Genomic DNA, 107,717 nt, shown 5'->3' on the forward strand with positions numbered 1-107,717 from the left:
GCCGGCACGAAGACATGGTAGGCGCCGAAGCGCACGCCGAGGCGGCGAAGCGCCGCGCGGCCTTCCTGGTCGAGCGACTTCATCTCGTCGGCAATGTCGCGACGGTTGATGAGGCCGAAATGTTCGACAAGCTGGAAGGCGATGCCGCGGCCGATGCCGGTGATCTGCTCGGCATTCTTGAGATCGACCAGCGGCTTCAGCAGGGATTCGATCTGGAAGTTGACGAAGCGCTCGGCGCGCGCCGCAACCTTGTCGCGGGCCGGGCCGGTGAGTTGCTCGTCGGCGAGCAGAACGAGACGCGGCTTCAAAGCGTCTTCGCCGGCAACCAGCGTGCCGATCGGGGCGCCGATCCAGCGCAGCGTGCCATCCGAACCCAGCGCAATGTCGCCATTGGCAGAGGCGCCGAAGCGCTCGGCCCGCGCCTCGAACTCGGCGGCAAGCGCCTTCTGCGCCGCCGCCCGCACTGCCTTGGCATCCTCGCCGCCGGCGCTCTGGTCGGCGGTGAAGCGGAAACCCTGCAACTCGCCGACGTGATGGCCTTCGACGAGGACGGTTCCGGTTGGGCTGATTTCGGCTTCAGGCATCGTGTTTTCTCTAAGGCGCCGCATGAGGACGGAAGTCCTGCGGTCTACAAAACGTTTCGTCAACCGCTCATGCAGCGCATCCGACAATCTGTCTTCGATTTCGCGCGTCTTTTCCTGCCAGTGTGCCCGATCGGCCAGCCAGCCGGGCCGGTTGGAGACGAAGGTCCATGTGCGGATCTGGGCAATCCTGTGCGACAGCGTGTCGATGTCGCCTTCGGTGGTGTCGGCACGGCGCACCTGCTCGGCCATGTAGTTCTCGTCGACATGGCCGTGCCTGGCAAGGTCCATGTAGATGGAGGCGATCAAGTCGGCGTGCTGGGCCGGCGCGATCTTCCTGTAGTCGGGCAGCGCGCAGGCTTCCCACAGCAGCGCCACGCGTCTGGCATCGGTGGTGAGTGCCCGGACATCCTCGTCGCGCGACAGATGCTCGAGCGCTTGCGCGTCTACTGCTGGCAGTGCGCGCGTCAGGCCTTCGACCGGGGCGTTGGTCTCGATCGAGCGCTTCAGCGCATCAAGGTTGGCGAAATCGAAATGCGCGGTACGCCACTGCAGCACTTTCACCTGGTCGAAATCATGCGCCTCGATCTTCTTGACAAGTTCCTCGTCCAGCGGATCGACCTGGCCGGTGACGCCGAAGGTGCCGTCGCGCAGGTGCCGGCCGGCGCGGCCGGCAATCTGGCCGAGCTCGGCCGCCGTCAGGTTGCGGTACTGGTAGCCGTCGAATTTACGGTTCTGGGCGAAGGCGACGTGGTCGAGGTCGAGGTTGAGGCCCATCCCGATGGCGTCGGTGGCGACGAGGTAGTCGACGTCGCCCGACTGGAACAGCGCCACCTGGGCGTTGCGGGTGCGCGGGCTGAGTGCGCCGAGCACGACGGCGGCACCGCCCTGCTGGCGGCGGATCAGCTCGGCGATGGCATAGACCTCGTCGGCCGAGAAGGCGACGATCGCGGTGCGCCGCGGCAGGCGGGTCAGCTTCTTCGAGCCGGCATAGGAAAGGTGCGATAGCCGTGGCCGGGTCACCACCGACACGCCCCGCAGCAGGCGCTGCAGGATGCCGTGCATGGTGGCCGCGCCCAGCAGCAGCGTCTCCTGGCGGCCGCGCAGATGTAGGATGCGATCGGTGAAGATGTGGCCGCGTTCGAGATCGCCGGCGAGCTGGACCTCGTCGATGGCAACGAAGGCGGCGTCGGTCTCGCGCGGCATCGCTTCCACGGTGCAGACCGAGTATTTCGCGCCCGCCGGCTGGATCTTTTCCTCGCCGGTGATGAGCGCAACCTTATGGGCGCCGACCTTCTCGCAGACGCGCGTATAGACCTCGCGGGCAAGCAGCCTGAGCGGCAGGCCGATGACGCCGCTTTCATGCGCCACCATGCGTTCGATGGCGAGATGGGTCTTGCCGGTGTTGGTCGGGCCGAGCACGGCCGTCACGTCTCGACCCGACAGGATCAGCGGTTCAGTGTGTTTCGGATGGATGTTCATCGGCCTGGAAATAAGGCTCTCTGCCTCGCATTGTCGGGAGCGCGCCCATATTGGCCGCGTATGACAGGCGACACATAGGGATTTCGGGCGCGAAGCGAAAGCGGAATGTGCCGAGGGCAGGCGATTGGTTGCTTCGAAGCCAGAAAATCTGTTCCCGATTAACAATTGGAACGAGTCTGGAACGAATCAGCTACGAATCACTGACTCCCGCTGATTCAGGGTTTGTTCACGGCTACATCTGGGCGTTCTGCCGGCGAGTCTCACCACATGCTGAATCACGGAAACTGGCCCGATTCATGCAAGCGGCATCCAAGCGAGCACCGCGGTTAACCTTTGCCGGTGAATGATCGTGGCCAGCCAATCTGCTCCGCCCAACATTATGAAATTATTGATGTTTCCTAATGCGCTTTAATCATTTCGAGGGTGTTTTCAGCTCTCGCCGTTAACGTTCCGCTCAAAGCCGGAACGAATCGGCGACGAATCAGCGATAGGCAAAGTTTCTTGGTTTGTTCACCGCAACATGTTGTGTTGTGAACAGCTTTTCCACCGAGAATCGACAGGCTGTCGGACGGGTTGTGCACAGGTTGCGCAGTTGCCGTTAACCTTTGCATGCCAGTTTCGGGCAGTGTGCGGCACCGCGATCTTGCAGCGGAGAAAGCTGCTATGGAACGGGCCGTTTTGCGGGGCCCGTTCATTCAGCGCGTATCTATCTCAACGTAAAGATAAACGGTCAGGCGATGTACTGCCCGCCATTGGCTGATATGGTCGAACCGGTGATGAAACCGGCATCGTCGGAAGCGAGGAAGACGACGCAGCGCGCGATCTCCTCCGGCTCGCCGAGACGGCCGATCGGGATCTGCGGGATAACGCGCTCGTTGAGGACCTTCTCGTCCATCGCCTTGACCATCTCGGTGGCGATGTAGCCGGGGCAAATGACGTTGACGGTGATGCCGGCGCGCGCGCCTTCCTGGGCCAACGCCTTGGTGAAGCCGATATCGCCGGCCTTCGAGGCCGAATAATTGACCTGGCCGACCTGGCCTTTCTGGCCGTTGATCGAGGAGATGGTGATGATGCGACCGAACTTGCGGTCGCGCATGCCGCCCCACAACGGATGCGTCATGTTGAAGACGCCGGAAAGGTTGGTGTCGAGGACCTCCTTCCATTGCTCTCGCGTCATCTTGTGGAACATCGCGTCGCGAGTGATGCCGGCATTGTTGACCAGCACCGAGACGGGACCGAGATCGGCCTCTACCTGTTTGATGCCGGCGGCGCAGGCCTCGTAGTCGGCGACCGACCATTTATAGACCGGGATGCCGGTCGCGGCCTTGAACTTTGCCGCCGCTTCCTCATTGCCGGCGTAGTTTGCGGCGACCGAATAGCCGGCGCTTTTCAAGGCGACCGATATCGCCGCGCCGATGCCGCGCGACCCGCCTGTGACGATTGCAACCTTTGTCATATGTCCTCCCGGGAAATGCAGATGACTGAGCGTTGAAGCGGCGGGGTTTGCCCTCTATTCCCTACTCGCTTTGCGCCAGATCCTATTCGTATCGCCTATCTCATCACAATGCTTCAACGCACATAGCAACACCCATGCCGCCGCCGATGCATAGCGTGGCAAGGCCTTTCTTGGCACTTCTGCGGCGCATTTCGTAGACCAGCGTGTTGAAGATGCGGGCGCCCGAGGCGCCGACCGGATGGCCGATGGCGATGGCGCCGCCATTGACGTTGACGATGGCCGGGTCCCAGCCCATGTCCTTGTTGACGGCGCAGGCCTGCGCGGCGAAGGCCTCGTTGGCTTCGACCAAATCGAGGTCGCCGACCGACCAGCCGGCCTTGGCCAGCGCCTTGCGCGAGGAGGGGATCGGTCCCGTCCCCATGATCTGCGGGTCGACGCCGGCGGTCGCCCAGGAAACGATACGCACCAGCGGTGTGATGCCGCGCCTTGCGGCTTCCGCTTCGGTCATCAGCACTACGGCGGCGGCGCCGTCGTTGATGCCGGAGGCATTGGCAGCGGTTACCGTGCCTTCCTTGTCGAAGGCGGGCTTGAGCTTGGTCATGGCGTCGATTGTCGCGCCGTGGCGGATGTATTCATCCTGGTCGACTATCGTGTCGCCCTTCCTGCCCTTGACTGTGAAGGCAACGATCTCGTCCTTGAATTTTCCGGCTTTCTGTGCAGCCTCGGCCTTGTTCTGGGAAGCCAGTGCGAACTGGTCCTGGTCGTCGCGGGTGATCTGGAACTGGCGGGCGACGTTCTCCGCGGTGTTGCCCATATGATAGCCATAGAAGGCATCGGTCAGGCCGTCCTTGATCATGGTGTCGATCAGCTTGAAGTCGCCCATCTTGACGCCACCGCGCAGATGCTGAGCATGCGGAGCCATCGACATCGATTCCTGGCCGCCGGCAACGATGATCCTCGCGTCGCCCTGGGCGATCTGTTGCATGCCGAGCGCGATGGCGCGCAAGCCGGAGCCGCAGAGCTGGTTCAGGCCCCAGGAGGTCGCCTCCTGGGGTACGCCGGCGGCCATAGCCGCCTGCCGCGCTGGGTTCTGCCCTTGAGCCGCGGTCAGGATCTGGCCGAGAATGACCTCGTCCACCTCCTTGCCGTCGACGCCGGCACGGACCAGCGCTTCCCTGACGGCGACGGCACCCAGTTCATGGGCTGGCGTGTTGGCGAAGGCGCCGTTGAAGGAGCCGACAGGCGTGCGCGCTGCGCTGGCGACAACGATGGCGTTGGAAGCGGACATGTTCTTCTCCAGGCTTTCGGGGAACGATTTCGGGTGCCGTCGGGGACTTTTCTTGCCCTTTCCACAACCCGAGTCAAACCCGAAATGGGTAGGGCGTTGCTCCGTCGCAAGCAGGCCGCGCGTCGCGGCGACGGCAGCCCATCCGTGCTGCGCAGCATAAAATGTTCTCGCACTGCACAAACTGCTTGGATTCATGACGCTTTTGCGCATATCCTTTAAAAAGGCGCAATCGTTACCGGCGGCTTACTTAAGCTGCCCGGTGTCCGGGGAGGATGCAGATGGCCGCAAAAGACGAACCTATTGTTATCAAGAAATATGCCAATCGCCGTCTCTACAATACGGGCACCAGCACCTATGTGACGCTCGAGGATCTCGCTGAAATGGTCAAAAAAGGCGAGGACTTTACTGTCCAGGACGCCAAGACCGGTGACGACATCACGCATCCGGTGCTGACCCAGATCATCTTCGAGCTGGAGAACAAGGACGGGCAGAACATGCTGCCGATCCCGTTCCTGCGTCAGCTCATCGCCTATTATGGCGATCAGATGCAGATGATCGTGCCGAGCTTTCTCGAGCAGTCGATGCTGGCCTTCTCGAAAGAGCAGGAACGCTTTCGCGAGCAGATGAAAGATGCCCTCGGCAAGTCGCCGATGGACATGATGAAGATCGCGACGCCAATCAAGGTGCTGGAGGAGCAGACGCGGCGCAACATGGAGATGTTCCAGAACGCCATGCGGCTGTTCACGCCGTTCCCGCCTGGGGGGTCTGCGCCGGCATCAGCACCGGCCGAACCGGCCAGGAAGGAAACATCGGAAAAACCCGACGACCTTCAGGAGCTGAAGGAGCAGATCGCCGCCATGCAGCGCAAGCTCGACACGATGTCGTGACTGTCGGCCGGCGAAGCGCCGGCCCAAATTTCCCCCAGCAGGCCCGTGTCAGAAAACATCTTCGCCTCGTAGGTGAAGGTGTCATCCATGCTCTATTTCGTGGCATGCCCTATTTCGTGGTCACCGTCACCAGAGCGGTAACAGGTTTGCCGTCTACTAGAATGGGCCGGTGATGATCATCGGCAAGAAGCACGCCGATCACGTGTCTGCCGGCGGCATCCGGGCAATGGCCGAAACGGGCCTTGATAAGATCACCGCCAAAGTCGCTGTTCATGCTGTTGTACGGCTTGCCGGGGATGTTGCAGGTGTCTCCGTTGGGATCGATCTTCATATGCACGTGGCCGCATTGCTTGATTTCCCCGCACTCACCCGCAGGGAGCAGCCTGAAGTTGCTCCTGACGACAACGCCTATCGCCTTCTCAGGAGCATTGCCTAGTTCGACAACTGAACCTGCCGTCGGCCAGACGACTTCCAGGGTGGGTCGATCCTCGGCCTCGGCAGATACGAGCGACAATAAGGAGAAAGCGAGGGCAGTCGTTGCGGTGATGCGAAACATGGTAACCTCCGTTGCGATGTAAACATCGATTACATATGCAGCGCTCGAACACAAGGGAAATAATCAGTGATTACATTCCGCTCTCGTGTTATTTGGCTGAGATGACCAAGACTACTGATTCCGACGAAGCCGGAGATGCCAAGCGATATCATCACGGCAATCTCGTCGAGGCCTTGATCACGGCAACCGTGGAGATCATCGAGGAACGGGGAGCCGAGCATGTGTCCGTACGCGAGGCCGCAAAACGTGCCGGCGTTTCACCCGGCGCACCATTCCGGCATTTTCGATCGAAAACAGCGCTGCTAACCGCAGTCGCCGAACAGGCCATGGATCGGCTGACAAAGGCTGTTGCCAAGGCGCAGTCGAAAATCGACAGCGCAGATCCCATTGAGGCCTTCGAAGCAATCGGACAAGGCTATCTGGAATGGGCAATTACCAACCCCACGCATTTCCAGATCATCAGTTCCCGAACCCTGATTGATTTTGAAGGGTCGGACAGCCTTCGTGATCAGAATGAGGCTATTCGGCGGACGATGATCGACTTGCTGACGCAAGCGCAACAACAGGGTCGGCTTGCTCCCGACACCGACTTTGATCATCTTGTGCTTGCCGCGCGTGCACTCGTTTACGGGTTGGCACGCATGGCGATCGATGGTCATTTCCGGGAATGGCATCCGTCCGAGCCGCCAGCCCTGGCCGCGCAGCGGGCTCTCCGACTTTTCATGAGCCGGATGACCATTCCATCTAAAGCTTAATTCGCCAGCACCCAAAAAGGGGCCGAGATTGCGCCGCCAGCTAATGGAACTCCGGCAACGGTCCCTGGTAGCGGGCGCGTGGTCTGATCAGGCCGCTGCTTGTCACCTGCTCCACGGCATGCGCGGCCCAGCCGACGCTGCGGCCGAGCGCAAACAAGCGGAACGGCGCATCGGACGGCAAGCGGAGGCTGCGCGTCAGCGCGGCCACGGCGAAATCGACGTTCGGGCGCATGCCCGTTGCCGCAAAGGCCGCATCGCAAAGCCGTACCAGCCCATCATCGACATCGATTGCGGCCAGCAACGGTTCCGCACGCGGATCGCCGTCGGGATAAAGCGGATGGCCAAATCCGGGCAGTGGCCTGTCGTGACCAAGCCAGCGTCCGACAGCCGCATCCGGCCCGAATCTCTGCGCATCCTCCGCCAACATCATGACCGCCTCCGCGGCGGCGCCATGGCGCGGACCGGAGAGCGTGGCGAGGCCGGCAAGCAGGCAGGCCGAAACAGGTGCGCCGGTGGACGCGGCGACCCGCGCGGCGAAGGTCGATGCGTTCAATTCGTGATCGGCCAACAGTACCAGTGAGCGGCGGATCAAGTCTGCGCCGGCCGCATCGAGCGACCATCCCCGCGCCAGCCTTTCGTGCACGGCACCAGTTCCGGGAATCGCGCCGAGCGCCTGAGCCAGAGCGGCGATGGCGCCGGCCGCATCGTGGTTGAGCGAAGCCGATCTGCGGCCGAGCGAAGGCCGGCCGTTAGCCGCCAACGCGGCCAATTCCGCGAAGGCAGCCGGCCGGCCAGTTGCGCCGTTGCCATGGCGGCTCGCCGAGACGAACGACACTGGTGCGTCGGATGCCCAAAGCAGGTTTGCCGTCTGCTCCAGCGTGGCAGTCTCGCAGATTGCAACCGCATCCTGGCCGCGATAGACGAGGCGGCCGTGCAAAACGGTCGAGATCGTGGTGGCGATTGCCGGCTCACCCCAGGCGATTGCACTTTCGGCGATAGCCTGGGGATTTCGGCCGCGCGCCCGCCGGCTCGCCAGCGCCGCGATGTCGTCGGCGCGATACTGACTGCGGCGTGGGTCGGCCCGATCCGGCCGCATGCCTATGCGTCCGCGGCTGACATAGGCATAGAGCGTCTGAGCGCGCACCTTGAGACGCTCTAAGGCTTCGTCCCGCGTCAGCCACTCCGTCATGTCAGCCTTGGCATGTTGATTCAGTTGATCAAGATTGATGGTCCAGTCGTCAACCCTTATCTACCGCCCAGAAAGGGTCAAGGAGAAAACCAATGGCGAATGGGCTCGATGATGTGGTGGCGGCGGAAACGGTGCTCTCCGATGTCGACGGTCTTGCTGGCCGCCTGACCATCCGGGGCCATTCGTTGCCCGAACTGGCAGGCCGCTGGAAATACGCCGAGGTGGTTCATCTGCTGTTCGACGGCTTTTTCGACGATCTTCCCGGCGACAAGGAACTGGCGAAGGCGATCGGTCGGGCGCGCAGCGAAGTGTTCGAGCAGATCGAACCCTTGCTGCCGTTTCTCGCATCCCTCGATATCTACAGCGCGATGCGCGCCGGCATCGCCGTGCTGCGGGACGGCGACAAATTGCCGGACGCGCTGCGGCTGGTTGCGGCACCCGCCGTGCTGACGCCGGCCTTGCTGCGCTTCCAGCGCGGCGAAAGCCCAATTGCGCCTGATAGCAAGGCCGATCATGCCGCCGACATGCTGCGGATGCTGACCGGCATGGCGGTCTCGCCGAAGTTGGCGAAAGCGCTCGATACCTATCTCGTGACGGTTTGCGACCATGGTCTCAACGCATCGACCTTCGCCACGCGCGTGGTCGCTTCGACGCAAGCCGGGCTTACTTCGGCGGTGCTGGCCGGGCTCGGAGCGCTCAAGGGGCCGCTGCATGGTGGCGCGCCAGGTCCGGTGATCGAGATGCTGGATGCGATCGAGGCGCATGGCGACGCCGCCGGCTGGCTGCGTGACGAGATCGGGCGCGGCCGCCGCATCATGGGCTTCGGGCATCGCATCTACCGCGTGCGCGATCCGCGTGCCGACGTGCTGAAAGCGGTGGTGCGGCAGCTTGGCGCCAAGGGCGAAACCGGCCACCGGCTGGCGTTTGCCGAGCGCGTGGAGCAAGCGGCGCTCGAAGTGCTTCGCATCGCCAAGCCGTCGCGCTCGATCCAGACCAATGTCGAGTTCTTCACAGCGCTCCTGCTGGAAGCGGCGGGCTTTCCGAAAGAGGCGTTCACCGATGTCTTTGCTGCCGGGCGCGTCGCCGGCTGGATTGCCCATGCGCGCGAGCAGCAGACGAGCGGACGGCTGATCCGGCCGCAGTCGCGCTATATCGGGACGGTGCCGGACCTCGTCGCCTAAGGATTTCTCCCCGAATGCTTACGGAAACCGGCCCGCTACAGCCGGTGCCGGACACTCTCTCGTCGAGATGAGAGAGGTCCTCATGACAAAAATTTCATGTCATTGCTCCACACATCCGCTGTTCTTAGGTGACAGAGAGCCTATATGCTGCAGTGCAGCATGGTTCCACGGGAGCCCGCCTCGAAAGGAATAAGCCGCCTTGACCGCCAGAAAAACCGCCATCGTCACCGGTTCCACCTCGGGCATCGGCCTGGCCATTGCCCACGCACTCGCGGCCGAAGGCTGCAACGTCGTCGTCAATTCCTTTTCCGACATCGCCGACGATCACGCCATCGCCGATGCGATCGCGAAGCACCACAAGGTGAAGACCGTCTACATCAAGGCCGACATGTCGAAGCCGGCCGAGTGCCGGGCTTTGGTGGCGAAGGCAGCCGAGGCATTCGGCTCGGTCGAAATCCTGATCAACAACGCCGGCATCCAGCATGTCGCGCCGGTGGAAAGCTTCCCGATCGAGAAGTGGGATGCGATCATCGCCATCAACCTGTCATCGGCCTTCCACACCATCGCCGCCGCCATCCCGCTGATGAAACAGGCCGGTGGCGGCCGGATCGTCAACGTCGCCTCGGCCCACGGCCTTGTCGCCTCGCCGTTCAAGTCGGCCTATGTCTCGGCCAAGCATGGCATTATGGGCCTGACCAAAACAGTTGCCCTGGAGCTGGCGCGCGACAAGATCACCTGCAATGCCATTTGTCCCGGCTATGTGCTGACGCCGCTGGTCGAGGCGCAGATCCCCGACCAGATGAAGGCCAACAAGATGGACCGCGAGACGGTGGTCCGCGAGGTCATGCTCGAAAAGCAGCCGACCAAGGAGTTCGTCACCGTCGAGCAGGTTGCGGCGGCCGCGGTGTTCCTATGCTCGGATGCGGCGGCGCAGATCAACGGCACGCACGTCTCTGTCGACGGCGGCTGGACCGCTCAGTGAGCCTTCCAGCGGTCAAGGGCCACGCTATGCCGAAAAACGGCAAGGCGGAAGAGCCAAAGAAGATCAACATCGCGCTGCAAGGCGGCGGTTCGCACGGGGCGTTTTCCTGGGGCGTGCTCGATCGGCTGCTCGAGGACGGGCGCCTCGATATAACGGCGGTTTCGGGCACCAGCGCTGGCGCCATGAATGCCGTGGCGCTGGCCGACGGTTTCGTCCGCGGCGGGGTCGAGGGCGCGCGGCGCAAGCTCGACGATTTCTGGCGTGCGGTGGCGGCAAAGGGCCGCTTCAGCCCGGTGCAGCGCATGCCTTGGGACGTCGCCTGGGGCAATTGGTCGATCGAGAACACGCCCGGCTATTTCCTGTTCGATACGATGTCTCGGGTATTTTCGCCCTATGTCGCCAATCCGCTCGCCATCAATCCGCTGCGCGACGTGGTCGAACGTGAGATCGATTTCGACAATGTGCGCGCCTGCAAATCGATGGAACTGTTCATTTCCGCTACCAATGTCGAGACCGGCCAGTTGCGGGTCTTCTCGGACGGCGAGATCGACCTCGACACGGTGATGGCGTCGGCCTGCCTGCCGCAATTGTTCCGTGCCGTCGAGATCAAGGGCGTGCCCTATTGGGATGGCGGCTATGGCGGCAACCCGGCACTGTTCCCGTTCTTCAAGACCGCGGCCACCGAGGACGTGCTCTTGGTGCAGATCAATCCGGTGGTCCGCGAGGGGACGCCGAAGAGCGCCAATGAGATCCAGAACCGCATCGACGAGATCACCTTCAATGCCGGGCTGTTGCGCGAATTCCGCTCGATCGCCTTCGTCAAGGAACTGATCGCCGCCGGCCGATTGCCGCACGGCGAATATCGCGACATCCGCATGCACCGCATCGATGCCGACGCAGCATTCAAGGATCTGTCGGCATCGTCCAAAGTCAATGCCGAATGGGCGTTCCTTGCCTATCTGCGCGACCTGGGCCGCACCGCAGCCAGTGATTGGCTGGAAGAAAACTACGACGCCGTAGGCAAGCGGCCGACGATCGATCTGTCCGGCGAGCTCGACGACGGCTTGAAGCCGGTGCGCGGGCCGGCGCCGGGCCGGCGCGTCAAGGAGTTTCCTGCGGCGCGCAAGCAGCCCGAGGCCGCCCGCCGTCCGGCCTAGAACGATTTACCGTTTCACGGAAACGCCGAACCGCTCTATCTTTTTTGACGCAATTCCGGACGGAAAACCGTTTCACACTTTTCCTGGAATTGTTCTGGCTCCTCCGCAAAGCAGATGACATCGCAATCTGTCCAATCATCCTGACACTTGCTGCCAAACCGCTGTTTTGGCGATCAACAGCCGATGCTGCAGCCGCATCTTTGCGGACAAAGCAACAATCCATCAACATTTCTGACTATATTGCGATGCAACTTTGAGGTAGAAGCGCGCTTCGCCGATCACGGCAATTTGAATACGGCCTCGCGCGCACCCATATCGGCGACGCGCCCCAAGTAAAAGATGCGGCCTGGCCGAACCCCGCGCACTGGAAAAAATGACGATGCCGAAATTCAGGTTTCACAAGCTTGCAGCCATTGTTGTGCTCATCGGGTTCGCCGGCTGGATGGCGACAGGCGAATTCTCGTCCGTCGGCAGCGCGTCCGCCGACAACAAGCCCAAGGCAGGAGAGGTCGAGCAGCCCAAGGCCGCCGACTCAGGTAAGCCCCAAACTGGCGAACAGGGGGCTGCCAAGCCGGGGACTGCCGAGGCAGAACAGCCCAAGGCGCCCTTGCGCACGGTCGCGATCATAACCCCGCCGCGGCGCACCTATGCACGCGCTATCCGCATTTCCGGACTGACCGAAGCCGACAAGCGCGCCGTCCTGGCGACACGCGTCGCCGGAGTCATAGACAAGCTGCCGGTCAAGCAGGGTCAGCACGTCAAGACCGGCGACCTCATCCTGATGCTTGCCGCCGAGGAAAAAATCTCGGCGGTCGACAACGCCAAGCAGCTTGTCGTGCAACGTGAGGCCGAGCTGGCTGCGGCCCTGCGGTTGATGAAAACCGGCAATCTGCCGACGCTGCAGCTCGATACGGCCCGCTCCAACCTGTCGCTGGCCAAGTCGCAACTGGACGCCGCGCAAGCTGAGCTCGACCGCAATGAGGTGAAGGCGCCCTTCGACGGCGTTATCGACCGGGTGCCGGTGGAGCTTGGCAGTTCGGTGATGCAGGGCGGCGAGGTGGCTACCATTCTCAGCCTCGATCCGGTGATTGCACGCGGCGAGGTCAGCGAACGCGATCTCGGCTATTTGAAGATCGGCGACAAGGCAAATGTGCGTCTGGTCAGCGGCCAGAATGTCGAAGGCATCGTGCGCTACATCAGCCGGGATGCGTCTTCGGCAACCCGTACCTTCCGGGTCGAAGTCGCCATCCCCAACGCTGATGGTTCCGTACCAGCCGGCATGACGGCCGAAATCGCGCTCAGCGCCCAGCCGACCGACGCCGTGATGCTGCCGCGCTCGGTGGTAACGCTCGGCGACAAGGGCGACCTCGGCATCCGCGCCGTCGACAAGGACGACAAGGTCGTGTTCTTCCCGATCGACCTGGTCGACGACACGCCGACCGGCCTGGTGCTCGGCGGCATTCCGGCCGACGCCCGCATCATCGTCGCCGGCCAGGAGCTGGTGAAGGAAGGCGAAGTGGTCAAGCCGGTCGAGGCCGACCAGGCGACCATTCAAAAGCTGTTGGGCGAAGCGACGACCGGGACGCAGTAATCATGGACATCGTCAAACTTGCAATCAGCAATGCCCGGCTGACCATTTCGGTCCTGGTCTTTCTCATCGTTGCCGGTGCGTTCGCCTACCAGTCGACGCCAAAGGAAGCGGAACCGGATGTTCCTACCCCTTATGTTTACATAAATGTCGCCTATCAAGGCATTGCGCCCGAAGACGCTGAAAGGCTTCTGCTTAGGCCTCTGGAGACAAAGCTCAAGAGTCTCAAGGGGTTAAAGGAGATGAAATCATCCGCCTATCAGGGCGGCGCCTTTGTCTTTCTTGAGTTTCTGCCGTCGATAAAAGTCGACACTGCGGTGACTGATACACGCTCGAAGGTTCAGGACGCGAAGGCTGACCTGCCGCAAGCGGCAGAGGAGCCGGTTATTACCGAGGTCAACATCTCCGAATTCCCCGTCCTTGTCGTGACGCTCTCGGGCGAGGTGCCCGAGCGCGTGCTGACGGCGGCGGCCCGCGAATTGCGCGACCGCATCGAGGAAGTGCCTGGCGTGCTCGAGGGCTCGCTGCAGGGTGCGCGCGACGACCTCGTCGAAGTTGTCATCGATCCGATGAAGCTGTCTTCCTACGGGCTGCAGCTCGACCAGTTGATCAGTGCGGTCGGCGCTTCCAACAGTCTTGTCGCCGCCGGCAACATCGAAGGGTCCGAGGGCAAATACGCGGTCAAGGTGCCGTCGCTTATCGAGACGCCAGAGGATGTGGCGGCGCTTCCGGTCGTCGCCGGCCCCAATGCTGTGGTGCAGGCCAAGGATATCGCCACCATCCGCTCGACCTTCAAGGACGCCGAGACGGTTACCCGCCTCGACAGCAAGCCGGCGATCGCCATCGAGGTGAAGAAGCGCATCGGCTCCAACCTGATCGATACCCTTGCCAAGGTCAGGGAGGTGTCCGACGCCTTCATCAAGACGATGCCGGAGGGCATGCACGTCACCTACACGCAAGACAAGTCCGTCTTCGTGAACCAGTTGCTCGGCGACCTGCAGAACCACGTGATGATCGCCGTCATCCTGGTGTTCATCGTTATCCTCTATGCCCTGTCTGGCCGTGCCTCGCTGCTGATCGGATTGGCCATCCCCTCATCCTTCCTGATCGGCATCCTGTTGCTGGCGATGATGGGCTACACGATCAACATGATCGTGCTGTTCAGTCTCATCCTGGCGGTCGGCATGCTGGTCGACGACGCCATCATCGTCACCGAATTCGCCGAGCGACGCATGAGCGAGGGCATGCCGAAGCAAGAGGCGTTCGCGCTTGCCGCAAAGCGCATGGCCGGCCCGGTCATCGCGGCGACGATGACGCGCATTGCCGCCTTCTCGCCGCTTTTGTTCTGGCCGGGCATCATCGGCGATTTCATGAAGTATATGCCGATTACGCTGATCGTGACGCTCTCGGCCTCGATGCTCTATGCGCTGGTCTTCGCACCGACGCTGGGCGCCATATTCGCCAAGGCGCCAGCACATCACCCCGACGACAATCGCGACGGCTGGTATATGGCCGTGGTCAAGCAGGCGGTGCATTATCCCATCACCGTGCTTGTCCTCACTGTGGCGCTGTTGTTCGGCGTCGGCTACGCCTATTCGAAATTCGGCGCCGGCGTCGAATTCTTCCCGAATGTCGAGCCTGACTACGGCCTGCTCTATGTCCACGCCCGCGGCAATCTTTCGCTTGCCGAAATGGACGCGGCCACCAAGACGGCGGAAAATCGGCTGCTCGGCTGGCCGGGCGTGAAGTCTGTCTATACCCGTGTCGGCAAGACGCAGGGCGGCGGCCAAGACGTTCCGGAAGACGTGGTCGGCGTGATCCAGTACGAATTCGTCGACTGGCGCGAGCGCAAATCGGCGAACTCAATCCTGGACGAACTGCGCGGCGTGATGGCCGACATTCCCGGTGTCGACGTCGAGGTTCGCGTGCCGGAAGCCGGCCCGCCCACCGGCAAGCCGATCCAGATCAGGCTTTCGGCCGTCGATCCGAAGGGCCTTGACGACAAGGCCCGCGCCGTTGCCGCGCGCATTGCCAAGGTGCCCGGCGTCATCGATATTTCCGACGGTCTGGCGCCGCCCGGCGTCGACTGGGCGCTTGAAGTCGATCGCGCCAAGGCGGCGCAGTACGGCATCAGCCCGACCGCGGTCGGGACGGTCGTGCAATTGGTGACCAACGGGCTGAAGCTCAGCGAGTACCGGCCCGCCGGCGCCGATGATGCCGTCGACATCAGACTGCGCCTGCCCGAGGATCGGCGCACGCTGTCGACGCTCGACGAACTCAGGGTGCAGACCGCGCAAGGCTCGGTGCCGATCTCGAACTTCGTCGTGCGCAAGCCGGAGCCGACGGTCGGTATCCTCAACCGCATCGACGGCGCGCGAACGGTGGTCGTCCAGGCCAACGTCGCTGCCGGCGCCCAGGTGGCTGCCGTCCAGCAGGAGGTCACCAAAGCTGTCGCAGACATGAACCTCGGCAGCGGCATTCGCTGGAAGCTTGCCGGTTCGAATGAGGACAGCGCGGAGGCCGGTGCCTTCCTCAGCAAAGCCTTCGGCGCGGCGATCTTCCTGATCTTCATCGTGCTTCTGGCGCAGTTCAACAAGTTCACCAGCGTCTGGCTGGTGCTGTCCTGCGTGGTCATGGCGACGATCGGCGTGTTCCTCGGGCTGCTGCTGACGGGAGAGGCATTCGGTATCGTCATGTCGGGCATCGGTGTCATCGCGCTGGCCGGCGTGGTGGTGAACAACAACATCGTGCTGATCGACACCTATGACCGGTTGCGCGAAGAGGGCTGGGACAAATACGAAGCCGTTCTGCAGACCTGCCGCGAACGTGCCCGCCCGGTGGTGCTGACGGCAGTGTCGGCGATCCTCGGCGTGCTGCCGATCGCTTTCGGCCTCGGCCTCGAAATCTTCCATCATGAGACGACGATCAACGCGCCGTCGACGCAATGGTGGATATCGCTGTCCTCGGCGATCGTCTTCGGGCTGTCCTTCGCCACCGTGCTGACGCTGGTGGTGACGCCGTCGATGCTGATGGTATTCACTCGCGCCAAGGTCAAACCCGGTGCGCGTCGGGGCTGGTTCAGCCGCCTGTTCGGGCGTGGCAAGCCCGAGATCACCTCGGAGGGCCTGGAGGCCGATCTGGGCACCGAACCGGCGATCGCCTTCCCGAAGGCCGCCGAATAGATCGACGTCCCCAATCAAGCAAAGGCCGCCCGGGAACAATGGGCGGCCTTCTGCATTGTTCCGTCATTGCAACCTCAAAGCGAGGATTTTCTGATGACGATCAGCACCATTCTCATCATTATTCTTATTCTTATTCTGATCGGCGCGGTTCCGGCATGGCCTCATTCGCGGTCCTGGGGTTACGGACCATCCGGCATCGTCGGCGTCATTCTGATCGTTGTCCTGGTGCTGCTGTTGATGGGCCGGATCTGACCGCAATCATTGGTCGTGACAAGCGGCGGATGACCATCTGGCCATCCGCCTTTTTTTGGTTTGTTGTTAGGCAACTTTTTGCGTCGTCTTGAGCGTGGCGATGCCGATATCCTCGAGCGCTTCCGACACTGCATTTTCCAGCGGCGTGTGCGGGATCGCACCGATAATGCCTTCCAGCCTGCCTGAAGCCAGCCGGTGCGGCTCGAAGCGGAGATAGGACATCGAAACGATCTCGCGCCACATCGCCACAAACGGGCTGCCGGCACGCAGCACCCACCACGGCATCGAGGTCAGTTTCAGCGAGCGCCCGAGCGCCTTCTCGGCGGCCGCCTTGATCTCCAGGTCGTATACCGCATGGCCAGGAAAGTTCAGCGCGTCGTAGGAGCCGAGCTTGTCGAGATTGTCAGCCAGCCCGACGAAGGCCTTGGCCAGATCTGGCAGAAAGGCCCATTCATGTACCAGATCGACCGGCCCCGGCGCGGTATACACGCCCTTGGTCATCTTGGCGGCAACAACCAGATCGAACCACGATCCGCCGCCGGTGCCGCCGAAGAAATCACCGGCGCGCAGCAGGATCGTGCGCACCCGACCCGCGTCGGCCTCGCGGCGAAACAGATCTTCCATCGCAACGCGGATACGGCCCTTTTCCGTCGTCGGGCGAAACGGCGTGTCTTCGGTGATCACCGCCGGCATCGGCGAGCCGTAATTGTAGACGGTGCCCGGGAAGAGATGCAGCGCGCCATTCGCCCGGCAGGCAGCCATCACATTCTCGGCCATCGGCAGGCATTTGCTCCAGTCGGTGTAGAGTGGGTTGAGGCCGTTGAAAATGATATCAATGCCGTCGGTGGCGCAGATCAGCGCATCGCGGTCGAGCGCGTCGCCGGCGATCGCCGTGGCGCCTTTGAGCTCCGACGGCACCTTGCCGCTGCGGGTGACGGCGCGAACGTCGTAGCCGGCATCGAGGAAGGCCTTGGCCACCGTGCGGCCGAGCCGGCCATTGGCGCCGAGAATTGCGATCTTGGTCATTGTTCGTCTCCGTGTTTGCGCTACGACCGCAATGTGATCTCCTCGCAAACGAATGAAAATTGACTAAAGCTGGCGGTCTGATATTCAATTTTGAATGGATATCGACTGGAACCTGATCAAGAGTTTCGTCACGGTCGCGGAGACCGGCAGCCTGTCGGCGGCCGCACGAAAACTTGCCGCAAGCCAGCCGACGCTCGGCCGCCACATCGCCGAGCTGGAACAGGCGCTCGGCGTCACCCTGTTCCGGCGCGGCCGGCGCGGCTATGCGCTCACGGAAGCGGGCAGCACGCTCTTTGAACGGGGCCGCGCGGTGAGCGAACAAGCGAGCGCCTTTTCGCTGCTGGCGCTGGGATCGGTCGAGGCGATCGAGGGCACGGTGCGCATTGCCGCCAGCGAGGTGGTGGCGGCCTATGTGCTGCCGGAAATGACAGCGAGGCTTGGGACCGAGGAGCCAGGCATCGAGGTCGAGATCGTCGCCTCGAACCAGGTCGAGAATCTGCTGCGTCGCGACGCCGACATTGCCATCCGCATGGTTAAGCCGGCGCAGAGTGAACTGGTCGCGCGCAAGGTGACCGACATTCCGCTCCGCGCCTGCGCGGCAAAATCCTATCTCGACCGGCGTGGCCGTCCGCGCGAGGCCCGCGATCTGGCCGGCCACGATCTGGTCGGCTTCGACCGCAGCGATGAGATCATTCGCGGCTTCGTCCAATTCGGCGTCGCGCTCACCCGCAATGCCTTCCGCTTCAGGACCGACAATCAGATCGTGCTTTGGGAGGCGGTGCGGGCGGGAAACGGCATCGGCTTTGGCCAGGAGCCGCTGGCTGAGCGCGATGCGCTGGTCGAGACAGTGCTGCCGGGTCTCCCGCTGCCGACGCTGCCGGTGTGGCTGGCGATGCACCGGGACGTGCGTACCAGCGTGCGCATCCGCCGCGTGGCGGATTTCCTGTACGAAGAGTTCAAGCGCTATTCAGCCGGTGCAGGCTCGGCAGCAAATTCGGCGCGGTGAGCGAGCCCAGCCATCACCAGCACGACGATCAGTAGCCCAGAGAGAGCGACGAAGATCGGGCCGAAGCTCGAGTGTTCGGCGATGAAGCCGATCGCCGACGGCGCCACCAGAATGCCTGAGTAACCCATTGTGGTGACGACGCTCATGCCGGTGCCGGACGCCATGCCCTCCTGGTTGCCGCCGGCCGAAAAGATGATCGGCACCATGTTGGCAATGCCGAGGCCGCAAAAGGCAAAGGCGGCAATGGCCAGCCAAGGCGAGGGAGCCAGCCCGGCCACCAGCATGCCGGCAGCAGCGGCAAGGGCCGAGGCGCGCAGCGTCGTAACGGCACCGAAACGGTTGCGGACGCCATCGCCGAGAAAGCGCATGACGGCCATGACGCCGGAAAAGGCGGCATAGGCCAGGCCTGCGATGGCAAGATCGGCGCCGAGCTCCTGCCTGAGATACAGCGCCGCCCAGTCGAGTACCGCACCTTCGGAGATCATCGTCAGCAGCGCCATCAGCCCAACCAGATAGACCAGCGGGTTTGCCGGCAGCGCAAATTTGTGGTGCTCGGCGACTGGGTGCTTGTCCTCGACGATCAGGTAGCGGATCGCTACGGCGATGACGGCAAAGGCAAGAGCCGTCACCACTGTCGCATGGGCGAGGTGACCGTAGTTCTGGATGGCGAAACCGCCCAAAGCGCCGCCGGCGAAACCGCCAAGGCTCCAGAAGCCGTGCGAGGACGACATGATGGCGCGAGCCAGCCGCCGTTCGACTGCCACTGCATTGGCATTCATGGCGACGTCCATGCCGCCGATCGAACCGCCGAAGATGAACATGGCCACGGCCGCCAAGGGCACGTTGGGGGCCAGAGCCACGACCAAAAGGCCGAAGCTGCCGACAAGTCCGAACCAGCACAGCACCGTGCGCGAGCCATGCTTCGAGATGAGATGGCCGCACCAGGTCATGGCAGTGACGGCGCCGGCGCCGAACAAAAGGATCAGCAGGCCGAGCGTGAACTTGCTGATGTCCAGCCGGGTCAGGAACACCGGGATCTGCGGCGCCCAGCTGCCGGTCAGGAAGCCGTTGGCGAGGAAGATGCCGGCCACTGCCCAGCGTCCACGAATCGCGATTTGCGTGATTTTCTGCGCGTCCATCGGGTAGAATCCGGTCCGGAAATGGCTTTGCGCGGCAAATTAGATCGATTCAATTCACAGTCAAGCGCTCTTCGCCGAAAGTGCTTGGACCAGACGGCGCCATGATGCGCCGGTCGGCGCTACGTCCTCTCGCGTCGGCCAACCATCTCGGCGGTCCACTCCGAAATCCCTACTGCTCGGGATAAGGCGTGCCGTCCTTGTGCACAAACCGGCCGTCGGCGTTGGTGCTCATCATGTCGATGTCGGAGCAGGTGGTTACGTCGGCGGGCCAACGCGAACCAACTTCGAGATAGATCGCTGTCGCGTCCGATTTGTTGATCATGTGATGGCCGTTGCCTGAGCCTTTCGGAAAGGCCGCGCAATCGCCGGCGCGCAGCACCGTCTCGCCGGCATCTTCGATGAGCGTCAGCTCGCCTTCAAGCACGTAGACGAATTCGTCTTCGTGCGAATGCCAGTGGCGCTGGCTCGACCAGTTGCCCGGCTGCAGGCGCATGAGATTGATGCCGAAGTCGGTGAGCCCGCCGGCGTTGCCCAGCCGCTGCCGCACGCGTTCGGCACAAGGTGCATCGAACGGCGGTGGATAGGATGAGCCCTTGCGTCCGGGCACGTCGGCAATGTCGATCTTAGGCACGGTAGTCCTCCTATTGGCGGCAAAAACCATTCGTGAAGGTCGTTCAGTGCGATGGATTGTGACCCTAGAACGGTTCATCGTTTCACGGAAACGCCGAACCGTTCTATCCTTTGTCTTTGACGCAAATTCCGGACGGAAAACCGTTCACACTTTTCCCGGAATTGCTCTAGTGATCCCTGGGGCGTCTTGCCTCGAACTCGGCCTTCTTGGCATCGGAGGCTTCGACCTGGTTCAGTGCCTGCCACTCGGCATAGGGCATGCCGTAGATGACCTCGCGCGACTCTTCCTTGCTGAGTTCGACACCTTCGGCTCGCGCCGCGTCGCGGTACCAGTTGGACAGGCAGTTGCGGCAGAAGCCGGCGAGGTTCATCAGGTCGATGTTCTGCACATCGGAACGCTCACGCAGATGCGCGACCAGCCGGCGGAAGGCAGCGGCTTCGAAATCGCGCTTTTGTTCGTCTCTGAGTTCGGTCATGTCCTATTGGCCTCCCTTGGGCCTCCATCATACCGGCCCGGTGCGCGAGCCGAATATTTTCACCGCATGTATATCGGCACGTCGATCTATCGCGTCAACGATCGGCGCCAGCCGTTCGGCCCAGGCGAGGGCACCCTTGCGGTCGGCGATCAGGTCCTGGCGGATCTCGAGCAGCGCATGGGCAAAGCCGTTGACGATGGCGTGCCTGAACATGGTATCGCCGCGCAGTGCGCCGTCATAGGGTTCATTATCGCCGACGATGAGGCTGTTGTCCTCGGCGAGCATGTCGATCAGCGGCCGTGCCACCCGGTCGTCGATGTCCCACAATATGCCGACGTGCCACGGCCGCACGTAACCCTGCATGGTCGGTGTGAAGGAATGCACCGAAAAGATGAAGGGTGCGCGCGCGGATGCTTGCGCTACAGAGGCGATCATGGCGCCGACGGCATCATGATAGGGGCGGTAAAAACGGTCCAGCCGTCTTTCGCGCTCCTCCGGCGCCATTGGGTAATTTCCCGGGATGACGGTGCCGTCATAGAGCTGGCGAATCAGCGTTGGATCGTCTTCGCCGCGATTGGGGTCGATCAGCAGTCGCGAAAAATTGGCAAGCACCGCCGGAACGCCGAGCAGACTTGCGAGTTCGCGGGTTACAGTCTCGACGCCGATGTCGTAGGCGATGTGGCGGTCGAACTCCGCCGCCGGCAGCCCGAGGCTGCCATACTCCTCCGGTAGGTCGCGGCGGGCGTGATCGGCCAAAAGCACCATGCCGCGCTTGCGGTCGCCTTCGACGATGTCGAAAGGCGCGAAAACTGTGGATCGGGTCATTGGCGGGAAAGGTCTGTTCGCTGGCTTCCGGGGAGGGTGGTATCGTCATTCCACGAAGAGAACGCTCGCGCAATGCCGTTGTTTGGCCACGGTTTCTGCCAAAAAACTGAGCAGGGGCGACAGCAAGCGCGCCAGAGCCTTCTAAATCGATTGGAATTGGACAGATCGGCGCGTTGACATGCGTGCGGACTTTTCCGAAAAGGGGCGTTGAGAGATGCAAATGTGGTTCTTGAGGGGTTTCGGGATGGGTTTCGCCGGCAGGCTGCGCGTGCGCCATGCCTTGGCCATGCCGCTCCTGATACCGGCCATGGGCCTTTTCGCGGTGATTTCGGCCTCTCCGGCACGGGCCGATTTCCGGGTCTGCAACGCCACGCAGAACCTGGTCGGTGTCGGCATCGGCTATCGCGCCAAAGCCGGCTGGATCACCGAAGGCTGGTGGCACATCGAAGGATCGAGCTGCAAGACGCTGATCGAGGGACCGTTGTCATCAAGATTTTACTATCTTTATGCAGAAGACGCCGAGCGCGGCGGACGCTGGGATGGCCCGATCAACATGTGCGTGGCCGAAAAAGAGTTCAAGATCGCCGGCGTTACCGATTGCGTCGCCCGGGGCTTTCAGCGCGCCGGATTCCAGGAATATGACACGGGCGAGCAGGCAAGCTGGATGGTCCAGCTGACTGACGAGCCCGCAACGGATGGCGCTCCAGCCGCCCCGGGAACAAACAGTCAATGAGACGCAGCCGCAAGGTCAAGATCCTCGCCACCATCGGTCCGGCCTCCTCGTCCGAGGAGATGCTGAAGAAGCTGTTCGAAGCCGGCGCCGACGTGTTCCGCATCAATATGAGCCACACCGACCATGAATTGATGCGGACGCTTGTCGGCCGCATTCGTGCCGTCGAGGAGGCGGTCGGCCGGCCGATCGGCGTTCTCGCCGACCTGCAAGGGCCAAAGCTGCGCGTCGGCAAGTTCGCCAACGGCAAAGAAGTGCTGACCGTCGGCCAGACCTTCACGCTCGACGACAATCCCGAACCCGGCAATTCGACGAGGGTCTACCTGCCGCATCCCGAAATCCTGCGTTCGGTCGAGGCTGGTCATCGCCTGCTGATCGACGACGGCAAGCTCGAGCTCAAGGCGGTCAGCAGCAACGGCAAGGCGATCGTCTGCACCGTCGTCGCCGGCACGACCATTTCCGACAAGAAGGGCGTCAGCCTGCCCGACACCGACCTGCCGGTCGGCGCGCTGACGGAAAAGGACCGCAGGGATCTCGACGCGGTTCTGGCGACCGGCGTCGACTGGGTGGCGCTGTCCTTCGTGCAGCGGCCCGAGGACCTGGCCGAGGCGCGCAAGATCGCACGCGGCCGGGCGCTGATAATGGCCAAGATCGAAAAGCCGCAGGCCGTCGCCCGGCTGGCCGAGATCATCGAGCTCTCGGATGCGCTGATGGTTGCCCGCGGCGATCTCGGCGTCGAGATGCCGCTCGAAGCCGTGCCTGGCATCCAGAAGCAGATCACCCGCGCCGCGCGCCGCGCCGGCAAGCCGGTGGTGATCGCCACGCAGATGCTGGAATCGATGATCACCGCGCCGGTGCCGACCCGTGCGGAGGTCTCGGACGTGTCGATCGCGGTGTTCGAAGGCGCCGACGCGATCATGCTTTCGGCAGAGTCCGCCGCCGGCGCCTATCCGGTCGAGGCGGTGGCGATGATGAACCGGATCGCCACCAAGGTCGAAACCGACCCGACCTATGCCGGAATTATCAACGCGCAGCGCTCGGAACCGGAAGCGACCGGAGCCGACGCGATCTCGCTCGCCGCCCGCGAAATAGCCGAGACGCTGAAGCTGTCGGCGATCATCACCTATACCGCGTCCGGCACAACCGGCCTGCGCGCCGCGCGCGAGCGGCCGCAAGTGCCGATCGTGGCGCTGTCGCCGATCCTCAACACGGCGCGGCGGCTGTCGCTGCTGTGGGGCACGCATTGCGTCGTCTCCCCCGATGCCAGCGACCTCGACGACATGGTCGACCGCGCCTGCCGCATCGCCTTCGACGAGGGCTTCGGCAAGCCGGGCGACCGCGTCATCATCACCGCCGGCGTGCCGCTGAGGACGCCGGGCTCGACTAACATGCTGCGCATCGCCTATGTCGGATCGGAAGTCGGGCGCTAATGTCGGCGGCGGCTGCCGGATGGGCCGGCTGCATGGCGCGTCGTAAACGCGGCGCCAGCCCGGCGCATCGACGGCAGTTGGGTTAGGATCGACGCCGAACTCCGCCAGCTTGCACCAGCCTGCGGCCGGCCGTGAAGCGCTTCGAAGGCCCTATCCGACTTGAGCTGGAAGTCAGTTAAGGTAATCTCTCCTGGGAGAAAGAGGAGGGTGATCCAATGTGGATGCGCACTGATCTTCTGGACTCCTCGGCATTGAGCACCCGATAATCCAGGCGCCGATGAGCGGCATCACCACGCCGGAACTGGCGGCGGCAGTCAGCAATGCCGGGGCGCTTGGCTCGCTCGGATGCGGCATTCTGCCTGCGGCAGCTATCCGCGAGCAGCTCACGGCGACACAGCACGCTACCAATCGCCCGATCAACGTCAACTTCTTTGCGCACCCGGCGCCGGCACACGATGATGCGGCAGCCCAAAGTATGCGCGACCGCCTTCGCGGCTGCTATGAGGAGGTCGGCCTCGGACCGGTGCCCGAGCCGGGCGAGCCCTTCCCCACCTTCGATCGTGAGCGTCTCGAAATTGTGCTCGAGCTGCGCCCGAAGGTGGTCAGCTTCCACTTCGGCCTACCCGACACCGCAATTGTGCAGAAGTTGAAGGCCGCTGGCTGTACTGTCTTGTGTTCAGCTACCACCGTCTCGGAGGCGCGCCAGCTTGAGGCAGGAGGGGTGGACGCCATTATCGCCCAGGGATACGAGGCGGGTGGGCATCGCGGCACATTCACTGGCGACCCTGCTATCGGCACTGCCGGCACTATGGCTCTCGGACCGCAGATTGTTGATGCCGTGCGAGTGCCTGTAATTGCCGCCGGCGGTATCTTTGACGGTCGCGGCATTGCTGCCAGCTTTGCACTTGGTGCATCTGGTGTGCAGATCGGCACGGCTTTCCTGGCCTGTCCTGAAGCCAATGTGCAGCCAGTCTATCGCATAGCATTGCGCTCGGCCAACGACGAGAGCACGTCGGTGACTCGCTGCTTCACTGGCCGCCCAGCGCGCGTGGTGCGCAACCGGTTTGTGATGGAAATGGCTGGTGAGGAAGATGCTGCGCTGGCGTTTCCGCTACAGGTGAGTCTGGTCATGCCGCTTTCGATGGCAAAGGATGAAAGCAAGCGGGCTGACTTCTTGCCTATTTGGGCCGGGCAGGGCGTTGCGAAGCTGCGGGAAATGCCGGCCGCCGCCCTTGTGGAGAAACTCGTCACGGAAGCAAGCGGCATAGATCGAGGGGAGTAGGGGAGTAGGGGAGTAGGGGAGTAGGGGAGTAGGGGAGTAGGGGAATAGGGGAATAGGGGAGTAGGGGAGTAGGGCGCATGTGTTCCACAGTGCAATCTGCACCTCTCACATACTGCCTCACTCCCCTATTCCCCTACTCCCTTACTGGTCTCAAATGCCTTCGCCGGCAAGCTCCTCGGAAAGTGCGGCGACCTGGTCCTGGGCGCTGCGCATCATCGGATAGATCCCGAGAACGCGCTGCCAGGCCTCGAGCGCCGACTGCTTGTGGCCGGTTTCGGCCATGATCTGGGCCAGGCCCGAAAGCGCGCCGAAATGGCGTGGTTCGAGCTGCAGGGTGCGGTCGATGTCCGCCATCGACTTCCCGTAGTTCTTCATCATGAAATGAACAGTGGCGCGCCGGTTCCAGCCTTCCGCATAGGTCGGCTGCAAAGTCACCACCTGATCGAGGAAATCGAGTGCAACATCGAATTTCTGGTTTTCAATCGCCTTTTGCGACCATTGCATCATCAGGTCGATAGAGGCGCTGCCCGACTGGGACCACTCGCTGCCGATGCGTCCGGCGATGCGCTCGGCCGCCTTTTCATTACGTTCGCGCTTGAGATCGGCAAACAGCTGATCGAGCCGCGCCTGTTTCGTCTTGACGACCGGAGGGGCTGTCGGCGGAGCTGTAGTCGGATCTTCAGCCCACGCCGGCAGCGAGACAGCGCCGGAAACGAGGAAAGCCGTGAAAAATGCAAAAAGAATCCGCATCGCGGGAATCTAGCCCCCGACGCCGGATCGTCAAACTGAATTTAGCGTGAGAGGCGTATCATGCGCACGGAGGCACGTAGCCTCCGGTCGAAAACTCAACCTTGGCGCGCCTTGTAGCGCGGCGCCGTCTTGTTGATGATGTAGACGCGGCCCTTGCGACGAACCAGCTGGTTGTCGCGGTGACGCGCCTTCAACGCCTTGAGCGAATTCTTGATCTTCATGGTCTTGCCCGTCGGTCTGGGCCCGGTCCCGGGCCGAATTATTAAGGCGCGCCCACAGACGCGCCTTTGAACTGTGTGTGGCTCATAGACGAGGAGCCTTGCCCGTGTCAACCGCAAGTGCTTGCCGTGAGCGTGTTGCCTAAACGATACGGACCGTTTCGTATCATCAAAGTATCCGCCGCTGGGGCCTGCGGCATTGCGCGGGCTTGAGACGGCTGGAATGATGCGGTTGCCGCGAATTGGAGATCATCATGCGCCGAATTCTTGTGTCCGCCTGTCTTGTCGTCTTTGCGGCAGGTTCTGTTGCCCATGCGCAGGAATGCGACCGCAACGACGACAGCCAGCAGATGATGAACATCTGCGCCGACGAGGACACCAAATCCGCCGACGTTAAGCTCAACAAGGCCTACCAGGATCTCATCGGCGGAAGCGATGCAAAAGCCAGGAGGCTGTTGCAGACGGCGCAGCGCGCCTGGATCGCCTTTCGCGACGCGGAATGCAGCTATTCCGCCGCGGACAGCGAAGGCGGCTCGATCTATCCGATGCTGGTATCGGAATGCCTGACACGGCTGACCGACGACCGCACCAAGCAGCTCACCGCCGATTCGACCTGCGCGGAAGGCGATGTGAGTTGCGCCAGTCCCGACGAGGACGAGAGCGGCGACATCCAGTAAGCGTAGGTTCTAACTTTTTGTTTGAGCATGATCTCTTCCGAAAACCGGATTCCACCTTTCGCTAGCGCGGACCTTCGGTTCGGGATCATGCTCTAGCTGCGGCGGCTCACGCGCGTAAAATGGCCCATCTTGCGGCCGGGCCGCGCCTCGGCCTTGCCATAGAGGTGCAGCATCAGATCGGGCTCGGCGAGCAGCTCAGGAACGCGCCGGACATCGTCGCCGATCAGGTTTTCCATGACGCAGTCGAACTGCCGGGCGGGATTTCCCAGCGGCAGGCCGGCGACGGCGCGGATGTGCTGCTCGAATTGCGAGACGGTGCAGGCGGCCTCCGTCCAGTGGCCGGAATTGTGGACGCGCGGCGCTATCTCGTTGGCCAGCAGCGAACCGTCGGCAAGGACAAAGAATTCGACGCCGATGACGCCGACATAGTCGAGCGCCGCAAGGATCTCTGCCGCCGCCGTTTGAGCCGCAGCCGCCGTCTCGGACTTTACTTCGGCCGGCAGCGTCGAAGTGTGAAGAATACCGTTGCGATGGACATTCCAGGCCGGATCGTAGGCGGCGAGCGAGCCGTCGATGCCGCGCGCAGCGATCACCGAAATCTCGCGCTCGAAGGTGACGAAGGATTCCAGGATCAACGGCACGTTGCCCATCGCCTCGCAAGTGCCGGCAAAGCCGCCTGTTTCCATGTTGCGGAAGACACGCTGGCCCTTGCCGTCATAGCCCATGCGGCGCGTCTTCAATATGCCGCTGCCGTTGAACTTTTTCAGCGCAGCCGTCAGTTCGTCGTCATTGTCGACGGGGCCGAAATCCGCGGTCCGTATGCCGATGCCGTTAAGGAATTTCTTTTCCGCCAGCCGGTCCTGCGCCACTTCCAGTGCGCGTGCCGGCGGATAGACCGGCACCGTAGAGGCCAGTGCCGCGGCGGCCGCGACCGGAACGTTCTCGAATTCATAAGTCACGACGGCACTGGCCGCAGCCAGCTCGCCAAGCGCGGCCGCGTCGTCATAGGCGGCGACGATCTGCCGGTTGGCGACCTGTGCCGCCGGGCAATCCGGCTGCGGCTCCAGCACGACGATGCGGTAGCCGAGGCGGGCCGCAGCCATCGCCAGCATGCGGCCAAGCTGGCCGCCGCCGATGATGCCGATGGTCGATCCCGCCAGCAGACTCACGGCGCGTCCGTGGGCTCTGCGGCGACCTTGGCGGTCTGCGCGGCGCGCCAGCTATCCAGCCGGGCGGCAAGCTTTTCGTCGCTCAGTGCCAGCACCGCGGCAGCCAGAAGGGCGGCGTTGGCAGCGCCGGCCTTGCCGATGGCCAAAGTGCCGACCGGAATGCCGGCCGGCATCTGCACGATCGAAAGCAGCGAATCCTGGCCGGACAGCGTCTTCGATTCCACCGGCACGCCGAACACCGGCAGCGGCGTCATCGCCGCCGTCATGCCGGGCAGATGCGCCGCACCGCCGGCACCGGCGATGATCACCTTGTAGCCGGCCGCCTTGGCGCCCTTGGCGAAGTCATAGAGCCGGTCGGGAGTGCGGTGGGCCGAGACGATCAGCCGCTTGTGCGGAACGCCAAGCGCGTCAAGCGTTTCGGCGGCGTGGCGCATCGTCGCCCAGTCGGACTGGCTGCCCATGATGATGGCGACGTCGGCGCGTTGATCGTTCAAGCTTCTGCTCCCCGGCGGCAAAGGGGCGCATTAGCGGAATTCGTCGGGAGCCGCAAGGATGGCCAGAAAGGGAAAGCCGCTTGTGCCGTTTCGGTCGCTACGCAAATGGCTAACGGGCGGCGGTGGTCATCGGGCGGCCGCTGCTCGGAAGCGGTTGACGAAGTCGTCAAGTTCAGGCCGTTCGGTATCGGAAATCGCCCAGTAAGAAAAGGCACTGTCGCTCCAGTGGACCAGCGAGAAGCCACCAGCAGAAAGATCGACCGGTCCGGCTGTCGAGCCGGTTTCGTCGGGCGCGGCGACGAGAGTGATCAGGTGCTCGCGGTGCCGGTAGACCAGTGCCGGCACCGGCCGATCGGCGATCACCTCGACCCGGCCGCCGAGCAATGTGAAACCGTCATTGGCAAGATCGGGCGCCGGTGGCGACAGGCCGACCCGGGCATCGAGCCAAGGTTTTACGGTATGCCGGTCCGACGAGACGACGTCCACCGGACTGGCTGCCAGCAGGCTGCGGCGGTGGCCGCTGGCGACCGCGGCGGCAAAGCTGTCGGGCGCCCTGCTCAGCATCATCCATTGCGTCGCGCCGCTGGCCAGCACGGCGGTAACGATGATCGACGCCGCCAGCGCGCGCCAGTCGAACGCGCCAAATCGGTGCACCGCTCTGTGCGCCGGCAGCACTCGAGCGGCGGGCGCCGGCGCCGACAGCACTTTCTCCGTACCGGCTGTCCCGATTGCAGCGATGCGAGCCTTGAAATCCTCACGGGCGTCGGGCCTCGGCAGCCCGCCGACGGCGTTCTGCAGCGCAACGATGCGGGCATGCTCAGCGGCGAGCGCCGGATCGGCGGCGATGCGTCGCTCGACGGCCAATGCCGCTGCTGCGTCGAGCTCGCCATCGACCAATGCATGGATCATCAGCTCCATGCCCGCCGGGTCATCGGGCAGTCCATCATTGTGCGCGCTCATGGCGCCCTCCCAAGTTGGGATATCAGCAGGCCGCGCGCCCTCGCCAGGCGCGACATCACCGTGCCTAGCGGGACGCCAAGCAGCGTCGCGATCTCGCGATAGCTGAGGCCGTTGATGTCCCGCAGCACCAGGGTCTCGCGAAATTGCTGCGGCAGCGCGGCGATTGCCGCCTCGAGTGCCGCCGCATCGACCTTGGCGATCAGGCTTGCCTCAGGACTGTCGGTATCCGGCAGGCCGACGCCGTACGCAGCCGTCATGTCGTCGAGATCGTTCAGGTCGCCGACGGCGACGATACTGCGCGGCCGGTTGCGCGCCAGCCAGGAGTAACAGGCGTTGCGCACGATCGCCAGCAGCCAGGCCCGGCCATTGCCGCCGGCATAGCCGGCGATGCCCGCATGCGCCTTCAAACATGCCTCCTGCACCACATCCTCGGCGTCGGCGGCGTTGCCGGTCAGCCAGCGGGCAAGCGCAAGCGCATCCGCGAGATGGGGTAGAACCACCTCGCGAAAGCGCTCGGCCGCGGCCTCTTGGTTCAACACCGTCGCATCGCCCGGCATCCCGGGCAGAACCTTCCGAACATCCTCACGGAGCGACGGTGATCCTGCCCTGCATGTGCGGGTGAAGCCCGCAGAAATAGGCATAGTCGCCCACTTTGGTGAAGGTGAAGGCATATGTGTCACCGGTGTCAAGCGCCTTGGAGCGAAACGAGGCATCGTTGGCGACCACCAGATGCGGGATGTCGTCGTCATTCTCGAAGGTCACGGTAGTGCCCTGCTTTACCGTCAGCACCGCCGGTGTGAAGGCAAAGTTCTCGATCTTGACCATTGGCTGGTCTGCTGCGTTCAGTGGCATAGCAACCATTATCAGGATCGCCGCCAAACCGAACGCGACAGGGGATACGACGAAGAGGCGGGCTGGAAAGCGGATCATTGCATTTCCCCTCAGGCCAGCGTGCTGTCGATGATGGCGAGGTCCTGCCCGCCTTGCTTGACCGTCACGCTGCTTGTGCCGAGCAGGCTGCGCAACTGGCCGGCAGGTACCGTCATCGGCCCGGGTGAGGCTGCGGTGCCCGGCGCCGGTTGCGGGAAAGCGGTCGAGCGCGCGGTATGAAAGGTAACGTTGCCTTCGACCTTCTGCATGATCTGGTGGATATGGCCGTTGAGTATGGTGACAGAGCCGAAGCGCTTGAGCAGGGCCAAGGCCTGCGCCGCGTCGTCGGTGCCCCAACCCCATTCGGGATAAACAGCCCATAGCGGGATGTGGGCAAAGACGACGATTGGCGTCGAGGCGGTGACCGCCTTCAGATCATCGGCCAACCATGCCAACTGGTCGGCGCCGAGATTGCCGAGCCCGCCAGCCTTCAGGTTGACGACGTTGACAAGCCCAATGAAATGGACGCCGTTCTGGTCGAACGAATACCAGCCGGCGCCCTTGGTGCCCTTGCCGTAGCGGTCGAGATAGGCCTGGCCATTGCCGTCATCGATCAGGTCGTGCTCACCTGGCACATAATGCACGTCGAAGCCTGCGCCGCCGATGATCTGGGCAGCGTTGTCGAACTGAGCGGCCTTCGACAGATGGGTGATGTCGCCGGTGTGGATCATGAAAGCGGGCTTTTGCGGCAGCGCCTGGATCTTGCCCATGGCCTCCTTCAGCGTGTCGATAGCGTGCGGGTTGGCAGCCTTGTCGAAGCCGATGTGGCTGTCGGAGATCTGGAGGAAAGTGAAGCCGGTGGCCAAGGCCTCGGCGGCTTGCGCCGCGCCGAGCAGGCTGAGCGAAACCGGCACGCCGGCCGAAATGGTCCACAGCACTCCCGTGCCGGCCCAGATCATGCATTCCAGTGCATGACGGCGGCTGATGCCGTCAGCTTCATTGTCGTGGTGGTGGGTCATACCGGTCTCCTGCAACGCCGGAAATGGCGTCTGCTTGGGAGACCTGCGAAGGAGGTGGTTTATTCCCGTTCGAGGAGAAGGCAGTCATTCACAGTGCCGTGATGGTGCGGCGGGTGGTTGGCGAAGCCGGACTGGAGAAGGAGGCCAGGTGAGCCGTCGTGGCTAGTCAGGCCAGCGCAACGCGCCGGCGGACTGCTTGCGAGCGGGTTTCATCGCATCCGCGGGCCGATCGGCAGCGCTCAATATAGCCCGCAGGCGTTCGGCGACGATCTCCGCCTCGCCGGCATGGAGATTGCACGGATCAAGGAAGAAGTGACCGCGCTCGACCTCGTGGTTGCGAACGATGACGGGTGGCGAGCCCGCCGCCAGTGCCGAGGCCAGCCCGGCTGCGGTGAACCGGCTTTCGGGCGCAACAAACACCTGCAGGCGGTCGAGAGGATTTCCGGTCGGATCGGGAATGATGTTTGCTGCGATGCCGGGCAGGCCCTGCAATGCGGTTTGCCACAGATGCAGTGCGGCTTCTTCCCGCCGGCGGATGCCGGCATGGTCGCGCCGTTCCCAGGCTTCCAGGGCCGCCATGGTGCCGGCAATGCTCTCCTTGCCGACCTTCATGGCGCGCGCGACGCCACGATTCTGCAGATAGGCGGCCCGCACCAGATCCTTGCGGCCGGCCACGATGCCGCTTGTCGGCCCTGAGAGAAATTTGTGCCCGCTGTAGACGACAATGTCGGCGCCGCGCGCCAGAAAGCCGCGCAAATCGTATTCCGAGGCGGCGTCGACGATCACCGGCACGCCCCTGGCGTGGCAAATCTCGCAGAACTCCTCGAGCGAGAGCATGCCGTATTGCACGGTGTGGTGCGCAACGACGTAGAGGGCTGCCGCCGTCCGGTCCCGGATCGCGTCGGCAACATGATAATCCTGGGTGACGCTGACCGTGCCGGCAGGCACTGCCTTGGCTCCGGCAAGCCGGATCGACTGGTCGATCGGCGCGCCATAATTGACGATATGGCCAAGCTGGACGATGACCTCCGATTTGAGGCCCTCGGTGTCGTCCGGCAGCCGCTCGATCGCAAGAAGGCTGGTTCCGGTCATCGCCCCGGCAATCGCCATGGTTATGCCGCTGGCGCAGCACGCGGTGATGAAGCCGGCCTCGCCGCCGGTGAGGCGTGCAATCACAATACTTGCGGCGCGCTGCAGATCGTCCATCTCGACCCATTGCGAGGCGATTTCCGACATTGCAGCAATTGCTTCCGGTACGATGATCGAAGCGCCGAGCGCCGTCATCGTGCCGGAAACATTGATAATCGGGCGAAGGCCAAGCCGTTCGCGGATTGTCGTGTTGGAACGGTCAGCGGCATAGGTCGTCATCTCTGTAGATCCTGTTTCGAAAGATTTCAGGCGGCGATCTCGACGACCGCCTCGATTTCAACTGTGATGTTGCCCGGCAGCGAGCCGACACCGATTGCCGAACGGGCGTGTCCGCCAAGCGTATCAAAGACGGCGGCGAAAAGATCGGAACAGCCATTGACCACCTTGGGGTGCTCGCTGAATGTCGGCGTCGCATTGACAAAGCCAAGCAGCTTGACGACGCGCACGATGCGGCCGAGGTCGCCGGCCGCCGCATGCATGACGGCGAGCAGGTTCAGGCCGGTCAGACGGGCATGATCATAGGCCTCCTCCACGCTGACATCCTCGCCGACCTTGCCGGTGCAGAGCGCGCCATCGGCGCGCAACGGCCCCTGGCCGGAGAGGAAGATCAGCCGTCCGCTCTCGGCATAAGTGACGAAGTTGGCGATGGGCTTCGGCGGCTCGGGCAGTGTCAGGCCCAATTCCGCGAGCCGGATGTAAGGCGTCATAAAAGCTCCTTGCGACAGCTTTCGCCGTCCGATGTCAAAAATGCGAGGCGCGAAACCGCGCCAGGAAACTGCGAAGGCGTTCATTGTCGAACCCCGCCGCCAGAATCTCGGCGGGTGGTCCGACGGCGCTGACGCCGCCATCCCCCATGAAAACGATGCGGCTCGATGCGTCGCGCGCAAAAGCCATTTCATGCGTGACCATCAGCATCGTCATGCCGTCTTCGGCGAGGCTGCGCACGACCTCGAGCACCTCGCCAACCAGTTCGGGGTCGAGCGCCGAAGTTATCTCGTCGAGAAGCAATATCTTCGGCTCCATCGCCACGGCGCGGGCGATGCCGACGCGCTGCTGCTGGCCGCCGGAAAGCTCGGCCGGCAGACTGTCGGCTTTGTGGGCGAGGCCGACCCGGCCGAGCCAGTGCTCGGCAATGGTGCGGGCCTCGGCATTGCTCTTGCCGCGCACCTTGCGCAGGCCAAGCATGATGTTGCCGGCCGCAGTCAAATGCGGGAACAGATTGAAGCTCTGGAACACCATTCCGGTCTCGGCTCGCATCGCAGCCAGGTCGCGCTCGCTGCGTCGCTGGTGTGTTCCCGTCTCGCGATAGCCGACCTCCTTGCCATCGATACGGATCGAGCCGCTGTCGTAGCTCTCCAGGAAGTTGACGCAGCGCAGCAGCGTGGTCTTGCCGCTGCCGGAGGGGCCGATGACCGTCACCACCTCGCCGCGTGTCACCTGCAGGCTGACGGAGCGCAGGACCTCGACGGATCCAAAGGCTTTGGAAACCTCGGTGACATCGAGAAGTGCCGGATTCTGGTGCGAGGCGTTGGACATCTTGCTATTCCCGGATGAAGGAGAAACGCCGCTCCAGGCGCCGGCTGGCCAAGGAGAGGGCGTAGTTGACGGCGAAGTAGACGAGCGCGCCGAGAATGTAGAGCGGCATCGCCTCATAGGTGCGGCCGATGACCTGGTTGATCGCCTGCATGAGGTCGGTGATGCCGAGCAGCGAGACCAGCGCGCTGCCCTTCACCGCGTCGGTGACGCCATTGATCCAGGGTGGCAGGAAGCGCCTGAACGCCTGCGGAAAAATGACGTAGGCCAGCCGCTGGCGAAAGGTCAGTCCGATCGCCATCGCCGCCTCGGACTGACCCTTGGGAATCGAGCCGACGGCGCCGCGTAAATATTCGACGACCTGTGCGGTCTTGAACAGGGTGAGGGCGAGTACGGCCGCCCAAAAGGATTCCAGATGCAGCCCCACCGCGGGCAGGCCGTAATAGACGAAGAAGATCAGCACCAGGATCGGAATGCCGCGTATGGTGTCGCTGAAGATGCGCACTGCCCAGCGCAGCGGAGCCGGACCGTAGACAAGGCCGACGCCCATCAGCACGCCGGCGATGAGCGATAACACCACGACCAGCAGCGACACCCACAAGGTTACGGCAAAGCCTTCGGCGAGGAACGGCAAGGCGTAGATGATCTGGCTCAGCATGTCAGCGCGCCGCCTTGAACCGGCGCTCGACCAGCCGCAGCGCGAAAAGCAGCGCGTAGCCGGTCAACAGGTACATCGCAGTCACCACCAGATAGACCTCGACAATGCGGAACGTGTTGAAGTTGATCCACTGGGCGCCATAGGTGAGTTCAGGTACCGAGATGACCGACGCCACGGACGTATCCTTGAAGAGCGATATGAATGTGTTGGAAAGCGCCGGCAGGGTTATGCGCAGCATCGTCGGCAGGCGCACATGGAGCAGCCTTTGCCATGGCGTCAGGCCGATTGCCTTGCCGGCGTCGAGCTGCCCGCGCGGCACCGCCTCGAGCCCCGAGCGAAACACCTCGACCAGGTAGGCGCCGCTGTAGAGCGACAGCGTGGCAATGAATGAGGTTTGCGCGCTGTAGGCAATGTCGACCACCGTCGGCAAGCCGTAGAAGACCAGATAGACGAGCAGGATCAGCGGCACGTTGCGGATGAACTCGACATAGCCCGCGATGATGGTCCGCACCGCACGTCCGGCCGACACGTACCAGACCGCCAGAACGAGCCCGATGACGATGCCGATCGCGATCGAGATGACGGCCAGTTCGAGGCTTAGCAGCAGTCCGCCCCAGAGCTTGTCGAAATGCCGCCAGATCAGGTTGAAGTTGAGGGTATAACCCATGCGTCCTCGTCATGGAGGGCTGTGATGAGAGAAGGCGGAAGGACGTTGTCCTTCCGCCTGCTTGCATCAGATGACCGGGAAACCGGGATGGCGCGCCGGCGGCTCCTGTCCGAAATAATCCTTGAACGCAGCGTCGTAGAGTGCCGTTTCATGGCCGAACATGGCGATGGTGAAGGTCTGGTTGACGAAGGTCAGCCAGTCGAGGTCGCCCTGCCGCAGCGCAGCACCATAAAGCATCGAGAACCAGCTCTTGCCGGCATCGAAGTACTTATCCGGATTGCGCGAGGCGAGCCAGCGCACCGTTGACAGATCGACCGCGGCGGCGTCGACTCGCTTCGATTCCAGTGCCTGCAGCACATTGGCCTGCGTGTCTATCTGCATCACCTGCGACTCCGGCAGGACGATATGCACGTTTGCCTCGGCATCGACGTTTTGCAGGATGGAAATCCGGGTCGCCGAACCGCCGGCAAGCAGCTTGTCGAAGGTCTTGTTTTCGGCGTTCGGAAGGGTCAGCAAGGCGATGCCTTCGACGTAGTAGGGCCGGGAGAAGTGGATCAGCTGCGAGCGCTGGGCGGTCATGGTCATGAACTGGATGGTGATGTCGACCTTGTTGGTGGTCACGTTTGGAATGCGCTGAGCCGGATCCTGCATGACGAATTCCACTTTGGTCGGATCGTCGAAAAGCCCCTTGGCGAGAATGCGACCCATGGTGATGTCCATGCCGACCAGTTCGCCGGCGTCGTTCTCGAAGTGCCAGGGCGCGTTGGTGCTGCCGGTGCCGACGATCACCTTGCCGCGCTCGAGAACGGTGCGCAGCAGGCTGTCGGGCGCTGCCTGGGCCGCCGCTTTCCGAACGTCGACCGCGGTAGCGACGCTCATCACTCCGGCCGTTGCAAGCCCGGCCATTCCCAGTTTCAGAAATTCACGCCTTTTGGATGTGTCGTTCACGACGACCTCCTCTCGTGTTGTGTTCCCCTTTGGACCAGCAATACAGCATCGGTTGCAACTGGCATCATTGTCCCTTACAAGAGACTGCTGTACTCTGTACAAGACAGATTAACATCAGGAATCGATAATGCAAGATGGCAATGCCTTGGCCGCTCGATCGGACGTCGGTCTGGACGAGGACAAGAATTCGGGTTCCCGGGAGAAGGGCCTCAACCGGGTCCTGCAGATTCTGGAGTTTCTTCACGCGACCCAGCGCGCAATCGGCATTGGCGATCTTGCCAAGGGGGTGAACGCGCCGCGTTCGACGACTTACACGCTTGTGCGCTCACTGGTCGACGCTGGCCTGCTGGAGATGGCCGGAGACGGCAATCGGGTCTATTTCGGAAAGAAGCTTTATCTCTACGGAATGGACTATGTACGGGGCAACGACCTGCTCAGGCGAGGGCGCCAGGAAGTCGACCATTTGTCGCGCGAGACCGGCGAGACCTCGGAGTTGTGCATGTTGCAGAGCGGCCGCTACACCATCGTCCATTCAAGCCCGGGAACGAGGCCATTCAGGATCAGCTCGGCGACGGGTCTGCAAATACCGCTTCCCTGGACAGCGTCCGGGCGGCTGCTCCTCGCCGGCTTCGACAGGGCGGCGATCGAGGATATGGTCTCGGAAGACGATCTCGTACTGCCGGACGGCCGCAGGTTGCGGCTCGACGACTTCATAGCCGACATCGCCGTCGCCAAATCGGCCGGCTACTGCGTCACCTCCGGCCTTGTCGATGCCTACACAAAATGCCTGGCCGCGCCGGTCTTTTCAGCGCCGGGCAGGGTCGAGGCGACGATGTGCCTGGTGGTTCCCATCGATACCTCGCCCGTAAAGACCGACGATCTGATAGCGCTGTTGCGCGAGCGCGCCGCACGGCTTTCGATCGCGGCATAGGTCGCCTTCCAACAGGCCGGCGCCGGCGTTCGTTCAAGCAATAATGTCTGGAATGATCTTGTCTTCCAGCGCCATCAGCCTGTCCTTCAGGAAAAGCTTCTTTTTCTTCATGCGCTGGATCTGCAGCGGGTCGCAATTCACGGCGATCATCGCATTGATGGCCGCGTCGAAATCGGCGTGTTCCTGCTTCAGCCGGGAATATTCAAGGCGGATATCTGCCTGTTCCTGATCGGACATTTTTACCGTCTGCACGTCTGCGGCGCCCAAACTATGGGCCTGATTGGGCGGGACCGGGTCTTCTTGCACCGGCGCGCAGCCCATACCACATTTCATATTGTCGTGGAATGCTACCACGCAGCATTCGACATCGGTGCTCGATGGTGGCAGACTGTCATTATGCCGTCACAGAAAGCGAGCCTGCGGTGGACGCGCCCCTGGCGGCTGCAATCGAGGAAACCATGAAAGGGAGAACCAATCATGTCTCTTGCATCCCATCTTGATGAGCTGCAGCGGAAACACGGCGACATCGAACGGGAAATCGACGATGCGATGACCCATCCATCGGTAGACGACCTCGAAATCGTGAATCTCAAGCGGCGCAAGCTGGCGCTCAAGGACGAGATTGAAAAACTGAAGGCGAAACCGACGACGCACTGAAGCCCTTCCAGGACTAGCAGCGCCGCCCGGCGCGCGATCTTTCCGGTGGCATCGCTATGCTGCCGGAAACACTCGTGGATTTGCGGCAAGCTGCCGTCTTGTCATTACCGATTTGCCAGGTCTGCGCGCCAGTCGCCATTGACAAGCCATCTTTGCTCCTCCACCTCATGCCCGGACCTTCAAGATTAAAGGCAGCCGGCATGACCGGATATTTTTCCTCACCCTTCCCACGCCGCAGGTCGGTCGGTGTCGATGTCGGCGGCGTGATGGTCGGTGGCGGCGCGCCGGTCGTCGTTCAGTCGATGACCAACACCGACACGGCCGATGTCGACCAGACGGTCGCGCAGGTGGCGGCGCTGCATCGCGCCGGCTCCGAGATCGTGCGCATAACCGTCGATCGCGACGAAAGCGCTGCCGCCGTACCGGCCATCCGCGAGCGGCTGGAACGGCTCGGCATCGACGTGCCGCTGGTCGGCGATTTCCATTATATCGGCCACAAGCTCCTGGCCGATCATCCGGCCTGCGCCGAGGCACTGGCCAAATACCGTATCAACCCCGGCAATGTCGGATTCAAGGACAAGAAAGACCGGCAGTTCGCGGCGATCGTCGAGATGGCGATCCGATACGACAAACCGGTGCGCATCGGCGTCAACTGGGGCTCGCTCGACCAGGAACTGCTGACCCGGCTGATGGACGACAACCAGGCCCAGGGCTTTCCGCTTACCGCGCAGGAAGTGACGCGCGAGGCAATCGTGCAGTCGGCGATCCTGTCGGCCGAAATGGCCGAAGAGATTGGCCTTGCCCGCGAGAAAATCATCCTATCGGCCAAGGTCAGCGGCGTGCAGGATCTGATCGCCGTCTACACCGAGCTTGCCACCCGTTCCGACCATGCGCTGCACCTCGGCTTGACGGAGGCGGGCATGGGCTCGAAAGGCATCGTCGCCTCGTCCGCCGCCATGGGCATCCTGCTCCAGCAAGGCATCGGCGACACCATCCGCATCTCGCTGACGCCGGAGCCGAACGGCGACCGCACGCGCGAGGTGCAGGTATCGCAGGAGCTGTTGCAGACCATGGGCTTCCGGCAGTTCGTGCCGATCGTCGCCGCCTGCCCGGGCTGCGGCCGCACGACCTCGACCGTGTTCCAGGAGCTTGCCCAGAACATTCAGGCCGACCTGCGCAAGAACATGCCGGTGTGGCGCGAACAATATCCCGGCGTCGAGAACCTCAAGGTCGCGGTGATGGGTTGCATCGTCAACGGTCCGGGCGAATCCAAACATGCCGATATCGGCATTTCGCTGCCCGGCACCGGTGAGACGCCGACCGCCCCGGTGTTCGTCGACGGCAAGAAGGCGGCGACGCTGCGCGGCCCGTCTATCGCCGCGGATTTCGAGAAAATGGTTTCCGACTACATCGAACGGCGGTTTGGGCAACACGGCAAAGCCGCGGCGGAGTAGTTCGATGCGGCGTTTGCTTGGGGCGACGCTGGTTGTCATTTGCGGGCTGGGCTGGGCGACAGCCGTCCAGGCCGATCCGCCGCGGCCCGCCAAGCAGAAGCTGATCGATCGCGTTTGCGATCTTATCGAGACGCATGCCGACCAGAACGGCCTGCCCAGGGATTTCTTTGCCCGGCTGATCTGGAAGGAAAGCCGTTTCGATCCCAATGCGGTCAGCCCCGTCGGCGCGGAGGGTATCGCCCAATTCATGCCGGGTACCGCCAAGATGCGCGGGCTCGCCAATTCCTTCGACATCGAACAGGCGATCCCGGCCTCGGCAAAATACCTCGCCGAAATGAAATCCGGTTTCGGCAATCTCGGCCTCGCCGCCGCAGCCTACAATGCCGGCGAGAGCCGGGTGACGCGCTGGCTGAATTCCGGCGGCTTCCTGCCGATGGAGACCGAAAGCTACGTTTTGGACGTCATGGGCGAGCCGGCCGACAAGTTCACCGATGCCGCGTATGCCGGCGTCATCCGGCCGCTCGACAAGAAGGCGAGTTTCTCTGCCGCTTGCCGCGAGCTGCCGGTGATCATGTCCAGAACCGTGCCGATGTCGTCGATCAACATCAAGCCGTGGGGCGTGCAGGTGGCCGGCAATTTCCGCCGGGCCGCGGCGCTCAATCAGTGGAGCAACGTGAAGCGCCGGTTTCCAGCCTTGCTCAGCGGTCGCGATCCGGTGGTCAGCCGGGTGCGCACACCGATCGGCAGGCGCGGCATCTATGCGGTGCGGATCGGCGCCGACACCAAAGCCAAGGCCGACGATATTTGCCAGAAACTGCACAGTGTGGGCGGCGCATGCATCGTGGTGCGCAATCGGTAAGCCATATGTCGGTGCGTTTCGCGCCATTGCTGCCCCATCTCGCTCCCCGTGGGCACTTCGTCCTCGACACGTGAATCATATTTTCCGTGAACCGTTAGGCAGGTCTTGCATCGTCGTCGATGCGGGGTAAGGTCCCCGCGATTTTTCGTGAAAGGGATCAGCATGGCCGGCTTCAAGACACTGGACGACATCGGCAATATCAGCGGCAAGCGTGTGCTGGTGCGTGTCGACCTCAACGTTCCCATCACCGAGGGCAAGGTCACCGATGCCACCCGCATCGAGCGAATTGCGCCGACTATCACCGAGCTCTCCGGCAAGGGCGCCAAGGTGATCCTGCTTGCCCATTTCGGCCGGCCCAAGGATGGACCGGCGCCGGAATTCTCGCTCGGGCCGATCGCCAAGGCGACGGCTGACGTGCTCGGCCGTCCGGTTGGCTTTGCCGCCGACTGCATCGGCGACAAGGCGGCGAGCGCCGTCGCCGCCATGGACAGCGGTGACGTACTGCTGCTCGAGAACACCCGCTTCCATAGGGGCGAGGAGCAGAACGACCCGGCCTTCACCGAAAAGCTCGCCGCCAACGGCGACATTTTCGTCAACGACGCCTTCTCCGCTGCGCACCGCGCCCACTCGTCGACGGAAGGGCTGGCGCATGTGCTGCCGGCCTTCGCCGGCCGTACCATGCAGACCGAGCTCGACGCGTTGGAAAAGGGTCTTGGCAATCCCGTCCGTCCGGTTGTCGCCATCGTCGGCGGGGCCAAGGTCTCGACCAAGATCGACCTGTTGATGAATCTGGTGAAGAAGGTCGACGCGCTGGTCATCGGCGGCGGGATGGCCAACACGTTTCTCGCGGCACGCGGCACCGACGTCGGGAAATCCTTGTGCGAGCATGATCTCGCGACCACCGCCAAGCAGATCATGATCGAGGCGGCCGAGGCCGGCTGCGCCATCATCCTGCCCGCCGACGGCGTTGTCGCCAGGGAGTTCAAGGCCGGCGCCACCAACGAGACCGTCGCCATAGCAGACGTGCCGGCCGACGGCATGATCCTCGACGTCGGCGCAAAGACCGTGAAAACCATTGCCGAATGGATCGACCGTGCCGCGACGCTGGTCTGGAACGGGCCGCTCGGCGCCTTCGAGATCGAGCCGTTCGACCATGCAACGGTGGCGACGGCCAGGCACGCGGCAGCGCGCACCAAGGCCGGCAGACTGGTCTCGGTCGCTGGCGGCGGCGACACGGTGGCGGCGCTCAACCATGCCGGCGTCAGCGACGATTTTACTTATGTCTCGACGGCCGGCGGCGCTTTCCTCGAATGGATGGAAGGCAAGCCCTTGCCCGGCGTCGACGTCTTGAAGCGCTAACTGCGGCAGCAATAGCAGTGCGAAGGAGTGCGCCCGCGACTTTCAATCGATTCGCGCTTCTCCGGCGAAATGGTTCGACTTGAACCTGCGTTGCTCTGGTGGTCTGCTGGGCGCGGATCAATTCTTTCAGGAGAAGCACGATGAGCGAACGTCTCGAGGACATTGCCGCCGCGATGGTGGCCAATGGCAAGGGCCTGCTGGCTGCCGACGAGAGCTCCGGCACCATCAAGAAGCGCTTCGACGTCATCGGCGTCGAGTCGACCGCCGACAGCCGCCGCGACTATCGCGAGATGATGTTCCGCGCCAGCGATGCAATGACCAAGTACATTTCCGGCGTCATCCTCTACGACGAGACCATTCACCAGAGGGCCGCCGACGGCACACCGCTGGTCGACATCATCAAGGCATCAGGCGCTATCCCCGGCATCAAGGTCGACGCCGGCGCCAAACCGCTAGCGGGCTTTCCCGGCGACACCATCACCGAAGGCCTGGACGGCCTGCGCGAACGCCTCGCCGATTATTACAAGCTTGGCGCCCGCTTCGCCAAATGGCGCGCGGTGATCGACATCGATGTTGCCAAGGGCGTGCCTTCCGCCACGTCGATCGGCTCGAACGCCCATGCGCTCGCCCGTTACGCCGCGCTTTGCCAGGAAGCCGGCATCGTGCCAATCGTCGAGCCGGAGGTGCTGATGGACGGCGCCCACAACATCGACACGTGCTACGAGATCAGCAAGGCGACACTTACAAAGTTGTACACCGAGCTCTATGCGGCCCGCGTCGTGCTCGAAGGCACCATCCTGAAACCGAACATGGTCCTCGCCGGCAAGAAATCGGGCAAGGTCAGCAGCCCGGAGGAAGTCGCCGAAAAGACCATAAAACTGTTCCGCGAGACGGTGCCGGCCGCGATCGGAGGCATCGCCTTCCTGTCAGGGGGACAATCGGACGAGGAGGCGACCGCCAACCTCAATGCCATCAACGCCATCGGCCCGCATCCCTGGAAGCTGACCTTTTCCTATGGCCGCGCCTTGCAGGCCGCTCCGCAGAAGGCCTGGAGCGGTAAGGCGGCGAATGTCGCCGCCGCGCAGGCCGCCTTCGCCCATCGCGCCCACATGAACCATCTGGCAGCGCTTGGACAATGGCAGCCGACGCTTGAGCAAGCCGCCTGACCGAAAACATCTTGCGTTTCTCTCGACCCGGGCCACGTGCCCGGGTTTTTGTTTGAAAGCAGCAAGGCCTGCAATTTCTTGCAACTGAAATGCAGCTCGGTGTCGGCATTCCTCGCGGCCGAACGTCCTCCGTGAAAAGAGGAGCAGACCGATGCCAAACAACAAGACCGTATCGCAGGAAGAGTGGTTTCAGGCGCACAAGGCGCATCTGGCGCGCGAAAAGGAATTGACGCGCTTTCGCGACCGCGTCGCCGCCGAACGCCGCGAATTGCCGTGGCTGAAGATCCGCAAGGACTACGTCTTCGAGACCGAGCAAGGGCCAAAGAAACTGCCTGACCTGTTTGGCGGCAGCAGCCAGCTGATCGTCTACCATTTCATGTTCGGGCCGGGCGCCGATTATCGCTGCGAAGGCTGCTCATTCCTTGCCGATCATATCGACGGCGCCAACCAGCATCTCAGGCACCACGACGTCTCACTTGTCGTGGTAGCACGGGCGCCATTGGCCGAATTGCTGCCTTACAAGCAGCGCATGGGCTGGAAATTCGACTGGGTGTCGTCCTACGCCTCGGACTTCAACTTCGATATGCAGGTGTCATTCACGGACAAGCAGATCGCGGCCGGCGACACGACCTACAATTTCGAGCGGCGCGCGCGGAGATCGAAAGACCTTCCCGGCACCAGCGTGTTCTATCGCGACGAGAAAGGCGACATCTTCCTGACTTTCATCTCGCGCTCCCGAGGCGGCGATCCGCTGATCGGCGCCTATCACTATCTCGACCTGACGCCGAAAGGCCGCAACGAAACTGGCCCGCATCATAGCCTCGGCGACTGGGTGCGGCTGCATGACGAGTACGAAGACCAATCCGGGACGCATGACGGTTGCCATTGAGGCGACAAGGGTGTCGCTGCAAGGTCGTTCACCTTCAGTGCAACATGCGCTAAGTGCTGTTCGCTATGCCCTAAAAGGGACTTGCCATGCGGCGCATTCCGACCCTTCTCACCTGGCTCGCCTTTCCGGTCTATGTCTGGCAAGGACTTGGCGTGCGTCGCCGCACCACCCGCATGCTGCCGGCACAAGGTCCGGTCATGCACGAGATATCTGGCGTGGCGCCAGCAATCTCGGTTCTGGTGCTTGGCGATTCCTCCGCGGCCTCGGTAGGCATCGGCAATTCCGAAAACGGATTGGCCGCGCAACTGGCGGTTCTGATTGCGCAACGCACCGGCCGCACCGTGCGCTGGCGGGCGGCCGGCTTCAACTCGGCAACCTCTGGCCAGATCCGCGATCATGTGCTGCCCAATCTATCGGCCGATCCGTGGACGCATATCGTGCTGGCGATCGGCACCAACGACACCAAGAATTTTCATTCGGTACCGCGCTTCAAGCGCGAGTTTGGCGGCCTGCTCTACGCGCTGCGCGCCAAATGGCCGGAGGCGCGCGTCGTATGGTCGCCGGTGCTGGAGTTCACCCGGGCGCCGGCAATGCCGCCGCTGCTCGGCAACATCCTCGAAATCCGCGCCGCCGAAATGAACCGGATGGGCGAGCGCCTTTGCCTCGAGCGCGGCGCCATACCGGCGCCCCGCCTGCCGATCACCGATGCCGATGCCGGCTTCGCATCGGATGGATTTCATGCTTCGGAAGCCGGCTACCGAGCCTGGGCGGAACATCTGGTCAGCCTGGTGGTCGCCAACGAACCGGGCGTCGCGTAGCGGGGCCGCCGGCACTACGTCCAGTGCCCGAGCACCGCCGTAATCGAAATCGCCGCCATCGCCAGCAGCGCCAGCTTCCAGAAATCGCTGCGCCGCTTCAGCCCGGGCCAGCCGAGCGGCTTGATGAGCTGGATGACCATCATGGCGATGATGACGAGCGCGAGAAGTTTCGACATGCCGCCTTTGATCAGCATCGCGGCTGGCTGTCAAAGCGGCTCCGCGATCGCCGTCTTTCCACTGCGGCAGGCTCTTTTTCGGCACTGCCTGATCAGGTCGGTGGACAAATCGGGATGCCGGTCACGAGAGCTGCACCCTCCTGACAGACTGCTGTCAGCAGGGGTGTGCGATAGTGCCTGCATCGAAAGAGAGGAGACCAGCAATGAACGGTTTTACCATTCTGCGTAGCGTGCAGCATTATGTCGGCAAGATCCGGACGATGCGCAATGAGATCCGCACCCAGCGGTTCATGAATACCCTGCCGGCGGACATCCGCAAGGATATTGGTTGGCCGGACATGTATGGCGACCGCCGCAATGGCGGCAATTGAGGCAAGCTTTCTGCGTGGCGTTTGGATGCGACCTGGCGACGAGCTGAAATGGACATGCTGAAGCCTCCTGACAGTATGGTGTCAGGAGGCTCGTGCCATAGTGCGATGGCCGCCGGAGCCGGATGGCCGAGAGGACGATCGATGAAAAGCTGGAACGACAGGCTGAACACGCCTGGCATCAACGGCAAAAAACCGTCGCCGCGCACCATCGGTGACGTCGTCGAAGGCCAGCCAATGCTGGTTCCTACAGCTCGCCAGGTCGATGCATTCATCCGCTCCATCCCCGAAGGCATGGACATGGATATCCGCGCTTTGCGCACCGCTCTCGGCATCGAGCACGGTGCCGAGGTGACATGTCCGGTCACCATCGGCTATCATCTGCGCACCGTCGCCGAGGCCGCCAACGAGGATCTTGAGCGTGGCATGGCGCTGAGCGACATTGCGCCGTTCTGGCGGATGCTCGATGCAAGCACGCCGACAACGAGGAAACTGTCCTTCGGCGCGGCATTCGTCGCCGCGCAGCGCAAGCGCGAAGGGCTGGAACGATAGACGCCGAGGGACCATACGATGCGCCGCGCCGACAGGCTCTTCCAGATCGTGCAGCATCTGCGTGGTGGCCGTCTGGTCACTGCCCAGAAGCTGGGCACGTGGCTCGAGGTTTCCGAGCGGACGATCTATCGCGACATCGCCGACCTGCAGTCGACCGGTGTGCCGATCGACGGCGAGGCCGGTGTCGGCTACATGATGAGGGAGGGTTTCGACCTTCCGCCGTTGATGTTCACGCGTGACGAGATCGTCGCGCTGGTCGCCGGCGCCCGCATGGTGCGCGCCTTTGGCGGCGCGGCCATGGCGCGAGCCGCCGACGAGGCGCTGGTCAAGATAGGCGCCGTGTTGCCCGACGCCGAAAAGGACCGCATCGCCCGTACCGAGATCCACACGCCGATGTGGGTGGTAAGCGATGCCGCCCGCGAAGCCATCGACCTGATCGAGCGCTCCATCGAGAAACGCCAGGTGCTGACCATCGACTATTCGGATGAGGCCGGCCGCAGCACAGCGCGCGATATCCGCCCGCTCGGCCTGTGGTTCTGGGGCAAGGTGTGGACCTTGGTCGCCTGGTGCGAGATGCGCGGCGATTTCCGCGCCTTCCGCATCGACCGCATCGCTTCGGTGGTGATCGCCGGCCGCACCTTCAAGCCGGAGCGCGGCAAACAGCTCGCCGATTTCTATCGCGCGGTGGAGCGCAGCGAGGATTATGGCATGGCGCCGGACCGGGCAGCGCGAAGCTGACACGGAAGATCGCAAAAAAGCCCGCTTGAAAGCGGGCTTTTTGTTTTGGATGCGAGACCTCTATTCCTCTTCGTCCGTATCCTTGTCCTTCGACTTCAGCGCCGAAAGCTTGGCGAAGACGGCGTTGGCGTCGAGTTCGCGGTCCTCGTCCTTTGGTTTTTCCGGCGCCGGCACCAGCCGTTCGGTCAAGGCGGCCGGCAGCAGCGTATCGCCGACCGGCTGCGCCTGCTCGCGGCCGCGCGAAGCACGGTTGATTTCCATGTCGAGGTCGATCTGCGACGTCAGGCCGAGCGTCACCGGATCCATCGGCTGGAGATTGGCCGAGTTCCAGTGCTTTCTGTCGCGGATCTGGTCGATCGTCGACTTCGTCGTGCCGACAAGGCGGGCAATCTGCGCATCCTTGAGCTCGGGATGATTGCGCACCAGCCAGAGGATGGCGTTGGGCCGGTCCTGGCGCTTCGACAGCGGCGTGTAGCGCGGACCCTTGCGCTTGGATTCCGGCACCCGCACCTTGGGATCGGAGAGCTTCAACCGGTGGTTCGGGTCCTTCTCGGCGCGCGCGATCTCGTCGCGAGTGAGCTGGCCGGTCATGATCGGGTCCATGCCCTTGATGCCTTGCGCCGACTCGCCGTCGGCGATCGCCTTGACCTCAAGCGGATGCAGTCCGCAGAACTGCGCGATCTGCTCGAAAGAAAGCGCTGTGTTGTCAACCAGCCAGACGGCGGTCGCCTTTGGCATCAGCAGCGTATTGGCCATTACAAAAATCCTTCTCGTTCGCCCGCGTTCCCGCGCGGGCGGTGGTTTAGAGCCACCAAAATGGGAAAATCGCGGTCTATATAACCGCTCGCTCGCCGTTTCGCAATGTTTTTGGAAGGCGCGTCAAGCACGGCATGGCAGCGCGACCAGCAGACCGCGAAGGGTCGGCACATGACGCCATGCAATCGAAGCTTCAAAAAGACAAAGCCCGCCAGACCAAGGTCGGGCGGGCTCGGAACCGGCGACGGAAATCCGTCTGCTACGGCTCTGGCTTCTAAGACGTGATCCCGAACCGCGGCTCGGCGTTGCGGAAAAGCAGCGCCCGGTCTTCGGGTGGGATCGTGCTCGAGATCAAAGCCCCTGGCGGGCGATTCTCTCGATGTCGCCGCGGGTGATGCCGAGGTCGTTGAGCTGACGAGCATTCAGCCGGTTCAGTTCGCGCACGGTTTCGTTGTACATGCGCCAGTTACGGAAAGCGCGGATCGGGTTCATGGTAGTCCTCCATTTCGTTGGATCATTCGTTTCGATGACGCGTAAATAGGCATCGCTGCTCAGGAATTGAACAGACGCTTTTGCATGGCCGCAATGCAATTGTTGCATTGCAGCATTAAGCTTTCATTCAGCTTGTTGGGGCGTGCGTCTCGGACGATACGTTCCTAGCCGACGTCGAGCACGATCTTGCCGATATGTTCGCCGTCTTCCATCCGCTCATGCGCCCGCCAGGCCTCCTTGAGCGGGAAGATCATATCCATGACGGGCGCCACCTTGCGGCTGCCGAGCAACGGCCACACCTGCGCCTCGAGTGCTGCGGCGATTGCCGCCTTGAATTCGACCGTGCGCGGCCTGAGCGTCGAGCCGGTGTGGACGAGCCGCTTGACCATGAGTTTCGAGAAATCGGCGCTGGCAACCGCCCCGCCCTGCGTGGCGATCTGAACGATGCGGCCTTCCAGCGCCGCAGCCTCGTAGTTGCGCGCCACATAGTCGCCGCCGACCATGTCGAGGATCACGTTGGCGCCGCGGCCCTCGGTCGCCTCCTTGACCGCCGCGACGAAATCCTCCTCGCGATAATTGATCGCCCGGTCGGCGCCGAGCTTCAGGCAGGCTTCGCATTTCTCCTTGCTGCCGGCGGTGGTGATGACATAGGCGCCGAAAGCGGCAGCAAGCTGGATCGCCGTGGTGCCGATACCCGACGAGCCGCCATGCACGAGCAGCGTCTCGCCGCTCTTCAGGCTGCCGCGCTCGAAGACATTGTGCCAAACAGTGAAGTAGTTTTCCGGGAGCGCCGCCGCTTCGGTGTAGGTAAAGCCGGCGGGCAGCGGCAGCACGCTGCCGGCGTGCACTCTGACATATTCGGCATAGCCGCCGCCCGCCGTCAGCGCACAGACCCGGTCGCCGACGCGCCAGCGCGATATCTCGTCACCAAGGGCAGCGACTTCGCCTGCCGCTTCCAGGCCCGGCAGATCCGATGCTCCCGGCGGTGGCGGATAGGCGCCCTTGCGCTGCTGCACGTCCGGCCGGTTGACGCCGGCGGCCCGCACCCGGATCAGGATCTCGCCGGGACCGGGAACCGGTACGTCGCGGGTTTCCGGTTTCAGCACCCGCGGCCCGCCCGGTTCCGATATGGCGATCGCCATCATCTTTGCCGGAATTTTCTGTGCGTTCGCCATGAATTTTCCCGTCGTGCTTCGCCGGTTTCTCGTGCCAGCTCTTACCGGCCATTTGCATCCATACCCTTGCCCTATGTATGCTCATTGGCAAATCAGGCAAATGGGCAATCACGGAGGAGCGACGATGGCGATCTTCGACGACGAACCCAAGAAGAAAGCGCGCCCGCACGAGATCGGGCAGGATCTGTCGCTGCTTTCCGTCGATGAATTGTCCGAGCGGATCGGCATCCTGCGCGACGAGATTGCCCGGCTGGAAGCCGAGCTCAAGACCAAGGGCTCCACCAAGTCGGCGGCAGAGGCGCTGTTTCGCCGCGGATAGTACTGCGGGTAATTCCAAAAGCTCGGGCACGCCGCCGAAAAGCCCGAATGCCGCTGTCTCCAGACTTGTGCCCCAACCCCCCAGCCGGATTGAAAAATGTTCGCAAGCTACAGACCGATCCTCTCGCTGCTGCGCGGCACCGCGTTCCTGTTGGCGGCATCTGGGCTGCATGGGCTGCTGTTGCCGCTGCGCGGTCAGGTGGAGGGCTTCTCGACGGCATCGCTCGGCCTGATGGGCACGGCTTGGGCTGGCGGCTTCGTCACCGGCTGCTTCTTTGCGCCACGCATCGTGCGCCGCGCCGGTCATGTCAGGGCTTTCGGTGCCTTTGCCGCATCGGGAGCGATCGTCGCATTGCTCACCGGCCTGATCATCGACGAATATACCTGGATCCTGCTGCGCGCCTTCACCGGCTTCACCATGGCCGGCGCCTTCATGGTCATCGAAAGCTGGCTGAACGAGAAGGCCACCAACGAAAACCGCGGCACCGTCTTCGGCCTCTACATGATGGTCACCTATGCCTCGATCATGGGCGGTCAGATGATCGTTGCCGGCGGCGATGTGAAATCGGCGTCGCTGTTCATGATCACCGGCATTCTGTTCTGCCTGTCGCTGATCCCGACGGCGGTCTCGACGGCGTCGCACCCCAAGCCGCTGCAGGACGTGTCGCTCGACGTCAAAGGGCTCTACATCAATTCGCCGGTCTCGGCGATCGCCTGCGTGCTGATCGGCATCGCCAACGGCGCCTGGGGTACACTTGGTGCCGTCTATGGCGCTCGCATCGGCATCTCGACAGCCGAGATCGCGCTGATGATGAGCCTCGTGGTCATTGCCGGCGCCGCCATGCAGCTTCCGGCCGGACGGCTCTCCGACACAACGGACCGTCGTTTCGTGCTGGCGGGTGCGGCTTTCGGCGCTGCGCTGTTTGCCATCGCCATCTTCCTGTTCGAACCGCGCTCCGGCGTCTTCGTCATCGTCTGCACCGCCGCCTACGGCGCCTTTGCCTACACGCTCTATTCGATCGCGGTGGCGCATGCCAACGACCATGCCCGATCGGAGGACTTCGTCAAAGTGTCGGGCGGCCTGCTGCTGCTTTATGGCTTCGGCACGATGATCGGTCCGCTGGTGGCCGCCGGCCTGATGGGCTGGATGCGCCCCGAGGGGCTGTTCCTGGCTACTGCGCTCGCGCATCTCAGCCTGGCCGGCTATACGCTGCTGCGGATCAGCCGTCGTGCGCCGGTGCCGATCGAAGGCCGCGATGCCTTCAAGACCCAGCCGGCCGATCGCTCGGTGACGCCGGAAGCGTTGCGGCTCGACCCGCGCAGAAAAGCTGAAACCGACAGTTGAGATTCGAGGCGCTTTGTCCCACAAATAAGGCATGATGCTTTCCGACGCCTTCATGGCGATTGCCGATCCCAACCGGCGCCATCTCTTGGAAGAGCTCCGGCGCGGACCGAAGACCGTCAACGAATTGGCATCCGGCTTGCCGGTGTCCCGCCCGGCCGTTTCGCAGCACCTGAAGGTGCTGCTTGATGCCGGGCTGGTCAACGCCAAGCCGGAAGGCACAAGGCGCGTCTATACGGTCAGCAATGCCGGCTTCCTGAAGCTCAACATCTGGCTCGACCAGTTCTGGGACGCGGAGCAGCTCGGCTCACCCGGAAGCTGAGGGGCGTCATCAGCGCGTCGGCAACTGTGCAGCTTCGGGCCTAGAGCAATTCCCGGAAAAGTGTGAAACGGTTTTCCGTCCGGAATTGCGCAAAAACAAAGAGATAGAGCGTTCGGCGTTTCCGTGAAACGATGGACTACTCTAGCCATTGTTGTAGGGGAAGAGCTTGAAATAAGGCTGCGCTTCCTCGATCACACGGGCAACCGAGGGGCGTTGCAGCAACCGGTCGTGATAGCGCCTAACCGCAGGATATTCGTCTCCGAACGGCTCGACCTTGTTGGCGTAGAACAGCGCGGGGGCGGCAGCGCAGTCGGCCATGGTGAAGCTCGCACCCACCGCCCATGTCCTCGACGGCATGTCCCGTTCGATGATGGCGTAGGAGCTGCGCAGCTGGGCGCGGGCCTGCTCGACGCCGAACGGATCGGTCTTGCCCTCCGGCCGCAGCCGGTCGCCGACGATCTTCTGCATCGGTTCCTGGACGTAGAAGTCATAGAAGCGGTCGGCGAGCCGGGCCTGGCGAGCGAGATCGAGATCGGCGGGGATCAGTTCGACCGGCCCAGGATAATACGCGTTGAGATATTCGATGACGATCGTCGATTCCGGTACGGTCCGGTCCAGCGCTTCATCACGCAGTACCGGCATCTTGCCGAGCGGCCACAATTTCAGGAACGCCGCGCGCGACTGTTCATTGCCGAGATCGACAACGACTGATGTGAATGGCGTGCCGTTCTCATAGAGCGCGATCAGCGGCTTCCAGCAGAAGGAGGCCAGTGGATGAAGATGCATAGTAAGGGACATTGTTTGTCGTTCCTTAGGGGGTTCGTCTCGCGGAAATTCGGTGTCGGGGTCACGCTCGGCCCTATTTGGCCTGGCTGTGGGTGACGATGGCATCGATGATCGCGGCCCAGTCGTCGGGATGCAGCTCGTGGCCGCCGCCCTCGATCCGGAGCAGCCTTGCACCGGCGACCGCGTCGGCAAGAGCGGCGCCATGCTCGACTGGAAAGATGGGATCGTCGGTGCCGTGGATAACGAGGAGCGGGGTTTTCATGTCGCGCAGCCGACCCGTCCAGTCTTCGCCGCTCCCATCTTCGCCACTCTTGAGCATGAAATGATTGGTCGCACTTAGAAAACCGCCGGACCGGTCATAATCCTGTTCGACGAAAGCCCGCGTTCGCTGCTCGTCGAAAGAGTGCGCGGCACCGGTGAGCGCATGCGCGTCCTTGACGATGAAATCGACCACTTGGCCCCGGTCCGCCCAGTCGACCTTGGCGCCTTCGGCCGAATGTTTCCTATAGGCCTCGGTGGTTCCGGGCAGATGCGATGTGTCGATGCCCAGGGGCGAGCTGCTGATCACCGTCAGCGAAGTGACACGCGACGGATATTTCAACGCAACGAGCTGCGCGATCATGCCGCCCATCGACATGCCGACCACATGCGCCGTTCGGATTCCGTGGTCGTCAAGGACGTGGATGGCATCGTCCACCATGTCGTCGAATGTATAAGGCGGCTCGCCCGGCGCGTATTTGGTCGAACGGCCGGTATCGCGATTGTCATAGCGGATCACGAAGCGACCCTCGCCGGCCAGCTTCCGGCAAAACGCTTCCGGCCACCAGAGCATGGAAGCCATGGCGCCCATGATCAACAATACCGCCGGATGGGCCGGATCGCCGAAGGTCTGGGATACGATTTCGGGGTGTTCGGCGTTTCTCATGGCCTTCCTCCTTGGGCTTCCAATCCGATTGCAATTTGCAATCAGTTGCACGATATTAAAACCGATACGATAATGCAACCGGTTTTTGGAGATTCGCATGAACATCGATCGTCGGTCCGGATGCCCCATCAACCTGTCGCTCGAAGTGTTCGGCGACCGGTGGAGCCTGATCATCCTTCGCGACATCATCTTCGGCGGCAGACGCCACTTTCGCGAACTGCTCAACGGCTCGATGGAGGGCATCGCCTCCAACATCCTCGCCGACCGGCTGAAGCGGCTGATGGGGCTCGGCATGCTGACCAAGGCGGATGATCCCTCCCACAAGCAGAAGGCGATCTACAGTCTGACCGAAATGGCGATCACGCTGGTGCCGATCCTGGCGCATCTCGGCGCCTGGGGCCGCGTCTGGCTGCCGGTCAGCGAAGAGCTCTCTATCCGTGCCGAACTTCTGGAAAAGGGCGGCCCGCCGATGTGGGATAAGTTCATGAACGAATTGCGCCACGAGCATCTGGGTGCGTCTCCTGCCCCATTCGAGCCCACCGTCCGCGCGACTTTGCAGGCCGGATACGATGCGGTGATCGCCCGCAACGCGCGGGGCATCGGCTGCGATCCGGTGCGATGACCAACTTATTTTCCCAATTGCGGGCTGGCTCTGCTATCAAGGGACTGAAGATAATTCACGGGATTGGATAACGCTCTTGGTCGAGAACTCTAAGGACACTGCCCGTGCGCGGGCCGATTTGCGTTTCAAGAAACAGGAAGAGGCAGCCACGGTTCGCCAGAAGGCGATGGCGGAATATGTCGCCGAGAGCGACGCTCGCCAGGCCAAGACCAACAAGCTGCGGGCGCTGCGCCTCGCCAAGGAAGCGGAAGACCTGGCCAATGCGCCTCCGGCCCCGGTGAAGAAGCCTCGCGCCAAGAAAAAATAAGCCGGCGCGCCCAGACGCATACTTCATTTCGCACGCCAAACAGTTCACTGGGATCTTTCTGCCGGTTGATAACTGGCGCGTTTAGGAGACCGCCATGACCGCACTGACGCTCGACAAAGCCCTTGAAATCATCGCCGCCGCCTTTGCCAAGGGTGCCGAGCTCAAGCTCAGGCCGCTTGGCGTCTCGGTGCTCGACGCCGGCGCCCATCTGGTCGCGTTCCAGCGTCAGGACGGCGCCTCGTTCCTGCGTCCGCAAATGTCGGCCGGCAAGGCCTATGGCGCGCTCGCTATCGGCATGGGCTCGCGCCGGGTCGAAGCTTTCGCCAAGGAGCGCCCGCATCTGATCGCCGGCATCTCCGACGTGTCGGGCGGGCGCGTCCTGCCGGTCGTCGGCGGCGTGCTGATCCGCGACGAGGCCGGCACGATCATCGGCGCCGTCGGCATTTCTGGCGACACGTCCGACAATGACGAAACGGCAGCCATCGCCGGCATCGAGGCGGCTGGCTTTAGCGCCGACCCGGGCTGAGCCGGGATCATTAATTCATGTTGATGTCGCGGCTGGCCGACCGCATCGACACCGAAAAGCCGGCCAGCACGTCGATCAGCGCTATGACCATCAGTGTGAAGAAAACGGAATGGGCGGCGCCCTTCACCAGCAGGAACTCAACCAGATAGGCCACAAAGACGAAGGTCGACAAAAGGTGGTCCATGATCGAGGCATTTGTCGTGCGCGTCGATTTCACCACTTCGACGAACAAGAAGATCAGTGCAATCAGCACGATGAGATCGCCGAGGGTCATCGAGAACACCCCACCCGACATCATCCGGACCGAAAACATTTCGGTCGCCCACGGATCGTCGCCGCTGCCGAATATTCCCAGAAGCCCGAGATTGTAGAGGATGAAAGGCACGATCAGCAGCGGGATGGCACCGAACATGTGGCGGCTCCGGTTGGACTGATCTTTGTAGAGTGCGCCCGGCGTTCGCCGTCAAGAATTTTCGTGTGGCCAGCAAACACGGACAAAGACGGCGTGAAACAACAATGCCAGGCCCGGCTGATACGATCAGTTGTCGCAAACGCAAAAAGACCGGCCAATGGCCGGTCGTTTCGCAACCCATAAACCGTCGAGAGCTCTCTCAGCTTTCCTTCGGCTCCAGAACCTGGCGACCGCGATACATGCCGGTCTTCAGGTCGATATGGTGCGGACGGCGCATCTCGCCGGAGTTCTTGTCCTCGACATAGGTCGGGGCCTTCAGTGCGTCGGCAGAACGGCGCATGCCGCGCTTCGACGGAGAGGTTTTTCGTTTCGGAACGGCCATGGATATGCTCCACTACATGGTCAAAACGCCCCGGCGGCCCTCGTGAAAGGGCCACATCAGGGGCCGGAATCTGAGAAAGTCGGCTGCCTATACACGCCCGATGGCGTTTTGGCCAGCGTCGCCGTGTTTTTTTTTGACACTATCGCAGGCAACCGACATAGGCGCCGGCGCGGCCTGCGCGCCGTTCGATCAACGCGGCAAGCCGCCTCAGTCCCGGCCCGGGCTTCGCCGGATTGCGCATGATCGGGTTCGGCAAGGTGACGGCAAGCAGCGCTGCCTGCCGGCGCGACAGCTGTTTTGCCGAGACGCCGAAATGATGCTGGGCGGCGGCCTCGATGCCGTAGATGCCCGGTCCCCATTCGGCGATGTTGAGGTAGATCTCCATGATCCGCCGTTTCGACAGCACCGCATCGAAATAGACGGCCAGCGGCAGTTCGACGACCTTACGGACCGAGCCCAACGGCCGCGACCATAGATAAAGGTTCTTTACCGTCTGCATGGTGATGGTCGAGGCGCCACGCGTCATCTCGCCGGCGAGCGCATCGTCGACGACGCCGCGCAACTCGCCCAGATCGACGCCGCGATGGAAACAGAACTGCCCATCCTCCGACATGATGACCGAATATGCCAGCACCGGCGCGACATCGTCGATGGAAACCCAGCGCCGATCGTAGCCGGAAAACGTCGCCAGGTCCTTCAGCATCAATGTCGACACGGGATGCACGAATGACGGCAGGTATAGGAAGGTCAGCACCACCGGCACCAGCGCCAGCACGACGGCGACGGCGATGCCGCGCCGGACCCAGCGTTGAAGACCGATGCGGCTGCCGCGTCTCGGTCTCGCCATGTCCAACCCTTCGGTTTCGTGATCGACGATCGGTTCCGCCAAGCCACCCAGTCCGCGCTACTCCCTGCCCCCCGGCATAATGGCGCTTGGCTTCTTGCGCAACGTCTGAGTGTCGGCTACCGCTCCCGACCATGACGAAAGACGACCAAATGGCGTTCGAAGCTGCACTTATTGCCCGGGCAGTTCCGCTCGAGGCGCTGCTGAGGCGGTTGCTCGACGGACGGACGCTTTCAGGCGAGGTCGCGCGGCCCGAACGCCTGATGGCGGCCATGCGACATGGCGTGCTGAACGGCGGCAAACGACTGCGTCCCTTCCTGGTCATGGAAAGTGCTGCACTGTTTTCAGCCGACGGCGAGGCAGCGCTGCGCGTCGCGGCGGCGCTCGAATGCGTGCACTGCTATTCGCTCATCCATGACGATCTGCCGGCCATGGACGACGACGATTTGCGCCGCGGCCAGCCGACCGTACACAGGGCTTTCGATGAGGCGACTGCCATTCTTGCGGGCGACGCCTTGCTGACGCTTGCCTTCGACATCCTTGCCGACGAGGCGACAATGCTGCCGGCCGAGCGCAGGGCAGCGCTGGTGCTGGCACTGGCCCGCGCCGCCGGGGCGGGAAGCATGGTCGGCGGCCAGATGCTCGATCTCGAGGCCGAACAAGGCCGGCCGGACGAGGCCGGCATCATCCGGCTTCAGGCGATGAAAACCGGTGCGCTGATCCGCTTTGCCTGCGAAGCGGGAGCCATCCTTGCCGGCGCGCCGTCGGGCGACCGCGAAAGGCTGGCCGAATTTGGTTCGGCGATCGGGCTTGCTTTTCAACTTGCCGACGATCTGCTCGACCTGACCGCCGACGCGCATCAGATGGGCAAGGCGACCGGCAAGGATGCCGCGGCCGGCAAGGCGACGCTGGTCGCGCTGCACGGACCGGGCTGGGCGCGGGACCAGCTCCATGGCCTCGTCGACCAGGCTCATGCGCTGCTCGAGCCTTTTGGCGAACAAGCCGCGCTTCTGAAACAAGCGGCGGAGTTCGTCGCGGCCCGCAACAATTAAAGCGCCCCTATGGCGCGCCGGAGAATTGGCGACTGATAGGCCGGATGCCCTCGCAGCCGACCGATCGGGATCCTTTCCGGCGATGTCGGACCACATGGGCCCGCCACGCCAGTTGCCGAGCCATTCTTCAGCCTCGCGGCAGGGTTCCGCGGCTCGGGTGGACAGCGGTCAGCCTTCGCCAGCTGTCTTTTCCACCACGGGCTGCGGGACCGGTTCCATCTCGGCCGCCGCCTCGACAGCCTGCGCTTCAGCCGGCTTACGCCGGTTGCGGATGAACGCGGCGATGCGGTCGCGGATTTCACCGGCGCTGAGGAATACCGGAACGCGCGCCACCGGCGCGGTCGGCTCAAAGGACAGGCCAAGGCCGGTGATCCTGCCCTTGTCGTCGACGTCGCGGACGATCAGCTCGATCGGACCGAGCAGCACGCGGTCAGCGTATTCGGCGTGGCCGCCGAGCCGCGTAGTGACCAGGTCGCCAATGCTGAGCTTGCGTTCCGCTTCGGTCAGGCCCGGCGCATAGGCGGTCTCCAGTTCCTCGGCGGAGCGTGACGGATCGACGGCGAAGGCGCCGAAGAAGTCCGCATCCTCGGGATCGACCACGGCACGGCTGGCGAACAGTTTGTCGAGCAGGCGCGGATAGCGGTCTGGCACGAAGATGTAGACATGGTCGCCGGCCGCCAGCCGGCCCATGTCCTGGAAGCGCATCGAGCGTCCGTCGCGCAACACAAGCGACGGCCGCGCCCAGCGCGGAATGCGTTCGCCGCGCGCCACCGGGCTGCCGGGTGCCACGCGGTAGGCGAGAAGCTCATGATGGGCGGAGCCCGGCAGCTCCAATTCGACCTTGTCGAGCGGTCCCAGGCGGGCCGGCACGATAAGGCCGAGGCGGCGCGCCAGCGGGCCGACGGTCCATCCCTGGATGATCAGCGAGACCAGCACGATGATGAAGGCGGTGTTGAAGATGAGGCGGCCGTTCTCAAGGCCGCCGAGCAGCGGCGTGATGGCAAGCAGGATCGACACGGCGCCACGCAGGCCGACCCATGAGACGAAGGCGACTTCCGGGCGTGGCAGCCGAAATGGCACCAGGCACAGCCAGACCGCGATTGGCCGTGCCACAAATATCAGGAACAGGCCGAGCAGCACTGCCGGCACCAGGATCGCCGGAAATTGCGAAGGCGTCGCGAACAGGCCGAGGATCAGGAACATGATGATCTGCGCCAGCCACGACATGCCGTCCTGGAAGCGCTTGAGGATGGTGACGGCCCGGATATCGGAATTGCCGGCAATCAGGCCTGCGAGATAGACCGCCAGGAAGCCGGAGCCGCCGACGGCGCCGGCGGCAGCGAACACCATCAGCGACAGCGTCAGCACGAAGATCGGCAGCAGGCCGTGATCGAGATTGAGGCGATCGACAAGGCGCACGATGGCCATGCCGCCGAGAATGCCGATGACCGCGCCGAGCCCCATGTTGACAAGGAAGCCGACGGCAAGATCGGTGACCAGCACCTTGGCCTCGGGGTGGGTGTTGGCGGCGATGACCTCGACCAGCGTGATGGTCAGGAAGATGGCGATCGGGTCATTGGTGCCGGATTCCACCTCGAGCGTCGACCGCACGCGCTCGCGCAAATTGATCTCGCCGGCGCGCAGCAGGAAGAACACCGCCGCGGCGTCGGTCGAGGCGACGGCGGCACCGAGCAGGAAGGATTCCAGCCAGGTCAGGTCGAGCAGATAATAGGCGGCGGCGCCGAACAGGCCGGTGGTCAAAAGGACACCGAAGGTCGCCAGCGACAGCGCCGGCCCGGCCGCCTGCCGCAAGGCGTTGAGCGGCGTGCCGAAGCCGGAATCGAAAAGGATGACCGCCAGCGCCAATGAGCCGGCAAAATAAGCAACTCGAGCATTGTCGAAATGGATGCCGAGACCGTCGGTTCCGGTGGCGAGGCCGATGCAGAGAAACAGCAGCAGGAGAGGGGCGCCGAAACGGAAGGCGATCAGGCTCGAAAACGCGGCGGCAACGACAAGAGCTGCGCCAACGAGCGTCACCAGATAGATACCATGCTCCATTCGTTGGTCGCCCCTAGTCGATATGCTCCGGCATCACGGGAGAGTGGGGCGAAGACATGGCCGCTGCAAGGCAGCAGCGTGGCTTTTTGCCCCACGCTGCCGATCGTCGAAAGTTTTGGCATCCCCGAGCGGCGGAGCGTGCCTCGGCGGTTGGTGCTGCAACGAAAAACGCCCGGACTGAGCCGGGCGTCTTCCAGGTCGAGAAGATGGTTCTGCGATCAGGCGATGGTCTTGCCGAAGGCGACGGCGGTATCGCCCATGCGGTTGGAGAAGCCCCACTCATTGTCGTACCACGACAGCACCGAAACGAAGTTGCCGTCCATGACCTTGGTCTGGTCGAGCGCCACGATCGAGGAATGCGGATCGTGGTTGAAGTCGATCGAAACATTGGGGTGACGGGTAATGGCGAGGATGCCCTTCAGCTTGCCGTTCGAGGCAGTGATCACCGCGTCGTTGATTTCCTGGACGGTGGTCGGCCGCTTGGCGATGAACTTGAAATCGACGAGCGAGACGTTCGGGGTCGGCACGCGGATGGAGATGCCGTCGAGCTTGCCCTTGAGCTCGGGCAGTACCAGGCCGATGGCCTTGGCAGCACCGGTCGAGGTCGGAATCTGCGACAGCGCGGCGGCGCGGGCGCGGTAGAGGTCCTTGTGCATGGTGTCCAGCGTCGGCTGGTCGCCGGTGTAGGAATGGATCGTCGTCATCATGCCCTTCTCGATGCCGACCGCCTCATTCAGCACGGCCGCCAGCGGCGCCAGGCAGTTGGTGGTGCAGGAGGCGTTCGAGATGACGATGTGGTCCTTGGTCAGCTTGTCGTGGTTGATGCCATAGACGACGGTGAGATCGGCGCCCTCTGCCGGAGCGGAGACGAGAACGCGCTTGGCACCGGCGGTCAGATGGGCGACGGCCTTGTCGCGGGCGGTGAAGATACCGGTGCATTCGAGCGCGATGTCGATGCCGAGCTCCTTCCACGGCAGTTGCGTCGGATCCTTGATCGCGGTGACTTTGAATTTTTCCTTGCCGACGATGATCTGGTCGCCGTCAACCGTCACCTCGTGCGGAAAGCGGCCATGCACGCTGTCGAAGCGCAGCAGATGCGCGTTGGTCTCGACCGGGCCGAGATCGTTGACCGCGACGACGTCGATATCCTTGCGGCCGGATTCATGGATGGCGCGCAGGATGTTGCGGCCGATGCGGCCGAATCCGTTGATGGCAACTCTGACGGTCATTGTTCTCTCCCTGGGAGTTGGAGGCCGAAGATCAAGTCCGCAGCTTCATAACGGCGGACGGGCAAAGAATCCAGCCGCCGAGGCTTGGATTTAAATCGATTAGTGCCCCGCCGCCCGGCAAAACCGCTATGCCAGCCTTTGCCGGGCGGGGCTCACTTTCATTTGCCGTGCAGACGGGCTTCCGCCGCCTTCACCGTTGCTTCGGCCGTGATGCCGAAATGCGGGTAGAGCTGTTCGATGGTGCCGGAGGCACCGAAGCCGGTCATGCCGACAAAGATGCCGTCGGTTCCGATGAAGTGATCCCAGCCCTGACGGATGCCGGCTTCGATGGCAATCTTGAGCGGCGCATTGCCGATCGTCCTGCTGCGATAGTCGGCGCTCTGCTTGTCGAACAATTCGAAGCACGGCACCGAGACGACGCGGGTCGCGTGGCCGTGCTTTTCCAAGGCCTCGCGGGCGGCCAGCGCGATCTCCACCTCGGAGCCCGAAGCGAAGATCGTCACAGCCGCCTCGCCACTGGCGGCGGCAAGTTCATAGGCACCGCGGCTGGAGAGGTTTTCCGCAACGAAGTCGTTGCGTACCGTCGGCAGGTTCTGCCGGGTCAGCGCCAATGTCGAAGGCGTCTTTTCCGATTCAATGGCCAACTGCCAGCATTCCGCGGTTTCCACCGCGTCAGCCGGGCGGAAGACATTGTGGTTTGGAATGGCGCGAAGTGCTGCCAGATGTTCGACTGGCTGATGGGTCGGGCCGTCTTCGCCAAGGCCGATGGAATCATGGGTCATGACGAAGATCGAGCGGATGCCCATCAGCGAAGCAAGCCGCATCGCCGGACGGGCATAATCGGAAAAGCACATGAAGGTGCCGCCATAGGCGATAATGCCGCCATGCAATGTCAGCCCGTTGAGCGCGGCCGCCATGCCGTGCTCGCGAACGCCGTAATGGACGTAGCGCTGGCCGTAATCGTCGGCAGTGATGTTCTTGGTCTGGCTGGTCTTGGTGTTGTTGGAGCCGGTCAAATCGGCCGAGCCGCCGATGGTTTCGGGCACGGCGCCGTTGATGACCTCCAGCGCCATTTCCGATGACTTACGGGTGGCGACCTTCGGCTGGTCGGCCGCGAGCTTCTTCTTGTAATCGCCAATGACAGCGTCGAAGTTGGCCGGCAACGTGCCGCTGATGCGACGTTCAAACTCTGCGCGCAATTGGGCGTCGGCCTTGGCAAGGCGGCTTTCCCAGTCGGTGCGCGCCTTGACGCCGGTCCGCCCGGCGGTACGCCATGCGTCAAGGATATCGGCCGGAACCTCGAACGGCGGATAATCCCAGCCGAAGAATTTTCTGGCGCCAGCGATTTCCTCGGCGCCGAGCGGCGAGCCATGCGCCTTGTTGGTGCCTGCCTTGGTCGGCGCGCCGAAGCCGATCGTCGTCTTGCAGGCGATCATCGTCGGCTTGTCGGAGTGGCGGGCCGCCTCGATGGCATAGGCGATCGCTTCCGGGTCCTGGCCGTCGATATGGCTGGCGTTCCAGCCGGACGCCTGGAAGCGGGCGACCTGATCGGTGTTGTCGGCCAGCGACACTGGGCCGTCGATCGAGATGTTGTTGTTGTCCCAGAAGACGATCAGCTTGTTCAGCTTCAGATGTCCGGCAAGCGCAATGGCTTCCTGGGATACGCCTTCCATCAGGCAGCCGTCACCGGCCAGCACATAGGTGTAGTGGTCGACGAGGTCGTTGCCGAAAGCGGCATTCATGATGCGCTCGCCGAGCGCGAAGCCGACCGAGTTGGCAAGGCCTTGGCCGAGTGGGCCGGTCGTCGTCTCGATGCCGGCGGCATGGCCGTATTCCGGGTGGCCCGCCGTCCTCGACCCCAATTGGCGGAACTGCTTGATCTGGTCGATGGTGATGTCTTCGTAGCCGGTCAGATAGAGCAGCGAGTAAAGCAGCATCGAGCCGTGGCCGGCCGACAGGATAAAGCGGTCGCGGTCCGGCCAATGCGGGTTCTTCGGATCGTATTTGAGAAAGCGGGTGAACAGCACCGTGGCGATGTCGGCGCAGCCCATGGGCAGCCCGGGGTGGCCGGAATTTGCCTTCTCGACGGCGTCCATGGCGAGAAAACGGATCGCATTGGCCATCCGGTCATGTTGTTCGCGCGAGGTCATGCTTCCTCCAAAATGGGGGTTTGGCCCTTGGGAGAGCCCTTGAAAAGGGTGCGCGACACATAGCAGGCGCGGCCTTTTAGTCAACAAATCGGTGTGCTTTTGCCGGTCTTGTGATGGCCATGCAGCACTTACATTAGTGTTAGCAGGGGACAGTCGCGACAGCTTTATTGACGGGCGGTTCACACGGCGCGTAATGTTTCAGGGATAACGCGTTCTGAACGTGGATGATTCGGTGATGGGCAGGGCGCAGGACGAAAGCCATGACCGGGGAAACGACCCTCAAGGAAGTCATTGCCAGGCTGGGTAAGGCCATCGAAGGGCTGGAAAACGCCGTCGCGGCCAAGCTCGAGCACGAGCGGGACTATTCGGAAGCCGAGGCCGAAGTGCAGCGGATGAACGCCGACCGCTCGCGGCTGGCGCAGGAGCTCGACAATTCCGAGGCCCGCGCCGAACGGCTGGAAGATGCCAACAAGGAAGTGTCGCGAAGGCTGGTTACAGCTATGGAAACCATCCGCGCGGTACTGGACAGGTAGGCCAATGGCACAAGTCACGGTTTCCATCGACGGCAAGCAGTATCGGATGGCCTGCGACGAGGGCCAGGAAGAGCATCTGATCGATCTTGCCGAGCGCTTCGACCGCTATGTCTCGCATCTGAAGGATTCTTTTGGCGAGATCGGCGACCAGCGGCTGACCGTGATGGCCGGCATCATGGTCATGGACGAGCTTTCAGAACTGCAAAAGCGGGTCAAGGGCATGGAAAGCGAAGTGCTGACGCTGCGCAAGACGCGCGACGATGCACTGACCAAGGCCGACAAGAACGATTCCGTGCTGACCGGGGCGCTTGGCGCGCTGGCCCAGCGCATGGAAGACCTGGCGACGACGCTGGCAGTGAACAAGGCCTGAGCCAGCGCAGCGAAGATTCCTGCTGCATTTGCCGAGAAGCAATGAAAATATTTCGCCGCCGGCCTTGATGCCGGCGCAACAGCCGTTTGAAGGATGACGCCGGAGTGGTAGAAAGGCAAAAGCAGCGCCGGTCAACGCCGGCTGCGATCTGCACTCACAAGGTAGGGACACGCCATGAGCCTTCGTATCAACGACATCGCACCGGACTTCACCGCTGAGACCACGCAAGGACCGATCAGCTTCCATGAATGGATCGGCGACGGCTGGGCGGTATTGTTCAGCCATCCGAAGAACTTTACGCCGGTTTGCACGACCGAACTCGGCACGATGGCCGGGCTCGAAGGCGAGTTCAGGAAGCGTAACGTCAAGATCATCGGCATCTCGGTCGATCCCGTCGAAAGCCACGGAAAATGGCAGAACGATATCAAGACCGCGACCGGTCATTCGGTGAACTACCCGCTGATCGGCGATAAGGATCTCAAGGTCGCCAAGCTCTACGAGATGCTGCCGGCGGGTGCCGGCGAGAGCTCGGAAGGCCGCACGCCCGCGGACAATGCCACGGTGCGTTCGGTCTACGTCATCGGGCCCGACAAGAAGATCAAGCTGGTTCTCACCTATCCGATGACGACCGGCCGCAACTTCGACGAAATCCTGCGCGCCATCGATTCCATGCAGCTGACCGCCAAGCACCAGGTGGCGACGCCGGCGAACTGGAAGCAGGGCGAGGACGTCATCATCACCGCTGCCGTCTCGAATGAGGATGCCATCAAGCGCTTCGGCGCCTATGAGACGATCCTGCCATATCTCAGGAAAACCAAGCAGCCTTCTGCCTGAGCAGGCAGAGGCGGCACAGAGAATTTTTGGTTTTCCTGGCCGTGTGAGCATGGGGTGCTTGACGATGCCTGGTTGACGGACAACCATGCCTTTAATTTGCCGTGGCAGAGAAAATCCTTCCTGCCGTGGTGAGGGGCGAAGGAGGCTGGGATTGGACGCATTATCGGCCAGGTCGCAGGTCACCGGCTTCTATGACAAGCCGAGCGGGTCCGTCCAGTATGTGGTCGCCGACATGGCGACCCGCAAATGCGCCATCATCGATCCGGTGCTCGACTTCGACGAAAGGTCCGGTGCAACGGCAACGAAAAACGCCGACGCCCTGCTCGACTTCGTCAGGGAAAGCGGGCTGGAGGTCGAGTGGATCCTCGACACGCATCCGCATGCCGATCATTTCTCCGCCGCCCATTATCTGAGGGGGAGAACCGGAGCGCCGACGGCAATCGGCGAAAAGGTCATCGACGTCCAGAAATTGTGGAAGGTGATCTACAACTGGCCGGAATTCCCCGCCGACGGTTCGCAATGGGACAGGCTGTTCGCCGACAGCGCAACTTTTTCGGTCGGCCGCCTTCCGGCAAGAGTGCTGTTTTCGCCGGGCCACACACTGGCCTCGATAACTTACGTCATCGGCGACGCCGCCTTCATCCACGACACGCTGTTCATGCCGGACAGCGGCACCGCAAGGACAGACTTTCCCGGCGGCAGCGCCGAGCGGCTCTGGCACTCGATCCAGGATATTCTGGCACTGCCGGACGAGACACGTCTGTTCGTCGGTCACGACTACCAGCCGGGTGACCGCGAAGCGCGCTGGGAAAGCACGGTCGCGGAGCAGAAAGCCGGCAACATCCATGTTGCCGGCTGCAAGACGGAAGCCGACTTCGTCGCGCTCCGCCAAGCCCGCGACAGGACGTTGCCGATGCCGCGGCTGATTCTGCACGCGCTGCAGGTCAATATGAATGGCGGACGCCTGCCGGAACCGGAATCCAACGGGCGGCGCTATCTGAAATTTCCGCTCGATTGCCTGTGAGGAGATGGGTCGCTGGCACTACAATGCCATTCAAACTCGGCGCCGCCCTCATCGTTCCGAGATGGTCATCCAAGTTATTGATCCTGATTCGATTTTTGCGATGTGTGCCTCCGATAGGTAACTTACGAGGATAAGGTGCGGCAGCCGAATGAGGAGCGGCGCGGATGCCAGCCAGTCCTGCGTCAGGGTTTTGTTCGGCGGGCCAAATGTTCATACGTGATTTGCCAAGGATCGCTCTCGGAAGATCTCTCCTCGCCGATCCAATGGAAGCTGTTGGCAGCGATCTCAGTGAAACGCCATCGAGTTTTCAGACCGCGCGAGTCATTGCCGAGCTGGACAATGTCCTTACCCTCGGCCCGGCCGATCTGGCGCGAGTGATCCCGGTTGAGCGGGTCGTTCCATATGATGTGCCAGCCATCGATCCCAGGGTCGAAGATGCGCAAGGTCGTGCCATACATCGTCGACGGCGCAGGGCGCTTGGGCCTGATCCAAACGTCCTGAATCGCGCGGCCTTCGAGCACCCAGCCAAAATGGCATTCGCTATCCCATTTTTGGATTGTGCCGTCGTCGAGGTAGTGGACCGAGTCCATTTCCCAGCTTCCAATTAGCCATCCATACAGGGCCATGTCTTTCGCTCGGTCGGCTGGCGGACCTTCGGATACGAGAGCGGTCAGAAACGCAGAAATCGTCATCGTCATACTGCCTTTCGTTTTCAATAGACGAGCTCAACTGCCCGGCGCAGCCCCGGCGGACCGTTGTCGCACCCGCCTGCCGCAAGCGCCGGGTTGTGGAATGCCGCGGTCGGCGCCGGAACATTGTCGCCACAGCTTGCAGCGTTGCGGTTTCCAGGGCTTGGGGAAAATTGCGATAATGCCGCTATCAATGAGATCGTCTGCACACGCCATGGCAAGGCTACTGAGCAGTTATGGCGGCGCATAGGACATCCGCGAAGGCGCCGCGGAACCGGCAACCGCTGATGCATGTCGCGCAAAAGTGTGCAGCGGTTTTGCGATATCGACATGCCTAAAACAAGAAACTAAAGCGCGTCGCACAAGGCCGGTCGAACGCGGCGCGCTAGAACAAAACGGCGGCGCCAGTTACCTGACGCCGCCGTTATTTGTTTCTCTTGGAACGCCTTATGCCGCCGGCTGCGCCTCGATGGTGCGCAGCGCCTGCATCTGGCGCTTGGCTGCGGCCTTGACCGCGTCCTGCACCTTCTCGAAGGCGCGCACCTCGATCTGGCGCACGCGCTCGCGGCTGATATCGAACTCGGCCGACAGCTCTTCCAGCGTCAACGGCTCATCGGCGAGGCGGCGCGCCTCGAAGATGCGGCGTTCGCGGTCGTTGAGCACAGCAAGAGCGCCGGACAGCATGCCGCGCCGGTTTTCCAGCTCGTCCTGCTCAATCAGCATCTCTTCCTGGCTTTCGTGGTCGTCGACCAGCCAGTCCTGCCATTCGCCGGATTCGCCTTCGCTGGCCCGGATGGGCGCATTGAGCGAGGCGTCGCCCGACAGACGGCGGTTCATCGACACGACTTCCGCTTCCGAGACGTTCAGCCGGGTGGCGATCTCGGTGATCTGATCGGGCTTCAAATCGCCTTCGTCGAGCGCCTGGATCTTGCCCTTCACCTTGCGCAGGTTGAAGAACAGGCGCTTCTGGTTGGCGGTGGTGCCCATCTTGACCAGGCTCCACGAGCGCAGGATGTATTCCTGGATCGAGGCCTTGATCCACCACATCGCATAGGTGGCGAGACGGAAGCCGCGCTCCGGTTCGAATTTCTTGACGGCCTGCATCAGGCCGACATTGCCTTCCGAGATCACCTCGCCGATCGGCAGCCCATAGCCGCGATAGCCCATGGCGATCTTGGCGACGAGCCGAAGGTGGCTGGTGACGAGCTTGTGCGCAGCCGTGGTGTCCTCATGCTCGGCGTAGCGCTTGGCGAGCATGTACTCTTCCTGCGGCTGAAGCATCGGAAAGCGGCGGATTTCTTCCAGGTAGCGGCTGAGACCGCCTTCGCCGGAAACGATACTGGGTAATGACTGGGCCATGATAGCGCCCCCTCTCTATTGGAGTGATGCCCCCGAAACGCGGCGGGCATGTGGCGCGAATGCCAAAGGCACATTCGCGCCAACCGACATATATAGGAACAAAACCAGAAAGACAGGCATTTGTTCAACACGAAACAGTGTGTCACGTTGAAGTGAACAACGCCGGTCAGGTTTTCGGGTGGTTGGTTCAGAGCTTGCGGAAGCCGTCGACGAGTTCCTCCATGTCCCACGGTATCGGTGCTTCGAACCTCATCGTTAAATGGGTATCCGGATGCCGAAATGCAAGGAGGCGGGCGTGCAAAGCTTGTCGCGGAAACGCCTTTACCTTGCTCCTTAGCGGCTCGGGCAACCGATTGGCCTTGGTGCGGAAAGCCTGGCCGTATTCGGGATCGCCAATCACCGGATGGCCGATATGAGCCATGTGGACGCGTATCTGGTGGGTGCGGCCGGTTTCCAACCGGCATTCGACCAAGCTCGCCGTGGCGAATTCCTGCTGCTGCTCGCCAAAGCGCTCGACGACGGTGAAATGCGTTATGGCATGGCGGGCATCGTCGCGGCCTTGCGGTACCACGGCGCGGCGTACCCGGTCGGCGGCGCGGCCGAGCGGCGCGTCGACCGTCCCGGTTGGCCTCGCCGGTATGCCCCAGACCAACGCCAGATAGGCCCGCTCGAGATCGCCGGTCAGGCCGTGGTCGGCAAAGGCCTCCGACAACGCCTTGTGGGCGCGATCGGTCTTGGCGACGACCATGACGCCGCTGGTCTCCTTATCGAGGCGATGGACGATGCCCGGCCGTCTCACCCCGCCGATGCCCGACAGGCTGTCGCCGCAATGATGGATCAGCGCGTTGACCAGCGTGCCGGTCCAGTTGCCGGCGCCGGGATGCACGACCAGCCCGGCCGGTTTGTTGATGACGATCAGCGCGCTGTCCTCGTAGAGGACGTCCAGCGCAATTTCTTCGCCTTGCGGCTCCGCCGGTTCCGGCTCCGGCATATCGACCGACACGCTGTCACCTTGTGCCATCTTGCGCTTCGTCTCGTCGACCTGCCTGCCGCCGATCCTGACCGCGCCCTGCCTTATCAGCATCTGCACGCGGCTGCGCGACATGTCGGGGCCGAGCCTGGCCGCAAGCCATTGGTCGAGCCGCTGGCCGGCCGCATCGGCGCCCGCCTCCAGCACGATCGGTCCGGCCCCTATTAATTGTCTGGCCTCTTCGTTATGAGCGCTCATCGAAAACAGTTCCGGAATCTGCTGCCATGGCCCGGCCGCCTGCCGACGAAGACGAGGAAAAGCCGCTCGACCCCGAGGTCGAAAAGGTGCGGAGGAAGCTCGTCCGCTTCGTCGCCATAAATCTCGGCCTGCTGTTCCTCGCCCTTATGGTGGTGATCGCGGCGCTTGTCTACAAAGCGCGCAACGCGCCGCCTGTCAGCCCTCCGCTGAGCAGCGACATCCAGGTGCCGGCAGGCGAGCCAGTCAACGGCGACATCGTGCTGCCGGTCGGCGCCAGGGTGATCAGTCAATCGCTCTCCGGCAATCACCTCTCGATCGACGCCGAGCTGGCCGACGGCAGCCGCGCCATCTTCGTCTATGACATCACCGAGCGCCGCATCATCGGCCGTTTTTCGATCAGGAACAAATGACCGGTTTTGCCGAACACCGCAGCATTGCCACCGTCGCGCTTATCGTCGCAAATTATGACGAGGCGATCTCGTGGTATGTCGACCGGCTGGGCTTTGTCCTCACCGAAGATGTCGATCTTGGCGGCGGCAAACGCTGGGTCACGATCACGCCGGGCAACGGGCAGGGCGAGCGGCTGCTTCTCGCCGAGGCGTCCGGCGATGCGCAAAGGCACGCCGTCGGCAACCAGACCGGCGGGCGAGTCTTTTTGTTCCTCGAAACCGACGATTTTGCCCGTGACCATGCGCTGATGCTCGAAAAGGGCGTCGAATTCCGTGAGGCGCCCCGGCACGAGACCTATGGCACTGTGGCGGTTTTCGCTGATCTCTATGGCAATCTCTGGGACCTGATCGAGTCAAAACGCTAGGCTTGCAGCGGATATTTCACCGGCGTGACAGGCTGCCTTAAGCCTAGTTGCTTTTTGCCAGCCGTCAGCCTATATCGCCGGTTCTTGAACGCGCCCATCGTCTAGCGGTCAGGACACCGCCCTCTCACGGCGGGAACAGGGGTTCGATTCCCCTTGGGCGTACCAAGTCTCTCCAAGCTCTCGGCAAACCATCAATCCGATCCATCGCCTTGGGTCGCGGCGGGTTTGGCTCATTGCCGCTCCTGGCGCAGCGGAGGGCAGTCGATGCCACGCGGGGAGGAGCCAGAGACAGAAACTACAATCGCAAGGCGTCCATCACGCTGGTCGGCACTGCCTGGAGCCGACCTGAGCTACAGCTGCCGGCGGCGGATCGTTTTGGCGAGCTCGGCGAAGGCGCCTCTCCCTCGAAGGGTGGATGCCGGGAATACTCGGCCCTTAGCACCGGCCAGCGAAGCTGCGCGCGACGCGCATGGCTGGGCTCTAAACGCGCCATACTCCAGTTGCAGTATTGTAGCTTCTTTGCCGTTCGAATTTCTCTCAGTCATGGCTTCGCACGATACCAAGATATGCTGCGAACGACACATCCACGGCGCGCTCAATCATTCGATCTATTCCGGCAAGCCGAAAAGTGTTTGCGCGCCTGCTATTCCTCCGAGCGGATGACTGCCCATGGCGATCATCGGCTCGGTAGTTTCTGCCTCGAACACTGTCGACGCGAGCACCGTCCGTCCCAACGGCTTGCACAGCCCTTCGATGCGGCTGACAAGATTTACAGCCTTGCCGATCGCGGTGAAGTCCAACCTGCCGGCAGTGCCGATATTCCCCCAGAGTATCTCGCCGACATGCAGACCAATGCCATATCCGAGCTCAGGGCCGCCATTGCGGCGCCGAGTTTGGTTGAGATGATCTATCCCGGCGCGCGTGGCCTTCACGGCGCGTACCGCAGCGTCACATGCGGCATTTGCATCGCGCTCGCCAATCGGGAAAATCGCGAGGACGCCATCACCTATAAACTTGAGAACCTCACCACCAAATGCGTGCACCGCGCCGGCGACGCAATCGAACCAGGCATCAAGTACCAATACGATCTCGTCTGCATCATGAACCTCGGATAGATCGGTGAAACCTCGAAGGTCCGCGCACAGAAGCGCAGCCCGTATCGTCTCTCCCTTTACTCGACGAGAATGACCGTTGAGCACATGTGCTGCACTGCGCTTTCCCAAATATGCTTCGAGCAATGCGCGTTTCGCGGACCGTTCTGCGAGTGCGGTCATCGGAGCCGCAGCAAACCGGGAGATTTGCCGCAGCAGCTCTGACTGCGCCTCATCTGGAGTATGATCGAACGCCCACACCAAAGTCGGTGCGACACCGCCCGCTCGCTCGTCGAACACGATCGCCCGCGTCGTGCCAAGCCACTCCCGCAGCACGAGCCGGGGATCGGCATTCTGGCGGTCGGCGCCTATCCCCAAAGCCTCGACCACTTCACCCCCAGGCGCTCGCCAGAGCCAGATGCGGCGTGAAATGATCGGGTCGGGAGCGTCCTGCGCCAGCGCGCCGGCGATGATCGGCAAGCCGTCTTCCATCAAATGCGTTGAGAGCTGCAATAGAAGTCGCCCACCGTCGCCAATATGCGCGGCGTCGTCCAGAAGGAATGAAAGCGAGTTTGCGAGAAGCATCGGTAGAAGGTCACTCGGCACCGGCTTATGCTTACGCCTCGAACATCTTCTTGCAACTCCCCACATTCGCTTCAATCATGCACGGCATTCGGAGTGGATGTGACCTGGAGTGAGCGATGGCGGAATCGGTTTACACAGAGATTGAGGTCGCCGCGCCACAAGCGACCGTGTTCGCGCTTTTGACGGATCCGGACCAGATCGTGCGATGGATCGGGACCGAAGCGAATTTGGATGCATCGCCGGGCGGTCTGTTCCTCGTCAATGTCGGTGGTCGCCATATGGCGCGCGGTGAGTTCACCGAGGTGATCCCGGTCCACCGTCTTGCCTACAGTTTTGGTTGGGAAGACAACGAGACCGTGCCGCCCGGCTCCAGCCATGTCGAGATCGACCTGATCGCGAGGGATGCGGGGACACTGATCCGCTTCACGCACAGCGGACTGCCGAACGCAAAGGAGCGTGACAGCCACCGAAGGGGATGGGAGCACTACCTCTCAAGGCTGAAGATCACTGCCGATGGGGGACATGTCGATCCCGACGTGCCGATGAAGAATATGTGATTTTCATCTAAGGGCCGCGGATGCTCGTAATCCGAACCAGGCGCGGCATGCGTCAACGAGGCCCCTTTGACCTGCCGTCGCCAAACCGGCCGCTCGGGAAACCCAGCGACCTGCGGGCTACCGCACCATTACAGCTGCCGGCGACGGATCGTTTCGGCGAGCTCGGCGAAGGCGTCCGCGATCCCGGTGCCGCTCTTGGTGCCTGCGTGGAGTTCTTGAAACTCAGCGCTTCTGGCGCAACGCCTCGGATTGAATTAGCATCCGTTCATCAAAGCTCCGGCCGCACTCCTGCAGGATGCGGAATGCGGAGCGCAGGCGAGGCCGGGCGTGGTCACATGCCGGGCGCTGATCCAAGCGCGACTGGGCATCCGAACTTCCGTTCGGCGGCAAGACGGCGTGGCCGGGAGGAAGGCAATGCAAAAACTGCAATCGCAAGGCGTCCATCACATCACGCTGGTCGGCGCCGGGCGCCAGACTTCCATCGATTTCTGGGAAGGCGTGCTCGGCATGCCCTTCATCTTCGAGCAGCCCAATCTCGACAAAGCCAGCGAAAGCCATCTCTATTTCGATCCGGGCGACGGCCGGCTGATCACCGTCTTCACCGACGAAAGCCGCACGCCGGTCAAGCGGCGCACGCCGACCGATACGGGCTGCGTCCATCACATCGCGTTTGCGGTGTCGCGCGTCACCTTTTTGCAGGCGGTCGCCCGGCTCGACGAGCGCGCCATCAAGCACAGCGGCGTCAAGGATCGCGGCTTCATGGACTCGATCTATTTCGAGGATCCGCTCGGCCTGCTGATTGAGCTCGCCTCCTACCGTTTCGAGCCGCCGGCGGGCTTCACCCATGCCGACGTGCTGATGCAGGCGCACAAGATCCGCCTCGCGCGCGGCGACTACAACATCGCCGAAGTGCACCTTGCCGACGCGATCCAAGCGCTTGTCGAGCGCTCGCGCGCAACCTTGTCGGAGGATCGCGCACCGAAAAATCCATACTGACGACACGCCAAACAAAGGGAGGACATAATGGCAAAGACAGCAACGAAGAGTGCGAAAAAGCCCGCCGCCAAGGCAGCCAAGCCAGGAGCGAAGCCGGCGGCCAAAGCTGCCGTCAAGTCAGCGGCGAAAGTGGCAAAGCCGGCGGCAAAGGTCTCCGCCAAAAAGGCCGCGAAGGCCAAGGCGAAACCGGCGAAAAAGCCGGCGCTGATGCTCAGCATGCTGAAGCCGAGCGTCAACAATATGAGCGTTCGGGTGTTTGCACGCGCCGCCGGGCTCGACCATTCCGAGACCGACGTATGGGGCCATACGCGCTCGCCCGAATATATGGCGCGAAACCCGGCCCATTTGACGCCGATGATCGAGGACAAGGGCCTGCCGAGAGGTGTCTTGTGGGAAAGCTGCGCCATCATGCAGTACCTCGCCAACAAGCACGGGCTGGAGAAACTATATCCCAAGGCGCCGGCCAAGCGGGCAATGATCGACAGTGCCATGTTCTACCTGATCGGGACGCTCTACCCCTACGTGGCGCGCGCCACTTATCCTGCACTGAATTTCCCGCAATATGCCGGCGAGGTCGGCCACAGCGACGCTCATCCCGACAAGAAGTCGGAAGCCCAAAAGGCCGCTATAGAAGCGATAGCCGAGCCGCTGGAGGTGTTTCACAGCTTCTTCAGGAACGGCAAGCCGTTCATCGGCGGCAAGAACCCGTCGATCGCCGACATCCGCCTGGCGGCGACGCTCGAATTCCTCGCCGTCATCGACTATGCGCTGCCCCAATGGGCAAAAGACTATATGGCGGCGATCGAGAAGAAGCTCGGCAAGGCCTATGCCGAGCCGGCCGGCGATGTACGCGGCTATATCGCCTATGTGCGGTCGCAGGCCAACGCCTGAGGCACCTGCAGGCCGGCGATTGTGCGCACGTTCTGCAGGAGCCGGTAATGATCTGGGGTAATTCTTTTTTGCTCTCCCCTGTTTGCACGATGTGGGGAGCTTAAGGTTTCGTTAACCGAAACCCTTTCTACTGGTATTTACCTCCAGCCCGCGACCACGGATGTACTGGCGCGGATGGAAAGCAAAGGTCGGCTACTCGCCGGCCTTTTGCTTGTTGCAGCCTGCCGAAGTTGCGGCTGACGGCGCTTCACGACGCCTGCATGGCTGATGAAGCGCGTTGCCGCCATCTTGTCATCACCGATGTCGGCCCTACCATCGAAGTTAGTCACGTCCTCGAGGGCGGTTCAAGGACAGAGGCCCTGTCATGAAAAGCATTGCTGGAATGGTGGTGATTGCAGGCGCCATGCTGGCGGGTGCAGCCGGTCAATCGAATGCAGCGACGCTCAACACCATGCCCGAGGTCGGGGCTGCCATCCAGGCGTGCTGGACCCCGCCGGCGAATGCCGGGAATTCCACCGTCACCCTGAGCTTCAGCTTCAGGCGCAATGGCACGCTGATCGGCCGGCCCAAGCCGACCGCCATCCGCGTGGCCGGCGACGAGAAGGCACGGCAGGCTTTTGTCGATGCGGCGATTGCGGCCGTGGACCATTGCCTGCCGTTGAGCCTTTCACCGGCGCTGGCTGAAGGCATCCCGGGCAAGGTGTTCACTCTGCAATTCAACTCGCCCAAACAAAAACAGCCTGCAACGCGAGTGCAGGCTTCGCCTTGATCTTTTCCGACAACCGGATTCCACTTTTCGGGATCTAGTGCATGTCGCGCAAAAGTGTGCAGCGGTTTTGCGACAACGACATGCATAAAACAAGAACCTAAGCGCGTCGCATGAGGCCCGATCGATCGCGATGCGCTTTAGTGGCGGCTTCGTCTGGCCTCGACATGTCGCGCCAGTTCCGGCATCTCGAAGACATAGTCGCTCCAGGCCGATTCCGGTATCTGGCCGGCGAGATAGCACTCCAGCAAAAGCCTCTGCTCGTGGTCGAGTGGCCTCGGTGCGCGTTCATGGTCCAACCCAAGTGAATGGAACAGATTCCTGGTCAGGTCCGCGACAGTGAAGTGGATCGACATTTGCGGTCTCCTCCTTTGGCCGTTCAACGCCGAACTTGGGGCTAAGGTTTCAGCAACGGCCGGCCGGTAACGCCGGATTGATCGCGCTGCGGAACCAGCCGCGCGCATCAAACTTCGCCGTGGCGGGCGTCCGCCGGCGTTGCTGCCGGTTCGTCTCAATCTTGAAATAAAAATGTAATATTGAATTTACGTCAGTGGATATAATACACTAGAACTAAAGTCTCTGGCGGCGGCGTGGTCTACTTTAATTAGATAAAACTGATTTAGCCAGTACTTATCCATAGTCGACAAAGAAATCTTGTTCTCGGCGCAACAAGGATAATGGTCGTTCCAATGACACGCTTCTGGCCTCTCACGATTTTGATGCTGGTGTTGGCAATAGCCGTTGCGCTCGGTACGTCCTCCTCCTATGCGGATAGCTGCGGCGCCATCAGGAGCCAATTGCTTTCGGCGGGGCGCGGCGCCGGGACCAGCCCCGAGCTTGCCCAACTGCGCCGGCAACTCGCCGCGATTCAAAGGCTGGAGAGACAGCGCCGATGCACGGCGAAAACGGCCGGCTTCTTCTTCAACCCTTGCGCCGACCTGGTCGCCAGCAAGGCGGAGGTGCAACGGCAGATCGCCAGACTGTCGAATTCGGGCAGGGACACGTCCGGATTGAAGGCCAGGTTTGTCGCGCTGGGTTGCGCCGCCCCCGCTGCCAAGAAACAGCCGGCGCAGCAGCGCACAGCACCCAAAACCCAGTCCGCAGGCGCAACAATTGGCGGCAATCGGATGCTGTTTTGCGTTCGCTTGTCGGACGGATATTTCTTCCCCGCGCCAAAATCGCAGTTCGCCAAGAGCGACGATCTGAAGGAAACGGTCGATCAGTGCCGCTATATCTGCGACGATGCCGGCGTCGACCTCTATACGCTGAGCGACGCCACTCGCGAGACCGAAGAGATGATCGCGCTCGAGTCGGGAAAGCCCTATGTGGAGCTACCTGCCGCGTTCCGGTACCGCGACGACGCGAACTTCAAGGCCTGTGACGTCAAGCGCTATTACCGGCGCGTCGCCGAACTCAGGGCACGAACCGTGACACCGGCCAACATGACCAACGCCATCATTCCGTTGCCGACGGCAAAGCCGGATTTTGATGTCGTCGCGGAAATTCCTGAGTCCGGGATCGAAGCCGCCGGTGCCGCTCCCTCAGGGGCCAAAACGCCGGCTGCCGAGGTGCAAGGGGCTGCCCAGCATCAGTCGATCGAAAGGGCGATCGGAGCGCGGCCAGTGAGAGTGGTCGGCCCGGCCTTTTTCCCGGCGGACTGACCTAGGCGGGCGAAACGGCGAACGGCTGGCCGAATAGCCGCTTCAAGGCCTGGAGCCGTGCGCATCGACCGATATCGGCTGGTTATTCGCAGACCATGCGGGCCCGTTTGCCGGGCTCGCTGACATTCCTGCAGGTGAGCGGCTTCGCCGGCTGCGATGACAGCATGGGCGGATTGTTGGCGACCCTCCTCCGTGGCGCTGCAACGGAAGCTGCGCTCCTGCGCACCGCCGGCCTTTTCGGCGTTTGCGGCGCCACTGGAAAGACGTCGGTCTCCAACTGCGACTGTTCGGTTTGCGCCTGCGGCGAAGGCCGGTCCCAGAACCGGCGAACATCGAGCGGCTTGGGAATGATCACAGTGCCGTCATAGCTGCGCGCGCAGCCGCTTCCCAGAGGCAGCGCCAGGCACAGGAAGACAGGCAGAATCCGTCGAAACATCAGCAACACCCCTGCAAGCTTATAACGCTGCTTCGGCCTAACCGACAACCGGCGGAATAGTGCGGAGGGAGTAGATAGGGTGAAGTAGAAGTCGTCGCACTTCCAGTCGAAGCCCTGCTCGATTCGTCAACGCTTCCAGCGTAAAGCCATGGTGCGATCGCACCATACCAAAGCCGCGCTCAGTGGCGACAATGGGATATTCGAAGTTCCGCTCCTCCAGTTACGGGCGGGAGCAGCGACCGCCGGCAAGAAACAGGGTCAGATTTACCCCAACGGACCTGTTTCGGCGATGGCTCGGCCATGACACGTTCTGGCTGCATGCAACGCGCTCCCGTCCGGTTTTTTTCTTTTAAAGCCGGTTGCTGCGATCGCCGAGCAGACGATGCCGGCCGGAATTCACGCAAGCTGCTGATTCCAGCGGCAAACCGCGGCCCATGCCGACAAAGGCCGCGGCCGCTCCTTCTTAACCCGGCTGGACGACGTTACCGGAGCGACATGAAACTGTCATGCGACTGTAATAATCGGGGGCTATTGGCCTCAGCGGGCGCCGGAGGAATGGCGCCGAGAGACCATATTCCGAACAGGAGCAGGCCACATGAGACATTTCATCCGCTCGGCGGCCGTTGCGATTGCAATGGCTGCGGCGACGACCACCCTCACCCTGTCCGCCGCGCTCGCCGCGGACATCTCCGGCGCCGGCGCCACCTTCCCCTACCCGATCTATGCGAAGTGGGCCGACACCTACAAGAAAGACACAGGCGTTGGCCTTAACTACCAGTCGATCGGTTCCGGCGGCGGCATCAAGCAGATCAAGGCCAAGACCGTCACCTTCGGCGCTTCGGATGCGCCGCTCAAAGGCGAAGAGCTTGAAGCGTCCGGACTGGCTCAGTTCCCGATGGTGATGGGCGGCATCGTTCCCGTCGTCAACCTCGAAGGCATCAAGCCGGGCGAGTTGGTTCTCGACGGCCCGACGCTGGCCGACATCTTCCTCGGCAAGATCACGAGCTGGGATGACGAGGCGATCAAGAAGCTCAATCCCGACGTCAAGCTGCCTTCGCAAGCGATAGCGGTCGTTCACCGTTCCGATGGTTCGGGCACGACGTTCAACTTCACATACTACCTCGGCGACGTCAGCGCGGACTGGAAAGAAAAGGTCGGCGTCGACAAGGCCGTGGAATGGCCCGTTGGCATCGGCGCCAAGGGCAATGAGGGCGTTGCCAACAACGTCTCCCAGACCGGCGGCGCGATCGGCTATGTCGAATACGCCTATGCCAAGCAGAACAAGCTCACCCACACCGACATGATCAACAAGGACGGCAAGAAGGTCGAGCCTGCCGCGGCGGCGTTCTCGGCGGCAGCGGCCAATGCCGACTGGAGCTCGCAGCCGGGCTATGGCGTCATCCTCGCCAACGAGCCGGGCGCCGAGTCCTGGCCGATGACGGCGGCGACGTGGATACTCCTGTACAAGAAGCCGGACGACGCCGCGACCACCGCCGAAGCCCTTAAATTCTTCGCCTGGGCATATGACAAGGGCGACGAGATGGCCGGCGAGCTGGACTACGTTCCGATGCCCGACAAGGTGGTCGAGAGCGTCAAGGCCATGTGGGCCAAGGAAGTCGTCGGCAGCGACGGCAAGCCGCTCTACTCGGCTATGTAATGTCCTTCAGGGAGGGCGTCGACGGCGCCCTCCCTGTTGCCTTCAATCGCGAGGACCCAATGACCATCGCTTCCGATGCCATGCCATCATCTGCAGCAGCCCGGGCGAGGGAAGCTACGGTCCGGCGCTTCGCGCTCACAGATGCCATATTCCGCGGACTCACCCGCGCTTCCGCAATTCTGGTGCTGGTCATCCTCGGCGGTGTCGCGATCTCGCTGTTTGCCGGCTCATGGCAGGCGCTGTCGTCCTTCGGTTTTTCTTTCCTGACGACTGAGAGCTGGAATCCGGTCACGGAAAAATTTGGCGCACTGGCGCCGATCTACGGCACCCTGGTAACGGCGGCCATCGCCATCCTGATCGCGGTTCCGATCGGCATCGGCATTGCCGTGTTTCTCACCGAGCTCTGCCCGCGCCCGCTCAGGCGCCCGATCGGCATAGCGGTCGAGCTATTGGCCGGCATTCCGTCGATCATCTATGGTATCTGGGGCCTGTTCGTGTTCGCGCCGTTCCTGCAGACGACGATACAGCCCTTCATCATCAACATCTTCCACGGCGTGCCGGGACTATCCAGCCTTTTTGCCGGCCCTCCTTACGGCATCGGCCTTCTGACCTCGGCGCTGATCCTCGCCATCATGGTGTTGCCCTTCATCACCTCGATCACCAAGGACGTCTTCGATACAGTGCCGGCGGTGCTCAAGGAATCGGCCTACGGCATCGGTTGCACGACTTGGGAAGTGACCCGGCGCGTGGTCATTCCCTATACCCGCATCGGCATCATGGGCGGCGTCATGCTTGGCCTCGGCCGGGCGCTCGGCGAGACCATGGCGGTGACCTTCGTCATCGGCAACGCGCACCGCATCAGTGCCTCTCTGTTCGCGCCGGGCACGACGATCTCGGCGACCATCGCCAATGAATTCACGGAGGCCGACGGCGACCTCTACACCTCCTCGCTGGTTTCGCTCGGCCTGATCCTGTTCGTCATCACCTTCCTGATCCTTGCCGCCGCCCGCTATATGCTGATGCGGATCGACGCCCGTACGGGAGCCTGACCGATGTCGACATCCTCATCGCTCCACAGCCGCCGCAAAGCCAGGAATTCGGTGATGATGGCGCTTTGCGTCGTCGCCGCCGGCATCGGGCTTGCCTGGCTGGCGCTCATCCTCGGCGCGCTGGTCTATAAGGGTACGGCCGGGCTTTCGCTCGCGGTCTTCACCGAGATGACGCCACCACCCGGCGAGGCCGGCGGCCTGCTCAATGCCATCGCGGGCAGCCTGCTGATGACGATCATCGCCGTTGTCGTCGGCACGCCGATCGGCGTGCTGGCGGGAACCTACATGGCCGAGTATGGACGCTTTTCGCGCATCACCACCGTCGTCCGCTTCATCAACGACATCCTGTTGTCGGCGCCGTCGATCATCATCGGCTTGTTCGTCTATGAGCTGATGGTGCGGCCAATGGGACATTTCTCGGCCATTGCCGGCGCCGTGGCGCTTGCCATCCTGGTCATTCCGGTGGTCGTGCGCACCACTGAAGACATGCTCAACCTGGTACCGAACGCGTTGCGTGAAGCCGGTGCCGCGATCGGCGCGCCGCGCTGGGTGGTGATCCGTTCGGTCGCCTATCGCGCCGCATTGTCCGGCATCGTCACCGGTATATTGCTGGCGATAGCACGCATTTCCGGCGAGACGGCGCCGCTGCTCTTCACCGCGCTCAACAACCAGTTCTGGAGCAGCAATATCAACGCGCCGATGGCCAGCCTGCCGGTGACCATCTTCCAGTTCGCTCTCAGCCCTTACGAGGAATGGCAGCAGCTGGCGTGGACCGGCGCACTCATAATCACCCTGACGGTTCTGGGCTTGAGCATCCTCGCCCGCAGCCTTACCGGACGCAGAGAGGACAGATGACACAGATGTTGTCCCCGGACATGACGATGACCGAAACGGTCGCCGAGAAGACGAAGATCGAGGTCAAGAACCTCAACTTCTACTACGGCCAGAGCAAGGCGCTGAAGGACATTAGCCTGTCGCTGCCCGAGCGCAGTGTCACGGCCTTCATTGGGCCTTCGGGCTGCGGGAAATCGACGCTGCTGCGTGTGTTCAACCGCATCTATGAGCTCTACCCGAAACAGACAGCCGAGGGCCAGGTGCTGCTCGACGGCAAGAATATTCTCGACCGGTCGCAGGATCTCAATCTGCTGCGCACCAAGATCGGCATGGTGTTCCAGAAGCCGACGCCGTTCCCGATGTCGATCTACGAGAACATCGCCTTCGGCGTCAGGCTCTACGAGAATCTCGGCAAGTCCGAGATGGACGGCCGCGTCGAACAGGCGTTGAAGCGCGCCGCGCTGTGGAGCGAGGTCAAGGACAAGCTCAACGCCAGTGGCTTGAGCCTGTCCGGCGGCCAGCAGCAGCGGCTCTGTATCGCCCGCACCGTGGCCGTGAAGCCGGAAGTCATTCTGCTCGACGAACCGGCTTCGGCGCTCGACCCGTTGTCGACGGCCAAGATCGAGGAACTGATCGACGAATTGCAAGCCGACTACACGATCGTCATCGTCACTCACAACATGCAGCAGGCGGCGCGCGTGTCGCGCCAGACCGCCTTCATGTATCTGGGTGAGCTGGTCGAGTTCGACCGGACCGAGAAGATCTTCACGTCGCCCCGCGAGAAGCGCACGCAGGACTACATCACCGGCCGCTTCGGCTGAGCCGTTCCGATCATGCATATGAGGACAGGACCATGGGCGAACACACAGTCGCTTCTTTCGACGAGGATCTCGAGCAGATCAGCAAGCTGATCCGCGACATGGCCGACCTCGCCGGTTCGATGGTCGGCGGGGCGACCAAGGCCCTGTTGAATTCCGACAACGTGCTGGCGCAACGCGTCGTTTCCGACGACGCCATCATGGATGCGCGTCAACGCGAACTGGACGATCGCGCCATCACCCTGATCGCCAAACGCCAGCCGATGGCCCACGATCTTCGCCATGTCGTCGGAGCGATCCGTATGGCCGGCGACCTCGAACGCATCGGCGACCTTGCCAAGAACATCGCCAAGCGTGTGAGTGCGGTCGGCCTCAGCGTCACGCCGCGCGACCTGTCGCATTCCATCGACGCGATGGCGCAGCTGGTGCTCATCCAGGTGCAGGGCGTCATTGAGGAATATGCCGCAGGCGATGCGGCCGCGTTGGCCAAGCTGCGTGCCGCAGACGAGCGCATCGACGTCAAATACACGTCCGTGTTCCGCGAGCTGTTGACCTACATGATGGAAGATCCGCGCAACATCACCGCTTGCACGCATCTGCTGTTCTGCGCCAAGAATCTGGAGCGGATCGGCGACCATGTCACCAACATCGCCGAAAATGCGTATTATGTGCTGACCGGCGAGCAATTGCCGGTCAATCGTCCGAAGCAGGACGAAACGACAATGTCCGCGCCGGTGACATAATGGGGGTGCCCAGCCGATGATCGCACCACGCATAATGGTGGTGGAGGACGAGGAGCCGTTGGGTGTGCTGCTCCGCTACAATCTCGAATCCGAAGGCTACCAGGTCGAGGTGGTGACACGCGGCGACGAAGCCGAGATCCGTTTGCAGGAGAATGTGCCCGATCTTCTGGTGCTCGACTGGATGATACCAGCGGTTTCCGGCATCGAGCTCTGCCGCCGGTTGCGGGTGCGCCCCGAAACCGAGCGGCTGCCGATCATCATGCTGACCGCGCGCGGCGAGGAGAGCGACCGGGTGCGCGGTCTTTCGACCGGCGCCGACGACTATCTGGTCAAACCATTTTCGACACCGGAATTCATGGCCAGGGTCAAGGCGCTGCTGCGGCGCGCCAAGCCGGAAGTGTTGTCAAGCGTGCTGAAGGTCGGCGACATCGTGCTCGATCGCGAATCGCACAGGGTCTATCGCAAGAAGAGCGAAATCAGGCTCGGGCCGACCGAATTCCGGTTGCTCGAGTTCATGATGCGGCATCCGGGCCGCGTCTTCTCGCGCAGCCAGTTGCTCGATAATGTCTGGGGCGAGACGATCTATATCGACGAACGCACCGTCGACGTGCATGTCGGCCGGCTGCGCAAAGCCGTCAACAACGGCCGCATGCCTGATGTCATCCGCACCATCCGCGGTGCCGGCTACGCGATCAGGGAAGATTGATCCGCCGGGTCAGGCCACGTTCTTTCTGACGCGGGGCCTCATTTGCGCGCCCGGCGCGAAAATCTCCTGGTCGACGAAGCTTAACGCCCGCATCGCACAGCCTTCGCGGATCAGCGGCAATTCGTTCGGCTCGGTATCGAAGGAGATCGAACCCGAATGCTGGCCGCCGGCGGTCTGGGCGATGGCCTGGCGCAAGGCCGGCTCGATCAGATCGAAGGCGGCGGCACTGGCGCCGACCATCGCGACCGGTGCCGGATCGATCAGCGCGAACAGCGAGCCGAGACCGAAACCCAGCGCCTCGCCGGCCTTGCGGTAGGCCTCGCGTTCCGGCCCATCCTTCTCGCGCGCCCGGGCCGCCAGCGCGCGCATGTCGGCGTCGCTGACGTCGGCGATGGGTTCGCTGTCTTCGCTCATCTGCCTGGCGTTGCGCCAGATGGCGTAGTTGCCGGCATAGGCCTCGATGCAGCCGCGCCGCCCGCATCGGCAGAGCGCGCCGCCCGGACGATGGATCATGTGGCCAAACTCGCCGCCGGAGGAATGCGTGCCGGTGAACAGCTCGCCCTTCAACACCAGCCCCATGCCGATGCCGTGCGAAAGCAGGATGGCGATGAAGTCGTCGCGATAGCGATCCGGATCGCGCCAGCGCAAAGCCACCGCCATCATATTGCAGTCGTTCTCCACCGTGGCCGGGATGCCGAATTGATCTTCCAGCATATCGGCAAAGGCGATGTCCGTCTGCGGCGTGATCGGCGACCACAGCATGGCGCGTGCAGGGGAGTCGGTAATGCCCTGAATCGCCAGGGCGATGCGGGCGACACTGCGGACGTCAAGGTCTGGATCCTCCAGCCGGCGCCGGACGACGGCCATGCATTCGCGGATCAGCTCGTCGCGCGGCATGGTCAGCGTGTCCAGCCGGCGCTGTTCCTCGGCTACGACGTGTCCCGCATAGTCGATGATGGCGGCCGACAGGAAGTTGAGCGACAACACCACGGTCAGCACCGCCGCCGCTTCCGGGTTGAGGGCGAGGCCGACCTGCGGACGACCGCGTTTCAACGAAACGGGCTCGCTTGCCTTGCTCTCGGCGAGGATGCCTTCCCGTATCAGGTCGGAGGAGATCGCCGATATGGTCGAATGGCTGAGGCCGGTGGCTGCGGCGATCTCCGTACGCGATGGCTGGCCAACCCGGCGGACTGCCGAGATCACCATCGCCCGGTTGCGCCGGCGCAAATCGTCATGGCGGATTCCGACCGACATCGTTTTGCTTTCCTCCCGGTTGCCGCGGCCGCTCATGAACCGGAAGCCGTCGGTAATGTCCGACAAATAGTGTCGGATGCAGGCAAATAGTGTCAGATGCAGGTGGCGCTGTCATCGTTTATTCCGACGCTCGAAAAAACTCTCAGACTCATCAAAATCCATCAGAATCGATGTTGACAGCAGCCGGAGATCGGGCCAGTATTTTTTCGAGGCTCGAAAAAATTAGGGGCCTCTAAGCTGGTCTTTGGGCCAATGGTCACGCCGTACGCGGCGCAGGGAGGATATGATGAAGAAATTCACGACCGCCATTCTGGCGGGTGTCGCCATGACGCTGGCGCTGGCGTCGGTGGCGCAGGCTAAAGACAAGGTCATCGGCGTTTCCTGGTCGAACTTCCAGGAAGAGCGCTGGAAGACCGACGAGGCCGCAATGAAGGCGGCCATCGAGGCCGCCGGCGAGAAGTATATTTCCGCCGACGCACAGTCCAACCCCGGCAAGCAGCTCACCGACGTCGAGAGCCTGATCTCGCAGGGCGCAAACGCACTGATCATCCTGGCGCAGGACGCCTCGGCCATCGGGCCGGCCGTGCAAAAGGCGCTGGACGAAGGTATTCCGGTTGTCGGCTACGACCGGCTGATCGAGAACAAGGACGTCTTCTACCTGACCTTCGACAACAAGGAAGTCGGCCGCATGCAGGCCCGCGAAGTGTTCAAGGTGAAACCGGAAGGCAACTACGTCTTCATCAAGGGCTCGGGCGCCGATCCGAATGCCGATTTCCTGTTTGCCGGTTCGATGGAAGTACTGAAGGACGCAATAGACAGCGGCAAGATCAAGAATGTCGGCGAGGCCTATACCGACGGCTGGCTGCCGGCCAACGCCCAGAAGAACATGGAACAGTTCCTGACCGCGAACGACAACAAGGTCGATGCAGTGGTCGCGGCCAATGACGGTACTGCCGGCGGCGTCGTCGCCGCATTGACGGCGCAAGGGCTGGCCGGATCTGTTCCGGTTTCGGGCCAGGACGGCGACCACGCCGCGCTGAACCGCATCGCGCTCGGCACGCAGACCGTGTCGGTGTGGAAGGATGCGCGCGAGCTCGGCAAGAACGCCGCCGAGATCGCCTCGCAACTGGCCGACGGCAAGCAGATGACCGACATTGCCGGCGTGAAGGATTTCACCACGCCCGGCGGCAACACCGTAAAATCCCTGTTCCTGACCCCGGTCGCCATCACCAAAGATAACCTCAACGTCGTCATCGATGCCGGCTGGATCAAGAAAGAAGAGGTCTGCGCGGGTGTGGCGGCGGGCACTGTTGCGGTCTGCAACTGACCCGACGTTTCCGAGAAGTCCGAACGCCGCGGCCGCTCGCCGCGGCGTTTTTTCAACAAGAGTTGTTTTTCCGCTTCCGGCGGATAACTTCTAGGCTGCTTCCGGCATCCGCGGCAGACGGCAACCCGGCGGGAGAAACATAATGACCGACACGACTTCCAACACGCCGGTCGACAGCTCGACCGCAGACCGGGCGCGGGAATCCGAGCTCGGCATCGTTGCCCGATTTCTCAAGGCAACCGAACTCGACACGCGCATGCTCGGCATGGTCGGCGCGCTGCTGGTCATCTGGGTCGGCCTGCATGTCGTTTCTAGCGTACGGCTCGGCGTCAATCCGTTCGAGTTCGACAGCCGGACCTTCCTGACGCCACGCAATCTCTGGAACCTGTCGGTGCAGACTTCCGCCGTGGCCATAATGGCCGCCGGAATGGTGCTGGTTATCGTCATGCGCAATATCGACCTGTCGGTCGGCTCCGCCGAAGGCCTGATCGGCGTGGTCATGGGCTTTGCGCAGGTGCATTTCCTGGTGCGAATGGTCGGTCTGCAATTAGGCAACCCCTGGATCTGGATCGTGGCGCTGGCCATCGGCCTGGCGCTTGGCCTTCTGATCGGAGCGTTCCAGGGATACATCATCGCTTATCTCGAGGTGCCGGCCTTCATCGTGACGCTGGGCGGCCTTCTGGTCTGGCGGGGTGCCGCATGGTGGGTCGCCAGTGGGCAGACGATTGCGCCGCTTGATGCCACTTTCCAGCTGATGGGCGGCGGACCGGCGGGTTCGATCGGCGCGCGATGGAGCTGGATCGTCGGAATTGTCGCATGCCTTGCGGTTGTGTTCATGCTGCTCAACGGGCGGGTGCAGCGCAAGCGGTTCCGCTTCCCGTTACGCCCGATCTGGGCCGAGACGTTCCTCGGGGCCGTCACTTGCCTTGTCATCATGGGCGCCATATGGCTCGCCAATTCCTATCCTTGGCCGGTCGGCATCGTGAACAGATATGCGGCGGCCAACAATATAACCGTTCCCGAAGGCGGGTTGTTCATCGCCCATGGCATCGCCATACCCGTGCTGATGGCTGTAGCCGTAGGGCTGATCATGACCTTCATCGCCAAGCGTACCCGTTTCGGCCGCTATGTCTTCGCCATCGGCGGCAATCCGGAAGCAGCCAACCTTGCCGGTATCAACACGCGCTGGGTGACCATGAAGGTGTTCATGATCATGGGCGTGCTGGCGACGATCGCCGCAGCGATCTCGTCAGCCAGGCAGAACTCGTCGACCAATGCGCTGGGCACGCTGGACGAGCTCCTGGTTATCGCGGCGGCGGTGATCGGCGGCACGTCGCTCGCCGGCGGCTCCGGCACCGTGCTCGGCGCCATGCTCGGCGCGCTTTTGATGCAGTCGCTGCAATCCGGCATGGTGCTACTCGGCATCGATTCGCCGCTGCAGAGCATTGTTGTCGGCGCCGTGCTGGTGGTCGCGGTGTGGCTCGATACCGTCTATCGCAAACGGGTCTGAGCATGATCCCGCAAGGTGGAAACCGGCTTTCGGACAAGATCATGCTCAAGCAGGATCTATAGGGAGGAAGAACAAGCATGGCAGACAAGACCGCTCCCACGCCGCTGATCGACATGCGCAACATTTCGATCGCCTTCGGCGGCATTCGCGCCGTCGACGATGCCTCGGTCGATCTTTTCCCGGGCGAGGTGATGGCTTTGCTCGGCCATAACGGTGCCGGCAAATCGACGTTGATAAAAATCCTGTCCGGCGCCTACAAGCGCGATGCGGGCCAGATTTTCGTCAACGGCGAGGAGGCTTCGATCTCCAACCCCCGCGACGCCAAGAAGTACGGCATCGAGACGATCTACCAGACGCTGGCGCTGGCCGACAATGTCGATGCGGCCGCCAACCTGTTTCTCGGCCGCGAGTTGATGACCGCCTGGGGTACGCTCGACGACGTCGCCATGGAGGCTGAGGCGCGCAAGGTGATGGGTAGGCTTAATCCGCGTTTCCAACGCTTCAAGGAGCCGGTGGTAAAGCTCTCGGGGGGCCAGCGGCAGTCGGTTGCGATCGCCCGCGCCATCCTGTTCAACGCCCGCATCCTGATCATGGACGAGCCGACGGCGGCACTCGGGCCGCAGGAGACGGCACAGGTCGGCGAACTGGTCAGGCAGCTCAAGGCCGACGGCATCGGCATCTTCCTGATCAGCCACGACATCCATGACGTGTTCGAGCTTGCCGACCGTGTCTGCGTCATGAAGAACGGTCGGGTTGTCGGCACGGCACGCACGACCGACGTCACCCAGGACGAAGTGCTCGGCATGATCATCCTCGGCAAGTGCCCACCCGGCGCCATTCCGGGGCCGGGCGCCCTGAAGATCGCCGCATGAATGAGAATTAGCCGGCTAATCACAAGCCGCCAAAATATGCCAGCCGTCACCATGCTTTGGCCTCGCCATTGTGTTGGCGTCGGGACTTGCCCATAAAGATGCCGAACCGTCCACGGGACGTATCAGCAATTGAAGAAGCTTTTTCCGACCGTCGCTTTTATCGCCGTCGCGCTGATCAGCCTGACGATGGCGGGTTTTGCCTATTTTGCCACCCAGGAGGCGGCCCGCATAAAATTCGAGGCGACGGCCGACGACGCGCTTAACCGGATTGAAAGCCGCATCGACCTGGACCTGTCGCTGCTGCGCTCAACCCGGGCGCTGTTCGACGCGCGCAATGGCGGTATCTCGCAAGGCGAGTTCAAGGCTTTCTTCAAAGCGCTCGACATCGACAATAATTTCGCTGGCCTGCGCGGCATCGGCTTCCTCCGCCTGGCGAAGACGGGAAACGAGGCGGCGGTCGAGCGCGATATCCTGCACGATCACGGCGCAAGCCATCCGATCTATCCCGACACGAACTTGCCGTGGCGTACGCCCATCGTGCTGTTCGAACCGCTGGATCCGTCCAATAAATCCAGCATCGGCTACGACATGTTTGCCGGGCCGGTGCAGCGTGAGGCGATCGAAAAGGCGATGGCCGACGACCAGCAGCATGCCAGCGGGCTCGTGCAGCTCGGCAAGGATACGGGTGCCGCGCAGACCTTTGCCGGGTTCCTCGTCTTCGTCCGGCTCAATGTGGAAACCGCGCCGGACGCCGTAAACGCGTCGAGATCCTCGACTGCCGGCTTCCTTTATGCGGCCTTCCGCGCCCGTGACCTGTTCCAGGCTGCGCTCAGCCGGGCACCATTGCTGCCGGTCAACACCGAGATCTATGACGGCACGGTGGACAGCGACAACCTGCTGTTCCAGTCGGAAACGCCGCCTGTTTCGAGCCTCGGCGACAGGCTGCTGGTCACCCGCAAGATCACGGTCGCCGGCCGGCAGTGGGTCGTCCTGTTCAGGCCGACAAGTGCTTTCTCGCAACCTTCCTCGCGCGCCATCCCGGTGATGCTCGGATTGTTCGGGCTGCTGCTTGCCGGCGCCATTGCGCTGGTGGCCCGCTATCAGGAGCGGGCCTATGAGGCGGTCTCGCTGCTTCACGAAACGACCGAAAAGAGCCTGCTGGAAAAAGACCTGATGCTGCAGGAGATGAAGCATCGCATCAAGAACTCGATCACGCGGGTGCTGGCAATCGCGCGCCAGACAGCATCGCACACCGCCGACGTCCAGGAATTCTCGACGTCTTTCTCGGCCCGGCTGCAGGCGATGGCGGCTTCCCAGGACATGTTGACGCGCTCACGCTGGCAGAAAGCCGATCTCGGCGACCTGCTGCGCATCGAGCTTGGCCAGGTGTTCGGCAGCGAGCTTCCTGAAGGGCTGTTGTCGGGACCGGAGGTTCTTCTCGACGAAAAGACGACGCAGGCACTCGGCCTCGTCTTTCATGAACTGGCGACGAATGCGCTGAAGCATGGCGAGGCCGGCAATTCAGTCGGTGCGCTGAAGGTCGACTGGTCGCTCGAAGGCCGCGGCGGCGCCCGGACATTGGCTCTCAACTGGCGTGAGGCCGGTCAGAAGAAGCTCGAGACACCGGCAAAGAGCGGTTTTGGCACCAGACTGATCGATCTCAATGTCACACGCGAATTGCGTGGCACAATCAGGCGCGATTTTCGCGAAGATGGCTTGAACGTCGAAATCAAGGTTCCGCTGCCGGCCTGAAACGCCGCCTCATGACCCGCGTCGCAACAGCGCCTTAAAAGGGCAAACGCGGAGACAGGTGGCCCGTCTCCGCGTTTGCTGTTCGCCTGGAGCTCGAAACTAGTTGCAGCGAGCTGTGTAGATCCGGCCGTGACGATCTCTGTACTGGCAGTAGCCATTTTGCAGACGGCGAACGAGCAGACCGCCAATCGCACCAGCGCCGGCGCCGATCAAAGCGCCCTTGCCGCCGCCGACAGCGCCGCCAATGAGCGCGCCGCCCACAGTGCCGATACCCACGTTCTCTTCCGTGGTGGTGCAGCCGCTGACCGCAACCACGGCAACCATGGCAATAATCATCTTCCGCATGGAGTCATCCTCACTTTTGTCCTCACTTTAATAAGCTCCAGCCGCCATTTAGCATGAAAGTACGGCCTTTGCCCGCACGATTTCATTGTTGATTAAGATAGTCTTTTTCGGGGCGTGCGCCGTTCGATGCTACCACGAACCCGGAAATCTCCAAGGACGCATCGAGCGTGCCGTCGGGACGCACGTTCCAGATGATGCTGTCATAGTCGTCCTCGAGCGCAGGATCGACGGCAAGGCATCTGGCGACGACATATTGGGCTTGGCCCTGCAGGTCGATGACCGCGAATGGGCGCGCGGTCATGCACTCGGCAGTGGTTTCGAAAACGCTTACCGGCGCCGGCAATTCACGGCACGCGGTCATGGCATTCGAACAGCCGACAACCAGCAGCAAGGCGGCAATGTGCTCCATGGCGGGACCCTCTCGCCATGGAAACGGCCAAAATCCCTCAAAGTTCCTGTGACGACAGAGCGATCAAGCAGACGTGAGCAGCGGAAGCCGGCGGCGGACCTTGGCGAGCTCGATCAGATCAGCTGGGACGCGGCGGTCAGGACGATAGCGGCCATAAGCGCGACGGCGGCGAAGCGGAGGGGCGATGCACGAGGCGCGGGCGCTGCGGACGCGTCGGGATCCTGAAAACCGCTCATCGAGACGCGAGCGGCGTGTTCCAGTCTGTTCAAGTCGGCAGCCGTCAAGGCCCATTCCTTTCATATTGTGCCAAACTCAATCGATGTCCGGTGGATCGGCACGTTCGGACAGGATCGGACCTTATGGTGAACAGTCGGTTAAGGTTGGCGATGCGTAGCAAGCCTTCTCGCGCCGACCGCCGTTCGTTCAATCCGTCTCGAAATTGCCGTGAGGAACGACAAGGCGGTATTCGAGGCGGTTCCCGGTGATCTCAAGTGTCGCCGTTCCATTCAAAGAAGTGGGCACGACGCGTTCAAGCGCGACGCTGCCAAAACGCTTCTCGCTACGTTGATTGTCGTTGGCTCCGATCACTTCGGCCCATGTCAGCGACAGCGCAGGCTCGCCAGCGGAAGCTGCCGTCAGATCGGCCGTCACCTCGACGAAACCGTCGCTGCGCGACAGTGCGCCATAGCTGACCGAATTGACGGCGAGCTCATGCATGGCCAAGCCGATGTGCAAGGCGGCATTGGGGTTGAGATATGGATTTGCGCCGCGGAAGCGTAGGCTGTGCAAGGGGTCCGCGCCGTACCTGCCGACCTGACCGGAAACCAGCTCGCGCAGCGCCGCTCCCCGCCAATTGGATGACGTAACCAGGTCCTGCGAGGAGGCCAGCGACTGCAATCGGCCCCGGAAACGCGTCAGGAAATCGTCAATGCTGCCGGAATAACGGCCCGTCTGGGTGGCGATGCTCTGGATGATGGCCAAAAGGTTCTTGGAGCGATGACTGACTTCGCGCAGCAGCGCCTTCAACGTCTGCTCCCGGCGTTTCTGCTCGGTTGTTTCGACCATGGTGGTCACGACGCCCTGCACCGCGCCGGTCTCGCTGCGGTCGGCGTCTATCCACACCTGAAACCAGCGGGCGCCGTCATCGGCCGGCACGCTGAGTTCGAGATGTTGAGGATTGCCGGAGACGATGACGTCGTGCTTAGCGGCGCCGATACGCTCCGCCTGCGCCGGCGGCAAGATGCCGTTGTTGTCGGAGGCATCGGAAGTCCATGGGGCGCGCATGTTGCGCGCCCACACCGTCTTCATTTCGCGATCCTGGTATAGGACGGAAATCCCGGCATTGTGCAGTGCATGGAGAAGTGCCCGGCCAAGCTGCATTCCGCTTTCGGCGGGATGCAAAGCGATGATCTCATCACTCTGGCCGCGGTCTTTCATTTTTCCGACTCTGGAACGCATCGGTCAATTTGCTCAACCCATGTCGGGCTGAACGGCTCGCGGAAAAATGGGTTCCAAAAGGAGGAGCTTCGTATCAAGCCTTAAAAAGCGGTCCGCCGAGCGGCATCCCGTTAGAGGACACTGCCCGGCGGTGGCTGGAAACCGTTTGAGGGGTGCGGCTTCCAGTGTTCGCTTGAATGGCCGCTTGGCATTCACGCTCGTCTGATCAGGCCGGCAATAAGCGATATGATCAGGAAGGCGAGAAAGATGAAGAACAATATCTGCGCTATACCGGCCGAGGTGCCAGCGATACCGCCGAAACCAAGCGCACCGGCGATGATCGCCACGACGAGAAATACGAGCGCCCAGTAAAGCATGATCCATCTCCTTCCAATGCTGCGGTGAAAACGTGATTCGCCTCCGTTTGTTCCACCATTTTCCGAAAAAGACGATGCTGAAAATCGTTATGGCCCGAATTGCTGCGGTGTGTGCGAAAAGGTCCTCGTCAGGTTCGGCAGCAGTTGGCTGTCGTGTGTTAAGCCGGCGTCACGCCCCCATCCGGTCCAAGGGGAGTGGCTATCCCACACCCTGGCGGCCGCAACTCGGCCGCTAGCTGTTTTATGCTGCGGCTTTCGCGTGCCGGTCAAAGAACAGGGCCTGGCTGATAAGAGCCTTGACCATATCCGGATTGAACGGCTTGGTGACGAGGAAAGCCGGTTCCGGCCGCTCGCCGGTGAGCAGGCGCTCGGGAAAGGCGGTGATGAAGATCACCGGCACCGAGGTCGACGATAGGATCTCATTGACGGCCGCGATGCCCGAACTGCCGTCGGCAAGCTGAATATCGGCAAGCACCATCTTTGGCCTCGCCTTGCCGAACATCGCCACCGCCTCGGCGTGGGTGCGCGCCGTTCCGACGACGCGGTGGCCGAGGCTTTCGACCATTTCTTCGATATCCATGGCGATCAGCGGCTCATCCTCGATGATCAGCACGTCGGTTGCCACCTGACGGGAGATCTCGTTGCTCGCCTGCGCGAGAAGTTCGGAGAATTCCTGTTCGTCGACGTCGAGAATCTCCGCCGCCTCGTCTTCGCTGAAGCCTTCGACCGCGACCAGCAGAAAGGCTTGGCGGGGACGAGGCGCAATTGCATTCAGATTGGCTGCGGCGCGCTGTTCCCATGCCGACTGGGCATGCTCCTGCGGAACGCGAATGGCCACTGAGGTGAAGAGCTTGGCAAAGACCTTGTAGAGCGCGATGCGGTCGTTCGATGCGTCCGGAAAGATGTCGACATCGGCAATGATGGCCTCGAGCATTGCGGCGACCAGCGCGTCGCCGCTCTCCTGCGATCCGGATACGGCGCGCGAGAAGCGGCGCAGGAACGGCAGGTGCGGAGCGATGGTTGCTGATAGGCTCATATCGGACGTCTCCCTCATATGACGTGATTGCATGTTATAGCTAAAAACGGCTCGCAACCCCAAAGTTAGAAACGCGGGTTGTGCGAAAAAGTTCCGGTCATGCGGAACTAAGTATGCGGGCTGGCGTTTAGGGCGGGGTTGGGCAACCAGACGAGGCTGCCGCTTGCCTTGCGTTATGTGTTGAAGGGCGGCTTAAGGCTGGGACAAAGGGCGAAATGAAGAACATGACGAAAGCTACCACGGCTGGCGTTGGCAACGGGCGCCGGGCTGCTTCCCGCGACCCGCTTGGGCCGAACTCGGAAATCGGCCGCAAACTCAAACAATACTACGACGAGCTGGTCTCCGACAATGTGCCGGATCGCTTCGCCCAACTGCTCAGCCAGTTGGAAAAGGCCGAACCTGTGCAAAAGAAGGACTGAGGCATGGCGGCCGTCTCCCAGGGCTTCAAGACCGACTTGCTCGGCTCGATCCCGAGCCTGCGGGCTTTTGCCGTGTCGCTGACGCAAAACGCCGACAAGGCCGACGACCTGGTGCAGGAAACGTTGGTCAAGGCCTGGGACAAGCATGAAAGCTTCCAGCCCGGCACCAATCTGAAGGCATGGCTGTTCACGATCTTGCGCAACGAATTCTATTCGCAGATGCGCAAGCGCGGCCGCGAGGTGCAGGACAGCGATGGCGTCATGACGGCCAGGCTTGCCGTTCATCCGGCCCAGCACGGCCAGCTTGACCTCGAAGACTTTCGCGGCGCGCTCGAGTTGCTGCCCGAAGACCAGCGCGAAGCCATTATCCTCATCGGCGCATCGGGCTTTTCCTACGAGGAAGCGGCCGAGATCTGCGGTTGCGCCGTCGGAACGATCAAGAGCCGCGTCAGCCGCGCCCGCACTCGGCTGCAGGAAATCCTGAAGATCTCCGGTGAAGACGAGTATGGCCCGGACGCAATTTCGGCTCAGGTAACCGGGTCGACGGCTGCGTGAAGCGTGGCCGTGTTCGAACCGCTCCGCGCCTCAGCGGAGAGGCGTTCGCCTGCGGGCCGCCGCCACTGCTTCGACGAGATCGTCTCCCGAATAGGGCTTGGTGACCAGTCTGACGCCGGGAAAGGATTTCTTGATCTCGTCGGTATCCGAATAGCCCGAGGCGAAGACGAACGGGATGCCCGCTTCACGCAGCCGCGAAGCAAATTGGAGCGTCGAAACGCCGCTCAGCATGAGGTCGACGATGGCCACATCGAACTGCGCGGCAACGTCTTGCTGTTCGATCTCAGTCAGATCACGGGCGATGACCACATCGAGCGCGCCGTAGTCGCGGCAAAGCTGCTCGATATCCATGGCAATCAGGAACTCATCTTCCAGGATAAGAATCCGCAAACCGTCAAGTGATGCGCGCACGCAGCAATATCTCCTTGAATGCGTCTCTAACGTGAAACGGGGGAAGTCATGATCGTTATTTGGCATGCTGTCATTTAAAAAAGACGTGCCGGCGCGGATGCGTCGGCCTCGGCCCGTGCAAGGCATTTGCAACGCGCGCTGCCGGAGATAGGGTTAGAAGAGGTTCGTGCCGGAACCTTGGGGTCTGTCGAGCGTTTCGACCGAGCAAAAGCATGGAGAGTGAAGCAATGGCGACTGCCGCAGGAAAGGCCGCGAACGAAGCCCGCACGAATTCCGATATTGAGGCCGACATCGCACAACTGAAGGCCGACATCGACCAACTTACCAAGCTGTTGGCCAAAACTGGCGAACATGGCTACGGGGCAGCACGGCGAGCCGCGGCCGAAAGCGTCGAGCAGTTGCGAACCCAGGGCGAGGCAGCCTTCGACAGCCTGCGCAGCAACGCCAGGGACATCGAGGCGCAGATGATAGCGCATATGCGCGAAAAACCGGTGACTTCGCTGGCGATCGCCGCAGGCGTCGGATTCCTCTTCGCGCTTCTCGCTCGCCGCTAGTTCTGCACGCATGGGAATGCTTGCATCGCTGATCTCGGGCCTCGCCTCGGGCGAAACCATTGCGGCGGTGCAACGCGCGCGCGTCGCTGCGATTGTCTATTCGGTCGCAGCGCTCGCGGCGCTGTGCGGCCTCGGCTTCCTGGTCGGGGCGGCCTATATCTGGACGGCGGCCCGCTATGGGCCGATGGCAGCCTCCCTGAGCTTCGGGATCGGCTTTCTGGCAATCGCCGGTCTCATCCTGCTCGTCTACCGGATGTCGGCTGGCTCGCGCGCCAGACGCCGGGCGAAGCGACGCAACGCCGACATGAAGGCTATCGGCATCACTGCGGCACTCGCCGTGCTGCCGGCGCTGCTCAAGGGCAAAGGTGGCCCGGGAAAGGCTGGACTGAGCGCGATTCTCGGCCCGGCGATAGCACTCGCTGCTTACGCCATCTACCGCGAGAACGTGAAGCGCGGCTCCGATGATCCGGATACCGGCAAACGGGAATAGTTCGGAGGGGATAGTTCGGGGCAAACGATTCTGGCGCCGGTCGCAAAATGTTGGCGTCACAAATCTTCGAGCGGAATCGATATTTCGGCGACCACGCCGTCCGGCCGGAATTCATGGGTCACCTCGCTGGAAATGACCTTGGCCAGGCTGCGGCGGATCAGGATCGAGCCGAAGCCATGGCGTTCGGGCGGCGCAACCCGCGGGCCGCCGCTTTCGCGCCAGGCCAGCAACAGACGCCGTGCACCCTTCCTGCCTTGTACCCTCCAATCGAGATCGACCTTTCCGGAAGAAACCGAGAGCGACCCGTATTGCAGTGCGTTGCTTGCCAGTTCATGCAGGATCAGCCCTAGCCCGACTGCCTGGTCGGGTGAGAGCAGGACATCGGCGCCGGAGATCGCCATCCGCGATTGTCCGGCGGCTTGGAACGGCTTTAGCTCGATCTCCACCAGCTCGCGGATGCCGATGCCGCGCCACTCGCGGTCCGACAGCAGGCTGTGCGCAACGCCCAGTGCCTGCAGCCTGGCGCTGAAGGCTTGGAGGAATTCGCTTGGCTGGCGGGCATGGCGAACGGTCTGCGTCGCCAGCGCCTGTACGGTTGCCAAAGTGTTCTTGACGCGGTGGTTGAGCTCGCGCAGCAACAGCCGTTGACGTTCGTCGCCAAGTTTGCGTTCGGTAATGTCGTAGTTGACGCCGAAGATCAGCGTCGGCTTGCCCTCGCCGTCGCGTTCTATGACGCGGCCGCGCGTTGCGATCCATCGTGGCGGATCGAGGCCTTTGACACGGTATTCGCCAAAATAGTCGTCGCTGCCGGTCAGCGCGTCGCGAAAGCGTGTTTCGGTCTGGTGAACGTCGCGCAGGTCGATGGCGGTCAGGATGTCGCGCGCCCTCAGCCTGTTCGACTTGGGCAGGTTGAACAATTCGGACAGCAGGACATCGCAGTCGATCATGTCGCTGCGGATATCCCATGCCCAGCTGGCAAGCGAAGCCGCGTCAAGCGCGATAGCGCGCCGCTTTTCCTCTCGAACCAGTGCGGCCTCGGCAATCGCCGCGCTGCGGGTTGCATCCTTCAGCGTGAACAGGCTGGCGGCGAGGCCAGCCAGCGCCGACAGCTGGTCGAGCTGGACAGAAGAGGGACGTGCGTGCGACTTCCGGTCGAGCACGCACAGCGTGCCGATCAGCGCGCCGTCGACGACGATCGGCACGCCTGCGTAAAAGCGGATATGATGCTCGCCGGTGACCAGCGGATTGGCTTTGAACCGCGGATCCGCCGCCGCGTCGGCCACCACCATCGGCACGTCGCCGGCTGCGATGGTATAGGCGCAGAACGATGTCTCGGTTGCGATTTCGGTCTCGTCGAGACCGATACAGGACTTGAACCACTGCCGCTCGGCATCGACCAGCGTGATCAGTGCGACAGGCGTTTGCATCGCCGAAGCGGCAAGACCACCGATACGATCGAAATCAGGATCGGCAGCCCTGTCCAGCGCGTCGAGGCCGTGCAGCACGGCAAGGCGGTCCGCGGCGCCCACCACACGGCGAATATCGGCCGGCAGGCCCGGCGTTTTCTGGCTATTGTCGTCCACTATGCCCCCAGTGGCCGGCCCCGCTGATTGATCAGGCCAATCGGCCCGTTTGTCGCCTTGCCGAGCCGGAACTTTCGCGGCGGGGGACCGTTACCAGCCAACGCCCCGCTAGTTACGCCTGCCGGCGCCAAATATGGAGCCAGACAATGCCAAAAATCATTCCTGAAAACAAAGCCCGTCAAGGGCGGCGGGGTCGGCATGTCCTTCGTATCCTGATCGCCGCGCTGTTGCTGGCTTTTATCGCCTGGGGCGTCGCCGAAATCTACGGCTGGATGATCGAGACGCCGAAGACCGAGCAGGGCAACACGCCCAGCGGCTAGATTCTCTCCATCGCTCGTGTCAGCTCGCATTACGCAACCCCACATCACGCTACCCCACGTCAGGCAACCTTTGCCTCGGCGGCGCGCGCCGGGACGAGAACATTCAGCGCGCGCGGATGGATTTCGACGGTCGTCTCGCGATCGAGCTTTACCAGTTCGCCGTCCATGACGGCCTGAACTTTCCTGTTCGTCGAATGGATTTTCAAAACGGCGCGGTTTGCCTGATGGATTTCGACATGCTCGTTGCCGCGCCATTTCCCACGGGCGACGTCAAAGAGGAACCTGATCAATTCGCCGCGCCGCCGTGCCACGGTGACATAGATGCCCAGCACGCCGCCTGCCGGATTATCGGCATAGGGCAGGTGGCCCTCGCCGAACAGATTGTTGGTGATGCCGATACCGGTGATCCGGGTTCTGATCTCGGCCTCACCGATCGTCAGCGTTACTTTCATCGCCGGTGGATTGTTGATCGTTGCCCAAGCGGCTCGCACCGAGGCACGCATCTTCCCCAGCCGCGAGCCGAATTCCATCTTCTGGCGCAGTTGCACCATCCTGGCGTGCATGCCGATCGAGAATTGATGCACGAAAGGCCGGCCGTTGGCTGTTGCAATGTCAATCGCCATCACCTCGCCGTCCGCAAACGATTTCAGTGCCGCATCGAGGGTCTGCGGAATACCGAGGCCGCGCGCAAAAAGGTTCATTGTGCCAGCCGGCAGAATTGCCAGCGCCTTCTCCCCATTCATCAAACGGGCTGCCGCGGCCGAAATAGTGCCGTCGCCGCCGCCCGCCAGCACGACGTCGATGCCGCGCCTGGAAGCTATGCCGTCCAGCGTGGCGACGATATCCTTGCCGGCGACGATTTCGATATCGATCGAGTGGCCGGCAGTCTCAAGCGTGCCGCGCATCCGGCTGGCGAAGGCCTCAAGATCGATGGTGCGCAGGGTGCCCCCGTCCTTGTTCAGCACCGCTGCAAACCGCATGGCCGTTCCATTTTCCAGCACCTATCGGGCCGGGACGGGGCCCAGCCGGGAGTGGAACGGGGCGGCCGAGAAAATGTTCCGTTCGACCAGCGCGGCGAATCCGAGAACCATTGACATCGCACGGGGTGCACCACGGCTTTTTTCGGAACAACAGTGTGGTCACAACGTTGTGAACATGCAGAAGACGCTGCGCCCGCAGTGACGCCAGGCGGGCAGGGCGTGCACGAAATCACCGACGAGGAGACACTAAGATGATCCGCACCCTTTTAACCACGACAGCAGTCGCAACATTGATTGCGACGGGTGCATTTGCGCAATCGGCGACGACCCCGGCGCCGGCGCAACCACCCGCCGCCCAGGATACCGCTCCGGCGATACGTGCCGAGGGCAGCCTTGCCACCAACATCATCGGCGAATCCGTCTATAATGGCACCGGCGACGATGCCCAGAATATCGGCAAGGTCAGCGACGTCGTCTTCGACGAGCGCGGCGAGGTAAAATCCGTCGTCATCGGCGTCGGCGGTTTTCTTGGCATAGGAACCAAGAACGTCACTTTCGACTACAGCAAGATGCAATGGGCCGAAAGAAATGGCGACCGTTGGCTGATAGCGCAAACGACGAAGGATGAGTTGACGGCCCAGCCGGATTTCGACCGGACTCCTTACGATCCACCTCCGCCACCAGCTTCGGCCGATAATGCGGCGCCTGCCGCCCCTTCCACCAGCGCGCAAAATACAACCCCTGCGCCTGCCGCGCCGGCTGAGCCAGTGAAGCGCGCCGAAGGCAATCTCGCCACCAATATCATCGGCGAGACCGTCTACAACGGCACCGGCGACGACGCCCAAAACATCGGTGACGTGAACGACATCGTCATCAACAAGGAAGCCAAGGCGCAATCGCTGATCATCGGTGTCGGCGGCTTCCTCGGCATCGGCGAAAAAAACGTCGCCTATGATTTTGACAAGGCGCAATGGGCCGAAAGGAACGGCGATCGCTGGCTGGTCGCGCAAACGACCAAAGAAGAGCTGCAGGCGCAGCCGGACTTCGACCGCAAGCCCTATGATCCGGCCCCGGCAACCACTGCGTCGAATGATGCCGCGGCTACTGCGCCCGCCACCGTCACGCCTACCGTGACGGCCAGCAACACCGCGACGACCAACAACACTGACCAAGCCAGCAAGACGGCTCAAAACGCTCCGGCAGCAGCGCCTCCGGCTAACTCGGCGGCCGACCAGACCAAGACCGGGTCGATCGACAAGTCGACGCTAACCGAAATGCCGATGGGCGAAATCCGGGCCGAGGATCTGGTTGGAACAACCGTTTACGGCGCCAACGATGTCAACGTCGGCGAAATTGGCGATATCGTGCTGGGCGGCGACAAGAAGGTCGACGCAGTCATCATCGACGTCGGCGGCTTCCTTGGCGTCGGCGAGAAGGAGGTGGCGGTCGGCATGGACAACCTGAAATTCATGACCGACAAGAACGGCAAGCGCTATCTCTACACGAACTTCACCAAGGAGCAGCTTGAGGCGCAGGCCCCCTATGACAAGGCCACCTATGCGCAAAGTCGCGACAAACAGCGCATGATCATGCGCTAAGCTGCACACAGGCCGACAGAGAAGCCCGCGCCGGAAACGGCGCGGGCTTTGCTTATCTCGAGGGAAAGCCGGCGACATGGCCGGCAACGCCATTGTCCGTCAATTCGGCGAGCGCCAGAGACTGGTCGAGATGCTCGGCCCGCCAGGCGAGCAACTTCTCGGCAAATTCCAACCGCGCCGGCAGATAGGCTGGGTCGTCAGCGACGTTGGTCAACTCGCCGGCTTTTTTTTAAAGGTCGAAGAGCAAGGGCGGCAGGCCGCCGCCGAAATGCACATATTTGAACTTTTGCGTGCGGATGACAGCGAAATTGCACTGACGCGGACCGATGCCGAAATACCGTTCGGCATCACCATCCGCGATCGAGCGGAAATCGAACTCCCAATGCGCCGTATCGCGCCAATTGTCCGGCTCCGTTGCGTCCAGGAAAGGCGCCAGCGAGCGGCCGTCGAGATGCGGCAGCACTTCGCCGCCAGTGAGCTCGAGCCCAGTGAGCTCGAGCAAGGTCGGCGCCAAATCCACCGCCTCGGTGAAGCGGTCGACGCTGCTGCCGGCAGCCTTGGGGCGGCGCGGATCGCGAATGATCAGCGGAATATGGAAGCTGCCGTCGAAGAAACCGCCCTTGCCCAGCATGAAATGATCGCCCATCATCTCGGCGTGGTCTGAGGTCAGCACGATGACGGTGTCGTCCCACGCATCGGCCGCCTTGACCGCTTGCCAGACACGGCCAAGCTGCGCGTCGACCTCCGAGATCATGCCGTAATAGAGCGCCCGGATGCGGCGAAAATTATCGTCGCCCCAGTCGCGCACCTTGCCCTCCGAGCCGGGACGGAATTTCGACCGTTCCTGCCGGTCAAGTTCATAGGCGAGATAAGGGTGGCTTGCTGCTTCGGCCTGCCAGCTTTCGGCGCGGTCAAAAGCTGGACCGATGGCCGGATCGTACATGGCGTTGTAAGGCGCCGGCACGATGAAGGGCGGGTGGGGGCTGATGAAGGAAAGATGCGCGAACCACGGCGTATCGCGCTCCTGCTCGCCGAGCCAGCGGATGAATTCGCCGGCCAGGAAGGCCGACGGCGTCTCGTCTTTCGAATAGATTGGCGGAGCGTTGCTGAATCCCGCCGTCGTTTTCCAGGATTTCGCCCACCGGGCGGTGGATGGCGGGGGAGCCGGCGCCGGCATCGACGCCGCGCGCCTTGAGCCATGACAGCCAGGGCTTCTGGTGCTCGGGCAGAAGCTGACGCACGGTGAAGCCGGGCAGCACGCCTTCATAGCTCTTCAGCTGCGGGTCGCCAGGCGCCAGCGTGCGCGGGTCGCGCGCCATGTCCGTATAACCGAAGAGCGTCGGATCATAGCCGAAGGCGCGCGCCCAGAGCGCTATGTTGCCGTGGCGGGCATCGAGCGGTGTGCCGTTGCGGCAGACACGATTGTTCATCTGGTAGAGGCCGGTGTAGAGGCAGGCGCGCGCCGGCGAGCAAGGTGCGGCGCCGCCATAGTGCTTCTGGAACAAAACGCCCTCGGTAGCCAGCGCGTCGGCATTCGGCGTCTTTACCACCTTGTGCCCAGCAGCGGACAGGCAGTCGCCGCGCCACTGGTCGCAGGTGATCAGGAGAATGTTGGGGCGTTTTCCACTCAACCGCGGTATCCTCACGCTGGCTACATGCGTCGCTCATGGAGCGCAATTTCGGCGAGTATGCAAGCCGGTCCAGTTTGCCGAATGGTGAACAAAACCTGCTTCGTCGTTCACTTTAACAGCACAGTCCATTCTGTGTTTGCCGCCTTTGCGGCCAGGAGGCGGATGCTCATATTTGCGTGGACAGCGGCAAGGGCCGCACCGGCACAAGGAAAGGAGCAGAAACATGCTCGACCAGGTCAAGGGCCTGCATCACGTCACCTCGATGGCCAGCGATGCGCGCCAGAACAATGAATTCTTCACCGGGACGCTCGGCCTGCGGCGGGTCAAGAAAACCGTCAATTTCGACGCACCCGATGTCTACCACCTCTATTACGGCGACGAGGTCGGCACGCCCGGCTCGGTGATGACCTATTTCCCGTTCCCGAACATTGGCAAAGGCCGCCATGGCGTCGGCGAAGTCGGTACCACCGCTTACTCGGTGCCCGAGGGCACGCTTGGCTATTGGGAGAAACGGTTTGCCGAGCAAGGTGTCACCGGGCTGTCCGGCGAGGAGACGTTCGGCGAGAAGCGTCTTGTCTTCGCCGGTCCCGACGGCGACGGGTTTGCACTGGTCGAGGACAGAGCGGACAGCCGTGCGCCATGGGCCAAGGGTGGCATTCCCACCGACGAGGCGATCCGCGGTTTTCACTCGGTGTCGCTCAGGCTGAAAGATGGCGGCGCCACCGAAGAGCTGCTGAAATTCATGGGTTATGAGGAGGTCGACAAGTCCGGCAACGTCAGGCGGCTGGCGGTGAAGAACGGCAACGGCGCCGACGTCGTCGATATCGAATCGCTGCCAGGGGCCGGCTTCGCCAATCTCGGCGCCGGCTCGGTCCACCATGTCGCTTTCGCCGTCGAGAACCGCGCCAAGCAGCTCGAAGTGCGCAAGGCGCTGCTCGATACAGGTTATCAGGTGACGCCGGTGATCGACCGCGATTATTTCTGGGCGATCTATTTCCGCACACCGGGCGGCGTGCTGTTCGAAGTCGCCACCAACGAGCCGGGCTTCGACCGCGACGAGGATACCGCCCATCTCGGCGAGGCGCTGAAACTGCCGTCGCAACACCAGCATTTGCGGCCCTATCTCGAGCAGCATCTGCAGAAACTGGAAGATTGAGGACAAGGTCATGAGCAAGGATTCGTATATTCACAAGGTGCTGCCCGGTTCGCCTGATGGCGCGTTGCTCTTCGTCTTTCATGGCACCGGCGGCGACGAGGCCCAGCTTCTGTCGCTTGGGCGCGATCTTGCGCCGCAAGCGACGATCGTCGCCCCGCGCGGCGATGTCTCGGAACAAGGCGCCGCACGCTTCTTCCGCCGGACCGGCGAGGGCGTTTACGACATGGGCGACCTCACGCGAGCGACGGACAAGATGGCCGGCTTCGTCAAGGCGCATGTCGAGGCGGCAAAGCCATCTTCGGTGCTCGGCCTCGGTTACTCCAACGGCGCCAACATCCTGGCCTCGGTGCTGTTTGCCGAGCCGTCGCTGTTCGACGCAACGGTGCTGATGCATCCGCTGATCCCGTTCGAGCCGGAGGTCAAGGGCAGCCTTGGCGGCAGCCGCATCCTGGTCACCGCCGGCAGGCGGGACCCGATCTGTCCGCCTGATTTGACGGCGCGGCTTGAAGCCTATTTGCGCGCCGATGGCGCCGATGTCACAGTCGAGTGGCATGACGGCGGCCATGAGGTGCGGCCAACCGAGATCGAGGCGGCGCGGCGGTTGTTCGCCCTTGCGCCGGATGAAAGGACCGCAAGCCATGTCTGACCTATTGCCGGAGATCGAGCTGGAGGACCGCGGCTCGAAGGGCCGCTACTTCCTGCGTGGGCCGGGCGGCGCCGAGGCGGAGATGACCTTCACCAAGATCGGTGAGCACCAGATCATCATCGACCATACCGAAGTGCCGGATGCATTTCGCGGCCAGGGCGCGGGGCTTCGCCTGGTCACCCGTGCCGTCGAGGATGCACGTGCGGCGGGCAAGACGATCATCCCGCTTTGCCCGTTCGCCAATGCTCAATTCCGCCGCCATCCGGAATGGGCGGACGTGCTGAAGCGGTAAGAGGCAGCCCCTCGATGAATGACAGGAGAAAGGGTGCGCGGCTTTACCGCGTGCCCCTTCGGCCATTGGCGGCGTACAAACACAAGGCAAACATACGGGATTTGCGCAGAGCGCCCGTCTTGCCTAAGTATTGCCAACAAACCGGCTCGCCGTCTGCGGTCCGACCACTTCAACCGAATGGCCCTCCATGACCGAATCCGATCTCGTTCCCGTCTTCGACGGCCACAACGACACGCTGCTCAGGCTCTACCAGTCGAAGGATGCGGACGTCGAAAAGCTGTTCGTCGAGGGGACGCCGGGTGGCCATATCGACCTGCCACGCGCGAAGAAAGGCGGATTTGCCGGCGGCATGTTCGCGATCTTCCCGCCGCCTGTCGAGAAATCCAAACGCGGCGCCGTGCCGCTGGCACCGAGCGACAGCGAGCCCTTGCCGCCCGAGGTTCCTCGCGCCGATGCGCTCAACTCCACCGTAGCGATGGCCTCGATCCTGTTCAGGCTGGAGCGGGCTTCGGCGCTTACCGTCTGCCGCAGCGCCGGCGATGTGAGGAAGGCGATGGCGCAAGGCTCGATTGCGGCGGTGTTCCATATCGAAGGGGTCGAGGCGATCGACCCTGAGCTCACCTTGCTCGACGTTCTCCACGCAGCCGGCTTGCGCTCGCTCGGCATCGTCTGGAGCCGTCCCAATGCCTTCGGCCACGGCGTGCCGTTCCGCTTCCCGTCGTCGCCCGATACAGGGCCGGGGCTGACCGATGCCGGCAAGGCGCTGGTGAAAGCCTGCAACCAGCTGAAGATCATGATCGATCTTTCGCATCTCAACGAAAAAGGTTTCCGCGACGTCGTCGAGATCAGCGACGCACCGCTGGTCGCGACCCATTCCAACGTGCACGCGATCTGCGGCCATTCGCGCAATCTCACCGAATGGCAGCTCGGCGCGATCCGCGACTCCGGCGGCATGGTCGGGCTGAACTTCGCCACCGGGTTCCTACGAGAGGACGGCAGGATGAACGCCGACACCAGCCTCGACATCATGATGCGCCATGTCGATTCGCTGCTGCAGGCGCTGGGCGAAGACGGCGTCGGCCTAGGCTCGGATTTCGACGGCGCCATGATCCCGGCCGTGATAGGCGACGTTGCCGGCCTGCCAAGACTGCTCGACGCGTTCGCGGCACGCGGCTTCGGGCGCGCGCTGATCGAGAAGATCGCCTATCGCAACTGGCTCGGCATGCTGGAAAAGACCATCGGCTAAGCCTGTCGATATTCAGGTGAGGCCGGCCTGCAAACGATGGCTTCCTGCGCTTCCGGTGCTCACGTACTTAAGTACGCTCCGCCCCGGTTCTCGGAAACCATCGTTTTCGACTCGGCCTGACCTGAATCTCAACAGGCCTAGGCGGGAATTACTAGGCGCCCATGCGCTTCAGCCAGTCCTGGCCGACGCCGCGGTCGCGGATGATCGGCAGCGGATCGGTGGAATCCAGCCGCGCACAGATGCGGTAGACTTCCAGCGTTTCGGCGTCCATCTCGCCGCGCTTGTAGAAGAACATGGCCGCGGCATAGCGGGTTCGGCCCGACCATTTTTCGCCGAGCGGCATGTTGACCAGCTGCCACTGCTCGGCGGCTTCGGCATCGATTTCGCGACTGTAAGTGTCGTCAGTCATCTCTTAAAATCCGCGGGCGGATTGGCGGTGCGGCGGTCGAGCCTGACCAACGGCCGCGGCACCAGTTTGGCACGCTTCAACAGCTGGTGATACCGCAGCTCGCGCCTGGCATAGATCTCGACCCAAAGGTCCGCTGCAGGCGGGGGCGCCGATCTGGTCCACGCATCGCCGGGATCGCCACCTTTTGCCAACGGTGCCTTCGACATCGTTTTCTCCAAGGATGCCTATCTCGACGAGAACATTCGAACCCGAGCAGCCCTGCAGAAGGTGCTTGACAGTGGCGAGCACCATCCCACTGATCTTCGCGGCCGAAGCCGGTCGGCTAGCCGGCGATGCTGGAGACCATCACCCGATGAAGACAACAGAGGCGCGCGAAGCCCTCCTCGAACCGGCGCGAAAAAGCGATTCCGAAAAGCGCGGCCGCAAGGCGTCGAAAGAGACAAGGCAGCTTCAACTGATCGAAGCGACAATCGATTCATTGGCCAAGCGCGGCTATTCGGAAACGACTATGGCCGACGTCGCCGACGGCGCCGGCTTGTCGCGCGGCATCGTCAATTTCCATTTCGAGAGCAAGGAGAAGCTGCTCGTTGCCACTTTGCAATACATGTATGACGAGTATTCGGCGCATTGGCGCAGCGCCTTGCAAAAGGCCGGCGATGATCCCGCCCGCCAGTTGCAGGCATTGGTCGCGGCCGATTTCGACCGCTCGATCTGCAACAAGCGCAAGCTGGCTGCCTGGTGTGCCTTCTGGGGCGAGGCCAAATCGCGGCCGAAATATCAGGCGCTGAGCAGCGCACGCGATGCCGTCTACCAGAACATCTTCATCGATCTTTGCGCGGCGCTCAAGCAGAGCGGCTTCTATGCCTATGAACCACAAGTCATGGCGCTGGCGCTCAGCGCCATGCTGGATGGTCTGTGGCTGCGTTTGATGATGGGCACCGAAGACACCACACGCGAGACGGCACTGCAGGCCGCGAACGAGTTCCTGTCCGCGGCATTCCCCAAGCACTATCCGAAATCTGCAGCCAGCGGTGCCAAGCCGGCGTGAAACAATCAAAAGAGGATGGAACAGCAATGAAGACATTGACGCGACCTCTGAGAGCGCTGGTGGCTTCGGCTGCGGCGCTGGGGCCGGACAAGGACCTCGTTTTGTTTGACCAGTCCCGTTACGAGGACCCCGGTTCCCATCCTCAGCCGGTGGCGCCTGAGCTCAAGCAGCGGTGGGTCGCGGAATTCGAGAAGATCAAGGCCGGCTGATGAAGTCCACGATCGAACGAGCCGATGTGGCCATCCTCGGCGCCGGCTTCACCGGTTTGTCGGCAGCGCTTGAGCTGAAGAAGGCTGGCGTCGATTTCGTGGTGCTCGAAGCCCGCGACCGTGTCGGCGGACGCGTCGAAGCCGTGCAGAACGGGCTCGGCGAGCGGATCGACAGCGGCGGCCAGTTCCTGTGCGAAGACATGCCGGAATTGATGGCGCTGGTGCGAGCGCGCCGCAAGACATTGGTCGAGACCCATGTCGCAGGCGAATTCGTCACGCAGCCGCGAATGAGCGAGGCGCAAGCCGGGCGCACTTACGGCACCGCGATGCGAATACGCGAGCGGATGAATGCGATCGCACCGAACGACCCGGCCATTGCCGGCTTGACGGTCGCGGCATGGCTCGATCGCCAGGCCGATCCCGACGATGCCAAGGCCGCCTTTCGGTCGATGATCGAGGGCCTGTGGTGCCTGGCAATGGAAAGGCTGCCGCTGTGGTACCTGATCGACAATGATCGACGCGTCACCAACGAGGTGTCGGAGCTGCAGTATTTCGTGCGCGAAACCATGCATTCGCTGGCGGATGATCTTGCGCGGGATCTCGGCGATCGACTGCGGCTGAATACAGCTGTCGAGGCCATTGAGGACGGGCCGGGAGGGGTTCGCGTCGTTTCGCCTGCCGGCGCGATCGAGGCACGAGCGGTACTGGTCGCCGTACCGCCGATGATGGCCTCGAGAGTGGATTTCGTGCCGCCGCTGCCGGCTGTGCTGAAGAGAGCCCTCGGCGTCTGGCAAAGCGGCGCGGTGATCAAAATGCTGGTGCGCTATCCCAAGGCTTTCTGGCGCGACAGGGGCTTGAGCGGCATGGTGATGTGGCGCGATCCGCACGGGCTCTTTGCCTGCGATGCAAGCAGGGACGAGGATCATGCAGCACTTGTCGTCTTCATCGGCGGGCCGCTGGCGCAGCGCTGGCGGGATCTGGACGACGCAGCGTTACGCGCAAAGGTGACATCAAAGCTGGAAGAGGCGCTCGGTATCGAGGCGGCCGGCATTATCGATCTCAGCTATCGCGACTGGACCGGGGATCGCTGGAGCGGCGGCGGTTACAGCGATCTGATCGTCGATGCGACGGCAACTGATGCCGAACGCATTATCCGTGCTGGCGCGTCGCCGATCCATTTCGCCTCGTCGGAGCTGTCGCCATCATTTCCGGGCTACGTCGAGGGCGCCATCGTCGCCGGCCGCATTGCTGCGCTAGAAATTATTCAGTCGGCCATCGCCATCAGAGCCTCAGGGTCATAAGCGAGGCGGATCGAGCTGCCGACCGGAATCGACGCGCATTGCGACGAGCTCAGCCTGCTGGTCAGGCCGCTGATCAACATGTGCGTAATGTCGCCGCCGCTGATCATCACGCGCGAGCAGATCGACGACATGGTGTCGATCTTGCGCGAAGGCATTTCGCGCACGATGGACGATCTGCGCCGGGAAGGGGGTCTGGGAGGAATAGGCGTTTATCGCCGGCGGCCTTGTCGACGTCTTGCCTTTGCTGGCGGCGGCCGTGGCGTCCAGATCGGGTTTCCTGGAGGCGAACTGCCGTCTTTGAACTATGCGTGGTGTGCCCGCGTTCTGGCGGCCTTCTGCGCCGCCGCCTTCCTTCCGCTGGCGCCTTTCGTCTCGGCGGCTTTCCTTGCGGCTGCGGAACGCTCCTCGGCCGTCCGGCGCGAGGCCGCACGCTTGGCCTGCTGCGCCAGCGCCTCGTGCGACGCCGTGCTCTTCGGCTCGTGCTCGAGCACCTTAGAGACGGCTTTCGAGACCCGCGGGCGGCGTTTCGGCTTGCGTTCGCCCTGGCCGGCCTCATAGGCGTATTCGGCGCTTTTGCGCGTGCTCTCCTTCACCTTGCCCTTTTTGGGTGGGGGCAGGTCTACACCTGCGCGTCTCGCCTCGGAAAGCCCGATGGCGATAGCCTGCTGTGTCGAGCGCGCGCCGTGCTCGCCGCGGCGGATTTTATCGATCTCCTCGTGCACGAACTCGCCGGCCTGCGTGCTCGGCGATTTGCCCTCGCGCTTGTCCTTTCGGGCCTTCTCTATGGTTTTCTTGTCCGGCATTGTCTTTCTCCCACATACGGGCTGCGACAGCCATTCGGGTTACAGCTGCGCGCGGTCTTATGAGGATCATAACGCGTTGAGGACGCAAATGATCCCGGCACTGGTGAGCCACGCCCCGGCTGTCAGGACGTCGACGCCGATCTGTCCGAAATCAGATGGCGCAAGAACCATTGGGTAGCGAGATCCGCGACTTCGTCCAGGGCGCCGGGTTCTTCGAACAGATGTGTCGCGCCAGGGACGATGGCGAGC

At 62.5% G+C, this 107,717-nt stretch carries 121 protein-coding genes, 1 tRNA gene and 3 pseudogenes (2 of these 125 running past the window's edge); 67 read left to right on the forward strand and 58 right to left on the reverse strand.

The genetic code is table 11. From position 1 onward, the window contains the following. From NKH23_RS21600 to NKH23_RS21610, 3 genes are all read right to left on the reverse strand, one after another. A protein-coding gene (locus NKH23_RS21600) for a helicase-related protein (protein ID WP_353035307.1) crosses the window boundary here: on the reverse strand, positions 1-2,063 show its 5' portion. 1,357 nt of this gene lie to the left of the window's left edge; 2,063 of the gene's 3,420 nt are visible here — the first part of the coding sequence; the start codon lies at positions 2,061-2,063; its stop codon lies beyond the left edge, outside the window. Between the two features lie 730 nt (positions 2,064-2,793). Beyond that, a complete protein-coding gene (gene phbB / locus NKH23_RS21605) occupies positions 2,794-3,519 on the reverse strand; it encodes an acetoacetyl-CoA reductase (RefSeq protein WP_352909953.1) in 726 nt (241 codons plus the stop codon). Between the two features lie 103 nt (positions 3,520-3,622). After that, complete coding sequence (locus NKH23_RS21610; RefSeq protein WP_352909956.1) at positions 3,623-4,807, reverse strand: acetyl-CoA C-acetyltransferase; 1,185 nt, start codon at positions 4,805-4,807, stop codon at positions 3,623-3,625. A gap of 278 nt (positions 4,808-5,085) precedes the next feature. On the opposite strand from NKH23_RS21610, the gene phaR reads away from it, so the two are divergent. Continuing rightward, positions 5,086-5,694, forward strand: a complete 609-nt coding sequence (gene phaR, locus NKH23_RS21615; RefSeq protein ID WP_352909958.1) for a polyhydroxyalkanoate synthesis repressor PhaR — start codon at positions 5,086-5,088, stop codon at positions 5,692-5,694. Between the two features lie 109 nt (positions 5,695-5,803). Here phaR and NKH23_RS21620 read toward each other — a convergent pair whose 3' ends face one another. After that, on the reverse strand, positions 5,804-6,250 hold the full coding sequence (locus NKH23_RS21620) for a hypothetical protein (protein ID WP_352677913.1): 447 nt from the start codon (positions 6,248-6,250) through the stop codon (positions 5,804-5,806). 35 nt (positions 6,251-6,285) lie between these two features. Between NKH23_RS21620 and NKH23_RS21625 the strand changes: the two genes are divergently transcribed. After that, positions 6,286-7,005 (forward strand): TetR/AcrR family transcriptional regulator, encoded by a 720-nt coding sequence (locus NKH23_RS21625; protein ID WP_352909959.1) that lies wholly within the window; start codon positions 6,286-6,288, stop codon positions 7,003-7,005. A 40-nt stretch (positions 7,006-7,045) separates the two neighbouring features. Here NKH23_RS21625 and NKH23_RS21630 read toward each other — a convergent pair whose 3' ends face one another. Then, positions 7,046-8,194, reverse strand: coding sequence for a citrate/2-methylcitrate synthase (locus NKH23_RS21630; RefSeq protein WP_353035309.1), 1,149 nt, complete (start codon positions 8,192-8,194; stop codon positions 7,046-7,048). Positions 8,195-8,286: 92 nt separating this feature from the next. Between NKH23_RS21630 and NKH23_RS21635 the strand changes: the two genes are divergently transcribed. The 6 genes from NKH23_RS21635 to NKH23_RS21660 all read left to right on the forward strand — a co-directional run bounded on the left by NKH23_RS21635 (position 8,287) and on the right by NKH23_RS21660 (position 16,536). Continuing rightward, entirely contained in the window at positions 8,287-9,375 is a 1,089-nt protein-coding gene (locus tag NKH23_RS21635) for a citrate synthase/methylcitrate synthase (protein WP_353035311.1), read from the forward strand. Between the two features lie 199 nt (positions 9,376-9,574). After that, positions 9,575-10,357, forward strand: a complete 783-nt coding sequence (locus NKH23_RS21640) for a 3-hydroxybutyrate dehydrogenase (RefSeq protein WP_352909966.1) — start codon at positions 9,575-9,577, stop codon at positions 10,355-10,357. Positions 10,358-10,383: 26 nt separating this feature from the next. Further along, the gene (locus tag NKH23_RS21645) at positions 10,384-11,514 is read left to right on the forward strand and encodes a patatin-like phospholipase family protein (RefSeq protein WP_353035346.1); all 1,131 of its coding nucleotides are present in this window, start codon (positions 10,384-10,386) and stop codon (positions 11,512-11,514) included. Positions 11,515-11,893: 379 nt separating this feature from the next. Continuing rightward, a complete protein-coding gene (locus NKH23_RS21650) occupies positions 11,894-13,105 on the forward strand; it encodes an efflux RND transporter periplasmic adaptor subunit (protein WP_352909969.1) in 1,212 nt (403 codons plus the stop codon). A gap of 2 nt (positions 13,106-13,107) precedes the next feature. Further along, positions 13,108-16,284, forward strand: coding sequence for an efflux RND transporter permease subunit (locus tag NKH23_RS21655; RefSeq protein WP_353035313.1), 3,177 nt, complete (start codon positions 13,108-13,110; stop codon positions 16,282-16,284). Positions 16,285-16,377: 93 nt separating this feature from the next. Beyond that, positions 16,378-16,536: a DUF3309 family protein gene (locus tag NKH23_RS21660; protein WP_023678456.1), complete on the forward strand. Its 159-nt coding sequence runs from the start codon at positions 16,378-16,380 to the stop codon at positions 16,534-16,536. Between the two features lie 66 nt (positions 16,537-16,602). Here NKH23_RS21660 and NKH23_RS21665 read toward each other — a convergent pair whose 3' ends face one another. Then, positions 16,603-17,562 carry an SDR family oxidoreductase gene (locus NKH23_RS21665; RefSeq protein WP_352909974.1) on the reverse strand — a complete coding sequence of 320 codons (960 nt, stop codon included), beginning with the start codon at positions 17,560-17,562 and terminating at the stop codon, positions 16,603-16,605. Between the two features lie 94 nt (positions 17,563-17,656). Between NKH23_RS21665 and NKH23_RS21670 the strand changes: the two genes are divergently transcribed. Further along, positions 17,657-18,568, forward strand: a complete 912-nt coding sequence (locus NKH23_RS21670) for a LysR family transcriptional regulator (RefSeq protein WP_352714372.1) — start codon at positions 17,657-17,659, stop codon at positions 18,566-18,568. Here the strand turns inward: NKH23_RS21670 and NKH23_RS21675 are convergent. The 4 genes from NKH23_RS21675 to NKH23_RS21690 form a co-directional block, all read right to left on the reverse strand. After that, positions 18,526-19,707 carry an MFS transporter gene (locus NKH23_RS21675; protein ID WP_352909976.1) on the reverse strand — a complete coding sequence of 394 codons (1,182 nt, stop codon included), beginning with the start codon at positions 19,705-19,707 and terminating at the stop codon, positions 18,526-18,528. The two genes, NKH23_RS21670 and NKH23_RS21675, sit on opposite strands and share 43 nt — an antisense overlap. Positions 19,708-19,876: 169 nt before the next feature. Beyond that, positions 19,877-20,338, reverse strand: coding sequence for a cupin domain-containing protein (locus NKH23_RS21680; protein WP_352909977.1), 462 nt, complete (start codon positions 20,336-20,338; stop codon positions 19,877-19,879). 166 nt (positions 20,339-20,504) lie between these two features. Beyond that, positions 20,505-20,813 carry a DUF1244 domain-containing protein gene (locus tag NKH23_RS21685; protein WP_352909978.1) on the reverse strand — a complete coding sequence of 103 codons (309 nt, stop codon included), beginning with the start codon at positions 20,811-20,813 and terminating at the stop codon, positions 20,505-20,507. Between the two features lie 27 nt (positions 20,814-20,840). Further along, positions 20,841-21,638 (reverse strand): N-formylglutamate amidohydrolase, encoded by a 798-nt coding sequence (locus NKH23_RS21690; RefSeq protein ID WP_352909980.1) that lies wholly within the window; start codon positions 21,636-21,638, stop codon positions 20,841-20,843. A gap of 286 nt (positions 21,639-21,924) precedes the next feature. Here NKH23_RS21690 and NKH23_RS21695 point away from each other — a divergent pair, with 286 nt between their 5' ends. The 3 genes from NKH23_RS21695 to NKH23_RS21705 all read left to right on the forward strand — a co-directional run bounded on the left by NKH23_RS21695 (position 21,925) and on the right by NKH23_RS21705 (position 25,080). Further along, the gene (locus NKH23_RS21695) at positions 21,925-22,371 is read left to right on the forward strand and encodes a DUF1036 domain-containing protein (RefSeq protein ID WP_473505739.1); all 447 of its coding nucleotides are present in this window, start codon (positions 21,925-21,927) and stop codon (positions 22,369-22,371) included. After that, positions 22,368-23,798, forward strand: coding sequence for a pyruvate kinase (pyk, locus tag NKH23_RS21700; protein WP_352613456.1), 1,431 nt, complete (start codon positions 22,368-22,370; stop codon positions 23,796-23,798). The genes NKH23_RS21695 and pyk overlap by 4 nt, the downstream gene beginning before the upstream one ends. 250 nt (positions 23,799-24,048) lie before the next feature. Beyond that, positions 24,049-25,080, forward strand: coding sequence for an NAD(P)H-dependent flavin oxidoreductase (locus NKH23_RS21705; protein ID WP_502912370.1), 1,032 nt, complete (start codon positions 24,049-24,051; stop codon positions 25,078-25,080). Positions 25,081-25,230: 150 nt separating this feature from the next. Here the strand turns inward: NKH23_RS21705 and NKH23_RS21710 are convergent, their stop codons facing one another. Then, complete coding sequence (locus NKH23_RS21710) at positions 25,231-25,830, reverse strand: tetratricopeptide repeat protein (RefSeq protein WP_352714361.1); 600 nt, start codon at positions 25,828-25,830, stop codon at positions 25,231-25,233. 95 nt (positions 25,831-25,925) lie between these two features. Then, on the reverse strand, positions 25,926-26,051 hold the full coding sequence (gene ykgO, locus NKH23_RS21715; protein ID WP_006327841.1) for a type B 50S ribosomal protein L36: 126 nt from the start codon (positions 26,049-26,051) through the stop codon (positions 25,926-25,928). Positions 26,052-26,302: 251 nt separating this feature from the next. Here ykgO and NKH23_RS21720 point away from each other — a divergent pair, with 251 nt between their 5' ends. After that, a complete protein-coding gene (locus NKH23_RS21720; RefSeq protein ID WP_352909986.1) occupies positions 26,303-26,725 on the forward strand; it encodes a lysozyme inhibitor LprI family protein in 423 nt (140 codons plus the stop codon). Between the two features lie 92 nt (positions 26,726-26,817). On the opposite strand, the gene NKH23_RS21725 is transcribed toward NKH23_RS21720, so the two are convergent. The 12 genes from NKH23_RS21725 to NKH23_RS21780 all read right to left on the reverse strand — a co-directional run bounded on the left by NKH23_RS21725 (position 26,818) and on the right by NKH23_RS21780 (position 36,192). Further along, positions 26,818-27,894, reverse strand: a complete 1,077-nt coding sequence (locus NKH23_RS21725; RefSeq protein ID WP_352909988.1) for a 5-(carboxyamino)imidazole ribonucleotide synthase — start codon at positions 27,892-27,894, stop codon at positions 26,818-26,820. Beyond that, positions 27,891-28,388: a 5-(carboxyamino)imidazole ribonucleotide mutase gene (gene purE / locus NKH23_RS21730; protein WP_352714357.1), complete on the reverse strand. Its 498-nt coding sequence runs from the start codon at positions 28,386-28,388 to the stop codon at positions 27,891-27,893. Before purE ends, NKH23_RS21725 begins: the two co-directional genes overlap by 4 nt. A 126-nt stretch (positions 28,389-28,514) precedes the next feature. Next, positions 28,515-29,348, reverse strand: coding sequence for an anti-sigma factor family protein (locus tag NKH23_RS21735; protein ID WP_352909991.1), 834 nt, complete (start codon positions 29,346-29,348; stop codon positions 28,515-28,517). Then, positions 29,345-29,905 carry a sigma-70 family RNA polymerase sigma factor gene (locus tag NKH23_RS21740; protein WP_352714354.1) on the reverse strand — a complete coding sequence of 187 codons (561 nt, stop codon included), beginning with the start codon at positions 29,903-29,905 and terminating at the stop codon, positions 29,345-29,347. The genes NKH23_RS21735 and NKH23_RS21740 overlap by 4 nt, the downstream gene beginning before the upstream one ends. A gap of 25 nt (positions 29,906-29,930) precedes the next feature. Next, positions 29,931-30,278 (reverse strand): cupredoxin domain-containing protein, encoded by a 348-nt coding sequence (locus NKH23_RS21745; RefSeq protein WP_352714352.1) that lies wholly within the window; start codon positions 30,276-30,278, stop codon positions 29,931-29,933. An 11-nt stretch (positions 30,279-30,289) separates the two neighbouring features. Continuing rightward, entirely contained in the window at positions 30,290-31,237 is a 948-nt protein-coding gene (locus NKH23_RS21750; protein WP_352714350.1) for a metallophosphoesterase family protein, read from the reverse strand. A 162-nt stretch (positions 31,238-31,399) separates the two neighbouring features. Continuing rightward, positions 31,400-32,605 carry an aminotransferase class V-fold PLP-dependent enzyme gene (locus tag NKH23_RS21755; RefSeq protein WP_352714348.1) on the reverse strand — a complete coding sequence of 402 codons (1,206 nt, stop codon included), beginning with the start codon at positions 32,603-32,605 and terminating at the stop codon, positions 31,400-31,402. Positions 32,606-32,631: 26 nt separating this feature from the next. Next, positions 32,632-33,093: a RidA family protein gene (locus NKH23_RS21760; protein ID WP_292655697.1), complete on the reverse strand. Its 462-nt coding sequence runs from the start codon at positions 33,091-33,093 to the stop codon at positions 32,632-32,634. 34 nt (positions 33,094-33,127) lie between these two features. Continuing rightward, positions 33,128-33,922, reverse strand: a complete 795-nt coding sequence (locus NKH23_RS21765) for an amino acid ABC transporter ATP-binding protein (RefSeq protein WP_353035318.1) — start codon at positions 33,920-33,922, stop codon at positions 33,128-33,130. 4 nt (positions 33,923-33,926) lie between these two features. After that, positions 33,927-34,577 (reverse strand): amino acid ABC transporter permease, encoded by a 651-nt coding sequence (locus NKH23_RS21770; RefSeq protein WP_292655692.1) that lies wholly within the window; start codon positions 34,575-34,577, stop codon positions 33,927-33,929. 1 nt (position 34,578) lies between these two features. Next, a complete protein-coding gene (locus tag NKH23_RS21775) occupies positions 34,579-35,244 on the reverse strand; it encodes an amino acid ABC transporter permease (protein WP_352714346.1) in 666 nt (221 codons plus the stop codon). A 66-nt stretch (positions 35,245-35,310) separates the two neighbouring features. After that, positions 35,311-36,192 (reverse strand): transporter substrate-binding protein, encoded by an 882-nt coding sequence (locus tag NKH23_RS21780; RefSeq protein ID WP_352465757.1) that lies wholly within the window; start codon positions 36,190-36,192, stop codon positions 35,311-35,313. A gap of 127 nt (positions 36,193-36,319) precedes the next feature. On the opposite strand from NKH23_RS21780, the gene NKH23_RS21785 reads away from it, so the two are divergent. Continuing rightward, a complete protein-coding gene (locus NKH23_RS21785) occupies positions 36,320-37,123 on the forward strand; it encodes an IclR family transcriptional regulator (protein ID WP_352714344.1) in 804 nt (267 codons plus the stop codon). 33 nt (positions 37,124-37,156) lie between these two features. On the opposite strand, the gene NKH23_RS21790 is transcribed toward NKH23_RS21785, so the two are convergent. Beyond that, complete coding sequence (locus NKH23_RS21790; protein ID WP_352465789.1) at positions 37,157-37,360, reverse strand: YdcH family protein; 204 nt, start codon at positions 37,358-37,360, stop codon at positions 37,157-37,159. Between the two features lie 240 nt (positions 37,361-37,600). Between NKH23_RS21790 and NKH23_RS21795 the strand changes: the two genes are divergently transcribed. The 7 genes from NKH23_RS21795 (at position 37,601) to NKH23_RS21825 (ending at position 44,325) form a co-directional block, all read left to right on the forward strand. After that, positions 37,601-37,780 (forward strand): YdcH family protein, encoded by a 180-nt coding sequence (locus tag NKH23_RS21795; RefSeq protein ID WP_023678481.1) that lies wholly within the window; start codon positions 37,601-37,603, stop codon positions 37,778-37,780. A 200-nt stretch (positions 37,781-37,980) separates the two neighbouring features. Next, on the forward strand, positions 37,981-39,234 hold the full coding sequence (gene ispG, locus NKH23_RS21800; RefSeq protein ID WP_352978995.1) for a flavodoxin-dependent (E)-4-hydroxy-3-methylbut-2-enyl-diphosphate synthase: 1,254 nt from the start codon (positions 37,981-37,983) through the stop codon (positions 39,232-39,234). A gap of 4 nt (positions 39,235-39,238) precedes the next feature. Further along, positions 39,239-40,093: a lytic transglycosylase domain-containing protein gene (locus NKH23_RS21805; protein WP_352910000.1), complete on the forward strand. Its 855-nt coding sequence runs from the start codon at positions 39,239-39,241 to the stop codon at positions 40,091-40,093. Positions 40,094-40,255: 162 nt separating this feature from the next. Beyond that, positions 40,256-41,452 carry a phosphoglycerate kinase gene (locus NKH23_RS21810; RefSeq protein WP_352714587.1) on the forward strand — a complete coding sequence of 399 codons (1,197 nt, stop codon included), beginning with the start codon at positions 40,256-40,258 and terminating at the stop codon, positions 41,450-41,452. Between the two features lie 140 nt (positions 41,453-41,592). Next, on the forward strand, positions 41,593-42,618 hold the full coding sequence (locus NKH23_RS21815) for a class I fructose-bisphosphate aldolase (protein WP_352714338.1): 1,026 nt from the start codon (positions 41,593-41,595) through the stop codon (positions 42,616-42,618). A gap of 151 nt (positions 42,619-42,769) precedes the next feature. After that, positions 42,770-43,507 carry a DUF899 domain-containing protein gene (locus tag NKH23_RS21820; protein WP_352910004.1) on the forward strand — a complete coding sequence of 246 codons (738 nt, stop codon included), beginning with the start codon at positions 42,770-42,772 and terminating at the stop codon, positions 43,505-43,507. Between the two features lie 86 nt (positions 43,508-43,593). Next, on the forward strand, positions 43,594-44,325 hold the full coding sequence (locus tag NKH23_RS21825; protein ID WP_352714334.1) for an SGNH/GDSL hydrolase family protein: 732 nt from the start codon (positions 43,594-43,596) through the stop codon (positions 44,323-44,325). Between the two features lie 14 nt (positions 44,326-44,339). Here the strand turns inward: NKH23_RS21825 and NKH23_RS21830 are convergent, their stop codons facing one another. After that, positions 44,340-44,501 carry a hypothetical protein gene (locus tag NKH23_RS21830; RefSeq protein ID WP_008873884.1) on the reverse strand — a complete coding sequence of 54 codons (162 nt, stop codon included), beginning with the start codon at positions 44,499-44,501 and terminating at the stop codon, positions 44,340-44,342. 203 nt (positions 44,502-44,704) lie between these two features. Here NKH23_RS21830 and NKH23_RS21835 point away from each other — a divergent pair, with 203 nt between their 5' ends. The 3 genes from NKH23_RS21835 (at position 44,705) to NKH23_RS21845 (ending at position 46,159) form a co-directional block, all read left to right on the forward strand. Then, positions 44,705-44,872, forward strand: a complete 168-nt coding sequence (locus NKH23_RS21835; RefSeq protein ID WP_254816537.1) for a hypothetical protein — start codon at positions 44,705-44,707, stop codon at positions 44,870-44,872. Positions 44,873-45,013: 141 nt separating this feature from the next. Continuing rightward, a complete protein-coding gene (locus NKH23_RS21840) occupies positions 45,014-45,421 on the forward strand; it encodes a hypothetical protein (RefSeq protein ID WP_352910007.1) in 408 nt (135 codons plus the stop codon). Between the two features lie 18 nt (positions 45,422-45,439). Further along, complete coding sequence (locus NKH23_RS21845) at positions 45,440-46,159, forward strand: helix-turn-helix transcriptional regulator (RefSeq protein ID WP_023678491.1); 720 nt, start codon at positions 45,440-45,442, stop codon at positions 46,157-46,159. Between the two features lie 60 nt (positions 46,160-46,219). Here the strand turns inward: NKH23_RS21845 and NKH23_RS21850 are convergent, their stop codons facing one another. The 3 genes from NKH23_RS21850 to NKH23_RS21860 form a co-directional block, all read right to left on the reverse strand. After that, entirely contained in the window at positions 46,220-46,915 is a 696-nt protein-coding gene (locus NKH23_RS21850; RefSeq protein WP_352714330.1) for a DUF1013 domain-containing protein, read from the reverse strand. A gap of 351 nt (positions 46,916-47,266) precedes the next feature. Further along, positions 47,267-47,407, reverse strand: a complete 141-nt coding sequence (locus tag NKH23_RS21855) for a DUF1127 domain-containing protein (RefSeq protein WP_352910010.1) — start codon at positions 47,405-47,407, stop codon at positions 47,267-47,269. Between the two features lie 164 nt (positions 47,408-47,571). Beyond that, positions 47,572-48,582, reverse strand: a complete 1,011-nt coding sequence (locus tag NKH23_RS21860) for an NAD(P)H-quinone oxidoreductase (RefSeq protein ID WP_352910012.1) — start codon at positions 48,580-48,582, stop codon at positions 47,572-47,574. A gap of 124 nt (positions 48,583-48,706) precedes the next feature. Here NKH23_RS21860 and NKH23_RS21865 point away from each other — a divergent pair, with 124 nt between their 5' ends. From NKH23_RS21865 to NKH23_RS21875, 3 genes are all read left to right on the forward strand, one after another. Then, positions 48,707-48,901, forward strand: coding sequence for a DUF1192 domain-containing protein (locus NKH23_RS21865; protein WP_023678495.1), 195 nt, complete (start codon positions 48,707-48,709; stop codon positions 48,899-48,901). 96 nt (positions 48,902-48,997) lie between these two features. Further along, a complete protein-coding gene (locus tag NKH23_RS21870; RefSeq protein ID WP_352910014.1) occupies positions 48,998-50,245 on the forward strand; it encodes an MFS transporter in 1,248 nt (415 codons plus the stop codon). A gap of 31 nt (positions 50,246-50,276) precedes the next feature. After that, on the forward strand, positions 50,277-50,564 hold the full coding sequence (locus NKH23_RS21875) for an ArsR/SmtB family transcription factor (protein WP_023678497.1): 288 nt from the start codon (positions 50,277-50,279) through the stop codon (positions 50,562-50,564). A gap of 141 nt (positions 50,565-50,705) precedes the next feature. On the opposite strand, the gene NKH23_RS21880 is transcribed toward NKH23_RS21875, so the two are convergent. Together NKH23_RS21880 and NKH23_RS21885 are read right to left on the reverse strand one after the other, a co-directional pair. Next, complete coding sequence (locus NKH23_RS21880) at positions 50,706-51,362, reverse strand: glutathione S-transferase family protein (protein ID WP_353015095.1); 657 nt, start codon at positions 51,360-51,362, stop codon at positions 50,706-50,708. A 61-nt stretch (positions 51,363-51,423) separates the two neighbouring features. Next, positions 51,424-52,275: an alpha/beta fold hydrolase gene (locus NKH23_RS21885; RefSeq protein WP_352714325.1), complete on the reverse strand. Its 852-nt coding sequence runs from the start codon at positions 52,273-52,275 to the stop codon at positions 51,424-51,426. 97 nt (positions 52,276-52,372) lie between these two features. Here NKH23_RS21885 and NKH23_RS21890 point away from each other — a divergent pair, with 97 nt between their 5' ends. The 3 genes from NKH23_RS21890 (at position 52,373) to NKH23_RS21900 (ending at position 53,730) form a co-directional block, all read left to right on the forward strand. Then, on the forward strand, positions 52,373-52,897 hold the full coding sequence (locus NKH23_RS21890; protein ID WP_352910016.1) for a winged helix-turn-helix transcriptional regulator: 525 nt from the start codon (positions 52,373-52,375) through the stop codon (positions 52,895-52,897). A gap of 76 nt (positions 52,898-52,973) precedes the next feature. Next, a complete protein-coding gene (locus tag NKH23_RS21895) occupies positions 52,974-53,204 on the forward strand; it encodes a hypothetical protein (protein ID WP_023678501.1) in 231 nt (76 codons plus the stop codon). A gap of 94 nt (positions 53,205-53,298) precedes the next feature. Further along, positions 53,299-53,730, forward strand: coding sequence for a GlcG/HbpS family heme-binding protein (locus NKH23_RS21900; RefSeq protein WP_352714321.1), 432 nt, complete (start codon positions 53,299-53,301; stop codon positions 53,728-53,730). 10 nt (positions 53,731-53,740) lie between these two features. On the opposite strand, the gene NKH23_RS21905 is transcribed toward NKH23_RS21900, so the two are convergent. The 3 genes from NKH23_RS21905 to NKH23_RS21915 form a co-directional block, all read right to left on the reverse strand. Continuing rightward, positions 53,741-54,142, reverse strand: a complete 402-nt coding sequence (locus NKH23_RS21905) for a hypothetical protein (protein ID WP_023720966.1) — start codon at positions 54,140-54,142, stop codon at positions 53,741-53,743. 199 nt (positions 54,143-54,341) lie between these two features. Next, complete coding sequence (gene rpmF / locus NKH23_RS21910; protein WP_006203806.1) at positions 54,342-54,524, reverse strand: 50S ribosomal protein L32; 183 nt, start codon at positions 54,522-54,524, stop codon at positions 54,342-54,344. Positions 54,525-54,663: 139 nt separating this feature from the next. Next, entirely contained in the window at positions 54,664-55,422 is a 759-nt protein-coding gene (locus tag NKH23_RS21915) for a biosynthetic peptidoglycan transglycosylase (RefSeq protein WP_353035348.1), read from the reverse strand. An 80-nt stretch (positions 55,423-55,502) separates the two neighbouring features. Between NKH23_RS21915 and NKH23_RS21920 the strand changes: the two genes are divergently transcribed. Continuing rightward, on the forward strand, positions 55,503-56,420 hold the full coding sequence (locus NKH23_RS21920) for a polyprenyl synthetase family protein (RefSeq protein WP_352910021.1): 918 nt from the start codon (positions 55,503-55,505) through the stop codon (positions 56,418-56,420). A 168-nt stretch (positions 56,421-56,588) separates the two neighbouring features. On the opposite strand, the gene NKH23_RS21925 is transcribed toward NKH23_RS21920, so the two are convergent. From NKH23_RS21925 to tkt, 3 genes are all read right to left on the reverse strand, one after another. Further along, a complete protein-coding gene (locus NKH23_RS21925; RefSeq protein ID WP_352910024.1) occupies positions 56,589-58,478 on the reverse strand; it encodes a potassium/proton antiporter in 1,890 nt (629 codons plus the stop codon). Between the two features lie 218 nt (positions 58,479-58,696). Next, the gene (gap, locus tag NKH23_RS21930) at positions 58,697-59,707 is read right to left on the reverse strand and encodes a type I glyceraldehyde-3-phosphate dehydrogenase (RefSeq protein ID WP_352910026.1); all 1,011 of its coding nucleotides are present in this window, start codon (positions 59,705-59,707) and stop codon (positions 58,697-58,699) included. A gap of 158 nt (positions 59,708-59,865) precedes the next feature. Beyond that, positions 59,866-61,857, reverse strand: coding sequence for a transketolase (gene tkt, locus NKH23_RS21935; protein WP_352910028.1), 1,992 nt, complete (start codon positions 61,855-61,857; stop codon positions 59,866-59,868). Between the two features lie 260 nt (positions 61,858-62,117). Between tkt and NKH23_RS21940 the strand changes: the two genes are divergently transcribed. The 4 genes from NKH23_RS21940 (at position 62,118) to NKH23_RS21955 (ending at position 64,618) form a co-directional block, all read left to right on the forward strand. Further along, positions 62,118-62,390, forward strand: coding sequence for a DUF4164 domain-containing protein (locus NKH23_RS21940; protein ID WP_006200774.1), 273 nt, complete (start codon positions 62,118-62,120; stop codon positions 62,388-62,390). A 4-nt stretch (positions 62,391-62,394) separates the two neighbouring features. Continuing rightward, complete coding sequence (locus NKH23_RS21945) at positions 62,395-62,760, forward strand: cell division protein ZapA (protein ID WP_254816554.1); 366 nt, start codon at positions 62,395-62,397, stop codon at positions 62,758-62,760. A 174-nt stretch (positions 62,761-62,934) separates the two neighbouring features. Beyond that, positions 62,935-63,594: a peroxiredoxin gene (locus NKH23_RS21950; RefSeq protein WP_023720958.1), complete on the forward strand. Its 660-nt coding sequence runs from the start codon at positions 62,935-62,937 to the stop codon at positions 63,592-63,594. Between the two features lie 151 nt (positions 63,595-63,745). Continuing rightward, positions 63,746-64,618: an MBL fold metallo-hydrolase gene (locus NKH23_RS21955; protein ID WP_353035321.1), complete on the forward strand. Its 873-nt coding sequence runs from the start codon at positions 63,746-63,748 to the stop codon at positions 64,616-64,618. Between the two features lie 182 nt (positions 64,619-64,800). On the opposite strand, the gene NKH23_RS21960 is transcribed toward NKH23_RS21955, so the two are convergent. The 3 genes from NKH23_RS21960 to NKH23_RS21970 all read right to left on the reverse strand — a co-directional run bounded on the left by NKH23_RS21960 (position 64,801) and on the right by NKH23_RS21970 (position 67,894). Continuing rightward, positions 64,801-65,316: a hypothetical protein gene (locus NKH23_RS21960; RefSeq protein WP_353035323.1), complete on the reverse strand. Its 516-nt coding sequence runs from the start codon at positions 65,314-65,316 to the stop codon at positions 64,801-64,803. Between the two features lie 438 nt (positions 65,317-65,754). After that, positions 65,755-66,666 (reverse strand): RNA polymerase sigma factor RpoH, encoded by a 912-nt coding sequence (gene rpoH / locus NKH23_RS21965; protein ID WP_023720954.1) that lies wholly within the window; start codon positions 66,664-66,666, stop codon positions 65,755-65,757. 187 nt (positions 66,667-66,853) lie between these two features. Further along, positions 66,854-67,894 carry an RluA family pseudouridine synthase gene (locus NKH23_RS21970; protein ID WP_352910033.1) on the reverse strand — a complete coding sequence of 347 codons (1,041 nt, stop codon included), beginning with the start codon at positions 67,892-67,894 and terminating at the stop codon, positions 66,854-66,856. Positions 67,895-67,920: 26 nt separating this feature from the next. Between NKH23_RS21970 and NKH23_RS21975 the strand changes: the two genes are divergently transcribed. The 3 genes from NKH23_RS21975 to NKH23_RS21985 all read left to right on the forward strand — a co-directional run bounded on the left by NKH23_RS21975 (position 67,921) and on the right by NKH23_RS21985 (position 68,873). Continuing rightward, the gene (locus NKH23_RS21975; protein WP_353035325.1) at positions 67,921-68,304 is read left to right on the forward strand and encodes a fimbrial protein; all 384 of its coding nucleotides are present in this window, start codon (positions 67,921-67,923) and stop codon (positions 68,302-68,304) included. Beyond that, positions 68,301-68,708: a VOC family protein gene (locus NKH23_RS21980; protein ID WP_352910038.1), complete on the forward strand. Its 408-nt coding sequence runs from the start codon at positions 68,301-68,303 to the stop codon at positions 68,706-68,708. The genes NKH23_RS21975 and NKH23_RS21980 overlap by 4 nt, the downstream gene beginning before the upstream one ends. Before the next feature lie 90 nt (positions 68,709-68,798). Next, positions 68,799-68,873 (forward strand) — tRNA-Glu (locus tag NKH23_RS21985). Positions 68,874-69,316: 443 nt separating this feature from the next. On the opposite strand, the gene NKH23_RS21990 is transcribed toward NKH23_RS21985, so the two are convergent. Beyond that, a complete protein-coding gene (locus tag NKH23_RS21990) occupies positions 69,317-70,384 on the reverse strand; it encodes an adenylate/guanylate cyclase domain-containing protein (protein ID WP_352476187.1) in 1,068 nt (355 codons plus the stop codon). Between the two features lie 116 nt (positions 70,385-70,500). Between NKH23_RS21990 and NKH23_RS21995 the strand changes: the two genes are divergently transcribed. From NKH23_RS21995 to tolA, 4 genes are all read left to right on the forward strand, one after another. Beyond that, complete coding sequence (locus tag NKH23_RS21995) at positions 70,501-70,941, forward strand: SRPBCC family protein (RefSeq protein ID WP_023678521.1); 441 nt, start codon at positions 70,501-70,503, stop codon at positions 70,939-70,941. Between the two features lie 414 nt (positions 70,942-71,355). Then, a complete protein-coding gene (locus tag NKH23_RS22000) occupies positions 71,356-71,937 on the forward strand; it encodes a VOC family protein (RefSeq protein WP_292655582.1) in 582 nt (193 codons plus the stop codon). Positions 71,938-71,964: 27 nt separating this feature from the next. Next, positions 71,965-72,828 (forward strand): glutathione S-transferase family protein, encoded by an 864-nt coding sequence (locus NKH23_RS22005; protein ID WP_352714298.1) that lies wholly within the window; start codon positions 71,965-71,967, stop codon positions 72,826-72,828. Positions 72,829-73,192: 364 nt separating this feature from the next. After that, entirely contained in the window at positions 73,193-73,597 is a 405-nt protein-coding gene (gene tolA / locus NKH23_RS22010) for a cell envelope integrity protein TolA (protein ID WP_352489333.1), read from the forward strand. A 137-nt stretch (positions 73,598-73,734) separates the two neighbouring features. Here tolA and NKH23_RS22015 read toward each other — a convergent pair whose 3' ends face one another. Then, on the reverse strand, positions 73,735-73,950 hold the full coding sequence (locus tag NKH23_RS22015; RefSeq protein WP_352468942.1) for a hypothetical protein: 216 nt from the start codon (positions 73,948-73,950) through the stop codon (positions 73,735-73,737). A gap of 333 nt (positions 73,951-74,283) precedes the next feature. Between NKH23_RS22015 and NKH23_RS22020 the strand changes: the two genes are divergently transcribed. Beyond that, positions 74,284-75,255: a DUF2865 domain-containing protein gene (locus tag NKH23_RS22020; RefSeq protein ID WP_352910042.1), complete on the forward strand. Its 972-nt coding sequence runs from the start codon at positions 74,284-74,286 to the stop codon at positions 75,253-75,255. Between the two features lie 82 nt (positions 75,256-75,337). On the opposite strand, the gene NKH23_RS22025 is transcribed toward NKH23_RS22020, so the two are convergent. After that, complete coding sequence (locus NKH23_RS22025) at positions 75,338-75,691, reverse strand: hypothetical protein (protein ID WP_352910045.1); 354 nt, start codon at positions 75,689-75,691, stop codon at positions 75,338-75,340. Between the two features lie 595 nt (positions 75,692-76,286). On the opposite strand from NKH23_RS22025, the gene pstS reads away from it, so the two are divergent. The 6 genes from pstS to phoB are packed head-to-tail and all read left to right on the forward strand — an operon-like array spanning position 76,287 to position 81,498. Continuing rightward, on the forward strand, positions 76,287-77,348 hold the full coding sequence (gene pstS / locus NKH23_RS22030) for a phosphate ABC transporter substrate-binding protein PstS (protein WP_352517601.1): 1,062 nt from the start codon (positions 76,287-76,289) through the stop codon (positions 77,346-77,348). Positions 77,349-77,407: 59 nt separating this feature from the next. Further along, positions 77,408-78,397 (forward strand): phosphate ABC transporter permease subunit PstC, encoded by a 990-nt coding sequence (gene pstC, locus NKH23_RS22035; protein ID WP_352451142.1) that lies wholly within the window; start codon positions 77,408-77,410, stop codon positions 78,395-78,397. Positions 78,398-78,400: 3 nt separating this feature from the next. Beyond that, entirely contained in the window at positions 78,401-79,252 is an 852-nt protein-coding gene (gene pstA / locus NKH23_RS22040; RefSeq protein WP_023678532.1) for a phosphate ABC transporter permease PstA, read from the forward strand. Continuing rightward, positions 79,249-80,052: a phosphate ABC transporter ATP-binding protein PstB gene (gene pstB, locus NKH23_RS22045; protein ID WP_292655560.1), complete on the forward strand. Its 804-nt coding sequence runs from the start codon at positions 79,249-79,251 to the stop codon at positions 80,050-80,052. Before pstA ends, pstB begins: the two co-directional genes overlap by 4 nt. Positions 80,053-80,084: 32 nt before the next feature. Further along, positions 80,085-80,792 (forward strand): phosphate signaling complex protein PhoU, encoded by a 708-nt coding sequence (phoU, locus tag NKH23_RS22050; protein WP_254816572.1) that lies wholly within the window; start codon positions 80,085-80,087, stop codon positions 80,790-80,792. 16 nt (positions 80,793-80,808) lie between these two features. Beyond that, a complete protein-coding gene (gene phoB, locus NKH23_RS22055; protein ID WP_031212149.1) occupies positions 80,809-81,498 on the forward strand; it encodes a phosphate regulon transcriptional regulator PhoB in 690 nt (229 codons plus the stop codon). A gap of 9 nt (positions 81,499-81,507) precedes the next feature. Here phoB and NKH23_RS22060 read toward each other — a convergent pair whose 3' ends face one another. Continuing rightward, positions 81,508-82,752 carry an ROK family protein gene (locus NKH23_RS22060; protein ID WP_352910050.1) on the reverse strand — a complete coding sequence of 415 codons (1,245 nt, stop codon included), beginning with the start codon at positions 82,750-82,752 and terminating at the stop codon, positions 81,508-81,510. Positions 82,753-83,038: 286 nt separating this feature from the next. Between NKH23_RS22060 and xylF the strand changes: the two genes are divergently transcribed. The 4 genes from xylF to NKH23_RS22080 all read left to right on the forward strand — a co-directional run bounded on the left by xylF (position 83,039) and on the right by NKH23_RS22080 (position 88,213). Then, complete coding sequence (gene xylF, locus NKH23_RS22065; protein WP_353035327.1) at positions 83,039-84,079, forward strand: D-xylose ABC transporter substrate-binding protein; 1,041 nt, start codon at positions 83,039-83,041, stop codon at positions 84,077-84,079. A gap of 142 nt (positions 84,080-84,221) precedes the next feature. Next, a complete protein-coding gene (locus NKH23_RS22070) occupies positions 84,222-85,589 on the forward strand; it encodes a sugar ABC transporter permease (protein ID WP_352910052.1) in 1,368 nt (455 codons plus the stop codon). A 77-nt stretch (positions 85,590-85,666) separates the two neighbouring features. Continuing rightward, on the forward strand, positions 85,667-86,461 hold the full coding sequence (locus tag NKH23_RS22075) for an ATP-binding cassette domain-containing protein (protein WP_352910054.1): 795 nt from the start codon (positions 85,667-85,669) through the stop codon (positions 86,459-86,461). A gap of 129 nt (positions 86,462-86,590) precedes the next feature. Next, positions 86,591-88,213: a CHASE domain-containing protein gene (locus NKH23_RS22080; protein WP_352714283.1), complete on the forward strand. Its 1,623-nt coding sequence runs from the start codon at positions 86,591-86,593 to the stop codon at positions 88,211-88,213. 99 nt (positions 88,214-88,312) lie between these two features. Here NKH23_RS22080 and NKH23_RS22085 read toward each other — a convergent pair whose 3' ends face one another. From NKH23_RS22085 to NKH23_RS22110, 6 genes are all read right to left on the reverse strand, one after another. Continuing rightward, positions 88,313-88,558, reverse strand: coding sequence for a YMGG-like glycine zipper-containing protein (locus NKH23_RS22085; RefSeq protein WP_006328050.1), 246 nt, complete (start codon positions 88,556-88,558; stop codon positions 88,313-88,315). Positions 88,559-88,640: 82 nt separating this feature from the next. Next, positions 88,641-88,967: a hypothetical protein gene (locus NKH23_RS22090; protein ID WP_352714281.1), complete on the reverse strand. Its 327-nt coding sequence runs from the start codon at positions 88,965-88,967 to the stop codon at positions 88,641-88,643. Between the two features lie 113 nt (positions 88,968-89,080). Further along, positions 89,081-89,251 (reverse strand): hypothetical protein, encoded by a 171-nt coding sequence (locus NKH23_RS22095; protein WP_352468954.1) that lies wholly within the window; start codon positions 89,249-89,251, stop codon positions 89,081-89,083. 139 nt (positions 89,252-89,390) lie between these two features. Next, positions 89,391-90,425, reverse strand: a complete 1,035-nt coding sequence (locus NKH23_RS22100) for a sensor histidine kinase (RefSeq protein ID WP_352451150.1) — start codon at positions 90,423-90,425, stop codon at positions 89,391-89,393. Positions 90,426-90,616: 191 nt separating this feature from the next. After that, entirely contained in the window at positions 90,617-90,781 is a 165-nt protein-coding gene (locus NKH23_RS22105) for a DUF1328 domain-containing protein (protein ID WP_023678541.1), read from the reverse strand. A gap of 241 nt (positions 90,782-91,022) precedes the next feature. Next, entirely contained in the window at positions 91,023-91,817 is a 795-nt protein-coding gene (locus NKH23_RS22110) for a response regulator (RefSeq protein ID WP_023678542.1), read from the reverse strand. 215 nt (positions 91,818-92,032) lie between these two features. Between NKH23_RS22110 and NKH23_RS22115 the strand changes: the two genes are divergently transcribed. Beyond that, on the forward strand, positions 92,033-92,236 hold the full coding sequence (locus tag NKH23_RS22115) for a NepR family anti-sigma factor (RefSeq protein ID WP_023720919.1): 204 nt from the start codon (positions 92,033-92,035) through the stop codon (positions 92,234-92,236). A 3-nt stretch (positions 92,237-92,239) separates the two neighbouring features. Beyond that, entirely contained in the window at positions 92,240-92,791 is a 552-nt protein-coding gene (locus tag NKH23_RS22120; protein ID WP_023678544.1) for a sigma-70 family RNA polymerase sigma factor, read from the forward strand. Positions 92,792-92,821: 30 nt separating this feature from the next. On the opposite strand, the gene NKH23_RS22125 is transcribed toward NKH23_RS22120, so the two are convergent. After that, entirely contained in the window at positions 92,822-93,202 is a 381-nt protein-coding gene (locus NKH23_RS22125; protein WP_352714279.1) for a response regulator, read from the reverse strand. A 227-nt stretch (positions 93,203-93,429) separates the two neighbouring features. On the opposite strand from NKH23_RS22125, the gene NKH23_RS22130 reads away from it, so the two are divergent. Together NKH23_RS22130 and NKH23_RS22135 are read left to right on the forward strand one after the other, a co-directional pair. Beyond that, positions 93,430-93,756, forward strand: coding sequence for an ElaB/YgaM/YqjD family protein (locus NKH23_RS22130; RefSeq protein ID WP_023678546.1), 327 nt, complete (start codon positions 93,430-93,432; stop codon positions 93,754-93,756). Positions 93,757-93,766: 10 nt separating this feature from the next. After that, positions 93,767-94,246, forward strand: coding sequence for a hypothetical protein (locus NKH23_RS22135; RefSeq protein WP_352910059.1), 480 nt, complete (start codon positions 93,767-93,769; stop codon positions 94,244-94,246). 56 nt (positions 94,247-94,302) lie between these two features. Here NKH23_RS22135 and NKH23_RS22140 read toward each other — a convergent pair whose 3' ends face one another. Beyond that, entirely contained in the window at positions 94,303-95,829 is a 1,527-nt protein-coding gene (locus NKH23_RS22140; RefSeq protein WP_352714277.1) for a sensor histidine kinase, read from the reverse strand. Between the two features lie 146 nt (positions 95,830-95,975). Here NKH23_RS22140 and NKH23_RS22145 point away from each other — a divergent pair, with 146 nt between their 5' ends. After that, a complete protein-coding gene (locus tag NKH23_RS22145; protein WP_352468959.1) occupies positions 95,976-96,149 on the forward strand; it encodes a hypothetical protein in 174 nt (57 codons plus the stop codon). A gap of 59 nt (positions 96,150-96,208) precedes the next feature. On the opposite strand, the gene NKH23_RS22150 is transcribed toward NKH23_RS22145, so the two are convergent. Continuing rightward, positions 96,209-97,129: a diacylglycerol/lipid kinase family protein gene (locus NKH23_RS22150; protein ID WP_352714276.1), complete on the reverse strand. Its 921-nt coding sequence runs from the start codon at positions 97,127-97,129 to the stop codon at positions 96,209-96,211. A gap of 251 nt (positions 97,130-97,380) precedes the next feature. Between NKH23_RS22150 and NKH23_RS22155 the strand changes: the two genes are divergently transcribed. Continuing rightward, entirely contained in the window at positions 97,381-98,727 is a 1,347-nt protein-coding gene (locus tag NKH23_RS22155; RefSeq protein WP_353035329.1) for a PRC-barrel domain-containing protein, read from the forward strand. A gap of 52 nt (positions 98,728-98,779) precedes the next feature. Here NKH23_RS22155 and NKH23_RS22160 read toward each other — a convergent pair. After that, positions 98,780-100,358: pseudogene (locus NKH23_RS22160) on the reverse strand (alkaline phosphatase family protein). A gap of 223 nt (positions 100,359-100,581) precedes the next feature. Here NKH23_RS22160 and NKH23_RS22165 point away from each other — a divergent pair. From NKH23_RS22165 to NKH23_RS22180, 4 genes are all read left to right on the forward strand, one after another. Continuing rightward, on the forward strand, positions 100,582-101,514 hold the full coding sequence (locus NKH23_RS22165; protein ID WP_292659191.1) for a VOC family protein: 933 nt from the start codon (positions 100,582-100,584) through the stop codon (positions 101,512-101,514). A 10-nt stretch (positions 101,515-101,524) separates the two neighbouring features. Continuing rightward, complete coding sequence (locus NKH23_RS22170) at positions 101,525-102,160, forward strand: alpha/beta hydrolase (RefSeq protein ID WP_352910066.1); 636 nt, start codon at positions 101,525-101,527, stop codon at positions 102,158-102,160. Continuing rightward, a complete protein-coding gene (locus NKH23_RS22175; protein WP_254816591.1) occupies positions 102,153-102,452 on the forward strand; it encodes a GNAT family N-acetyltransferase in 300 nt (99 codons plus the stop codon). Before NKH23_RS22170 ends, NKH23_RS22175 begins: the two co-directional genes overlap by 8 nt. A 187-nt stretch (positions 102,453-102,639) precedes the next feature. Beyond that, positions 102,640-103,698 (forward strand): dipeptidase, encoded by a 1,059-nt coding sequence (locus NKH23_RS22180; RefSeq protein ID WP_352469348.1) that lies wholly within the window; start codon positions 102,640-102,642, stop codon positions 103,696-103,698. A gap of 151 nt (positions 103,699-103,849) precedes the next feature. On the opposite strand, the gene NKH23_RS22185 is transcribed toward NKH23_RS22180, so the two are convergent. Both NKH23_RS22185 and NKH23_RS22190 read right to left on the reverse strand, forming a co-directional pair. Next, on the reverse strand, positions 103,850-104,107 hold the full coding sequence (locus NKH23_RS22185) for a hypothetical protein (protein WP_352910069.1): 258 nt from the start codon (positions 104,105-104,107) through the stop codon (positions 103,850-103,852). After that, positions 104,104-104,238 (reverse strand): annotated as a pseudogene (locus NKH23_RS22190) (aminomethyl transferase family protein); the annotation flags it as partial. The gene NKH23_RS22185 and the pseudogene NKH23_RS22190, both read right to left, overlap by 4 nt. A gap of 221 nt (positions 104,239-104,459) precedes the next feature. On the opposite strand from NKH23_RS22190, the gene betI reads away from it, so the two are divergent. From betI to NKH23_RS22210, 4 genes and pseudogenes are all read left to right on the forward strand, one after another. Continuing rightward, positions 104,460-105,155 carry a transcriptional regulator BetI gene (gene betI / locus NKH23_RS22195; protein ID WP_352714584.1) on the forward strand — a complete coding sequence of 232 codons (696 nt, stop codon included), beginning with the start codon at positions 104,460-104,462 and terminating at the stop codon, positions 105,153-105,155. Positions 105,156-105,181: 26 nt separating this feature from the next. Continuing rightward, on the forward strand, positions 105,182-105,364 hold the full coding sequence (locus NKH23_RS22200; RefSeq protein ID WP_352910071.1) for a hypothetical protein: 183 nt from the start codon (positions 105,182-105,184) through the stop codon (positions 105,362-105,364). Then, positions 105,364-106,665, forward strand: coding sequence for a flavin monoamine oxidase family protein (locus tag NKH23_RS22205; RefSeq protein ID WP_352910074.1), 1,302 nt, complete (start codon positions 105,364-105,366; stop codon positions 106,663-106,665). Before NKH23_RS22200 ends, NKH23_RS22205 begins: the two co-directional genes overlap by 1 nt. 27 nt (positions 106,666-106,692) lie before the next feature. Continuing rightward, positions 106,693-106,854: pseudogene (locus NKH23_RS22210) on the forward strand (aspartate aminotransferase family protein); the annotation flags it as partial. A gap of 113 nt (positions 106,855-106,967) precedes the next feature. Here NKH23_RS22210 and NKH23_RS22215 read toward each other — a convergent pair. Together NKH23_RS22215 and NKH23_RS22220 are read right to left on the reverse strand one after the other, a co-directional pair. Further along, positions 106,968-107,468, reverse strand: coding sequence for a DUF6496 domain-containing protein (locus NKH23_RS22215; RefSeq protein WP_352910077.1), 501 nt, complete (start codon positions 107,466-107,468; stop codon positions 106,968-106,970). Between the two features lie 122 nt (positions 107,469-107,590). Beyond that, positions 107,591-107,717, reverse strand: partial view of a dienelactone hydrolase family protein gene (locus NKH23_RS22220; protein WP_352910079.1) — the 3' portion only. Its footprint extends 458 nt past the window's final position; only the last 127 of its 585 coding nucleotides appear in the window; the start codon falls outside the window, past its right edge; the stop codon is at positions 107,591-107,593.

Source organism: Mesorhizobium sp. M1328, from assembly GCF_040318075.1.
Taxonomy (GTDB): Bacteria; Pseudomonadota; Alphaproteobacteria; order Rhizobiales; family Rhizobiaceae; genus Mesorhizobium.

Bases quoted from the DNA above. Each gene is read 5' to 3' on its own strand.
- phbB (WP_352909953.1), bottom strand. From the start codon at position 3,519: ATGACAAAGGTTGCAATCGTCACAGGCGGGTCGCGCGGCATCGGCGCG.
- NKH23_RS21610 (WP_352909956.1), bottom strand. From the start codon at position 4,807: ATGTCCGCTTCCAACGCCATCGTTGTCGCCAGCGCAGCGCGCACGCCT.
- phaR (WP_352909958.1), top strand. From the start codon at position 5,086: ATGGCCGCAAAAGACGAACCTATTGTTATCAAGAAATATGCCAATCGC.
- NKH23_RS21620 (WP_352677913.1), bottom strand. From the start codon at position 6,250: ATGTTTCGCATCACCGCAACGACTGCCCTCGCTTTCTCCTTATTGTCG.
- NKH23_RS21625 (WP_352909959.1), top strand. From the start codon at position 6,286: ATGCAGCGCTCGAACACAAGGGAAATAATCAGTGATTACATTCCGCTC.
- NKH23_RS21630 (WP_353035309.1), bottom strand. From the start codon at position 8,194: ATGACGGAGTGGCTGACGCGGGACGAAGCCTTAGAGCGTCTCAAGGTG.
- NKH23_RS21635 (WP_353035311.1), top strand. From the start codon at position 8,287: ATGGCGAATGGGCTCGATGATGTGGTGGCGGCGGAAACGGTGCTCTCC.
- NKH23_RS21645 (WP_353035346.1), top strand. From the start codon at position 10,384: ATGCCGAAAAACGGCAAGGCGGAAGAGCCAAAGAAGATCAACATCGCG.
- NKH23_RS21650 (WP_352909969.1), top strand. From the start codon at position 11,894: ATGCCGAAATTCAGGTTTCACAAGCTTGCAGCCATTGTTGTGCTCATC.
- NKH23_RS21655 (WP_353035313.1), top strand. From the start codon at position 13,108: ATGGACATCGTCAAACTTGCAATCAGCAATGCCCGGCTGACCATTTCG.
- NKH23_RS21660 (WP_023678456.1), top strand. From the start codon at position 16,378: ATGACGATCAGCACCATTCTCATCATTATTCTTATTCTTATTCTGATC.
- NKH23_RS21665 (WP_352909974.1), bottom strand. From the start codon at position 17,562: ATGACCAAGATCGCAATTCTCGGCGCCAATGGCCGGCTCGGCCGCACG.
- NKH23_RS21670 (WP_352714372.1), top strand. From the start codon at position 17,657: ATGGATATCGACTGGAACCTGATCAAGAGTTTCGTCACGGTCGCGGAG.
- NKH23_RS21675 (WP_352909976.1), bottom strand. From the start codon at position 19,707: ATGGACGCGCAGAAAATCACGCAAATCGCGATTCGTGGACGCTGGGCA.
- NKH23_RS21685 (WP_352909978.1), bottom strand. From the start codon at position 20,813: ATGACCGAACTCAGAGACGAACAAAAGCGCGATTTCGAAGCCGCTGCC.
- NKH23_RS21690 (WP_352909980.1), bottom strand. From the start codon at position 21,638: ATGACCCGATCCACAGTTTTCGCGCCTTTCGACATCGTCGAAGGCGAC.
- NKH23_RS21695 (WP_473505739.1), top strand. From the start codon at position 21,925: ATGCCGCTCCTGATACCGGCCATGGGCCTTTTCGCGGTGATTTCGGCC.
- pyk (WP_352613456.1), top strand. From the start codon at position 22,368: ATGAGACGCAGCCGCAAGGTCAAGATCCTCGCCACCATCGGTCCGGCC.
- NKH23_RS21710 (WP_352714361.1), bottom strand. From the start codon at position 25,830: ATGCGGATTCTTTTTGCATTTTTCACGGCTTTCCTCGTTTCCGGCGCT.
- ykgO (WP_006327841.1), bottom strand. From the start codon at position 26,051: ATGAAGATCAAGAATTCGCTCAAGGCGTTGAAGGCGCGTCACCGCGAC.
- NKH23_RS21720 (WP_352909986.1), top strand. From the start codon at position 26,303: ATGCGCCGAATTCTTGTGTCCGCCTGTCTTGTCGTCTTTGCGGCAGGT.
- NKH23_RS21735 (WP_352909991.1), bottom strand. From the start codon at position 29,348: ATGAGCGCGCACAATGATGGACTGCCCGATGACCCGGCGGGCATGGAG.
- NKH23_RS21740 (WP_352714354.1), bottom strand. From the start codon at position 29,905: ATGCCGGGCGATGCGACGGTGTTGAACCAAGAGGCCGCGGCCGAGCGC.
- NKH23_RS21745 (WP_352714352.1), bottom strand. From the start codon at position 30,278: ATGATCCGCTTTCCAGCCCGCCTCTTCGTCGTATCCCCTGTCGCGTTC.
- NKH23_RS21750 (WP_352714350.1), bottom strand. From the start codon at position 31,237: ATGACCCACCACCACGACAATGAAGCTGACGGCATCAGCCGCCGTCAT.
- NKH23_RS21755 (WP_352714348.1), bottom strand. From the start codon at position 32,605: ATGACGACCTATGCCGCTGACCGTTCCAACACGACAATCCGCGAACGG.
- NKH23_RS21760 (WP_292655697.1), bottom strand. From the start codon at position 33,093: ATGACGCCTTACATCCGGCTCGCGGAATTGGGCCTGACACTGCCCGAG.
- NKH23_RS21765 (WP_353035318.1), bottom strand. From the start codon at position 33,922: ATGTCCAACGCCTCGCACCAGAATCCGGCACTTCTCGATGTCACCGAG.
- NKH23_RS21770 (WP_292655692.1), bottom strand. From the start codon at position 34,577: ATGCTGAGCCAGATCATCTACGCCTTGCCGTTCCTCGCCGAAGGCTTT.
- NKH23_RS21775 (WP_352714346.1), bottom strand. From the start codon at position 35,244: ATGGGTTATACCCTCAACTTCAACCTGATCTGGCGGCATTTCGACAAG.
- NKH23_RS21785 (WP_352714344.1), top strand. From the start codon at position 36,320: ATGCAAGATGGCAATGCCTTGGCCGCTCGATCGGACGTCGGTCTGGAC.
- NKH23_RS21790 (WP_352465789.1), bottom strand. From the start codon at position 37,360: ATGTCCGATCAGGAACAGGCAGATATCCGCCTTGAATATTCCCGGCTG.
- NKH23_RS21795 (WP_023678481.1), top strand. From the start codon at position 37,601: ATGTCTCTTGCATCCCATCTTGATGAGCTGCAGCGGAAACACGGCGAC.
- ispG (WP_352978995.1), top strand. From the start codon at position 37,981: ATGACCGGATATTTTTCCTCACCCTTCCCACGCCGCAGGTCGGTCGGT.
- NKH23_RS21805 (WP_352910000.1), top strand. From the start codon at position 39,239: ATGCGGCGTTTGCTTGGGGCGACGCTGGTTGTCATTTGCGGGCTGGGC.
- NKH23_RS21810 (WP_352714587.1), top strand. From the start codon at position 40,256: ATGGCCGGCTTCAAGACACTGGACGACATCGGCAATATCAGCGGCAAG.
- NKH23_RS21815 (WP_352714338.1), top strand. From the start codon at position 41,593: ATGAGCGAACGTCTCGAGGACATTGCCGCCGCGATGGTGGCCAATGGC.
- NKH23_RS21820 (WP_352910004.1), top strand. From the start codon at position 42,770: ATGCCAAACAACAAGACCGTATCGCAGGAAGAGTGGTTTCAGGCGCAC.
- NKH23_RS21825 (WP_352714334.1), top strand. From the start codon at position 43,594: ATGCGGCGCATTCCGACCCTTCTCACCTGGCTCGCCTTTCCGGTCTAT.
- NKH23_RS21830 (WP_008873884.1), bottom strand. From the start codon at position 44,501: ATGTCGAAACTTCTCGCGCTCGTCATCATCGCCATGATGGTCATCCAG.
- NKH23_RS21835 (WP_254816537.1), top strand. From the start codon at position 44,705: ATGAACGGTTTTACCATTCTGCGTAGCGTGCAGCATTATGTCGGCAAG.
- NKH23_RS21840 (WP_352910007.1), top strand. From the start codon at position 45,014: ATGAAAAGCTGGAACGACAGGCTGAACACGCCTGGCATCAACGGCAAA.
- NKH23_RS21845 (WP_023678491.1), top strand. From the start codon at position 45,440: ATGCGCCGCGCCGACAGGCTCTTCCAGATCGTGCAGCATCTGCGTGGT.
- NKH23_RS21850 (WP_352714330.1), bottom strand. From the start codon at position 46,915: ATGGCCAATACGCTGCTGATGCCAAAGGCGACCGCCGTCTGGCTGGTT.
- NKH23_RS21855 (WP_352910010.1), bottom strand. From the start codon at position 47,407: ATGAACCCGATCCGCGCTTTCCGTAACTGGCGCATGTACAACGAAACC.
- NKH23_RS21860 (WP_352910012.1), bottom strand. From the start codon at position 48,582: ATGGCGAACGCACAGAAAATTCCGGCAAAGATGATGGCGATCGCCATA.
- NKH23_RS21865 (WP_023678495.1), top strand. From the start codon at position 48,707: ATGGCGATCTTCGACGACGAACCCAAGAAGAAAGCGCGCCCGCACGAG.
- NKH23_RS21870 (WP_352910014.1), top strand. From the start codon at position 48,998: ATGTTCGCAAGCTACAGACCGATCCTCTCGCTGCTGCGCGGCACCGCG.
- NKH23_RS21875 (WP_023678497.1), top strand. From the start codon at position 50,277: ATGATGCTTTCCGACGCCTTCATGGCGATTGCCGATCCCAACCGGCGC.
- NKH23_RS21880 (WP_353015095.1), bottom strand. From the start codon at position 51,362: ATGTCCCTTACTATGCATCTTCATCCACTGGCCTCCTTCTGCTGGAAG.
- NKH23_RS21885 (WP_352714325.1), bottom strand. From the start codon at position 52,275: ATGAGAAACGCCGAACACCCCGAAATCGTATCCCAGACCTTCGGCGAT.
- NKH23_RS21890 (WP_352910016.1), top strand. From the start codon at position 52,373: ATGAACATCGATCGTCGGTCCGGATGCCCCATCAACCTGTCGCTCGAA.
- NKH23_RS21900 (WP_352714321.1), top strand. From the start codon at position 53,299: ATGACCGCACTGACGCTCGACAAAGCCCTTGAAATCATCGCCGCCGCC.
- NKH23_RS21905 (WP_023720966.1), bottom strand. From the start codon at position 54,142: ATGTTCGGTGCCATCCCGCTGCTGATCGTGCCTTTCATCCTCTACAAT.
- rpmF (WP_006203806.1), bottom strand. From the start codon at position 54,524: ATGGCCGTTCCGAAACGAAAAACCTCTCCGTCGAAGCGCGGCATGCGC.
- NKH23_RS21920 (WP_352910021.1), top strand. From the start codon at position 55,503: ATGACGAAAGACGACCAAATGGCGTTCGAAGCTGCACTTATTGCCCGG.
- NKH23_RS21925 (WP_352910024.1), bottom strand. From the start codon at position 58,478: ATGGAGCATGGTATCTATCTGGTGACGCTCGTTGGCGCAGCTCTTGTC.
- gap (WP_352910026.1), bottom strand. From the start codon at position 59,707: ATGACCGTCAGAGTTGCCATCAACGGATTCGGCCGCATCGGCCGCAAC.
- tkt (WP_352910028.1), bottom strand. From the start codon at position 61,857: ATGACCTCGCGCGAACAACATGACCGGATGGCCAATGCGATCCGTTTT.
- NKH23_RS21940 (WP_006200774.1), top strand. From the start codon at position 62,118: ATGACCGGGGAAACGACCCTCAAGGAAGTCATTGCCAGGCTGGGTAAG.
- NKH23_RS21945 (WP_254816554.1), top strand. From the start codon at position 62,395: ATGGCACAAGTCACGGTTTCCATCGACGGCAAGCAGTATCGGATGGCC.
- NKH23_RS21950 (WP_023720958.1), top strand. From the start codon at position 62,935: ATGAGCCTTCGTATCAACGACATCGCACCGGACTTCACCGCTGAGACC.
- NKH23_RS21960 (WP_353035323.1), bottom strand. From the start codon at position 65,316: ATGACGATGACGATTTCTGCGTTTCTGACCGCTCTCGTATCCGAAGGT.
- rpoH (WP_023720954.1), bottom strand. From the start codon at position 66,666: ATGGCCCAGTCATTACCCAGTATCGTTTCCGGCGAAGGCGGTCTCAGC.
- NKH23_RS21970 (WP_352910033.1), bottom strand. From the start codon at position 67,894: ATGAGCGCTCATAACGAAGAGGCCAGACAATTAATAGGGGCCGGACCG.
- NKH23_RS21975 (WP_353035325.1), top strand. From the start codon at position 67,921: ATGGCCCGGCCGCCTGCCGACGAAGACGAGGAAAAGCCGCTCGACCCC.
- NKH23_RS21980 (WP_352910038.1), top strand. From the start codon at position 68,301: ATGACCGGTTTTGCCGAACACCGCAGCATTGCCACCGTCGCGCTTATC.
- NKH23_RS21990 (WP_352476187.1), bottom strand. From the start codon at position 70,384: ATGCTTCTCGCAAACTCGCTTTCATTCCTTCTGGACGACGCCGCGCAT.
- NKH23_RS21995 (WP_023678521.1), top strand. From the start codon at position 70,501: ATGGCGGAATCGGTTTACACAGAGATTGAGGTCGCCGCGCCACAAGCG.
- NKH23_RS22000 (WP_292655582.1), top strand. From the start codon at position 71,356: ATGCAAAAACTGCAATCGCAAGGCGTCCATCACATCACGCTGGTCGGC.
- NKH23_RS22005 (WP_352714298.1), top strand. From the start codon at position 71,965: ATGGCAAAGACAGCAACGAAGAGTGCGAAAAAGCCCGCCGCCAAGGCA.
- tolA (WP_352489333.1), top strand. From the start codon at position 73,193: ATGAAAAGCATTGCTGGAATGGTGGTGATTGCAGGCGCCATGCTGGCG.
- NKH23_RS22015 (WP_352468942.1), bottom strand. From the start codon at position 73,950: ATGTCGATCCACTTCACTGTCGCGGACCTGACCAGGAATCTGTTCCAT.
- NKH23_RS22020 (WP_352910042.1), top strand. From the start codon at position 74,284: ATGACACGCTTCTGGCCTCTCACGATTTTGATGCTGGTGTTGGCAATA.
- NKH23_RS22025 (WP_352910045.1), bottom strand. From the start codon at position 75,691: ATGTTTCGACGGATTCTGCCTGTCTTCCTGTGCCTGGCGCTGCCTCTG.
- pstS (WP_352517601.1), top strand. From the start codon at position 76,287: ATGAGACATTTCATCCGCTCGGCGGCCGTTGCGATTGCAATGGCTGCG.
- pstC (WP_352451142.1), top strand. From the start codon at position 77,408: ATGACCATCGCTTCCGATGCCATGCCATCATCTGCAGCAGCCCGGGCG.
- pstA (WP_023678532.1), top strand. From the start codon at position 78,401: ATGTCGACATCCTCATCGCTCCACAGCCGCCGCAAAGCCAGGAATTCG.
- pstB (WP_292655560.1), top strand. From the start codon at position 79,249: ATGACACAGATGTTGTCCCCGGACATGACGATGACCGAAACGGTCGCC.
- phoU (WP_254816572.1), top strand. From the start codon at position 80,085: ATGGGCGAACACACAGTCGCTTCTTTCGACGAGGATCTCGAGCAGATC.
- phoB (WP_031212149.1), top strand. From the start codon at position 80,809: ATGATCGCACCACGCATAATGGTGGTGGAGGACGAGGAGCCGTTGGGT.
- NKH23_RS22060 (WP_352910050.1), bottom strand. From the start codon at position 82,752: ATGTCGGTCGGAATCCGCCATGACGATTTGCGCCGGCGCAACCGGGCG.
- xylF (WP_353035327.1), top strand. From the start codon at position 83,039: ATGAAGAAATTCACGACCGCCATTCTGGCGGGTGTCGCCATGACGCTG.
- NKH23_RS22070 (WP_352910052.1), top strand. From the start codon at position 84,222: ATGACCGACACGACTTCCAACACGCCGGTCGACAGCTCGACCGCAGAC.
- NKH23_RS22075 (WP_352910054.1), top strand. From the start codon at position 85,667: ATGGCAGACAAGACCGCTCCCACGCCGCTGATCGACATGCGCAACATT.
- NKH23_RS22085 (WP_006328050.1), bottom strand. From the start codon at position 88,558: ATGCGGAAGATGATTATTGCCATGGTTGCCGTGGTTGCGGTCAGCGGC.
- NKH23_RS22090 (WP_352714281.1), bottom strand. From the start codon at position 88,967: ATGGAGCACATTGCCGCCTTGCTGCTGGTTGTCGGCTGTTCGAATGCC.
- NKH23_RS22100 (WP_352451150.1), bottom strand. From the start codon at position 90,425: ATGCGTTCCAGAGTCGGAAAAATGAAAGACCGCGGCCAGAGTGATGAG.
- NKH23_RS22105 (WP_023678541.1), bottom strand. From the start codon at position 90,781: ATGCTTTACTGGGCGCTCGTATTTCTCGTCGTGGCGATCATCGCCGGT.
- NKH23_RS22110 (WP_023678542.1), bottom strand. From the start codon at position 91,817: ATGAGCCTATCAGCAACCATCGCTCCGCACCTGCCGTTCCTGCGCCGC.
- NKH23_RS22115 (WP_023720919.1), top strand. From the start codon at position 92,033: ATGAAGAACATGACGAAAGCTACCACGGCTGGCGTTGGCAACGGGCGC.
- NKH23_RS22120 (WP_023678544.1), top strand. From the start codon at position 92,240: ATGGCGGCCGTCTCCCAGGGCTTCAAGACCGACTTGCTCGGCTCGATC.
- NKH23_RS22130 (WP_023678546.1), top strand. From the start codon at position 93,430: ATGGCGACTGCCGCAGGAAAGGCCGCGAACGAAGCCCGCACGAATTCC.
- NKH23_RS22135 (WP_352910059.1), top strand. From the start codon at position 93,767: ATGGGAATGCTTGCATCGCTGATCTCGGGCCTCGCCTCGGGCGAAACC.
- NKH23_RS22145 (WP_352468959.1), top strand. From the start codon at position 95,976: ATGCCAAAAATCATTCCTGAAAACAAAGCCCGTCAAGGGCGGCGGGGT.
- NKH23_RS22150 (WP_352714276.1), bottom strand. From the start codon at position 97,129: ATGCGGTTTGCAGCGGTGCTGAACAAGGACGGGGGCACCCTGCGCACC.
- NKH23_RS22155 (WP_353035329.1), top strand. From the start codon at position 97,381: ATGATCCGCACCCTTTTAACCACGACAGCAGTCGCAACATTGATTGCG.
- NKH23_RS22165 (WP_292659191.1), top strand. From the start codon at position 100,582: ATGCTCGACCAGGTCAAGGGCCTGCATCACGTCACCTCGATGGCCAGC.
- NKH23_RS22170 (WP_352910066.1), top strand. From the start codon at position 101,525: ATGAGCAAGGATTCGTATATTCACAAGGTGCTGCCCGGTTCGCCTGAT.
- NKH23_RS22175 (WP_254816591.1), top strand. From the start codon at position 102,153: ATGTCTGACCTATTGCCGGAGATCGAGCTGGAGGACCGCGGCTCGAAG.
- NKH23_RS22180 (WP_352469348.1), top strand. From the start codon at position 102,640: ATGACCGAATCCGATCTCGTTCCCGTCTTCGACGGCCACAACGACACG.
- NKH23_RS22185 (WP_352910069.1), bottom strand. From the start codon at position 104,107: ATGACTGACGACACTTACAGTCGCGAAATCGATGCCGAAGCCGCCGAG.
- betI (WP_352714584.1), top strand. From the start codon at position 104,460: ATGAAGACAACAGAGGCGCGCGAAGCCCTCCTCGAACCGGCGCGAAAA.
- NKH23_RS22200 (WP_352910071.1), top strand. From the start codon at position 105,182: ATGAAGACATTGACGCGACCTCTGAGAGCGCTGGTGGCTTCGGCTGCG.
- NKH23_RS22205 (WP_352910074.1), top strand. From the start codon at position 105,364: ATGAAGTCCACGATCGAACGAGCCGATGTGGCCATCCTCGGCGCCGGC.
- NKH23_RS22215 (WP_352910077.1), bottom strand. From the start codon at position 107,468: ATGCCGGACAAGAAAACCATAGAGAAGGCCCGAAAGGACAAGCGCGAG.